Source organism: Candidatus Peregrinibacteria bacterium, assembly GCA_016699755.1.
In the GTDB taxonomy this organism is placed as follows: Bacteria; Patescibacteriota; Gracilibacteria; order CAIRYL01.
Map to the genome: position 1 here is coordinate 749,729 of CP065009.1, position 115,343 is coordinate 865,071.

A 115,343-nucleotide genomic window follows, 5' to 3' on the forward strand; every position below is an offset into this window, starting at 1 on the left:
CTGAAATAGATATTCAAAGTGGGGAATTGACTCACTGGGGAATGTATCAAGACGAAAACACTTCCGATTTGCAATTTTGGAATACAGATAATCGTGTCACTTTTACCAATGATGGAAAAGTAGGAATTGGAACCACTTCTCCTACACAAGCACTTGATGTGAATGGGAGAATAAAAGGAACAGAACTTTGTATTGCTGGCGCTTGCCGATCTTCTTGGCCAAGCGGAGCAAGCTGGGGAAGTATTACGGGAAGCCTTTCGAGTCAGAGTGATCTAAATACTGCTCTGAATCAAAGACTCTCTCTTTCAGGAGGAACAATGACAGGACAACTTCTTCTTTCGGGAAATCCGACAAGTGCGTTGGGGGCTGCAACAAAACAGTATGTTGATGGAGCTGTTTCAGCCGTTTCTCTCAAAGAAATTCATGATGCTGATAACAACACCAAAGTACAGGTAGAAGAAAGTACCAATGAGAATAAGATTCGTTTCGACACCAATGGAACCGAACGGATGATTATTGATAATAGCGGAAATGTAGGAATTGGAACCACAAGCCCACTGGGAAAACTCCATATTTATAACCCCGCCAATACTGGCGCAGAACTTATTCTCGAGACTATTTCTAGTGCACAAGCTGCTGCTATTCGATTTTATGCAGATGGAATCTATTCGGGAAACATTGGTTATCTTCCCGGGCTAGATGGAATGGGAATAGGAGGAGGAAATGAACAAGCCTCCAGTATTTTTGTCCAACGAAATACACAAGATGTCGGTATTGGAACCACAAGCCCACTGGGAAAACTCCATATTTATAACCCCGTCAATACTGGCGCAGAACTTATTGTTGATAGCATTTCAACAGGAATTACGGCGATTCAACTGTATTCAGGAGGAGTTTCAAAGGGATCTATTTCCTACAACCCTGCAGTTGGAGCTAATACCATATCACTCGGAAGTGATACGAATGGTAATGTGATCAATATTCTTCGTACTAATAATTATGTCGGTATTGGAACAATTTCACCCGCCTATCAACTTGATGTCAATGGGTATATCCGTGGAACGAATGTTGCTCCATCTGATATTCGTCTCAAAAAAGATATTGTGACATTGAGTGATTCTCTCTCAAAAATATTGCATCTTCGTGGAGTCTCTTACTTTTGGAAAGATTCAGAAAAAGGAGAAGAAAAACAAATTGGAGTGATTGCGCAAGAAGTAGAAAAAGAATTTCCTGAACTCGTTTTAGAAGATAATGAGGGAATGAAGTCGGTCAATTACTCTGCTCTTGTTGCTCCGCTTATTGAAGCAGTAAAGGAACAGCAGAAGGAGATTGAAGCGCAAAAAGAAAATATTGATGCTCAAGAGCAAGAAATAGAGATGCTTTCTTCAGAAATACAAGAAATAAGAAGCCTACTTCAAACCTCCTCAAACCAATAAGTTTTTTCTATAAACACAACATCTGTAGTGACATGAAAAACCTGTCACTACAGATGTAAAAATTACTATACAAGTGCCAACACTTCTTTTTCCACTTTTCTTACTAGTGCCACAAATTGCTCGTCTTCTCCGTTTGGAATATCTTTTGCACTCGCGATTTCTTGCAATATTGGATTTCCAGAGAGAATTTTGAAATCAAAATCGGGGTGTGCAATAACTTTTACTCCCGCATGGTATAGTGTCACGATTGTCTTCAAAATACCATACTGCTTTTTTGGAGTCGTGTATGCATCTTCTGGATCAAACGCATTTTGAAAAAGAAAGTCCTCACGAATTGATTTCGCCACAAGGAGAACAAGTTTCTCCCGATTGCTCAAAGACTCCATTCCAACAAGTTTTACAATCTCCTCAAGTTTTGCCTCTTCTTGAAGCAAATCAAGTGCCTGAGAACGAACTTGTGGGTAATCTTCTGCAACATTCTTTTTCCAGTAATCGAGAACATTATCAACATAAAGGGAGTAGCTGGTAAGCCAGTTGATCGCCGGAAAATGACGTTTGTAGGCAAGAGAAGCATCAAGTCCCCAGAAACATTTTGTTACACGAAGAGTGTTTTGCGTCACTGGTTCCGACAAGTCCCCTCCTGGAGGAGAAACTGCTCCAACCACTGTCAGTGCGCCGCGTCGTTCATCTTTACCAGAGCAGATTACTGCTCCCGCACGCTCGTAAAAACTTGCTGTTCGAGAAGCAAGGTAGGCAGGGTATCCTTCTTCACCTGGCATTTCTTCGAGACGACCGGAGATTTCACGCATTGCCTCTGCCCATCGACTCGTGGAGTCTGCCATGAGCGCCACAGAATAGCCCATGTCTCGATAATATTCCGCAATAGTAATTCCCGTGTAAACCGAAGCTTCACGCGCCGCTACTGGCATGTTTGAAGTATTCGCAATCATAATGGTTCGTCTCATAAGTGGCTCTCCAGAGTTTGGATCTATAAGATGTGGGAACTCATTAAGCACTTCCGTCATCTCATTTCCACGCTCTCCACACCCAATGTACACAATAACTTGAGCATCACAATATTTCGCAAGCCCCTGTTGCGTCACCGTTTTTCCAGAACCGAATGGTCCAGGGATACATCCTGCTCCCCCTTTTACAAGCGGAAACATAGTATCAATTGATCGTCCACCACTCACAAGCGGCTCATCGGGAACTCGCTTTTTTGCGTATGGACGAGGCCGACGAATTGGCCAACGCTGAAGCATACACACTTCTTTCTCCCCATTTTCAGTTTCGATAACCGCAACAACCTCTTCCACTGTTTTTTCACCACCATTGATACTTTTGAGTGTCCCAGAAACACCAGAAGGAACCATTACCTTATGCTCAATAAGTGAGGTCTCTTGTACGGTTCCCAAAATATCTCCAGACGAAAGAGAAGCACCTATTTTTGCGACAGGATGAAAACTCCATTTTTTTGTACGAGAAATACCAGGAACTTCAATTCCTCGAGCGATAAACGCAGAACCAGATTTTTTTTCGATAAGCTCAAGCGGACGCTGGACTCCATCATAAATAGATTCCAGAAGACCTGGGCCAAGTTCTGCAGAAAGCGTTTGACCAGTAAGAATTACTGGACCACCAGGAGCAATACCAGATGTATCTTCATAAACCTGTATCGAAGCGCGATCTCCGTGAAGCTCAATAATTTCCCCCACCAAGTTCTCTTCTGAAACTCGTACCACCTCATACATTTTGGCTCCCACAAGCCCCTCTGCTACCACCAACGGACCCGAAATTTTTGCAATAACACCTTTTGCTTGCGCGTTCATAAGAGAAAAAAAGGAAAAAGGAAAGGAGAATCAAAAACTATTTGCCTCCAAAAATGTCACTCCCCACCGCTTGTTCGACAATGCGACGAATTTTTTCATTTCCAAAACCCGTGCTTCCCTGGCTCCCAGGAAGAGAAATGAGAGAAGGAAGACCTCCTGCGGAAAGTTTTCGGTAAGTTTCTTCGGGAATTTCTCGAAAAATCTCCTCGAGAATAAAAACAACTGCATATCTTCTTGGTGCATCGGAACTTTCAAGAGCATTCTTTATCTGAAAAAGTACCTCAACCGCTTCTTGATGGTCTTTTACAGGAAAAGCATCCACTCCAAGCGCAGAAAATCCTTTCGTCTCTTCGTGTGACCCCACAATAGCAATGCCAAAGCTCATTTATCGTGGTAAAAAAGGAAGAAAGTGGGCAATTGCTTTTCGAACATCAGTCGTTGATTGTTTATTGCGCTTTCCCACAAGAATAGTTCGAATAATTTCTGCGTTTCTTAATTTCGTAAGAAAGAAGAGAACGACTGTGTCACACGAAAGTGGAGAAAGGCGAGATGACCAAAAAAGTGACTGAAGCAAAGAGAGTTCGGCGGTCGCTTCAAAAAGAGAGAGGTCTCTTCCAGATTCCTTGAGCGAAACCCCCTCATTAAAGAGAGATGTTGCAGAAGAAGAATAAAGATGCTTCAACGCTTCTTCACGAGAAAAAAAACGAAATCCCTTCTCTTCCTGAGGAAGAAGAAACGAATATCTTTCTTGAGAAGGATTTCTCAAAACTTTTTTTGCATTCTCCCAGTCGATCTGTTTTTGAAAAAAATCAGAGAGGATTTTGCTTTTTGTCGCGCAAACCGCTCGAAACATTTGCCGAAAAACAGCAGCATCTAAAAGAGAAAGAATCTCTTCTCGATCTTGTGAATCATCTCTTAGAAGAAGATATGACTCCTGAAGAGCTTTTTTGAGAAATACGGCTTCTTTTGGAGTATTCTCCTCCTCTCCTGCAAGGATTCGGAATGAGAGTTTTCTTTCAAAAAAACCAAGAGGAGAAAGCGACTCTCGAAAATCATCATACGATTTCCCTTTTTGAAAAGAGAGTAGTGTACACTTTGCGTTCTGGAGATCAAATGGGAGGAAAAGGAATTGTGCCAAACTTTTGGGAATATCACTCTCGCAAAGGGATTGTCGTATTTCGTAAAGACCAATATCAATAACACGTTCAAAATCATCGGCATTCGGAGCATCTGCCACCACACCAGACCAAGAAATATCGTTTAAGACACGAAATGCTTCTGAAAAAGTTTCCGCAGAAACCATCCGTTCCGTATCTGAAGCAGTAAGAAGACGATCAGAGAGGGCAGAAATGCGAGCCGTCAAAAAAACAAGAGAAGAAGACATGTTTAAAACTACGCAAAGAGAAACGAAGAAAGCTCTTTCTCTGTTTTCCGAAAGAGATCTTCAAGTGCCTGTTCAAAACGAAAGTCAATTTCCATTGACTCTGAAACGAATATAAATCCTGCTATTCCAGAAACCGATTTTCCAAGCGGAAGAGCAATTTTCTCCTTCTCGAGAAGTCCCTCCAACAGTTTGGCATCGGATGCCACCGGATGAAGCGTTCCCTTCTGATCTCCAATTTGTCGGAGCATCTGAAGAAAAATAGCTTCTTTTTCTTTTTGAGAAAGATGACTCACCTCTTCTTGTGCCTTTTTCAAAACGCCCTGAAGTATTTCATGTTTGAGGGAAAGGGTTTTATGGTAATATTCCTGACGAGAAAGATGATCAATTTTTTGGTGGAGTTCTGCTATTTTTCGATTCCCCTTTTCCCAAGAAGAGGCAGATTCCTCTGCAATTTCTTTATCTAATTGTTCCTGAAGTTGCTTTATAGCACCATCTGCTTCTTTTTGAAGAAGAAGAGATTGTTCCTGAGCATCGGAAAGAATTTTATTGAGAATATCGGCGAGAGCCATAGGAAGGAAAAAATGCTGATGAATGCCTCGGAATCTTCCGAAGCATCACAACAACAATTTTTAGAGAGATCCTCGAATGCTATCGAGAAGCAAAAATGTCACAAGAAGACCAAAGATAGCGACACTTTCTACGATAGCAGCAAAAATAATAGCCTTTCCAAGTCCATCAGGATTTTTGGCGACAATCTGTGTACCTGCGGCGGCAACTTTCCCCTGAAAAATTCCAGAAAAAAGCCCTGCAAACGCCAAAGGAAGACATGCTTGAAAAATCTGTGCTCCTTGAGAAGAGGTAAGCTCGGAAACGCTAAAAAATATCGTGACCAAAAAAGCTCCTACAAGCCCGTAAATTGCCTGAGAACCAGGAAGCACTTCAAGCACCAAGAGTTTAGGCGAAAGCTCTGGTTTCTCAGAAGTAATTCCACATGCCGCTTGACCGGCATACCCACAACCAATTGCAGAACCAATTCCCCCAAGCGTCGCCGCAAGAGAAGCTCCAAAGATAGCGAGTGCGGAACCAGAGGTGAAAATAAGCGTTTCCATAGAAAGGAAAAAGAAAAAGAAAAAGAAAGCTAACGTTGAGAATCAAAAAGGTAAACACACTTCCGTGAAAGTGGCTGGAATGTTTTCCCTCCTCCTTCTAGAAACTTTCCAAAAAACTCCACAAACTGTAAACGAGCAGAGTGAACGAATGCTCCCAGAATATTGAGTGCCATATTGAGTGTGTGACCAAAAAGGAGAATTAGCAATGCCACTGGAATTCCAATAGCAAGGGGCATCATTCCCCCCAAGGTAAGCGCAATAGAATTAAAAGCGAGCGCGATAATTCCTGTTGCGAGCCCAAGAGCAAAGAGTCGTGAATAGGAAAGAATGTTTGAAAGCCAAGAAAGCATTTCATTAATAAAATCTAATACTCCAATCCTCCAAACGAGGAAGAGAGAAAGGACTCCAATAATACCAGGGGTAACACTCCGAAAAGAGGGAAACGCGGACAAGAGAGCACAGATAACGATGAGTCCCAAAGAGCCACTCGCAAAAAGAGCATCTCCTTTTTTTCCATTTTTCCAGCGATTCACTCCAGAGAGTATTACCCCTAAAAAGAGATGGAGAATACCAAGCCCATACGCAAATGCCATGACAAAAGGAATCATATCATCAACGGGATTAAAGATCTGTCCATAAAAATATTTTGTTTCTGGATTTACAAACCATGGAAGCTGCTCGTATGTCATTCCAAAATACCCCCCAAAAATAACTCCCAAAATAATAGTAGAAATGCTTGCAAAAATAAGAAGTCTCACCATATCTCTCGTAGATCTATCGAGTGGTAAGAGGAAAAATGCACTCAAAAGACTAATGAGCATAAGCGCCCCATAGCCAGCATCGGTAAGGCAAAATCCAAAAAAGATAACAAAGAAAGGTGCTAAATACGGAGTGGGATCAAGTTCAGAGTAGGCGGGTGCTCCAAAAAGGGAAACAATACTCTCAAACGGACGTATAAAGTTTTTATTCTGAAGTTCTGTTGGGGGAGAATCTCCATCTTCCTTTCCAATTTTGAGGAGATCGGCAGAAGGTTCGGACCGAAGAATACTTTGACGAACAGATTCAAACTTTTTTTCGGGAATCCAGCCAAAAAGTACGACACTTTCTTTTGTGCAATATGCTTTATTCAGAACATCTTTCTGCTCTTTTTCCCATGAAAGCGCATCATACGCCAATTTTATTTCAGAAAGTTCTTCCGCGAGGAGCTCTTTTTCTCTTTTGGCAGATACTAATTTTTCCGAAAGTTCTTCCGTCATTGCTTTCATTTTTTCAAACTCTTCTCGAACAGTCTGTATAATTTCTCCAAAATCCATGTCCTCAAAACGGTATTCTCGAAGGACTTCTTCGTACGTTTCAGAAACACTCTTGTGGAAGAAAAATACAAAAGAAACTCGCTTAGGAGAAGTGGAAACTCTCTGAACAAAGCAGAGAGGCTCTTTCGAAATTTTTTCTTCAAAGTCATCAGCATCTTTTGCATCGACATTCCCAATTCGAATTCCTGTCGAGGCGATACGCTCTGAGAGATGAAGAGGAAGGTCGAAATCTCCCCATCCCGAGAAGGCTTTTTCTCGTTCTGCAATTCGCAAAAGATCTGCTTTTGCTTTATTTTCTCGCTCCTCCAGAGTGACACATTTTTGAATAAGCTCAGAAAAATCGCGACTCCCACATTCAAGGGTTACCTGCTCATTAGACTCTACTTTTTCTCCCAAAAATTTCTCTCGAAATCGCGTTGGTTTTTTTGCAAAAGGAGTAAGGTAACGAATAACAAAACGAAGATTCGCTAATTTCGATTCAATTCCAGAAAACACTTCTTCTGGATACGAAAGGGAGGACTTTTCGAAATCTATAGGAAGGGATACATCAAAAATCCCATGCTCCTGAAGACGCGCTAACACAGGAGGGAGGCTCTTTTTATGAACAACAAGTGCCGCTCTTTGCATACGAACGACTGCCATGTTTATTTTTTGAGAAAAAGATGGAGAAAACTTTTAACAAGCTTGGAAGCAGCCTCTGAATGGCGAGATTCAAAAGCAGAGCGCATTTTTGAAAGCATTTCGCCATTTTCAATAGATTTCTTTCGGAAGTTTTCTTGCGCTTTTGTTTTCTCCTCTTGAAGTTTTTGTGAAATCTCCTCCTTTGTCTTCTTGCGAGATTCTTCTCGGATACCATCCGCCTTCTCCTTCTCTTTTTCTATTCTCGCATCAGCCTTCATTTTTTCCTCCCGAAGAAGACTTTCGGCTTGTTCTTCTGTGTCAAGAATCTGCTGAACTGGGTGGGTGGTACTCACAGAGAATAGGAAAAAAAGCCAAGCCATTTTGCTCATAAATACCTTTGGAGTCAACGATTTTTTTGCAAAAAAATGAAGAGGGAAATACTTTTTTGTGAATCGAGAATATTTTTTTGCTTTTTTCATGAAAAAAATTAAATGTACGACCAAAAATATTATCAAATTTGCCCTTCTTTCGAAAAAATGAATAATACCCTGTGACATTTTTAGGTTTTTTCCCATTTTCTTTTCATGATACGGCAACGCCTTGCTCAACGGGCATCTGAATGTTTTCCGGCGTTTCTTTCGTGGGGGACACTCCTCTTTCCTGCCTTTTTTCTTCCTATTTTTCCGAATATTGTTTTTGGATTCCTCCTACTCTACGTTTTTCTTTGGTTTTTAAGAGCGGTTGAATATTCTTTTTTTCTTCTCTATTCCTACCGAAAATACAAAAAAAATCTCACGAAAAACTGGAAGAAAGAGCTTGAAGACACATCATATTCTTCTGCAGATTTGTCTCCCAAGGAAGTACTTCACCTTATTATTATTCCCACCTACAAAGAGTCTCTTCAGGTTCTTCGAGATACGATCAACGCCATTAGAAAATCTTCTTTTCCCATGGAACAAATATACATTTGTATTGCGACTGAAGAGCGAGATGTCATAAATGGGAGAAAAAATGCAGAAATTCTTTCGAGAGAATATGAAACTGTTTTTGGGCGTTTCTTTTGGATAGAGCATCCCGATGGACTCCCCAATGAAATCAGAGGAAAAGGAGCAAACATCTCCTTTGCGGGAAAAAGATTGGCAGAAAAGCTAACTACAGAAGGAGTCGACTTTTCTCGCGTACTCGTAACAACACTCGATGCCGACAACCGCATTCATTCTCATCTGCTTTCTGCCCTTACAAAAATCTATTGCAAAACACCAGAACGACATAAAAGAGCTTTTCAGCCGATTCCTCTCTTTTTTAATAATATCTGGGATGTTCCTGCAATGAATAGGGTGGTAGCACTTTCCTCGGGATATTGGCATCTCATTGAAGCAGGGCGTCCAGACCGACTTCGAAACTTTTCAAGCCACAGTCAGCCTCTTTCAGCACTGGCAGAAATGAATTTTTGGGATACAACCACCATTGTTGAGGACGGAAGACAATATTGGAGAAGCTATTTTCATTTCCATGGATCATACGAAGTGATTCCCATTTTTCTTCCTATCTATCAAGATGCGGTACTCAGTCAAAATTATTTCCGATCACTTATAGGGCAATTTCAGCAACTCAAACGTTGGTCATGGGGATGTTCGGATATTGCGTATTGTTTTGGGGAAATTCGAAAGGAATGGAGATATCTTCCAAAAATAAAAACACTTCTTCAGTATTTCCGACTCATAGAGGGGCACTATATGTGGGCAACAGCGGCGCTCTTTTTAGCGATTGTTATTCCCGCTGTTAAACTCTTTGCACCAGAAGTTTCCGAAACCGTATTTGGAACACACGTTGCTCTTTTTCTCTCAGTCGTTTTTCGACTTGCACTCTCTGGTATTTTTGTCTCCATGATTCTCACTTTTCTCATGACACCATCTCCTCCAAAAAAAATACGGACATTCGATCTCATTTGGCAATGGGCGCTCATCCCCTTTACTACTATTTTCTTTGGAAGTCTTCCGGCGCTTGTTACACAAACTCAAATCGCACTCGGGAAACGTATGGAATTTAATGTGACGGAAAAAGTTCGACAAAAAGAGCCAAAAACACTTGCACGTGGCAAGCATTCGTGATAGATTTTCTTCACCTTTTTCTTGAAAAGACTCTCATGACGAATAAAGCAGGCGCAAAAAAACACGGCATGCACCGAATAGAACGCTTACGAACAAGCAAAATCGCACGACTCAAGAAAAATAAAGAGGGTCTTCGCGCAGGACAGGCTGCTCGTCAAAAGGCAATTGCAGAGGCACTCGCAGCAGGAAACGAATAAGAAAAATACTTCCTCGATATTGTAAATACATACACACTATTTTCCCTTTTTTCGCATTTCTTCGAGCATTTCCCGAACGAAATCTTTTCCTCCAAGCCCAAATGCAAGACCTCCCGCTAAGGCAATCATGGAAACAAGAGCAGTAAAGAGTGTTTGAACAAGCTCCGGCGCAATGCCCACCTGAAAAAGTGCTGCCAAAATACCAAAAGCAAAAATAATATTCTGGACAAATGCGGCAACAATATTTCGAGCATTTTTATCTCCAACATGGAGAAAGTTTTTTGTGAGTGAGCTTGCAGTATTTCCCATCTGCACCGCAAAAATCACAATAAGCATAGCAATAACAATGTTGGGGGCGAGCAAAATGATTTTGTTCAAAAATTCCTCAACCTCGTAGAATCCCATCATTTTTGCGGATTGTCGTAAGAAAAGGGTAATAATGACACCTTTCAAAAAAACCCCCACCAAACGAGATGGATTAGACTTTATATTTGCCTTTTGAAGGAGAACATCAAATTCTAGTCGTCTCCAAAGACGAGAGAGGCGTGCTTTTTCGCCAAACTTTATAAAGAGCCACTCAGTAAACATGCCAAGAAATACCCCCACGAGAAGCACTCCAAGAGAAGCAAATAGCATTGGGAGAATATCGAGAACACTTCCTATAACTTGTTCTGTGGAAGATTGAATAGACCTTGAGAGAATGAAGACAGCATCAGGTTTCATGAGGGAGAGAAAAAAACAGGACTATTTTGCCACTACTTGCTTCTTCGAACAAATCCCGCAGAAAGTGCCTCTTTTTCGGAAGGAAAAAAGATGCGGTTTTTTACAGAAATAAGCGCAGCACTTGGATCATCGAGCGGATAAAAATACTTTCCCGATTTACTCGCCACAAAAAGCGATCCTTCGGGAGCAGGAATGTGAGTAAGAAGTGGCAGAATATTTTCTACAGAAAAAAAGAACTCTCCAGGAAAAACAGAGTATACTTCTTCTGTATCACCAACAATGAACCGTGCTTCTTCACCCTGCAACGTTCCTCGCAACACTCCATTTTCAATGGTAGAAAAACGAATAAGAGAAATTTCATCAGAAAAATTTCCAAACGTAATAGGCTCCCTGTTCTTGACAAAACGCCAACGCTCAAAAAGAATACCCCACACTCCTCCTACTGAAAACACAAGGAGAAGGAGCGCAACGAGTCGAATCCAACCAATTTTTTTCTTATAACGATCCATGACAACAAAAAAATATTGCTTTCAGCTCGGACTTTTTCCAGAGATATCACTCGCGGAAATCGCATCCCGACTTCCAAATTCTGCCGTACTCAGCCATCCATGTCCAGAAATCGCACTGGTAGAAGTTCCCGAAAAAGTTACACCTCCGCATATACGAACTCTTGGAGGAACACTCCGTATTGCAGAATACATTGAGGAGATTGACCGAGACGATGTTTCGGGTTTTCTTGCGAATATTCTGGAACAGGTAGAGGAGGGACAAAAAATTCATTTTGCTACCACTCAAATTCCTGCTTCGCAAAAATTGAACAAAAAAATTATTCTTGAAACGAAAAAAATACTCACGAAAAAAAAGCGGAGTATTCGTTTTATTAACCGAAATTTTCAAAATCCAGATGTGAGCACTGTTCATCGGGAAAGGCTTTTAGGTTCCTCAGGAAGAAGTGAATTTCTTGTCATTTCAAAAGGAACACGAGTTATACTTGCCAAAACACTCTCTGCCTATAATCCTGAAGAATTTTCCATCCGCGATTACGAAAAACCAGAGCGAGACACAAAAACCGGAATGCTTCCACCAAAGCTTGCCCTCATGATGACAAATCTTTCTGCCGAGAATGGACATCTTCCTCAAAAAATATGGGATCCTTTTTGCGGAACAGGAACTATTTTGGGGGAATCACTCCTTCTTACAATCCCCTGCTCGGGAAGTGATATTTCACCAGAACTTCTTAAAATGAGTCGAAAAAATCTTTCGGCGCTTGAAGACAAATTTTCTCCCCTCCCCTCTTTTCACCTTTTTCGACATGATGCAAGTGCGCCAGTACCACAACAAGTGCAAAAAGAAGGGAGAATTGCTGTTGTTACCGAGGGATACTTAGGACCGACTTTTCATCTTCCTCCTTCGGAAAAAGATATTGCAAGAGCGCAAAAAGAAGTTGATCCATTGATGTCTGCTTTTTTTCGATCAACCGCCGAAAGCAAAGGTATCGAAAAGATGGTGGTTTGCCTCCCCTTCTGGAAAACAAAAGAGGGAAAATTGGCGTTCCCAGAAAAAGCCCTTGCCGTGGCAGAGAAATTTTGGAAAAATGGTTTGGCACTTTCAGAGAAATCTTCTGAAAAATTGTTGCTCTATCGTCGCCAAAATCAGCACGTTGGTCGTTGCATTTTGGTTCTCAAAAAACGATAAGTATTGTTTTAAAAACATCACCGACACCGCCAATCCTTTGTTCCTCGATAGCTCAGCGGTAGAGCAAACGGCTGTTAACCGTTAGGTCACTGGTTCGAATCCAGTTCGGGGAGCCATTCTTGATTTCTGCCCATTTCAATGAAGATGTTGAAAGGTTTTTTGGCTTGATAAAGTAATTTCTTGCCCTCTAAACGCAAGTTCGAAAGTAGAAAACTCATAAGCTTTTTTTCTCTGGTTTGGAACTTTTGAAAATTTCTCCTGCATTCTGAGCAAGTTCCAGAACCGACAAACTCGTTTTTAAAAAAGCATTGTCCGCCTTGCTTATAGTCATCATTTCTTCCTGCAATTCTCGTTCTTCTTCAGAAAAGCGTTCCACAAAATTGTCATACTGGTCGGATGTAATTCCTCTATGATACCACCTCTTGAGCTTTGAAAATTCTTCATCAAGATCACAATAAGAAAGAAATTTTCCTATTCTTCTTTCAAGTCCCGAAGCGTTGCAAATACTGTATGTTAAATTCCAACATTGCCGACAAGCGAAAACATACTTTCCGGCAAGATACAGTTTTCCTACTCTTCTTTCACATCTTGGACAGTGTATCCAATACCGAACCCCACCATAACGACAAGAGGAAGTACTGAGGCGTATTTTGTAATCCTGTTTTGCTTTTGGATTATTGGGATCATTTACAAAACTATACTGAAGACGAAGTTCTTTTTCCGATAAAGAAAAAGAATATCCCACACTTGTTTTGTTTCGATCATCCCCCCAAGTAAAAGAACCACTCCGAAAACTTTCTTTCTCATTGAAAAATCCCCATTGCTTCATTCTCACAATGGAAATGCTTTGAAGCCCTTCTGCCGTTTTTTTTCCTCCATATCGTGACATATTTCAAACCGAAATCATTTGAGATTCTCGGATTCTTCCGATGATGTTTTATAAGAAGTACAATACTCTTAATTTTTTTTGAAAAATAGGGAAAAACTGTGATAAGATGGAGAATATTAAGAGGGAAAATAGTTTTTCAATTCGATTGTTTGACATTTTTAAAATTGAAGAGCAGGATCCGCGCCTCATTTTTTTCTCGTGAATCGAAAAATACCACACTATCTTCGCATATTGCCATGAAAGAAAATAACGATCAAAGAGAAAAGGAGGCTCAAGAAAGTATGCTTCACATAGCAGATGATAATCCTGAAATTAATTATGATCGTCTCAAAGAATCCGCTCAATATATTCTCAAAAAAAGAACCTCACTTCCGTTTGAGGAATATAGGAAAATAACAGAATTATTTTATAATTCTATGGACATGGAAGAAAGAGGGTCATCCCATTTTCTCTCAGATGTAAATGTTTTGATTAAATACCTTGAGATTTCCCTTAATATTATTGATACCCATTTAACCCCCGCCCTTCATACAAATGCCATTACTGTTATTGGAGCAGGTGAAGGTCGTATGATTCCTCTTATTATTGAAATGGGGAAAAAAACAAAACAAAAAATAAAAAAAATTATCATTAATGATCTTTTAGAGAGTCATATTGAAACCATAAAAGGAAAACTATCCGATACTTATGGGACTGATAAATCATCAAATATTGATGGAATTGAGATAGAATATCGCGAGGGAGATTTTGGGAAAATTAATATTCCGTTTTCTGATATTGCAATCGCAACATGGTTTGTTACTTCAGAAATTCTTGATCCGAGCTCCGTTTCTGCTCTTCAAGAACATAGAAGCCATTTTTTTAAAAAAATTAGAACCACTATCGGAGAACATGGATTTTTCTTCGAAGAAATTCCAGATATTCTTCAGTCTGGATTTTATTATCTTTCTCGATCAAAATCAGCTCATATACTAACAGAAATGGGATTTTTGCCAGAAGAAAGTGAAAATTTTAGCCTTACTAATATTCCAAAAGAAAACAATGGATTCCCCTACCATATAAGATATATGCCAAAAAATGGAGGACATGGACGCGAAATGACAAATGCAGGATTTTATTCTTTAGCTTCTGAATCACTTATTTTTCCTCGAGAATCAGTACAAATCTATCCAGCTGATATTATAAAAATTTTTGAAGAATACAAAAATATTGAAGAGGTCAAGCGATACATAAGCACTCTTTTGATTAATAATTCCAAAAATGAGGAAGGAGATGACAGAAGAATAAAAAGAATTACGATGTGGAGTGCTGATCCCTATTAATTTTATTCCAGCAAAAAGAAAAAATCTGCTTGAAATCATTCGCTTCTATGGTATTTCTTCGGAGTATTCCCTGAGGAGGAGATAAAGCGTAAGACATAACCAAATCTCCCGTAATATTGATTGTTCCTTGAATGTCAAAATCCTTTATAATAGAAACTTTCGTAAATGGATTATCTTTGTTTTCTTTTTTATATTCTCGACCCGCTGGTGTGTCGGGAATAATAACGCGAGCTAAAACTTTCGCTTCAATTCTTCTCTTGAGATAGCTTTCTAAAAAATCTTTCCCAATATTAGAAGTATTTTTGTCAGGAATATTTTCAAATGCAAAAATATCTTGTTTTTCTTCAATTGCCTCTAAAAGAATCTCTTCATACACATTCCGAATTCCTTCTACTCCCTCATATTTCACAAAACCAATCTTTTCTGGTCGATAGAGTTTCGGTACAACAATATCTCTCACATTTTCCAGCATCTCAAAACTCTTCTTCACCCTCTTCTCCAAATCCGTAATCGGCATTGCCTGAAATATTTGAGTCCCCGCAATCACCCTCCCCGGAAGGATTAAATCCCTCTGCAATAGCTCTTGAATTCCCATTTCTACTTCTGTTTCATCTCTCTTTACAAAATTCATCAATTCCGTACGAGAAAGATCTCCATGCGTCAAAAATTCAATATAGAGTTCAGCACTGGTCTCTCCAATATGAAGAAGATCAGCCACCTCCTTGATGGTCATATTTGCCGTTTTGGTCATTTTTCTTGAGAAAGAGAAAGGCGCTTTTCAATAGCAAAAACTTCTTGTTCTAATCGCTGAAGAATTTTCTGCATTGGAGCGTTAAATTTTTCCAAGGCATTCTTCTTGATACTCATTCGAAAAAGTGGAAGGAGTAAATCTTTGGTTTCGTGAATATACTCTCGTTGTTTTTCTGGTTTAAATCCATCAATCGTCTGAAGATTATGAAGACGATCTGCCATTTTAATGAGCGTTGATTCAGGGTAGTGTTTCCAAATCACTTCCATATCATCTAAATTTCCTTTCATTTTGCAGTGAGAAGTTTTCCATCTTTCCCATTTTGAAAGAAATTCAACAATAGAAGTCACTTCTGCTCCAAACTTAAACTTGATATATGCTTTGGAAAGGGAAGTGTCTTCCAAAACATCATGAAGAAGAGCCGCGTCCAGAGTGTCTTGATCATCCACACCTGCTTCCATCAAAATATCCCGAACCGCATAAAAATGGCTTGTGTAGGGCGCTCCATTTTTTCTTTTTTTGTCTTTGAAGAGGTGTTCGATTAAGGCGGGAATGTTCATTGATTCCTTAAAACAAGCCATAATATAAGCAAAAATAATGGGAAAAGTCTAATTTTTGATTATGATTTCATTTTGAAATTCTTTTAAAATTTAAAAATCACACATACCGAACGCAAAAATAATCAAAAAAATTGACTGTATTTCCGAGTACTCGATTAATACACCTCAAAGGCTTATAACATTTGGTTCTAAATAGGAACGGAATGGTGAGCCATTCTTTACACTTCGATGCTCTAGCGAGTACATCGAATGGTTTTTTGTAGTCGTAGACTAACTTTCCGTGTTCCAAGCGAGGGTTCCAAAGTAAGAAACTCATAAGCTCTCGTTTCTCCTCTGGTTTGGAACTTTTGAAAACATCGTAAGCTCTTGAAGCAAGCTCAAATAAGTAACTGTGATTCCAAACTTTTCATCAGCGTCATTGTGGAGCTTCTTTTTATCAATAATTTCTTCTTGTCTTCGGCGTATTTGAATTGATTTTTCGTTGAACTCATCCTTTGCAATTCCCACTAACAAACTTTTTTTTAATGATTTATTCTCTCGACAAGAAAGTGGAAACTAGCTGATGGATTTCCTGATTTACCAAGTACTTTTTGCCAATCAATCACTTCATATTCAACTGCGGTTGATTGGTGTGGCAGCAACGTTTCAAAAATCTTTTGATTCTTTTGAAAACTCCCTAATTTATTTTTCTTAAAAAGAACTTGGATTTTTTCCTCCATTTTTTTACCTCTTGGGATCGGAGAGGTTGGCTTTTCAAAATGTAGTATTATCCAAATAGCGAGCAATGTATTCCAATCTTTGGCAGGAGTTTTATGTCTTGTTAAGAAATAAGGTCAAGTTGTGCCGAGAGTAAAAGACTTTCTTCTTAATCAATTCTTTTACTTGACTACAAACTGTGCTTGATAAAATCAGGAAACATTTCCACTTTATTTCTATCTTTTTGATAAAATAGAAATGGAGCCACATCTTTTGACAACTCTTTAAAATTAAAATCAGCAGTTTTTTCTAGTAAATATTCTCTCAATTCCTTTTCATTTTTTGTCCCAAGATTCTTTTTTAAATATTCGAAATTTGGCTTGGCTCCAATGCCATACAAAAACACAACATCAAAGAAATCCCTTCCCATGATCCGATTTCTGTTCACACAAGCATAAAGTTTTTGTGCCAAAAGTAAATCCTTGGGCACAGTGGCAATATTGGCGAATACTTCAAATTTATTCAAAACAAACCTGTCTGGTGTGTATTCAAAGTTTTGTGGAACCGTATCAACCTGAATCAGGATTTTTTGTTCAGGCACGGAAGCCAATCCTTCATTGAAAAGTAATTGCGGAATACGAATCTTGATCCGATAGGCGTTTTTAGTTTTTGTGCTGATTTCAACTTCCAACCCTTCAGCCTCTAAATCTTTCTTAATAATCTCACCCAGCTCAATGAATTCTGTTTCGCTAAGATCAAAATTATCAAAATCAAGATCTTCGGAAAATCGGGTACTGCCGTGTACAATTCTGAGTGCCGTACCGCCGAGAAAAGCTAATTTCTTCTCAAATTTGCTATCAAAAATACTTTGCAAAATCTTGTATTGTAGATATTCCTTCAAAATACTCTCACGATGAGAATACAAATGCTTTGGATACTCTTCTAAAATTTGAATGAGATTAATCATTTTGAATGATGTTTAAAAAAGTGTTTGCGCGTTTTGCAAGTGCCTTATTATTAAAAGCCTCAAGATACCTTTGGAACTTCTTAATATCGATGTATTCAACAAAAGAATCTTCATTTATCCTCATTCCTTCAAAATCATCTACTGTCTTGAGACGAGGATTGAGATATAAGTAATCCAAGATTGCCTTTTCTGGCTCAGCAATTAAAAACTTGGAATCATCAATTTTTACTAACTTATATCCCCAAAAAAGCTTGGGAGAAATATGACGATAGCCAAAATTACCAATAGGTGTGTCGAATTCTGCAGTCTTCTTGGTGCTTACAGAAGTGATTTGAAAAACTTCCTCAGGAATCAGTCCATAATACTTCAAAGCCTTTTCTAGCGAAATACAAGAGGGATAATAAATCCGATTTGCCACCAAAAATGAAAAACTTTGATTTATATCTTGATCTGCCAAGGTGTAAAAACCTTGCTTAATTTTTATCAAATATCCTTTCTTTTCCCAGCGATCAATTTGTCGATATGAAAAATCAGGAAAAAACTTCTTTACATCTTGCAAAGAAAAAACTTGATAAGGTTGAAATTGCTTTTGAAAATCAATTGTATTCATAATTTTTCTTTTATAGGACATAATTGTCCTTTTACAGAAATATTGTATCAAATCAGGAAACTAAAGTCAATTATCTACCTCTCGCCATCACCCACTCATCCGTCTCATTTGCCATTCTCTCCTCCAATCTCAGGTTTGAGCAATACGCTCCCTTTTTAAAGGCAAAATAGCGGGCAACATATTCCAATCTTTGGATTCAATTTGATAAACTAATCCTCTTAATCATGCCTTCCTCTTTTTGGAAGCGTATTTCTATTAGTTTATGTGTTTTTTTGTGAATCTTCTTAAATCAAAAGAGTACAAGGGCTTTTGAGAAAAAGAAACCGAAAAAAACTTGTTTTTTGCTTTTTCTTCCCATTTGGAAGTAGTTCTCCCTATAAAACATTCTAGCTCTTTTTTGAAAAATATGAGAAAATACCTCAAGAATGAACACATTTGGAACACATTTTCGGCTCACCACTTTTGGAGAATCTCATGGAATTGCCCTCGGAGCTGTTATTGATGGATGTCCGGCAGGCTTACTCATTTCTGTAGAAGAAATTACCACGGAACTTGCTCGCAGAAGACCAGGACAGAGCGATATGGCAACTCCTCGAAATGAATCGGATACACCAGAAATTTTGAGTGGTATCTTTGAAGGAAAAACCATTGGAACACCCATTGCGATTATTGTTCGCAATAGCGACCAAAAATCGAAAGATTATTCCGTACTCAAAGAAGTTTTTAGACCAGGGCATGCGGATGAAGTGTGGGATCAAAAATACCAACATCGAGATCACCGCGGAGGTGGACGACAAAGCGGACGTGAAACGCTTTCACGCGTTATTGGCGGTGCTATTGCAAAAAAACTCTTAAAAACGGCAAGCAAAACAGAAATTTTTGCCCACGTGGTGCAACTGGGAAACATTCGTGCAGAAACATTTCAAAAAGAAGAAATTGAAAAAAATCTTATTCGCTGTGGAGATGCCAAGGCAGCACAAAAAATGGAAGAACTCGTGCGACAGACAAAACAAGAAGGTGATTCTCTTGGCGCGCTTGTAGAAATTGTAGTAAAAAATCCCCCAAAACTTTGTGGTAGTCCGGTTTTTGGAAAAATAGAAGGGGAATTTGCAAAAGCTTTACTCAGCATTGGCACCACAAGAAGCTTTGAATTTGGCGAAGGCTTACAAGTGGCACACCGGTTTGGAAGCGAACAAAATCCAAAACAAGAAGGAATATCGGGTGGCATCACTACCGGAGAAACTATCCGACTCCGTGTTGCCATTAAACCGCCTCCCTCCATTGGAAAAGCACAAAAGATGAAAAAGTCAGAGGGAGGAACAATAGAAACCTCCGTCACTGGACGACACGACCCCACCATCGCCCCACGATTCGTACCAGTTGCCGAAAGCATGATTGCCCTTGTCCTTGCCGATGCTTTACTCGCTCCACCAGAACGAACAAATCTTCTTTTTCGCACTTCGTGACTTTTCTCCTCTTTTTTGCCATTGGACTTTTTTTTGGAAGTTTTGCGAATGTCATTTCCATTCGCCTTCATAACAAAAAACCAGGAATTATGAATGGAAAAAGCGAATGCCCACTCTGCAAACATCCCCTTTCGTGGTACGAAAACATTCCTCTTTTTGCTTTTCTTTTACAAAAAGGAAAGAGTCGCTGTTGTAAAACTCCCATTTCGTATTGGTATCCAACATCAGAACTCCTCTTTGGATTGCTCTTTGGTATCACCGGAATGCTCACATCACTTGATGATCCTTTCCTCCTTGTATGGCGGATTCTTCTCGTATTTTCCCTCGGCATCTTTCTCTTGTCGGACATTCGGTTTTTCGAAATTCCAGATGAAGTATCTCTTCCTACTATTGGTTTTCTTATCGTTGCCTCTCTCGTGTTTCCCATTTTACCAATGCACGCACCTCCTCCGTTTCTTGGAGAAGCGCTTTTTGGGGCACTCATTGTATATGGGTTTTTTACACTTCAAATTTTGACTCCCGCTTTTTTGACATCGCTTAAACGTGGTACAACATCTGCATTTTTTTCTGCTATTTCTTCCGTATTCCTTTTTCCATTATGGATTCTGGCAAAACTCTTTTTCCTGGCAGGGTATCTCGAAAAAAAATTCCCAGAAGAAACAGAAGAGGACGATTTCCTCTCGTGGATTGGTGGAGGCGATTTACGCATTGCACTCATTATAGGGCTTGCACTCGGATGGAAGATTGGGCTTCTTGCTGTCTTTTTGAGCTACCTTCTTGGAACGCTTATTGCGCTTCCCCTTATTTCTCTCAAAAAATATACAACAAAGTCACTCATCCCCTTTGGTCCTATGCTCGCCACCTCTCTTTTTCTCTGTCTCTTTTGGGGAGAAGAAATCCTCAGATTCTATCTCTCATTTCTCTACGGAAAAGTTTAGACGCCATTCCTTAGCGCTCGGTTCGTACCCATGTTCCCCTTCCTCTTCCTTGAACTGCTTCGGAAATAGCGCCTTTCTGGAATGCATCAAAAACAAAAAGAGGCATCTTGTACTCGCGTGCTAAAGAAAATGCGGTTCCATCCATCACCTTGAGTCCCATCTGTATAGCATCATTATAAGAAAGAGTATCGAAACGTTTTGCGGATGGATTTTTTTCAGGATCCTCATCATAAACACCATCGACTTTCGTCCCCTTAAGCACTGCATCTGCCTGAATTTCAAGTGCTCGCACAATGGCGGCCGAATCAGTCGTAAAGAAAGGAGATCCTGTACCGCCAGCAAAAAGGACAATATTTCCCGCTTTTAGGCTCTGAATTTCATCTTCAATGCAGTGTGATTTTCCTAAAAGAGGAACAGCGTGAGGAACAAAAACGTCTGCCAAAATATTCTTACTGTGAAACATCTCCTTGAGTACGGCGGCATTGAGAACGGTTGCACCCATTCCAATACGATCGGACTTAGCAGGAGAAAATCCGAATGCTTTCGAATCTCGTCCGCGCCAAATGTTCCCTCCGCCCACTACCACCGCTATTTCGGCTCCAGCTACCTTTTTTGCAAGAACAATCTCTTCTACAAGAAGAGAGACCTTATCAGAGGAAAACCCTGTTTCTCCAAGCATTTCTCCAGAAATTTTCAAAAGGTAACGTGTCATGAACATATAAAAAACTAAACGTAATTTTATGCGTTTTTTGAAAAAAACAACAACACGAAATTCTTCCATTCACCATTTAAAAAAAGGGAGAAAGCTCAAAGGAATGGAATTTTCCTTCTTCAAAATCACTCCCGCCAAAAAAACTGCCATTTCGGAATCATGGCGAAAATATTAAAAATGAATATCGCTTTTTTTTCGAAAACATGGTACAACGGAAACCGTTTTACTTTTTCTCTCTCTTTTCTCCTTATGAGAATTCTTTCATTTAAAAAACCCATCTTGTTTGTGGGAGTCTGTATGCTTCTCGCCGGTTGTAGCCTTTTTGGTGGTGGTGAAGAAGATAAAGGCATGGATACCAAAAACATTACCACAAAAGACCCGAAAGAACGTTTTGAACAATTAAGCGCTGCAAACAGAAATGCCTTTGCAGATATGCTCCTCGAAACAATGGGAAATATGGCGCATTACCAAAAATCAAAAGCAGATTTTTCAGTATCTGGAAAAGTTCTTCTCGAAATGATGAACGGAAATCTTAATTTTTCAGTTAAGAGCAGTTCAAAAACAGATCGATCTTCTGAAAACATTCAGATGGATGCCAGTCTCGATGCGAGTGCAAAAATGGAATCTCCCATTGCTTCCGGAGAAGGAAAGGTATCCCTCGCACTCCTTGCAAAGGACGGAAATTACTTCGCTTCTCTCAAGGATTTCTCACTCAATGCACCAGAAGTGCCATCTGATCAAGTAATGGCGTCTATTACACCTCTTATCGGAACATGGTATGGAGGAACTGCCGCAGAAATTGATGAGCTTCTTGGCGGAAATACGAGCATAGAAACTCTCTTTCGTTCAGCAAAGAGTCCTGGAGAAATTCAACAAGAAGTTGTAGAAATTATTCGAAATACCCCTCTTTTTGCCTTCTCCGAAAAATCCGATTCCGGAAAAGAAGGGCTTGAATCCTACAAAGTCACCGTTGACACCAATGCTTTTCAGGAAATGGTTGGTAAGATCTTGGAAGTCGCAGAATTTCCAGAGCAGAATATTGAAGCAACCAAAGAGGATATGCGCTCCAATATGGCGGGAGTTAATATCTCTGGAATTGTTGGTTTTTCTTCCAGTGATCCACTTGCACTCTCGTTTGAGGGAAGTATTACAAATACCGAATCTCCCGAAAAAAATGGAGACATTAGTGTCTTTCTTTCTGAGAACGAAAAGAGTTTTCGTATAAAATCGATGCAAGGAGTTATCGATTTTGTTGCAAAAAAAGAAGGAAATACAAAAACATTTGCACTTACTGAAGGAGAAGAAGGGAAAAAACTTCTCTCTGGAAATATGTCAGAAAAGACATTTGAAATGTCTTTCTACAATACAAGTGATGCCGAAGAAAAAGAAGTTGCCCACATCTCTCTTGAGAAAAATGAAGAAAAATGGAGCGGAACAATGACCAACAACGAGCAACCAGATATTGTTTTTCTTATTCACGAACTTTCATTTGACGCAAAAACTCTTATACTCCACGTCGAGCTCAAGAAAGGAGAAGTCTCACTTGCAGACATAGAAATGTCTTACCTAATCGAAGAAATCAAAAATATTGATATTACTCCTCCACAAGAATTCGAACCATTTTCTGTGCTCACGCAAAAGGTTCTTCCACTTCTCTTTGGTGCATCACCAACCCCAGTACTCGAAGAAGGAGTTCCTTCTGATTCTCTTCCGTCGAACATAAACGATGATCTCCCAGAAGGAATGAGTGAAGAAGAGCTCAACGCGATGATTGAGCAGGCAATGATTGAGCAGGCAAATGGAGGGATACCTTCTGAAGAAGATACCTCACCTGATGCGCCATCAACTCCAACGCCCGAAGAAGGAGTAAGTGCGGGAACACCTCCTACTCCACAGGAATAATCTAAAAAATATGGAAAAAGCCTATGAGGGGTGAAGGAAATATTCACCCCTCATAGAAAGAAGTAGATTGACAAAAAAAGTGTTCCTCCGGCAGAATGTCTCGGCAGTTTTCTTTTCTCTCTTTTTTAGCTATCGTGCTTGTTATTCGAATGCAGCGTACCGGTCGTAAAAATGCACCTTTTTACCACATTGTGGTTGCCGAAAAATCTAAACCAGTACAGGGAAAGTTTCTTGAACGACTTGGATACTACAACCCACTTGTTCAACCAAAAGACATTTCCCTTCAAAAGGAACGTGTTGAATACTGGATTTCAGTAGGAGCTCAGCCAAGCCAAACAGTAGCACGCCTTTGTACAAAAAACGGTATCTCTCAAGCAGAAAAATTTATAAAAGCACGAGCTCAAAAGCCTTCTAAGGCAGAGGAAGAAGCCGCCAAGAAAAAGGCGGAGGCAGAGGAGGCACAAAAGAAAGCTACAGAGGAAGAAGCGCAAAAAAAGGCAGAAGAGGAGAAAACTCAGGCTGAAGCAATTTCCTCAGAAACCTCAGAAGCTTCGAAAGAGACACCAGAAAAAGCAGAGACGGAATCGGAATAAGGACACGTTCTTTTCTCTATTTTCTTCTCCCATCATTCATGCCAGAACGTACTATCTCACCGGAAGAGCAATTTCTTCTTTTTGTTGTTCGGGCAATGGTAGAGCATCCCGAAGATGTTTCCATTACGAGGACCATTGATGAACTTGGCACTCTCCTCTCTCTTCATGTAAACCCCACTGATGCCGGAAAAATTATTGGCAAAGGAGGTCAGACCATAAAAGCACTTCGGATTCTTTTGCGTGTTGTTGGAGCGAAAGACAATGGAAGTCGAATTAACCTTCGACTTGAAGATTCCTCTTCTCCTTTCGAATGAACGACGGATTATTAAGCCCCAACCAAAGTGGATATAATCTTATTGACATTATTAACTTAGCGGTCGCACTCGGAATTCTCGTTGCGGGGTTTCTTTCTATTTTTTATATTTTCGTCGGAGGAATCTCCTTTATTCTTTCTGGTGGAGATGAGTCAAAAATTAAACAAGCTGTTCACACCATCCGCTACGCAATTGTCGGACTCGTGGTGACTATTTTTGCCGTGACTATTATTGCTATTGTTGGAAGTCTTTTTGGGTTTAATCTTACTCAATATATTCAATGGGATCGCATGACAGAACTCATTGGAGATATCACAAGTCGTGTTATGAGCGGAGGAAGCACCTCGGTTAATGATTTCCCCCAACTACCAGAACCACCAGCACCATTAGCAAACTAATTTGATGCCCATATTCTCGGAAGATCCACCTCTTCACCTCTTATTCTCGGGAACCCTTGCCGAAGCAGTAAACGTAGGAGTTGCTCTTTCTATTCTTGTTGGTGGCTTGCTTTCGGTATTTTTCGTCTTTTACGGAGGTATTCAATTTATTACCTCTGGCGGAGATGAAGAGAAATCGAAAAAAGCCATTTCGAGTATTCGGACTGCTATTATTGGACTTCTTGTTATTATTTTTTCTGTCACCTTTGTTTCGGTACTCAGTGCTCTTTTTCAATTTAATCTCCTCCCCTTTCTCGAATGGGAGAGTGTTTTACACTCAGTACAAAACATTGGAGAAAAATGGAAAGATATCGCCAACCAAGACCAACTCTCTCCAGACACACTAGAACCACTGTAAAAACTTTCGAAATCGCACAAAACGAAATGTTTTTCCAAAGCGTTCCGCTTCTGTTTTGCGAGGAAGGGAAAAAAGGTATCTTGCACGATGATTTTTTTGGGGATGTGCCTTTTTCCTCTTTAAGAGATGGAGAGCCTTCAGAAGGGCTTCTGCGGCAAAATCGGCTGTTTTTTTTGTAAAACACTGAAGAGAAAGAGCTTTTCCCCGAAGAGAGAAATGCTTTTGAAGAATAATGCCTCCTGCATCAATATGCTCATTCATGTAGTGCACCGTCACCCCCCCTTCTTGCTCTCCATGATAGAGAATCCAAAAGTTTGTCCAACTTCCCGGAAATTTTGGGAGAAGCGCAGGATGAACATTAATCGCCCCCTCCCGAGGAATGCTGAGCATATCCGATCGAACAATCTGAAGGAGATAGCATGAAACGAGAATATCTGGAGCAAGATCTTTCACAAAAGCAACTGATTCCGAACAATTCACGTTAGAAGTACTAAAAATAGGAACTCCGTATGTATGCGCAAGCTCATGAACATCAAAAAGTTTTCTGCGGTGAGGAGCACGAAAAATACGAGAAAGGCTAATTCCTATCTTTTGTACAATATTTACAAATCCAATTTTCACCATAAAAGAAACACCGGCATGACGTATCATTTTTAGAATTTTTCGAACGTTCTTCATGTCTGGAGACACAACCTGATGATGAATAATTCCCACCACTTCAAAAGATGGTGAACGAAGGATTCTCCGCAGGGTGATGCTCGCGCCAATGTGAAACGAACTCGTCAGAAAAATAATACGCATGGAAAATTTATACATCTCTCTTATTCTTAGTTTTCCCACAAAAAAAACAAGTCTTTTCAAAATACACTTTCTTCTATAAAATACATTCGCTTATGAAACTCCTCACGAAAAAAATCGGCGTTCTTGGGTTTGGTATAGAAGGACAATCGGTTGCTCATTTTTTGGAGAGTCGTCGTATTCGCGATCTCATTGTGTACGATGAAAACAAACCGGAATTTCCAAATTTTTCAGAAGTTGGAAATCGTGATGTTCTTATTCGCTCTCCAGGAGTAAGTCCGCATCATCCTGCACTTCAGAACTTCCGAGGAAAGATTATTGGAAGTGCAGAACTTTTTTTTCAGTTATGTCCAACCAAGAAAGTTATTGGAGTTACCGGAACAAAAGGAAAAGGAACCACTTCAACGCTTATTTCTAAAATTTTTGAAGAAGCAAATGATACTGTCTTTCTTGTAGGAAATATTGGTGTTCCCTTCTTTGAAGTTCTTCCCAATATTCGAACGCGAGATGTTGTCATTGCAGAGCTTTCAAGTTTCCAGTTGTGGGATTCAGAACAATCTCCTCAGATTGCTGTTCTCCTCCGCACAAACCCAGATCATCTAGAGAAACACCTGAGTTTTGATGAATATCTTTCGGCAAAACGGAATATTTTTCTTCATCAAAAATCTGGAGGTCGATTAGTATATTGTGCCGATTGTCCCGTTGTTTCACAAATAGCAGAGGAACTTCCAGAAGAAACCCTTATTCCTGTTTCTCTTCAAAAAGAGCTTCCTCATGGGGCTTTTCGAAGGGGGGATGAAATTATTTGGAAAACAGAAGAAGGTGAAGAGGTTATTTGCGAAGTGGGAGATATAAAACTTCGAGGAGAACATAATTTAGAAAATGTCGTAGCCGCTATTGCCGCTTCAAAACTTCTCAACGTCCGCACAGCTCCTATACAAACCGCTATTCAGAAGTTCTCTGGTCTCCCCTATCGCCTTCAGCTCATTGCGGCAACACGATCTGGAATTCACTTTTGGAATGATTCGTGTGCCACCACCCCATCGGCAACTATTGCGGGAATTAAAACATTTTCTCAGGAGCCACTCATTCTTATTTCTGGTGGATCAGAAAAAAATGCAGATTATAACGATCTCGGAAAAGTAATAGTCGAAGAAAAACCGAAAGCACTTATTCTTATGGGAAAAACTGGGGTACAAATAGGAGATCTTGCTAAGAAATCGGGTTATGATGCAAAAAAAATACACTCTGGAGAAAATCTTGAAGGAGTCTTTGCTGTATTAGAAAAAATTATTGACTCTGGAGACAACATTCTCTTTTCTCCTGCGTCAGCAAGTTTTGATCAGTTTAAAAATGAATATGACCGTGGAGAAAAATGGAATGCGATGGTGAATGAGTTCTTGCGAAAAAGAAAATAAAGCATCACAAAAACTTCTCGTAGTAACGAATCTCGGGTTGTTCAGTATGGACCATTAACAGAAAACCCTCTTTGCAAACAAATTACTTCACCAAGAGATAGTGCTTGTAAGATCTTTCCAGGTGATCGCAATCAAAAAGAGAATAAGGAGTATAAAACCAACTCCATGAATTATTGGCTCCCATTTTGGAAGTGGCTTTCTTCGAAATATCCCCTCAAAAAGAAGAAATATGAGTCGCCCTCCATCAAGTGCCGGAACTGGCATAATATTAATAACCCCAATAGAAATAGAGAGTAGCGCGGCAAATTTAACAATCTCCATTACCTCCCCCAGAGAAACAAAGTGATGAGTCGCCTTTACAATAGCCACAGGACCCCCAACGCCATCTGGAACAGTGAGCTTTGAAACGAGAGAGGAGACAACATCCCCTAACATAACAACTGTATAGTGAGAGAGGTTTCCCACATCTTTTGCCGCCTGCCACGCCGCTTTATGGGGCGCGTACTGCACTGGAAGTATCGCTGTTATCGATGGATCATCTGATGGGTAGATCCCCATATTTCCCTCTTCATCAAGCGGAACAAGGGCAACTATTCTCTTTTCAGTCTCTATTTGACCTGTACTCGAATAGGTTCGACGTAATATCTGTAAATGAAATTCTTTTCCGCGAAGTCCCCTATTCTTTGCGTCAAGAAATTCTTGTGCCGTCTGAACAGGAACAATGTTATCAATTCCCGTAATAAAATCTCCCGACAAGAGTCCTGCTTTTTCTGCAGGAGAATTAGGAACCACTTTAGCAATAAGCACTCCTGCGTCATCTGTGAGAACAATTCCATTCGCCACAGCATGATCCACATCCTCTGGAGAAATGAGAATGGGCTTCATGCCAATAGTGTAGCCAACAGTAAGGAGAATCCACCCGAGTAAAAAATTCATCATTACTCCTGCGCATACGGTAAAAATGCGCGCCCAAAGCGGACGATTTCCAAAAGCATGTGGATCTTTTTGTGCTTTTTTGTCTCGATCGTCTTCTCCGAGCATGCGGACAAATCCTCCAAATGGAATCCAGTTTAAGGAATAGAGGACACCAGATTTTTTGTTTTTCCAACCACATGCTTTTGGCGGAAGTCCAAAACCAAACTCTTCTACCTTTATTTTTCCAAAACGTGCTGCCCAAAAATGCCCTCCTTCATGAATAAGGATGATAAGGGAAAAAATGAGAACAAAAACAATACCAGTTATAAAATATTCCATTACGTTGAAAAAAATCAGACAGTCATCACTTCGATTTCTTTATGTTTGCAAAGATCTTCTACTTTTTTATTCGCTTCGTCCACTTCTTTTTGAAGATCCTTCTCAAGACGCTTGAGATCATCTTCACTCATTCCTCCATCTTTTTCTTCCTTTCGAAGTTTCTCCTGAACTCCTTGTCGCGCTTGTCGAATAGAGACACGAGCATGTTCCGCTTTTTGATGAACAATTTTTACCATTTCTCGTCGACGATCTTCGGTGAGTGGCGGAACATTAATTCGAATAGCAACACCATTATTAATGGGATTCAGTCCTAAGTCACTCTTTTCTCGAATGGCTTTTTCTATGACCGAAAGTACGCTTCTGTCCCATGGATCAATGAGAATCTCTTGTCCATTAAGAGAAATATTCGCAAGATGGCGAATCGGCATACGCTGTCCATACTGTTCTACTTCAATATCCTCCACAAGCCCCGAATTTGCGCGTCCGGTTTGAAGAGAAGCGTACTCTTTTTTCAAAAAGGAAACAGCTTTGTGAAATTCCTCCTGCACGGAAGAGAGAAGTATATGCATAAGACAAAATGAAAGAGAGTCAGTCTCTATTTTTCCATGTTTTTGAAAAAAAAGAAACCTGCTTTTGCTGTATCACCACGAAATTTTCCTCCATTCTCTCGAACAGAAAACCATCCGAAAAACTACTGAAGTGCACATGGGAAAAAATCGACCGTTTCTCCTGACCCTGCTCCACTGAGTACACAACATGGACGAAGATATGGAGTAATGCGATCAATCACGCTTCCTTTTGGAAAAAGCGAAGAGACACCAGCGGAACATGAGGCTCGTGGAAGTGTATCACTTAGCCCATCACTATCGGTATCATCATCTGCACAAAAAAGGAGTCCTGTTAGTGAAGCTACTCGTCCATCATACCAATCGGGATTTCTCCCTTGCTCCGAAACATTTGAATCTTCCCGCGCAAAATCTGAAATTTTTCCAAGATGCGCAGTAATATAGTCCTTGCTGTGTCCATCTGCTAGTTTTCCCATTGCATACAGTTGGATGGCACGCCCATCATGAAAAGTAACCGTATTCTGATCAACCAACGGAGTATCTTCACGCTGAACGTCATTCACAATATTCCCCAAAAAAAAACAAGAGAAAAATCCTTCTGGATCATCAGTTCCTGTTGCAGGAGTAAATGCCATCGCTGGGAACGAAAAAAAGAATCCGAAAGCAAAGAAAAAGAGGATCCTTCTGGGAAAAAACATAATTTTTGGATACAAAAACTGAACAAAGTATGAGGCATTTTTGTGTTCGCGGTCAAACTTTTTTTTGAAGAATGAGACACAAAAAATACTTTATATTATTATAAAATATGTTTTATTTATAATCAAATTTATTTGCGCTCTCCATGAGAAAAACAATGGTAATCTTTTTCTATTTCAAAAATATTGAGATTCTCTTGGTACGAAACTTATCGGCAATGTATCGAAACTGAGCTTGAAACATGGTTTCGCCAAAATGACATATACGATGAAAAAAGTCCCGAAAAAGTCCTTTTTGAAGCGATGAAATATGGAGTACTTGGTTCTGGAAAACGATTTCGTCCTATACTCGGATGCTGTGCTTTTGAAGCATGTGCCGATAATAGATCTCTGAAAAAGAAAGATATTCAGTCGCTTATCGCATTGGAGTTCATTCATGCTTCTACACTCATACACGATGATCTTCCTGCGATGGACAATGATGAATTGCGTCGTGGAAAGCCAACCGTTTGGAAAGTATACGGAGAAGGAATTGCTGTTTTAGCGGGAGATGTTCTTGTGGGGGAGGCATTTCGAATTCTTTCACAGACCGTATCACACAAAAAACTTCCAAATGTTATTTCCTTTTTTTCCCATGTTCTTGGTATACAAGGAGTCAACGGCGGACAGGCACGAGATATTTTGTTCGAAAATACAAAGCTGACTGCAAACGAAATAGAGGAAACACACCGCAAAAAAACTGGCGCGCTTTTACTATGCTCTGCACTTTTTGGCGCTTTTCTTGCGAATGCTTCGGAAGAAAAGCAATGCCTCATTGCTGAATATGCAAATGCACTCGGACTCGCTTTTCAAATTCGTGATGATATTCTCGACGCAGAAGGAGATGAAAAAATACTCGGGAAAAAAACGAAGAAAGATATCGAGAAAAAAGGATTTGTTCAAATATTTGGCATAGAAGAAGCAAAAAAAAGACTGACCCATGAAGTGGAAACAGCGATAAATATTGCCAACAAACTTCAATCGGAAAAACTGAGAGATTTAGCAGAACTCACAGAAAAGCGAGAGAAGTAAGAGTATAAAAAAACATTCTAGAGGAGTTTTTTCCTAGTTTAGCGGAACATATTTTCACGAGTCATTGCTCTTATTCTCTGTGCCACTCCCCCATAATTCTTCGTTGATAACCTTGCAAGATGCGCTACCTTGTCCTCGCCTTCTCCTTTTATAACACCAAAGAATGGAGCAAGTGGATCTTCGTGAAATGGATTTTTCTCTGCCTCCGTATTATTGAGAGAAGATAAAGATATTTTTTTTCCTCCACAAGTATCATCAATCGCATACAACCACAATTCCTTCAGTTTTTCTTTTATTCGTTGTAATACCCCTTTAGCCACATCAGGCAATTCATTTCCTGAAGGCGCATCACAAGAAGCATTATCATCGAAATTTTCTTTTAACACAGAAAATAGGAAATAGAAAAACAGCGAATCGTAATGTAAACTCTTAAATATTTTTGTCAACTATTTGTTCTGGATGACCACACCATAGGCACTTTTGAGGTACATTCATAATGCTCTAGAGGTATTTTATAATCGTTGTGGTCTTTCGGAGTTAGAGAATATAAGTCATTCAGTCAGTTTTGGGTTGAATTCACTTGGATCAAGTATCCGATTTCCGAGTTGGATAAATTCTTCTTAAAGTGTTCTATTGAATCGTTCGATCTCTGGATTGTCTTTCGAAGCTTCATTTTTTCCAACCGGATGTATTTTTTGCGAAGAGTGATAATCCTTATCTCCTCGTAAAATACCAATGGACATTAAGAGAAGTGTTTTCTGATGTTATGGAAATGTTCTTTACTCATCTTTTTGAGCCATTCCCATTTCTTCATAAGAGGTGGGTATGGTTTTATAGGTTTGAGAATTAAGGTCATCGAAGACAGAGAAAAACTCTATCTTAGAAGTGCTACCGATGTATCTTAATTTTTTCAGAACTGTTGCGAAGATGTATTATCCCTATCTCTTTGTCTCTATTATTTCTATTGAAATTTACGCCATTTCATGAGCAACGAATTTCCCACGACACTCACGGAAGAAAATGACATGGCGAATGCCGCCACCATTGGGTTTAAAAGAAAACCAAAAAAGGGATAAAGCGCCCCTGCGGCGATAGGGATTCCGATAATATTATAGAAAAATGCCCAAAAAAGGTTTTGCTGTATTTTTTGCAAAGTGTATTTCGAAATTTCTATGGCTCGTGAAACATCTTCCAAGTTGTTTCGCACGAGAATAATATCTCCTGCCTCTAAAGCAATATCAGTTCCGGCACCAAGCGCAATACCCAAATCTGCCTGTGCCAATGCTGGCGCATCGTTAATACCATCGCCAACCATAGCAACCGTTCTTCCTTGTTGTTGAAGCATTTGGATTTTTTCTGCCTTTTTTCCAGGAAGAACTTCCGAAAGGACTTCTTGTATTCCCAATTTCTTTGCAATAGCTTGCGCTACCACCTTGTGATCTCCAGTGATCATGAGCACGTGTTTTCCCGATTCTTGTAGCTTCTGAAGAGCAAGCGGAGTGGTTTCTTTTATGTCGTCCATCACTCCTAATATACCAATTATTTTTTTTCCTCGTGCCACAAAAAGAGGTGTTTTTCCTTCCTGCGCCTCCGCAAGAAAAAGTGATTCTTCATTTGGAGAAAGAGAAACCCCCTCTTCTTCTAAAAGCGTTCGATTTCCTAAAAGGATTGGAGTTTTTTCTTTTGTTTCAGCAGAGAGTCCTTTTCCTTCTTTTTCTTGAAAATGAGAGAGTTCTTCTTCTTGTATTTTATTTTTCTTTCCCCACTCAGAAACCGCAAGAGAAAGAGGATGATTTGAATTTTTTGCTAAAGAAAATGCTGTTTGCTTTCCTTCTTTTTCCTTGTTGTCAAAAGAATGAAAAGAGACAACCTCTGGAGTTCCTTTTGTTAGTGTTCCTGTTTTGTCAAAAACAATGGTGTCCACTTTGTGCGCCATTTCGAGTGCTTTAGAATTTTTAATCAGAATTCCTCGTTTTGCAGAAAGCCCAGTGCCCATCATAATAGCAGTGGGGGTTGCAAGTCCCAGTGAACACGGGCAAGCAATAATGAGTACAGAAACAAAAGCGGTAAGTGCAAAAGAGAAGGAAAATCCTGCCATTATCCATGCAAAACACGTAAGTGTCGCAATACCCATAACAGTTGGCACAAAATAAAACGAAACTTTATCTGCTAAAAGTTGTATCGGAGCTTTTGAGGAAACGGCTTCTTCCATAATCTTTACGATTTGCGCGAGCATGGTTTCTTCTCCGACACCAGTGGCAATAAAACGGAATGCGCCAGTTTTATTGATAGTCGCACCAATAACAGTGTCTCCCTGCTTTTTCTGCACGGGGATACTTTCTCCAGTAATAGCACTTTCATCAATAGTGGAGGCACCTTCAGATATGATTCCATCCACCGGAATTTTTTCTCCCGGTTTAATGAGAACAATATCATTTTTCTGCACGTCAGAAATGGGGACAGAAACTTCTGAGTTGTTTCGAAAGACGACTGCTGTTTTTGGCTGAAGCCCCATAAGTTTTTCAATTGCTTCACTTGTTTTCCCTTTTGTCTTTTCTTCAAGGTACTTTCCGAGTGAAATAAAAATAAGAATAAACCCAGCACTCTCAAAATAGGTATATTCATTTCCCATATTTTCTGGTGCGAAAATAAGAAGAAAAAAGAGAGTGAGAGAGTAGAAATACGCCGCCAGTGTTCCAATTTCTACAAGACTATCCATATTCGGATTCCGCTGAATAAGCTTTACGAACCCCGAAATATACAAAGGAGCAGTCACCACCATAATCACCGTTGTCAGAAGAAATTGGAGTGTGACATTGGTAAGCTGAGAAACAGGAAGCGAAGGAAGACCAATAGCCTCTCCCATCGAGAGAAAAAAGAGCGGAATACCAAAAAGCAAAGAGAGAAGAAATTGTTTTCGGAGTTTTTGTATTTTTACTTCTCGAAAATTCTCTTTTTCCTGATGCTTTTCCGCAACACCAAATCCAGAATGACGTATGATATCTCCAATTTCTGTTTCAGAAATATCCTCTGGACGAAAACGGATATTCGCTTTTTCAGTAGCAATATTGACACTTGCAGAAAGGATGCGTGTGTCATCGTGAAGATTTTTCTCCAAAAGTGTGCTACACGAGGCACAGTTCATTCCCGTGATACGAAGGGTAATATTTTTCATAGAGAATAATGAAAGAAAAATTATTTTCGGCTTTTAAAGAACATTAATCTTCTACCAAAAACTTTCCGTTCTGCATCCCCATCCAGCACGAGAAAGGAAGCGTTCCGGTTTCGGTTGGAGTGAATTCCACCACGTTTTTCCCTGATTTTAATTTTCCGCTCGAAATTCCAAGTCGTGGAATAATAACCTCATCTGCGCATCCGGTAGTATGAATGGCATTGATTTCCCATTGAACCGGAACTCCTTTTCGCACACGAAATTCGGTTTGCTGAAACGTGTAGTCGATGTCCATTGTAACCACTTGCACCTCTCCTGAAGTGTTATCAGAAGGAATAGCATTTTGAGGAGGAGCGGTGCTCCAAAAATCGAGACTCACTTTTGATCCTGCGAGCACCAAACCCGATTGCAGAGAAAACAGACCAAAAAAGATAATGAAAACGCCAATGATCTTTCGAAAAAATCCAAAATCTTTCTGTTTCGCGTATGAGGAACCAAGACCAACAGAAAACAGAACGGGGAATGTTCCGAGAGCAAAGGAAAACATAATGAGTGATCCCGCCCAAAAACTCCCCGAGGCGACAGCGACAAGTTGCAAGGATTGTGTAAATCCACATGGCAAAAAGAAGGTGAGCACCCCAATAATCGCAGGAAATATTGGGTGCTTCTTTTGCTGAAGAGCGTGAACGGGAAAACTGAATATTTTAGGGAGATGCATTCCAAACCGAGTGATACTCGGAACAAACCCAAGAATATGAAGTCCGGTATAGAGCATAATGAATGCCACAAAAATGGTGAGATACCCTGCTCCTGCCGATGAATACCGAAGCGCACTTCCCACAGAGCCAAGTACTCCTCCAAGAATGGCAAATCCCCCAATACGTCCGAACTGAAAGGAAAGCTGAGGAAAAAGCCTATGCCAAAGCGAAGCATCTTTTTGAGAGGAATAGATACTCGAAAAACTCATCACAATACCACCCGTAAGCGCAAGACAGGTAGAAATTGATGCGACAAACCCCAAAAGAATTGCCATAAAAATACCAACCTCTTTATTGGCATCTGGAAAAAAACGTGAGAGCTCAAAATGAGAAAAAAGTGTGACGAGAAAAAAGATACCCACAAAAATACCTCCTATTTGGAGAAGATCTTTTCCGGATACTTTTACTTTCCCTTTTTTCTGAAAGGAATTTTCTTTGTTATATCCGCATTTTTGAATAGCATTTTCGATCTCTTTTTTGAGTACACTCTTGTCACATTCTACTTCTAATGTTCCCTTTTTGTGAGATGCTTTGCATTTTTGAACACCAGAGATACATGATACTTCTTTTTCGAGAAGAGTTTCACAACTGACACAGTGCATTCCGGAAACAGGAAATATCTGCTTCATTATTTTGGAGAAAGAAAATTATTTGCTCTGAGCGGTTTTCATAATCTTGAGAATCTCTTCCATCATCTCATCCATTTTTTGAATATCTTGCGCTTTCATGGCGCTCTTTACACAGCAATGAAGATGCCCTTCGAGAAGATCGAGATTAACGGATTTTAAAAGTCCAATTACTGCCAAATTTTGCTGAATAATATTGATGCAATACACGTCTCCTTCCACCATTTGAAGAATTTTTCCCAAAAGCGTGTGTGCCTTTTTGAGAGCAATCGCAGTTTTTTGCTTTTTTTCTGACATGGTTTTTTTTGAAAAGTAAAATACCACTACCTATGGTATAGGTATTACAACGGGTACGCAAGAGATTTTTTTCGACGTTTTTATTTTCCCTCATCAAAAGATTCCATTTTCGAAACGAGCGTCTTCCTCTATCCTAAAGAAAAAAGGTTTTCTTTTAGAGATACTCCAGAATGAATCACAATAGTACTGCGTACGAATCGGCGAAACAGACACTCAATAGTGCACAAAAAAAAGCGGTAGAAACCGTTTACGGACCAGTACTTGCCATTGCCGGACCAGGAACAGGAAAAACCCAAGTGCTTGCGCTTCGTATTGCAGAAATTTTACAAGAGACGGATACGAATCCCGAAAATATCCTTGCACTCACGTTTACCGATGCCGGAGTTGTTGCCATGCGAAATCGTCTTCGAACATTCATTGGACCAACTGCGCATTCGGTTCGTATTTCTACTTTTCATGGATTTTGTGTGGAGACCATTGCTCGATATCCCGAATATTTTTCTGGATCAAGATTCCGAGTGGCGGCAGATAAAATTTCGCAAATCCGTATTCTCCAAAAGATTCTTGAAAGTTCAGACTTTACAGCACTTTCCCCTGCTACGCGCCCTTTCTTTTTTCTGAGAAATATTCTTTCTCGTATTTCAGAACTCAAACGAGAAGGACTGTCACCAGAAGATTTTCAACAAATTGTGGAACAGCGAGTAGTGGATTTTGAGACAATTTCGGAAGAAGAAAAAACAAACCCAAAAACAGGTCACTGGAAAAAAAAGTACCTCGATGAGCAAAAACGAATAGAAAAATGGCAAGAACTCGTTCTCGCCTATAAACAATATGAAGACTTGATGCAAAAAGAGGGACTTATGGATTTTGACGATCAAATTCTCTTTGTGCTTCATGCACTCCGAACAGAAGAAGATTTGACAGCGAGTGTTCGAGAAGAAACCCTCTTTCTTTTGGCAGATGAATTTCAAGACAGTAATGGCGCACAAATGGAAATTTTAGAACGCATTGTCGGGGACGATCAGTCACCAAACATTTTCACCGTGGGAGATGACGATCAATCTATTTACCGATTTCAGGGAGCAAATTTAGAGAATATCACCCGATTTTTGCGAAAATTTTCCTCCGCAACTATTATTCCTCTTACTGAGAATTATCGGAGCACAAAAGAAATTTTGGCACTTGCAGAATCGGTTATTCAAAATAGTTCCGAACGGCTCACAAAAATATTTCCAAAAATTTCAAAACGGATTGTATCCGCCACAAAAAAAAAGGGAGAAATGCCAAAACTCTTTTCGTTTTCCACGCCAGAAGCAGAGCGATTTTTTGTTCTTCAAAAAGCAAAAAACCTTCACAAAAAAGGATATTCTCTGGCAGAAATAGCGGTTCTTGTTCGAACAAACCACGAAGGACAAGAATTTCTGCGGTATTTTGAAGAAAATGATTTGCCCGCTGTATTTTCCTCACGAAGTAATGTTTTGCGAGATATTCGCATTCAACAAATTCTTACGCTTTTAAAACTTGCAGAAAATCCAACCGAAAACCGACTTTTTTTTGAAGTGCTCCATTACCCCGTATGGAATATTCCGCTTGTGGAAATTTGGCGTGCGCATCGATATGCAAAAGAGCAGAAAACGAGTCTCTTTGAGTGCTTTTTGGAAAACCATAACTCCCAGTTAAAAGATGAAGAGCGAGACCCAAATTCTGTTTCAGGTTCTTTAAAAAATTCTTCGGAAATTTCGGATTCTGCAAATACTGCCCCTAACGTTGTTCGTATCTGCCAACTATTTGGAGAGTGGAGCCAAGATCTTCGAGATAAAACTCTTCCCGAGGTTTTTCAAAAAATACTTACAGAATCGGGATTTCTTGCATTTCTCTTGGGAAAAAAGACACGGCTCGAAACACTCAATCATGTCAATGCACTCTTTGGAGAAATCAAAACCCTCGCACGAAACACTCCCAATGCCTCTCTTTCGCATTTTTTAGAGATTCTTCGCATTCGAGAAGAATTTGACGAACCCATTGAAGATCGCATGTTGCAGGCACCGACAGAAGCAGTTCGTATTCTCACTACTCACGGTGCAAAGGGCTTGGAATATGAAACTGTATTTGTGACAAACCTGGCAGAAGGCGTGTGGGGCGATCGAAAAAAACCGCAAAGCCTTACTCTGCCAGAAGATATTGTGTCGATGCCAAAAGACATAGAGCGCGAAAATGAAGAGGAGCGCCGACTCTTTTTTGTAGCAATTACCCGAGCAAAAGAGCAACTTTTTCTCAGTTACTCCATGCAATCGGAAACCGGAAAAGAACAATCCGCAAGCCGATTTCTCGATGAAATTGATCCAGAAACCCGAGAAGAAGGAGTAAGAGATATATACGAAGAGCAAGTGGAAGAGCGTCTCAAGAGTGATCTTTTCTTTTCTCCCCAAAAAACCAGCGTCGACGAAGAATCGTTTTTACGGGAAATGGTACACTCCGAACGATTTGCCCTTTCCCCCACCGCCTTTGAAAACTATCGAGAGTGTCCAAACAAGTTTCTCCTCGAAAATCTCTTACGCATTCCGTCCGTAAAAGATGCAAGACTCTCTCTTGGAACTGCCGTTCATGCGGCGCTTGAATCTTTTTTTACCGAACACCGAAAACAGAAAATTCTCCCCAATCGCTCCATTGCCTTTCTTGCGCTCGAAAAATCGTTTGAGCGAGAGATAATAAGTAGTTCAGAACGAGACGCACTTCTTCGAGAAGGACGTGAGCATTTGAACACATATTTTGATCAATTTGAAGGATTGTTCCCTCTCCCAGTCGCTACCGAACTCGATTTTCGTCCACACCATGTCCTTTTGGACGGAACAGCATCTATTACCGGAAAAATTGATAAGGTGGAATGGATAAACGAGGCGCAACGCGAAGTACGGATTATTGATTACAAAACGAGCAAAGGGAAAAGCGTTAACGAAATTTTGGGCGCACGCGATTCCCAAAAAGATGATATTCGTGCCGGAGCCATGTATCGCCAACTTCTCTTTTATTTTCTCCTCGCTACCGAAAGCCGTCAATTCCCATGGACACCCATTTCTTTTGCGCTCGACTTTTTACGACCAGATGAAAGCGGAAAATGCATCCGCCGAGAATTTCAAATATCATTCGCAGATACGCTTCCACTCAAAGAAGAAATTCACCGTGTCTGGAAGAGCATTCAAAATTTAGAGTTTTTAGAGACGAAAGAACCATGTGAAATCAAAAAAAAAGAAGGTAGATGCTGGTATTGTGAAATAATGAGAAAAAATGACAATTGAGGATGTTATTGTGAGTTTCTTCTTTTGTCATTGTGGACTTGATCCGCAATCTCTCTCAAAACACGTTCAGAATAATGATTGAGTGGAAATGTTGAATGAAACTTAAAATGACAAATTAAAGGAAATATGAATTTGAATGTTCTTAAAAAATACAGTATAATACTCTCAATAAAAGTAAACTCTATGAAAACACAAAAAAACATATTTTCTCCTTTTTTAGAGTCGAGAAGGATATTCGCCGACAGTAGCGAATCCACAGAAAAGGAATATGATTTACATCTCAGTAATAAGAGTGAAGCATGGGTTACAGAACAACTCAACAGTTTAGATAGGGCTATTTTTTCAGATAGAAAATTGAATATTGGAGAAGTAAAAACATTACTTAATAATGCAAAAGATACTGATTGGAGCAAAGATGGAAAAACAGGATACACTGCCGCTCTACAAGTTGCTCTACAATATATAGAGGACAACAAATCAATAATAAATATTTCTAGTAATACAGGTTTTAGCCCCAAACAACTCGACTCACTCATGAAAAGAGGAAAAGGTCTGGGTGATACAAAAGGAGCACTCAGGAATTTTCAACAATATTTCAATGATGCATATAAGAATGAAGATTGGTTTAAAGAGATGAAAAAAAACAGAGACACATTTCTTATCGATGGAGAACCGGGTCCGCAAAGCGTTGCCGCTTTACTCAAAGTGATAGAAATGATAGAGAAGGAAAAAGCAGCACCAGCACCAGCACCAGCACCAGCACCAGCACCAGCACCAGCACCAGCAGCAGCACCAGCACCAGCAGCAGCACCAGCACCAGCACCAGCACCAGCAGCAGCAGCAGCACCAGCACCAGCAGCAGCACCAGCACCAGCAGCAGCACCAGCAGCAGCACCAGCACCAGCAGCAGCACCAGCAGCACCAGCAGCACCAGCAGCAGCAGCAGAAACAGCAGAAACAGCACCAGCACCAGCACCAGCAACAGCACCAGCACCAGCACCAGCACCAGCACCAGCACCAGCACCAGCACCAGCAGCAACAGAAACAGCAACAGAAACAGCAACAGAAGCAGGAGTAAATAGTTTTTTAGACCGTTTTGTTAATGCGCAGAAAGAAATTACAGTAAATATCGAAAATAAAAATATGAACATAAAACTAGATAAAGAGAAAAGAGGCGACAAAAATTGTATAGTATTCTACTATAATGACCGTCTAATTATGAGAGATGGTAAAGTTCCCTTCTCTATATCCCATGATTGGGAGAATATTAAAGATTATACCAATGAGAATAATGTGGATGGCTTTTTTCAATCGATAATTCAAAGATTAAAAGATGATAATATTGTTCTTGGACAACAGCTTAAAGCGATTGCGACATTAGAGAAGCATGAGTTTCAAAGAAAGAGTGGAGCTAAGGTTGAATTAAGTGATGATAGTAAGACAGCAACTTTTTCATCAGATGGTAAGGAGATAAAAGTTGATTTTCCCTCTTCGACCAAACAAGAAGAAATGGCGTATGTCCTTAGTACTTTTTTTCCCCTCCAGCAGTAATAGAGAGTGATATTATGAGACGGAAAGATGCTATTTCTAAAGAAAGCACAAGAAATTTCAGAAGAAACATAAATCCAAAAATGAAAAAATGTGAGTCTTTTGTTTCTTAGAGATCCTGAATCACGTTCAGGATGACAGTTGAGGTTGTCATTGCGGAGACAATTTACAAGCCCCAGAAACTCTATCACCCCTTTTCCGAAAATATTTCTCGTGCATACCACTCCACAAATTTTTCCATTCCTTGTCGCAAACTCGTTTTTGGCAAAAACCCAAGTTTTTCCCGAGCGAGAGTAATATCCGCATTCGTGATAGTTACGTCTCCCTGTTGGAAAGGAAGTTGTTGAATAATCGCTTTTTTTCCGAGAATATTTTCAATAAGTGCAATAAACTCGTTCAGAGTTGTCACCTCAGCATTTCCGAGATTAAAAACACCATACGGCTCAGAAAAATGATCGAGTGCAGACATAACCCCAGAAACAATATCGTCGATAAAGGTATAATCACGGGCAGTTGTTCCATCACCAAATTTTGGGAGTGGCAATCCACGGGCAATGCGATCGGTAAAAAGGTACGGCGCCATATCGGGTCTTCCTCGTGGACCGTATACGGTAAAAAATCGGAATCCTATGGTTTGCAAGCCATGAGCAGAAGAGAAAATATAGGCATCATTTTCGTTCGCTAATTTTGTTGCCGCATACGGAGAAACAGGGCGGAGGAATTGACTTTCTCGAAAGGGAATGTCTCGACAATCGCCATACACAGAACTGCTACTCGCATAAATAACTTTTGGAATAGCAAAACGTCGTGCAGCATCAAAAACACGAAGGGTTCCACGAATATTCACTTTTTCCGTCAAGAATGGATCTTCTAAACTCGCTCGAACTCCCGCTCGCGCCGCAAGGTGAATAATGGCGTCAAAGTGCTCTGAAGCGCAGAGATCGCCAAGGAGAATGACATCGAGAATATCTCCTTCTACAACTCGAAAATTTGTGGGGAAGTTTTTGAGTACATCAGCAGTATTTTTTCGTTTTCGGCGACTATCATAATACTCGTTGAAATTATCAAGTCCTACGACAGAATCTCCTCGGGAACACAGTATGTGACAAATATGAGAACCAATGAATCCGGCAGAACCGGTAACGAGAACACGCATAAGAAAATGGAAAAACCGAGAAAATAGTAGCGGATTGAGAGAATGAGGAACAAGATACTTTCCTTTTTTCTTCTCTCTTTGTCATTGTGAGCAATCCCAATCTATCGGGAGGATGCAAAAATCCAGAATATATTTTTCTTGTTAGTTTCTCCCTATTCCCACATATTGAAATCCAAATTCTCGCATCTGCAAAGGATGAAACATATTGCGTCCATCTATGAAAATATCTCCCTTCATAAGCCCTACGATACGTTTCATATCCAAATTCTGAAACTCACTCCATTCCGTAAGAAGAAGAACCGCGTCTACTCCTTGCACGGTAACATACGGATCTTTTGCACAAGAAAAATTCTCATGAGAAACTTCTCGTGAAATATTGTTCATTGCTACAGGATCAAAGGCACGAACCCGTGCGCCCAATTCCAGAAGACGATTGAGAATTTTGAGTGATGGCGCTTCACGAATATCATCGGTATTTGGCTTAAACGAAAGTCCCAATAGGGCAATGGTTTTCCCAGAAACGTCTGGCAAGAGAGAAAAGAGTTTTTCGAGAAATACCTCTCTTTGGGTCTCATTTACCTCACGAACAGATTCGAGAATGCGAAAGGGGGTTTTTGCCTGCTCTCCAGAGAAAAGAAGACCCGAAACATCTTTAGGAAGACAACTCCCTCCATAACCCACGCCAGCACGAAGGAATGATGACCCAATGCGCGGATCGCACCCCATCGCCTGAGCAACATCACTGACATCTGCTCCTACCGCATCACAAAAACGAGCGATTTCATTCATAAACGAAATTTTTGTCGCCAAAAAACAATTCGCAGCATACTTTATGGTTTCTGCCGTTTGTGGAGAAACACGAAGAAAAGGAGTATTCGAGCAAAGAAATGGCGCATAAATTTCTCGCAAAATCGCTTCAGAAGTGTCTGAGGTTGTTCCCGCCAAAATACGATCGGGGTGCAGAGTGTTTTCAATAGCACATCCTTCTTGTAAAAACTCGGGATTACTCACAACGTCAAAGGAAATAGTATCGCCCTTCCCACGAGAAGCAATTTCAGAAGCTACAATAATTCGACATTTTTCAGCTGTTCCGGGAGGAACGGTAGATTTATTGACGAGAATTTTCTCTCCTTTCACAAATTGTCCAAACGTTTTGGAAATGGCAAATACCGCAGAAAGATCTGGTTCATGCCCAATAGAACATGATGGTGGAGTTCCCACAGAACAAAAAACTGCCGAGGCAAATTGCACCCCCTCCTTGGCATCTGTTCCAAAATAGAGTCGTTTTTCTGCAATATTTTTCCGTACCAATTCCGAGAGTCCTGGCTCAAAAAACGGAGTTTTTCCTTCCTGAAGAAGCGCTATTTTTTGGGCATCAATATCTATGCACAGTACTTCATGCCCAACTTCCGCGAAACACACTCCTGTCACAAGCCCTACATAGCCCGTTCCAAAAATGGTAATTCGCATGTGATATGGAGATATCAATAGGACATTGTAAAATATTCTTTCAAAAAAAGAAAAATTATTTTCTTGCGAAAAAAAAGTGATTTTTGACAGAATTTTCTTTGCGTCTTTTTGTACGCCATTTTTCTTTTTGGTTTTTCAGAAATGGAAACAACACCTTGGATCTGGATGGATGGAGTATTTATAGAATGGGAAGACGCAAAAGTGCATGTTATTTCCCACGCACTTCACTATGGATCGGGGGTGTTTGAGGGAACTCGATTTTACGAAACCCCAAAAGGACCCGCTATTTTTCGCCTCAAGGATCACACAAAGCGCCTCTTTTACTCTGCTTCTACACTTCGGCTTCCCATTAACTTCACAGAAGAAGAAGTAAATGCAGCAACAATCGAAACGGTTCGGAAAAACGAATGCCTCTCAGGATACATTCGTCCTCTCGCCTTTTTTGGAGAAGGAAAAATGGGGCTTCGCCCACAAGGAGCCACTCCGCATCTTATTATCGCCTGCTGGCCATGGGGGAAATATTTGGCAGATCGCCCTATCCACGTGAAAATTTCAAAATATATCCGCATTCATCCAAAAAGCCTCATTGCTGATGCAAAAGTCGCTGGACACTATGTGAATTCTATTCTTGCTACACAAGAAGTGGGAGATGAAGACTATGATGAAGCACTTCTTCTTGATTTTGAGGGAAATATTGCAGAAGGTCCCGGAGAAAACTTTTTTCTCGTCAAAGATGGAGGTTTGCACACCCCCCTGCTCGGAAATGTGCTCAATGGCATTACGCGAAAATCTGTTTTTCAAATTGCACAAGATCTTGGGATTTCGGTATCGGAACGGATTATTCACCCAGAAGAAATTTGGGAAGCAGACGAAGCCTTTTTTACAGGAACAGCGGCAGAAGTTACCCCTATTGGAACGGTCGACAGAAAACCAATTGGGAACGGAGAAGAAGGAGAAATGACAAAGAAAATTCGAGAGATCTTCTTCAGTGCTGTTACCGGAAAAAACCAAAAATACGAAGAGTGGCTCACTTTTGTATAGGACTCATTCGCTCCATTTCTATTCCCCTCTTTACTGGGGGGAATATTTTTTGTTCGCTTTCTCATCACCTATTCTTCCTTCTTTTTCTTGTTTGAAATTCCTTCCCACGCAAGATCGAAGAGTACTTTCATTGCTTCGGATATTTCCCGACTCTCAATGATCACCCCTATCTTTTCACTTCCAGAAGCAATGGCAACTTTATCATCGTAAAACATGAGCTCAGGAAGCCATTTATACTTTGTTCTATCAACAAGACGTGAATCACGAAAATCTTCAATATCTCGTGCCTGACGGAGCTTTCCAAAATTCGTGTCTGGATAAATAGCACGGACGAATATTTTCTTCTGTTTTCGCCGAGAATAATAGTGTTCAAAATATTCTGGAAGATACTCATTTCTGTTCTCAAAATTTGTCAGTGTTCGAATTGGTTCTTTTGCAAAGAGTGTGTCTTCATAAATCATTTTCAATCCTTCTGCTCCCTCAAAAAAACCAACTTGGGGACAAGAGGTCTCTTTCTGTTTTATACTCTGGAGTTCGGGAATAGCTTCTGAAAGAAGTTTTTCTTTCTCTGCGTATTCTGCCAACATTTCATTTTTTCCTGCCTCAAGAATACGAAGGAGGCTTTCTGGAGGAACCGGTTGATAATTTGTTATGTTTCGACTTTGGTGTTTTCGTGCAACTCCTTTTTTAATAAGTGTTTCCGCCAAAAATTGAACACTACTCCGCGGAAGTCCAAGTTTTCGAGAAAGCACAGAAGCTGGCTGATCGCCGATAGCAAGCATTTCAAGATACAAACGAATTTCCTTTTCATGAAGACCAATAGCTTGTAGGGCATTGATCAAAAAATGTTCTCTACTACTTTTCATATTCTAAAAGAGAAAGATAGTGGCGATTCACTCTATTTTTGTCACCGCGTAAAAGCAAGATTCTTTTTTTATTGAACAAAATATATATTCAAAAGAGAATAAAATTCTGAGCGAGTAAGAAAAACATATTGACCAAAGTTTTTGGGAACACTTGGGGGAGAAGCTTTAGAACGAGCAATTGCAAAAATATCATCGAGAATATTTTTTGCTTCAGAAAACGGAAGAAGTTCACGAGAGAGATTGTCGTAAGTCACTATTTCTTCCGCGATATCGTAAGGCGAGGGTGAGATGCTTGAAAAATGAGGATCATCCATAAAATGAACAGCGATAAGAGATCGAACTTCGTTCCATTCTGGAAAAAGTTCTCCCAAAAGAACAACTGCTTCTGTTTTGGTAACAAGGCGATTCATATCAAGGGATTCCTGTTTTTCTGCAGAAAGCTGTTCTTGCATCCTAAGAGCATGAAGAGCTGGAGAAACCCATTTTTGAGAAGAAATCGAAAGATCTTTTTGCGCTGGAATTGAAACCGTTGAAAATCTCTCCGAAAGCCCACTTAGTGTACTTAAAAGATCATCGGAAGAACGCTCTGGGTGCTGAAACTTTTCGCGTGCATACATTCCTGTCATAAAAGCGGCCGCTTGAGATGTTCCGGTTTTTGCACCGTATTTTCCATCGGGGAGCGTGCTCAACAGTTTTGCAGGAGCACTTGCATCTACCCAAGTACCATAGGTGGAGGACTCTCGCCTCCCTCCTTGGAGGTTGGCAGAAGAAACCGCATAAACTTCTGAATATGCGGCTGGATAAAATTTATGTTCATCTCCAGAATTTCCTGCGGCAGAAACAATAACACCACCAGTTTGAACAAAATTTGTGATCGACTTATGAAGGAGTGACGATGGTTCGGCAAAACCAAAGCTCATGTTTATCACGTCTACCTTTTGTTCCTGAGCATACGCTAACGCACGCAACACACCCGATAATCGCAATCCGTGTTTTTTATCCGCAATTTTGAGGGGCATAATCTTTGTTCCAACCGAACTCACCCCTCTCATAGAAGACATGGGAGTTTCGTGCGCCACGATAATACCAGAAATATGAGTACCATGCCCAATATCATCGGAGACATCTGAATTCTTTGAGAGAAAATTCCATCCAGAAATATCATCTATAAGCCCATTTCCATCATCATCTTTTCCGATTCTTCCGTTTTTCTCGACTTTATTTTCCCAAATTTCCCCAGAAAGAGCGGGGTGAAAGGCATCAATACCACTATCAAGCACGGCAACAATGACAGTGGGAGCCTCTCTCTCTTTCAACGGAAGGTCATTTTTTTGAGAAAAAGATGGAGATAATTCAAAGCTATCTTCTGTAAAAAAAGCCCCCTCCTGATTCTCTTCTGCCACAGAAACAGATGGAAGGGATTGATATTCGGCAACCATTTTTGAAGCAACACCTTTTTGTCGACTCGTTAAAAGAAGAGTCTCCCCTGTTTTCGTTTCAACAAGAATTTCTGAAGTCTCAGAGGGCGAAGTCTCCGCCTGAAAAATATCTGCTAAGAAATTTCTATTTTTAGCCATGCTCACCGTTTTTCCGGTGAAGAGAGATTCCGAACGAATGACTTCGAACTTTTTATGGAGAGAAGCCATATCATCAGAAATGGTATTTTGAGAAGTACTTTCAGAATAAAAAAGAAGAAGAAAGAGAAAAAGTGCTGTTACAAAAACAAAAAAGAGAGCAAATTTTGCGCGAACACCCTGAAGATATTTCATATATTTTTGAGAAAAAGAATATTATTTTTATTTTTTAAAATTCATTTCATAGTACTATTTTTAGAAGAAAAAATCAAAGAAAACTGATAAAAAAAACAATTACATACACATAACAAAAAATAATATTTTTCTATCTATTTTTATTAATATGCATATTAAAATACATAAAAATAAATAAATATCATTTTTTTACATTTATACTATTCATTACATGACCAGTTTTGTGAAAATAATATTTTTTTTTAAGAGCAATGGATTTTTATCATTTACAAAATGGCTTTATAAAGTAAAAAAAATGAATTTTCAAAAATAAATAATAGTGCAAAAACATATAAAATATAAGAAGTATGATGGAGTTCTGCGTATAGTACGGTGTTGGAGATTCTTGTTTGCCTATTGTCATACAGATAGTAGCTTTCAATGGCACTGGCAAGCACTATTTCTCTTTTATCTTCCTTTTCTCCCTTTTTTTTCTTTTACCCTGTTCTTATGAGGCGTCTCTGGCGATCTCTGCTCGGCACATGGACAGCGCTTGCTGTAGTGCTGAACATTATCGGTAGCTCGGTACTTGCGCCCATCGCAACTGCCGATGATACCACGGTTGTACAAACAACCGAAACAAACTCGGGCATATTCACTGCCCCAAATCTCGGCTCTCTATTTCTTACCGATGAGGGGGAAACAGAACCTTCTGAAGAGACAACAGGTACCGAAGAAAACACCGGTACAGAACCTTCTGAAGAGACAACGGGTACCGAAGAAAACACCGGTACAGAACCTTCTGAAGAGACAACGGGTACCGAAGAAAACACCGGTACAGAACCTTCTGAAGAGACAACAGGAGATGGAACTTCCCCAACAACGGAAGACTCCAATACCGCGGAAAATTCTAGCGGAGGAAATATCTCTGGTGGATCATCTCCAAAAACCCTCAGCATTGATGGGGAAGAATTTAAGGTGCAAACAAATTTTGCTCCCGTTTTTGAGGCAGCACACGAGTGTAATGACGAATGCAATGGCACATCATACTCATTAACTTCTCAAAAAACGTATAATCCTTCTTCTGCATGGGACAATGATCAGATTACTTTCTGTGAATCACGTGATTTGGAAATTCCTTCGCAAATTGATGTAACCCAAGGAAACGCAGGAAACCACTGGGCAAACATTACGTTTCAAATAAACGGAGGAAACCCTATTAGTTGTTTATATCAGGGTGGATCAGCTCAGTCACATCCGAATAATCAAATTGAACTCGATAAAGGAATGTTCTGGAATACATTTCAAGGATGTTTCGAAAATTACAATGGTGCTGTTCCTCCAAACCAAACTCCAACTGGAGATACGGTTGGATCAACTATTACCGGAGTAACTGGTATTTTGTTGAATCTAAACGGAGACAATCAACAACCAGCAAATGCCACTCCTATTACGGAGGGGACCGTTACTATTACCAATCAGACATCACAATGCCCCGCTCGATACGACTTTGGAGATGCGCCAGATTATGTTCCTGCTCCTATTACGTGTAGTGGTGAAAACTGTTCCGACTCTACCGGAGGCGAATATAATGGTGCATTTGGAACCTTTTCAAAACCAAGCCATGACAAAGAAGGTCATGATAGTGATCCTCTTGGTCCACAGTACAAAACATTGCTCGCCAATGATGGAGCGCGACATATTGTTTTTCCAGAGTTTCACCTTGGAAACACTATCGACTATGAAGAGAATGGTCAGCCAACCATGGGGGCAGATGGTGATGATGAGACTCTCGTTGGAATAACAGCAGATCATGCCGTTATCGATGATGAAGACGGAGTAGAATTTACGAGTAGACTCATTGCCGGACAAACCGCTACCGTTACAGTAAATGCTTCTGCAAGCGGATATTTGAACGCTTGGATCGATTTTGAGCGTGATGGAAGGTGGGAGAAAAAAGACCGTATCTTTAAGGGAAAACTCCTTGATGCCGGCGATAACTTCCTCTCTTTTGAGGTTCCAGAATGGGCAAAGTATAACATCTCTACCTACGCCCGTTTCCGCTTCAGTTCAACCGAAGTTTTGGATGCCAATGGAGAAGCTCCCGATGGAGAAGTAGAAGACTATCAGGTGAATCTTGAGACCGGTTACTGTGGAGATGGTGCTGTAAACCAAGTATGGGAACAGTGTGATTCCGGAGGAGAAAGTGGATTTGGTGCAGATGGAAATCACAAAAAACGTTCCTGTACCGATAAATGCCAAAATGCCGATAGCAATGTCTGCACCGACCTCACACTTGCCCGCGTTGTTTTGACAAACGGAAAAAACTGGGGAAATGGTGACATGAGCACAGATATTTACCTTGGAGATGATGAGTATCCTGTTCCTGCTGGAACATGGTTTCCTCTCTATCTCAATGGAGAATTCTTTACTGATGCGCCTATGACAGGAAACTACGATAACGTTCCTGGACTCGCAGTAGAAAGAACAGTTGACGCAGAACAGGGAAGCACTGTTCGTCTCATGCTCTACGGAGAACACGAAGGAAGCGGCAATAAAGAATATGCCGAAGGACGTATTGAGTTCTGGCCAACACAGCCAAAAGGACAGCGTAATACTGATGCCGAAACAAAAGTAGAAAAGCCCTTTAATGGGAGTGGAAAAGGACTTTTTAAACCGGAGGATGACGAAATTTCGCTTCACGAAAACAGCTCACTTTTTTCGCTTACCGTCAATAAAAAAAGCGACAGTTTTTATACCGACTATGACCCTTCTGGCGCATGTATGATTACTATTGCTGGATGTAAATGGGATGATACCGATGGAAATGGGGAATGGGACGAGGGCGAAGAAGGAATTCCAAATTGGAATCTTCTTGTTTCTCCAAAATTGTATCCAGAAGAACCAGTAGTAGATCCATGGGATCAATACTTCATTCCAAGCGGATACATAGGTGGTGGTCATAGGGACCACGACAACGGAGACGATGACAATAATAATGACACTCCCGAGGGATATTACGAAATCAAAACAGATGAGAATGGATGCTATGAGATTGCTGTAGAAAAGGGAGACTATATCGTTACCGAAGAAGAACGCGAGGGATGGACACAAACCTTCCCCAACGATAATGGAGAACAATGCTTCGGAGGAGACAAGAACGGAGAAGATCAGCATGAGTGCCAAAATGAATATCCTAGCTCCTGTTTTGTTTCTGAATATGAGGATTATACAAGATGCGACTTTGGGAACCGACCTCCACTCGATTACGGAGATGCGCCGGTTCGTAAGCATTGCTCCTCAGATGCCCTTGAAATACAAAGCGATGAAGAGCTTTCCGCTTTCTGCAAAGGAGATGATCAAGAAAAGGAAGAAGGAGATGCTCCACAGTCCGATACAAAGTTTATTTTTTTGGCAAATGGTGAATCAGAGGTAACAACCGATAATCATCATCGGAAAGAAGAAACATCTGGATATCCAACGCTTTTTGAACAAGATGGTGCACGACACCTTTCGAGTGAGCTTTACCTCGGACGAAAAATTGATACAGAACAAGATGGACAACCAACCTATGGAGCAGATGGAGATGATGAAAATGAAGGAATCTCCTCTTCTGAAGAAGATGAAGCATGGGGAGAATACGATGACGATCACCACCACTCATCCGATGATGAAGATGGTGTACGATTCATCACTGCACTTATTCCCGGTTACAATGCAAAGGTAGAAGTAGAGGCAACAGCAGATGGATACCTTGATTCTTGGGTCGATTTCAACCGAGACTTTGACTGGGATGACGAAGGAGAGCAGATTTTTACAAGCGAACCAGTAGTCAAGGGGAAGAATATTCTTTCCTTTATGGTTCCTGCTGATGCAAAAACGCGAACAACCTACGCTCGCTTCCGCGTCAGCTCTGAGGGAGGGCTTTCCCCAAGAGGAATTGCCTATGACGGAGAAGTGGAAGACTATTCTGTAGAAATTACGAAAGAAGGATATTGTGGTGACGGAAAAATGAATCAGGTTTGGGAACAGTGCGACGCAGGAGGTATCTCTATCTTCTCTGTCGATGGATACAAAAAAACCTGTAACGACAAATGCCAATTCGAGCAAGACGAAGAGTGTCGCGATCTTTCGCTCGCTCGCATCGTTACGGAAAACATTGAAAACTGGGACGACGGAGACGCAGATTCACAAATCTTCTTGGGGCAGGACGACACTTCTTTCCCTGCTGGAACGTGGTTTGCGCTTCACTTTGAAGGACATTCCTTTGAAGACCCTGCAATGATTCCAAATATTTACGAAGATGTCCCCGGTATTGCCGTTCAGAGACAAGCAGGAAAACTCCTCACCATGCTCCATGGAAGTCATGATGATGGAAAAGAACACGTTGAAGGAGCTATTGAATTTTGGCAGGCAACTCCCCTCTCACAATACAGTGAAGAAGATCAGAATAAGGTAGAAAATCCGTTTGACGACTCTGGTATTGGTGAATTCAACCCTGAAGATGATGAGCTTTCTATCTCTGAAAACCGATCAAACTTCTGGCTCACTACCAAGCATGCGGATGACAGCTTCTGGACGGAATATGATTCATTCCATTGCCAGCAACCAGATGACACTGGTGATGACGATGATAGTACCGGAGGAACAACTGGTGATGACGATGATAGCACCGGAGGAACAACTGGTGATGACGATGATACGTCCTCAAACGACCAAGATGCAGATGGTGTTCTTGATGATGTTGATAATTGTCCACTCAATTCCAATAGCGATCAGTTGGATACAGATAACGATGGACTCGGGAATGCGTGTGATCCTCACCCCGAGTCAGAGTGTACTGAATGCGCTACTAGCTACGATATGATGTCTCCTTCTTCACAAGGAGTAGCAGACGACTTCCTGTTCTTTTGTGAGGCAAAAACGCTTCTCATTCCTCAGAGTGTAAGTGTTACTTCTGGAAGTTCCGTTGGACAAACCGCTTGGCTTTCGTTTGACCGTGACGGTACCCCCGTAACCTGTCGTTACAATGGAACTGAGTCTGGAACAACGTTTGAATTTGAAAAGTGCTTTGAAAACCTCTTTAGCACAACTTCTATTGAAATTCCGGCAATAACTGTCTTCGCAAGTGATGGAGAAGAGACACCAACAAGCGATGTTGCCGGTGGTCAATTCACCACTACAGTTATCTCATTCGCAGTCAGTAATGCAGGAGCAGGTGTAGAAGGAGCAATATCTCTTGAAAACGTTGGGGAATGTCCTATCTTAGAAACAAATACTGGTGGAGGTACTTCAACGACCGGTGATGACGATGATAGCACCGGAGGAGGAACGACTGGTGATGACGATGATAGCACCGGAGGAGGAACGACTACCGTTTCCTCAGCATCAACGGGCGGATCATCTGGCGGAGGGCAAGCTTTTTGTAGCAATCCTCCGGTCATTTCAAACGTCTTCCCAATAAAAAATGGAGTCTATCACAACCTCAGTGAAGTATCTTTCGAGGTTACGAAAGATGCAAACCAGTCGAAAATTGTTATAAAAATAGATGGAGAAGAAATTCCCGTTACCGTTACCGATAACGGCGATACATTCCTCGTTACCGCAGATGTTTCCGAGCTCAATTTAGCGGGAGATGTTCTCATCAATCTCTACGCTCCAGCGCCCCATCCTCTCTGCTGGAAAAATGCTGTTTATCTCGTAACTGTTGATCCAAATGCCACTGAAACTGATGACGGAAAAGTATTTAACGAATCCGATTTTGAGAGTGGCGCAAACGGAGAACTTTTCTCAGAAGACAGTGTCCAGAAACTCCAAGACCTTGGTATTGTGAATGATGGAGACTACAACGAAGACGATGCGCTTACTCGAGCTGAAGCCGCAAAAATTATTTTCGGCGCTCTGGGACTTTCTACTGAAGGAGTAGAAGTTACCGAACAGCTCTTCCCCGATGTTCTTATGAATCATTGGATTTCTCCCTACCTTCAAATTTTGAAAGGAAAAGGAATCGTCAATGGATATGGTGATGGGCTTTTTCGACCAGACAACAATTTGAGCCGAGTAGAAGCCTACAAATTGCTCTACAAAGCAACAGGAAAAGATGTTAATGAAATTACCGAAGATGCTTCCTGCTCAGACCTTGAGGCATCTGCATGGTACCTTCCTTACATTCGAACTGCTTTCTTTGATGGAATTCTCATCACAGAATCAGACGGACTTGTGTGCAAACCTCATGCGCTTATTACTCGCGGAGAATTTGCCAATCTTGTAGTTCAGTTCTTTGATCTCTAAAGCAAAGAAACCATATTACAGTAAAAAAAGAGGTGCCAAATGGCACCTCTTTTTTTGAAGAACACCTGAAGAACTGATCATCTTTTCTTTGCAAACAGCTGATCTCTCGATTTTCTAGAAAAAAGGAGAAAAAAATGGTATCTTAGAGAGATAATAGCCCCAGAAAATGATTGATCCAGAAAAAAAAGAAAATGAAAGCCTTTTCCAAAAAATGATGGAAGAAGAGGTGAACAATGTAAAAAATAAAACACACACAGAAGAGGCAACAAAAAAACTGAAGAAGTCACAGAAATTAAAAAAAGGAGAAAAACGAAGAGTTTCACCAATTGCCCTTTTTATTGGAGTTTTTCTTCTCTTTCTTATTCTCATCGCGCTCCTCATTTTTCTCATTTCCTATCGAGGAAGCGACAATCCTGTTCTTCAATTCTTTGGGCAAGACGAATACTCCGTTCGTGAGTTTCTCAAGCAAGTAGTCAATGCATCATTTGGATTTCTCTCTGTTATTCTCCTTCTTACCATCTCTATTTCACTCTTTTTCGGACTTTCTCAGCCAAAAGAAAATGCTGGCAAAAAACGAGCATCTTTTCTTTTTTCGCTCTCCTCCTTTGGGCTTCAGATTATTACCATTATTGCATGGATTGGCATGTTTGAATATGTGAGCGCCATCTCTGTTCCTCCGCCACCAGAACAAGAAGAAATTGCCATGAAACTCCCCAACGGAGAAGTGCTTTACCCTCCCATTGCTCCCGAAAAAACGGAATTCCTCGTTGCACCAGTTAATATTGATTTTTCTGCAAAAAATATTGTCGCGGCTTTCGAAAGACAAGGAAGTGCTATTCGGAGTATTGAATGGGATCCCACTGGAGAGGGAAAATTCATTTCTGAAGGTCTCACCCCATCATTTCGTATCACAAAAACAGGAATACGAACTGTTTCTTTGCGAATCCTTTTTGAAGATGGCAACGAACTCGAAAAAAATATTTCCTTCACTATTCCACAAGGAACATTCCAGGCAAATCCAAGCACAGGAGGAATACCACTTGAAGTGGAATTTGATGCGAGCACTATTTCTGAAGACATTCCCGATGTGGAATATTTTGAATGGGATTTTGATGACAAAACCAGTATTCAGGAAACACGGGGACCGAAGGTACTCCACACATTTGAACGCATTGGAAACTATGAAATCGTTCTTCATATTTTTGATCGCTATAACAGAGTCTATACATTTTCCAAAACCATAACGACCACCAAAAAACCAGACAACATAGTACAAGCCCATATCGAAACCATTCCTCAACTTCCCGAAAGAGGCTCAACCATTACCACTGGAACGGAAATTGAATTTTCTGGGGAAAAATCCGAAAGCATTGAAGGGAGTATCACAAAATACGAATGGTCTTTTTCTGACACCTCAAAAACACAATCACGAGCAAGTATAAAGAGAAAGTTTTCTTCAGAAGGTTTTATAGAAGTCACACTTACAACGCAAGATTCCGCAGGAAACATCGGAAAAAGCACCATTGGATTTACTGTTGTTCCAGAGCCAAGTAGACCCGTTCCCATCATTACAACCCTTCCAAAAGCAGAAAATAGTGTTATTCGAGGTAGAGTTCCACTCCTCGTTTCATTTGATGCGAAAGAAACACTCGATACCGATGGAGACGTCGTGAGCTATGAATGGGATTTTGACGGAGATAAGAAGACCGATATTATCGGAGAAAATGGAGAATATACATACCGTATTCCAGGAAAATATGTCGCCACTCTTACCGTTCAGGATAAAGAGGGATATGTAGAGCAAGCAGAACAGCAAATTGAAGTTGATGCCCAAGAAATGCAAGCCGCTATTCTCACCACACCCGATCCACCAAATACGGAAGTTCCCTGTGAATTTCAATTTGATGGATCTCCCTCGTTTTGTGGAAACGAAACATGCCGTATTGATGCCTATAATTGGGATTTTGGAGATGGCAACAAAAATCAGTTTACTTCAGCAAAAACAGCGCATGTTTACCGAAAAATTGGTGCTTTTCCAGTTGTACTCACCATTTTTAGTGGAGAAAAAACAGCTTCTGCTAACAAAACTGTCTATTGTCGCGAAAGAGGACTTCGTGCCTGCTTTAATGCTACACAACTCAGCGGAAAAACACCTCTTTCTGTTCGCTTTGATCCAACATGTTCAGAAGGAGGCGTTATCACCAATTGGCAATGGGATTTTGGAGATGGCACCACAAGTGACGAACGCATTCCATCGGAACACGTTTTCCAAAAACCCGGACAATATTCGGTAACGCTCAGTGTAACAGATGAAAACCAGAATATCGATCGGCAAACCGCAACAATTTATGCGGAATAGAAGGTGTTTGCAGAAAACCCAAAAAACATGATGAAATGAGCTCAACTCTTTCTTAAATGTAATGAAAAAAAACATGAAGAGATTCTTCATCTCGTTTCTTGCTATTCTCGCTCTCATCTCTGTTATTGCTTCTAGTTTTATTGGTTTCTTCTAAAACCCAAATTGTGAACACACTCCCCATATTCTCCCTTCCGGCTTCCGACGGAAACACTTACACAGAACAAGATTTTCAAAGTGGACTTTTTATTCTCTATGCCTATCCGCGAGACATGACATCGGGATGCACGCTCGAAGCACAACAATTCCAAAAACTTCTCCCAGAATTCACCAAAAAAGACGTTAAGATATTTGGAATTTCTGGAGATTCTCTCAGAAAGCATGCTTCATTTTGCAAAAAGGAATCGCTTTCTTTTTCCTTGTTGGCAGATGAAGAGCGCAAACTCCTCTCCGATTTGGGAACGCTAAAAGAGAAAAGTATGTATGGAAAAACCTACATTGGCATTGAGCGAAGTACATTTCTCATTCGAGATGGAAACATTGAAAAAGAATGGCGAAATGTCACCGCAAACGGACACGCCGAAGAGGTGCTCTCATTTCTTTCATCCAAATCTACTCTATGAAGATGCGGTGGATTCTTTCTTTTTCTCTCCTCTTTATCACCCCTACGGTTTTTGCGGAAAGTGGAATTTTTTCTCCTACACTCGCAAAACAGGAATGCCGAAAAATTCGTGACAGAGAAGAGCGAAGTGCATGCTATCAACGTATTGAAGTACTCTTTCAAAAGGAAAAACAAAATAAGGTTTTTGAAGAAATAAAAAACGAAAAGGGGAACCTCAAAAAAGAAGAATGTAAAAGTCTTACCAATGTTCGCCTCCAAACAGCATGCTTTTCAGAAATAGCACGCAAACAAAAAGAGGAAGAACAAAAAAAACAAGAAGAAGAAAAGAAACTAAAATCGGAGCCAAAAGAAGAGGAAGAGCTTTTTTTGCGCATTATTCCCTGCGAAAACATACTCGATTTTCGAGAACGGATGATTTGCTACAGTACATTTCATCGAGATCAAAAGAAGAAAACTGAGGAAGAAAAACAAAAGGACACACAAGAGAAGGAAAAAAACAAGGAAACTGTCCTTCAAAATTCCCCTACATTACGCCAATTGGAGTGCAAAAAGATTCGTAATCGAGAAGAACGAAGTGAGTGTTATAAAGATTTGGAATGGAAAGAGAAGGAGAAAAAAATTGATGAGTGGATTGAACAAGAGAGGAATTTCGATCCGATTGCGGAAGAAAAAGCCTGCCTCGCACTCCGAAGTGATTCGGCACGGGAAAAATGTCTTCACCGACTCAATCAAAAAGAACAACAAATCCAGCGAAAACAAGAGGAAGAACGAAAGATATAAAAAATCGATTCCAAGAAATTATTTCTTCTTTTTTCTGTGTTGAGAAAAATCGTCTCGTTTTTTTGGCTGTGGTTGAATATCAACAACCTCATTTTCCTCACCAAAAGAGATAATTACCGATCCTTGCGAAAGACTCCGATATTCCTCAGGAAGTGCCTGTGCCTCTGACCCAATATGCAAATACCCATTTTTGATGAACCCATTTTTCCGAGATGTCACACCTTCTGGAAGTACAATCTGCTCTTGTTGAGGCTCGGTGGCAGTTGGATTTTTGTTTGACCAAAAAATAAGTTGTTCCCGTGATGAATGCAAAAGAGCATGAGTGGCGTTTTCCCTCATAAGTTGTTCGTAACTCTCAGCGCCTTGCTGTACTTGTTTGCCAGGAAGTCTCTCCGCACGTATGTTTTTTAGATCAACGACACCCCCCAAGCAAAACCAAATATCACTTCGAATAGCATCAAATCCAACAATAGCCAATAGCAAAGACCCGTCACCTGGCTCTTGTTCTATTGGATGAGGAGACATTTGAATTTTCGTGACATTACCAAGAATTCTTTCTCTCATCCCTGTGCACGATGGCATTTCTGAAGCAGGTTTCCCTCCTTCGGCTGACCTTTTTTTCTTTTTCCCCATGAATAATCAAAAGAGAGAGTATTTTAATGAAAAGAAATCAGGCGTCAATCCCCTGCTCCTTTTTTTGCCTTCTTCGTACGGAAGAAAGGAAAAAGAATCCGGCAATGGAAATAAGAATAAGAGAAAAAAGAGCAACCGGCCCCCCAGCGGGAGTAGTAGGTATTTTTGCAGAAGCAATATTCCCTGCGTATGGATTGGCAGATGCCTTTTGGAGAATTGGTGCAGGAGGTAATATTTTTTCAGATGTAGAAGATCCTCCACCAGAAGAAACACTTCCTTTCGTCACAGAAATAGGCACAGTTTCATTTTTATAACAATCGGTTCCAAGTGAGCGGAGAAAAAAGGAATATGCTGTTCCGGGTTTCATATCTTTTCCGGGAAAGGTAAGGGTTTCGACAAGTGGAATAGCGACCGATCCCGAATCATCTTTCGATTCCCAAAAAAGTTCGAGCGATTCCACCGCTTTATCCGAAGGAAGGCTCCAAGAAAATGAAAATTTTCCATTTGGAAGTGCTTTTCCAGAAAAGTCTTTTACCACCGAACATGCAGGAAGACTGCTGTCTCCCTTTGATTGCGGAGAAAGTGAAACATTTCTCCGAGAACCGCCACTTGAACCACCGCCACTCGTGCTTCCACCAGAAGTTCCTCCAGAAGGACTGCTCTCTGCTACAGCGGAAAGAGTAAGTCCTCCTGTGTTTTCGAGAACGTCTGTATTATCAACATCGTTGGCATAAACTGCAGAATTGGAGGAAAACAAAAAACTCGCTTCCCCTGACGCAATACGACGAACTAAAAAAGAAGCAACTTTTCCCTTAGAAGCTTGAATTCCTCCAGAACTATAGAGAAGGAGATCAATTTTTCCGGTATCTGAATGCACCATGTTGAGTCCAGCACCAGAAAATACTCCTCCAGAGGCATCGGTCATAGAAGAAGGAATTGCTACAATATCCTTTGGAAAAAGAACAGAGAAATCAGTAGACGTCACAATATTTGAAGAATCTCCGGTATTTATATAAATGGTAACTATTGTTTCTTCTCCAACAGAAATATTTGGATTTTCCGCTATCAAAAAGAGTTTTGCATTTTTTATGACCCCAATATTCTGCGCATTATTTTGCGTTCCAGAAACTTCAAAAATGCCATCCGAAGAACTCTGAAGAATATCACTGTTTGAGACGTCATCAAGAAGAACAGAATTTTCTCCTGGACGAAAAAGAAATGAAGCGGATCCATTTTGTGCATCCTCCTTTACACGAAAAGAAATACTTCCGATAAAAGCCAATTCTGAAATGGGATCATCAGACTTTGCCCGCACAAACGAAATTCTTCCGGCAGAATTATCAAAATCACTCAAGTAGGGGGTAGGAAAAGCGCTTCCAGAAAATCCAAGTTCGGTGACTTCTAAAATATCCGGCGAGAAGAGAAGAGAAACACCAATAGTTTCGAGGTGTTCATTGCTCCCCAAAAGAAGTCCACTCGTATCCAAAAAAATGTCAGCTGTGCCTTCTTCTCCTTGAGAAAAGGTATTTTTACTGAGAACAGCAGAAAATGTTCCGCCACCTTCGTATGCTTGGACATTTTCGGTTATAAAAAAACCAAAACAAACAAGGAATATTCCAAAAAAATTTCGAAAAGATATCATTGAGAAAGGAGAACAGAAAATTCAGGGAGATTGGTGCGAACCGCAGTTTCAGTATTTTTGGAATCTGGTAAAAGCGCACTAAGTTCATTTGGAAGAAAGGTGATTTTTGTTTCTGCAACTTCTTCGCTCGATTTTGGAGAAACGCGAAATGAAAAGAGAGGAATATCTTCTCCTAAGAGTGGTGGAACAAGAATTCCGGTAAAGTGGATTTTTCCTTCTCCTTTTTCGCCAAGAAAAACCGGAGAAACGCCTTCTGCAGAAGTAAGACTTGAGACAGAAATAATTTTTGGATCATATTGAAGAGCGAGAGATACGGAAGAAATGGGATCATACGAAGGAGTAACTGAAACCGTTATCACTTCCTCAGGATTCGCAGGAGAAAGTGTTGCCAATGAATTTCCCAAGAAACCGAAAAATGTTTTCCCCTGTGACAATTGGATATTTTCCTGAGGAGGAAGTATTTTCTGAATTTTTTGATCTGGAAGAGGATTTTCTCCAAAAGAGCATCCCGAAAAGAGAAGAATTATTCCTGCCGACAGAAGAGAGAAAATACGATTCATTTGAAACAGTGTTACGATCCCCATCCGGCAGAAACATCGTTAATATCGTTAATATCAGTTTTATCGAGAAAGCGATCCCCTGCTCCTCCTAAATCTCCACGACGAAGAATGTGCACAGGAATTTCGGTTATTTCCCCAAGGCTGTCAGTGGCGCGAATGAGAATATCTCGCTGATCGTGAAGAGGAGTACCATTTTCATCCGAAAGCACTGGAGTAAAAAGAATATGCTGGGGATCATCGGTGTTAAGTGTTCCGGCTTCTGGGGGAATAACCGCCCACGAGAACGGAGCCGTTCCACCAGAAGGACGAAGAGAAAGCGTTTCCCGCCAAGGAAGATGAATTACCCCCGCATCAGAAAGAGTGAGAACAAATGCTCCAGACCCAGAGTCATCTGAGAGTGGCAACGTATTTTCTTCTGTGGTATTTCCGGGGTATCCGGCAAAAAGTCCACCGTAAACAGGTGGTGTTTCTGAAAGTTCGGATTCTGCCAAGCAATCAACATTTCGCAATTTTTTTAAGCGAAAAATATACCATGCCCCTTCTTCTTGAGTTTCTGTACTCACGAGAACAGTGCGTGCCCCATCAAAGGATACAGAGAGGATTCCTAAGCTCGAAACATCCGTTTCATTGTGCTGAAGGCATTCGGAGATACTAGCTCCCGAATTACAAGAAAGAATTTCATAATTCGCGAGATTTCCTGCACCATATTCGCTATTTGCGGGACAGAGATCGGCGGAAAATGTGAGACGAATCGTGCTATCATCTAGTGTTTCCACGGTTGCAACCGTAGGATGAGAAACAAAGCGAAACATTTGAGAGAAAATTCCTTCCGGCGGAAGAGATTGATTTCCGCTCAATTCATCGGAAACATTTTCCACTCGCACAATGTAATAAGCACCCGAAATAAATTCTTCTAAACCAACATGAATATCAACAAAATGCGGATCATTTGTTTCACGAGTAACAGTCGCCGGAACGCCAGGATCAGAAATACTGCCTTGCGTTTTCAGGTGACAAGAACTGAGATCACTATCAGCTGATGTTGGTGCGGGAACATGACTGCCACACACATAAACGTAGTAATTTTCTGGTCGTTCGGAACTATTTCCTCCTGCTCCCGAAAGCGGTGGTGCAGAAAACTCGAGCCGAATTTTTCCGGGTGCGTAGCTCATTGTTGAAACAATTTGGAGGGAACCTCCTTCATACTCTATGGGAACCGGATGAATAGTTCCGGGGTTATTTCCCGGAAAGCTAAGATTTCCATCCGCTGTATACCGAGTAAAATCCCCGTCTCGAGCAGTGAGAATTCCCCGAAGAGCAATGTCAGGAAGAGCACTCGGGAGGTCAGAAACCACACGAAAACGCACTCGCAACACCTCATCGGTAGCAGACATAATTTTCTCTACACCGCTTATTGGAGCGCCAGGTGTTCCGCCAGAAGGATCGGTGAATTCCTCAGGACTCACAAATAAATGGATGGTGTTTGTCTCGGGAGTCTCTCCTGGAACGACTTGTGTATCGACATGAAATCCGGGAAACAGAGAAACAGAATCGAGACGAAGCTCACTCGGAACCCCAAGAATTTGAAATTCCACACTATCAATTGGAAGTGGATTCGTTGTTTCGTTCGCCACCATCCCCAGAGGAAGCTCAACTACCGCACCGATTTTGTTAGGAATAGACCAAGAACCATCAGTCATTTCTGGCTTTAAAAACCAGAGATGAAACGAAGCTGTATGAGAAAAGAGGAAATCTGCTGAAAAAAGTTTTCCTCGAATAGTAGGAGAAACAAAAGCCAACGTGGTAAAACCGATAATAACTACGGAGGCAGCAAGGTATTTTTTGGAAATCATGAAGCAGAAGAAAGAGAGTCATTAGAGGAATTAGCTTGGAAAAGCTCTGGCGGTGGTAAAAATAAAAGCGGATCAACATGATCTCCGTTTTGAAAGACTTCGAAATGGAGATGCGGACCGGTGGTCATATAGCCTGCGCCTTTTGTGCCGGGTGTTCCTCCAGAAAGAGCAATAACATCTCCTTTGTGAACGAGATCTCCTTCTTTCACGAGGAATTCGGAAACATGCCCATACACAGTCATAAGATTATCTCGATGCGCAATAATAAGAGAACTGTATCCATTTCCATTGTCACTCACTTTATATACATATCCGAGCGCAGGTGATTTGATTTCGGTTCCCTGAGGCGTTGGAATGTCTATCGCATGATGCTCTACCCCAAATACTGCTTTATATGAAGGATCGAGATAATGTGCAGAAATCCCTTTTTTCGGAAGCACCGGCCACGAAAAAGTGTATTTTTCCTCATCGACCAAAAACTGATCTCCCGATTGGTAGTATGATTCCGCCTCTTCATCAGGAAGAGTATTTGCAGAAGAATGTCTAGAAGAAAGCTGATTGTTCCACTCTCGTTCTAAGAGCAATGTTTTTTCTTTGAGGAGATCTTTGTTTTCTTGAAGATCTGCAATAATTTGCGCACTTTCTTCCATTTCTTTTCGAGATTGTTCGAGAAGATCTTGAAAACCCGCTTCTGTTTCTTGTGAGTTGGTGCGTAAAAAGTCTTTCGACTGAATTTGCCCTCTCAAAAGATCTTCCTCTTGACGCTTTGCCAACTGGAGTTTTGAAAGCGCACTCTGCTCACGCTCAATAACTTGAGACACGGAATCAATTTTTTTTCGACCGCTCTCAAGATCCGAAAGAAGGAGCCGTGCGGAATTTTCGAGAACAACAATGTGCTGTTCCTCTTGAAAATCGCGAGAGAAAGAGTTTCCCGAAAGAATAGTTTTTAGGAGGAAGTGAGAGGTATCTGCTTCTTTTTCTTGTTTTTGGAGTAAGAAAAACATGCGAGTAACGGCATTTTTTTGAATATCCCATTCAGAATCAATATTGTCACGCTCTTCCAATAATTTTTTAAGATCTTGTTCCCGACGAACGATGTGTTCGGAAATCAGATTGATTTCTTGCTGCGTCGCATTCATGGAAATATCGAGCACAATAAGCTGTCCGGTAAGTGTTCCTATTTGCTCACGAAGCGACCGGATTTGTGTTTCTGCTTCATCAGAAATACGTTTTTTTTCATCAAAATCGAGAAGCTCTGTTGTAATTTGATCTTCCAAACGATTGATACGACTCTCTTCATGCAAAAGCGATGCCTTGCCCTGCTCTTCTTTTTTTCCCTCCTGATATTCTTGAAAATCACGTTCAATACGCTGAATTTCTGTTTGCTTTTGGATCAACGCATCTTGTTCGCTTCCTTGCGCCAAGGGAAACCCAACAAAAATAAGAAGAAATGCCCCAAAGAGAGAGAAAAAATTTCGCATCTGTTTTTGTTTTTTTGTGAGAGATATTTCACCGTATTATACGGAAAAATGAGGAAATTCTCAATAAAAAAGCAGACAAGTGAAAAAAAGAGCGTCGTACCAGATCTTCTGTCATCCTGAACTCTCGTTGTCATCCCAAACTTGATTCAGGATCTGTGTTGAGAGATTGAGGATCGAGTCCACAATGACAAAAGGAGCTCTTCTTTATAAAATTTGGTGCAATTTCTCTTAATGGTTTGAGCACAAAATCTCGCTCTTTCCAATATGGATGTGGAATAGTGAGCGTATCTGACTTTATTTTTTTGTTTCCCCAAAAGAGAATATCAACATCGATTTCGCGCGGACCCCATTTTTCCCGTTTTTGACGACCGATTTTTTTCTCTATTTCTTGAAGTTTTTTGAGAAATTCTTCAGGAGAACTCTTTGGTATTTCTGTCTCCACAACGGCATTTAAAAAAGATGGTTGATCTTCCTTTCCCCACGGAGCAGTTTCATATACGGAAGATATCTTTTTCACCGCAACAAAGTGAGAAATGAGCTGAATCGCTTCTTGAATATTTGCTTCACGATTCCCAAGATTACTCCCAAGCCCCAAAAAAACACTTTGTAAAAAATTGGAATTCTCACCTCTGTAAAAAAGGGGAAAGCTGGAAAATTGTGAAAGCACAGAGAGCGCTTCCCGAGTTTCGGAAACATCATGCACACGAAGAATATCTGCACCTCGTTCAGCGGCGAAAACCCCCGAAACAACACTTGCAATCAGACGTTTTTGAGGAGGTCTATTGGGACACAAAAATCCCTTTCGACTCGTCCCAACAAGAAGAGATTGCTCCGGAAAACGCACTTTGAGCTCTGAGAGACGCGAAAGGACTTCAAAACTCACGGCAGGATCGGATGAAAGAAATGCTCCCATCCCAGGATCAAGGATGATGTTTTCAGGGTCAATTCCAGCGGAAACGGCATATGAAATTCGTTCTTCTAAAAAATCCCCAATGGTCTCAAGAGGATCATCGTATGCGTATGGTGACAGTGTTGTACGAGGCGAATTATCTTTGGAATACATCAAAATCACTGATGCGGAAAATTTTGCAAGAACATTTGCCATATCCTGATCTCCGCGAAGCGCAGTAACATCGTTTATAAATGTTGCTCCATTTTCAAGCGCACACCGAGCAATAGATGATTTCCACGTATCAACCGATACCGGAACACCAAGAGAAACGGCATGCGGAAGAAAATCTTTGATACGACTCCATTCTTCCTCTTCTGAAACAGCGACAGAATTGGGAGCTGTACTTTCTCCGCCAATATCAAGCATATCTGCACCTTGCGCCACCATTTCTGTAAGATGTTTTTTTGCACAATCGACATCTAAAAATTGTCCGCCATCTGAAAATGAATCAGGAGTTGCATTAAAAATGCCCATGATTTTCCACTGCTTCATACTTATGATGAGGAAAGAAAAAGATGAGGAAACAAAACTCCTCGACGCTTCTCTTCCCAGCATTGCCACGTTCGTTCGGACTGACAATATTGAAAAAACTGTGGGTCGAACTGACAATTTGGCGTGCTCTTAGGACACAACGGAGGGGGAAGCACTGTTTGCCCATATGTAGTGTTGAGGAGAAATTTACTCTCAGAAGTCGAGAGAAAAAGGGGGAGCCCTGCACAAAGAAAAATGGGAAGAAAAAGAACAACACACATTCCAGAAACCAAGGGAGGGAGAAGACGAAAGAAAAAGAATACTGAAAATGCGATAAGAGGAAGAAACACGGGGTATAGATATCGCCCATGCAAACCAACTTCTAAAACACGAAGTTGAGTATACCCCTGATAGTTTACGATAATGAGTATAGCGACATAGCAAAGGAATAAAAGTCCACAGAAAATAACAAGAGAAGAAACTGACTCCCCCTTAAGGAAAATTGAAAGGCGCTTTGGGAAAATGAGAGTAATGCCATATAAAACGGCAGAAAAAAGAGCAAAAAGAAAAAAACCAAAAAAAAGAAGAGAGAAAGCAAGAGGTGGAAAGAAATGTTGCTCCGTCCAAAAAACATTCCGCGAAACTGGTTCACATGCAGATCGTTCAAATTCTCCTCCACAAATCTTCTGAAAAGTGACGAGTCCTGTTATCCGCTTTTCCATAAAAGATATCCACACCGGAGCATACTGTAAAAAAGAATATTCAAGAGGACGATCGGCACGTGTTTTTTTGAAGAGCATATCTCGTGCGGCAAAAATATTTTTACTACATTTTTCCTCAGAAAATACTTGCTCACACCGTGGTTGAAGATGATGAAATCGTATTAAGTTTCCGCCATACCAATAGACATTCGCTCCAACAAAAATACATATCGCAGAGAACATTATCGAAAAAAAGCGTCTATTTTGGAAAAATGCCTTTCGAAACATTCCCATTTGTGTTCGGTGTCGCCAAAAAATAAAAAGAATCCAGAGAAAAACAAAAAACGCATAAGGAAGAAAGGTAATTTTAACAAGTGCCCCAAGAGAGAGAAAAACAAAAAGCCACAACAGAAAAAGGGGAGAGAACTTCTGATGAAGACGAAAAAGTAGAAAAAGACTTCCCACTGCAAAAAAGTTTGTGGGGGGATCGTATCCAACCGCGGTACTCAAAAAAACAAAAGGAAGAAGCGCAACCATGATGACAAGACCCATCACATGAACTACTTTTTTATTCGAAATGAGACGGAGGGTAAAAAAAGAAAAGAGGATGGTCCCCATGCTTACAAAGAGATTGAGGAGACGAAGAAAGATGAGATCAGAAACCGGAAAAATATTAAGTGGGAGAAGAAGTGCAACAGTACGGTGATAGAGAAGCGGAAGAAAATCGGTTAATCCAAGAGATAGCCCTTCGTCTATGAGAGGAACAGAAAAATGAGAGTCAAAAATACGATAGATAAGAGAGAGATGATAGTTTTCATCTGGTGCCACCCCTTCCTTTATGGCAAAAACAAAAAAGAGACCACTGAAAAAAAACCATCCAAAGAGAAATCCGATACACAAAAAATAAAGCGCATTTTCCGCTTTTTGTGACCAAACGTTCTGTAGTGTATTCCAAAAAAAAGACACGAGTGAAGAGCAAAGAAAACAGACATCAGGATACCGCCACAGAGCGAAAAGTGGCAAATTCATGGTTCTTAATCTTTTGTTCTGTGATTGCGAAAGAAGCAGTCTGGATTTTCAAATGAAGCTCAATCGCTAAACTCTCCCGATAAATCGGGGTTACTTGCAATAACTGAACTTTTGAAATTACAACATTACAAAAACTAATGAAGATTGTATTAAAAGGAATAAAGTATAATTCCGATAAATTGAGAAAGGGAGTTTTTAACTATTATGGATTCACTCCAAATGACACAAGACAACTATTGTATTTTCCGACACTGGAGCGAACTTCAGATCCATTTCCAGGATCGAAATCAACATCTTCTTGAAATTTTCCAACAAGACGAGTTCCACTTGCCCCTTGAAAGAGCACAGAAAATGCGGAATCGCGTCCTACTCCACCAAACACAGAAGCATGCGCATAGCTTCCATCTGCGTTCATTTTGCTCATAAACACATCTTGGTAGCCCACATTCTCTTGATAGTCCACCCCTACATCAGGATCAAAATCGACAAGATCGGAAAAATTTCCGGTAATATAAGCATTATCGGAGTCGTCAAGATCAACAGAAAGTGCCTGATCATTTCCAAGTCCTCCCCAACTCTTTGCCCAAGCAAGCGTTCCATCAGCGGCATATTTTGCGGTGAAGTTATCTTTTCCTCCTTCACTCGTTTTTTCGTCGATTCCGCCCGTTGGGTCAAAATCTGCAGACCCCATAAAGTGTCCAACAAGAACAATATTCCCATCGGAAGCAATACTCAAAGAGCGTCCAAAGTCTTGACCTACCCCCCCCATCGCATCTCCCCATACATACGAACCATCGTTTGCGAGTTTTATGAGGAAAATATCCGAAGTACCTTCACTCGTTTTTTCGTCGATTCCGCCCGTTGGGTCAAAATCGATAGTCCCCGAAAATCCTCCGGTAAGATACACATATCCATTGACATCTTGTGTAACGGATATGGAAGACACGAAATCGTGTTCTCCACTTCCGTATGTTTCGTTCCAAACAAGATTTCCACTGGAATCGAATTTGGAAACAAAGAAGTCTGCTTTTCCAACGGAAGTTTTTTCTACTGTTCCTGCATTGGGGTCAAAATCAACAGTTTCCCGAAAATTTCCGGTTACAAAGATATTTCCCGAAGTATCGGTATCAACAGAAATACCAAAATCGTACCCTGTTCCTCCCCAACTTTTTGTCCACTGATGATTTCCCGAGGAATCAAATTTTGTCAGGAATGCATCACACCCTCCGGCGCTGGTATGTTCATCGGTTCCTATATCGGGATCAAAATCTGCAGTTTCCCAAAAACATCCCGTTACATACACATTTCCAGAAGAATCAACAGCAACAGCATTTGCCGCATCGGCATTTGTTCCTCCAAAAACTTTTGTCCAAAGGTAATTTGAATCTGAATCGTATTTTGCAAGGAAAACATCTTTTCCTCCGGCACTCGTCTGCTCATCGGTTCCTCCTGTGGGATCAAAATCAGACGTTCCAGAAAAATATCCCGTTATATAAAAGTCGCCAGAAGAGGCATCTTCCGCAATATCGTGCGCCACGGCTTCTTTTAATCCGCCGAAGGTAAGAACGTCGGGGGAATCGTAAAAAGGATTTGTAGGACTCTTGATAATAAATGCGATTTCTCCGGAATTTGCCACAGTGTATGATGAAGAATCGTCAAAATCATCTGTCGAAAGCACTCGCCAGTAGTATGCCCCCTGAGAAAGGGTTTGATCTTCAGCGCCAACCGTATAGGTTCCGCCTCCTTCGGCTTGTCCAACGGTAAACGAGGCAGAGCCTTGTGCGAGGAGTGCGGAAGTATAGTCGACAATGGGAGAAGAGAAATTGCTCGTATCATCAATTTGAATGGTGTATTGAAGAGTATTAGTAACGTCGGGGTCAGATTGCGTAAAAGTAAAAGTAGGTTGCGTTTCAGTAACAAGCGATTTGTTGACAAATTTGACAGAACCAAGGGCAGTGGGAAGATTTGGGGGAGAATTGCTCGTTGTTGTAAATACATCCGTATTTCCATAAAAGGTTTCTCCAGCGGCGGTAGTGATATAGGCTCTGGTGTGATATGTAACGTCTTCTGTAAGCCCAGTAAGGTTTGAGGAAAAAGAACCAAGAGAAGTAGAGCCGAGAGTACTATATTGACTAAGAATGGGAGAAGAATCTTCGGTTCCAGTGCCAGAATTGTAGAGAATGGCAATATCATCGGAAGAAAGAGTTCTATCGTAAATACGGACATCGTCAATAGAACCAATAAATTTTTCCTGTCCAGGAAAATTAGAGTTATCCATTCCAATAGTAAGATTGTATGAATTAGCGTTAATACTACCGGTATATGCAGTAGAACGCTGGAGATTCCCATCAACATAAATTCTGATGGCATTCCCATCATATGTAGACGTAATCATATGCCAATTTCCATCAGCAACGTTTGTCGTACCTACAGCAGAAATATGTTGCATCTCTGTCATAACTCTACCGCTTGAATCCCCTACCATATTAAGAACATAACCAACAGTATACGATTTATCGATAATCCTTCGATACACGTTATCTTTTGTTGTTGTTTTTATCCATGCCGATAGCGTGATATTTCTCGTAATATCTAGTGCATTATTATCAGGAATATTTACATAATCACTGCTTCCATTAAACGTGAGTGCTTCGTTTATTTTTCCTGTGGTTGTTACAGTAGAAGTATTTCGTTGAGCAGTTCCGTTAAAGCTTCCCATGGCATCGGTAACGGTAGTATTTCCTGCGTTGTCATTCATTTTCCAGTGAGCAATGGGAGATCTCATAAAACTAAGATCTGCGAAATCAACGGGAGAAGTTTCGGTTCCATTTCCAGAATTGTAGAGTTCGGCAATTTGAATATCGGTAAGGGCTTTGTCGTAAATACGTATGTCATCGAGTTGCCCTGCAAAATAGTAACCATTTGCCGTTCTCGCTCCCAAATTAAGAACCTCATTCAAAGAATAGGCGCTATTTGAAGCTACCCCCTGACTAACTCCATCAATATAGAGTTTCGTTTTGGCTCCATCATAGACACCTAAAACATGATACCACTGATCATTCTGAAGTGTTCCTGCTCCAGTAACTATAGGATTACCCCAATTACTTCCATCTCCAATATTAAAATATATATGTCCATCGGCATCAGTCACAAAACTCAAGTGCTTATCCGAAGTTCCAGCACTGAATGGATCTCCATAATTATGAAGATTTGTTGGTTTCATCCAAAATGAAACCGTGAAGGAAGAATTAAGCGCTATTGTTGGAGTTCTTATATAGTCACTGCTCCCATTAAACGTGAGGGCTTCATTTATTTTCCCCGTCGTAGTAAGGGAGGAGGTGTTTCGTTGAGCAGTTCCGTTAAAGTTTCCCATAGCATCGGTAACGGTAGTATTTCCTGCGTTGTCATTCATTTTCCAGTGAGCAATGGGTTCAAGTGGAGCAGAAGCAGCCCAAATGTGCCCGTGTTCAATAATAGAGTCGGCGATACCAATGCTCTCTATGGTGGCGTTTCCTGTGGCAGTATTTCGACTGATATTTGAAGTGGGGTCTGTTGTAAATGCAGTGATATTGGGGTAGATGGTACCCGCTCCTCCACCTTGTCCACTGTTTCCGTTTCCACCAATGGCAGTAATAGCTCCAGTGAACGTTCGAGTGGCATACAAAACAGCAATGCGTCCACCGCCACCGCCACCTCCATCATAGGTACTACTCCCTCCATCTCCTCCATTTGCGGTAAGGGTTCCGGTTCCGGTGAGAGTGTCTGTGGTGAGAGAAATGGATCCTCCAGAGCCTCCACCGCCACCGTAGGCAGTGGTATAGATCAATCCCGTTCCTCCGTTTGCCGTTATAGTTCCGTTCAGAGTAGTGGTTCCCGAGACAACAAGCTTAAGAGCTCCCCCTCCGGCACCGCTTGCGGCGGAAGAATATCCAGATCCTCCAGAAGAACCGATTGCTGTGGGGTCGGTTGCAGAACCATAGGTAGAACCGCCTGAAGCGTTTGCCTGGGAATTTCCTCCATTTCCACCATAGCCTCCACCGGCTCCAGTATTACTTAAAGAACCTCCTTTCCCAGGACCATAACCATTCGCATTCGAACTCGTCTGTGATGCATACCCTTTGCTGTTGAGGTTAATGGTTCCTCCAGAGTTGAGGGTGAAAGTGGTGAGATCGAGATTGAGTCCATCGGTTTGTGAAGTGGAGTTTCCTTGGTGGGTAAGGTTTCCTCCAGAGTTGATGGTAATAGAGGTAAAGGGAACGGCGGAACCTGTGGTATTTTGATTTTGGAATTCAAGAGTTCCATTGATGATAATGTCGGTAATGGGTTGAGTGTCTCCGATTTGGGGATTGGTACCGTTTTCTTTCCAAGTGGAGCCAGAGGGAATGGTAAGGGTGGAACCAAGAAAAGCAGATTGGTTGTATACACCATTGTTTTGAACAGTGTTATTGCTAAAAGTAGTAAGGACTGGAAGAGAAAGGGTAGCATTGTTGGTCAGAGTGTTTCCGGTAAGGGTGGTGAGAGAAGAAAGGTTTTGAGAAGTATTTAAGACAATCGTTGAACCGGTAACGGAGGTGAGAGAAGATTCTGTAAAGGTTCCGCTATTGGTAAGAGTGAAGTTTGCGATACTCGTCAGACTGTCTGCTATAAAGGTTCCTCCAGCATTGATGGTGAGAGAAGCGTTGCTGGTGGTAGTGAGAGAGGAAGCGAGGAGAGTGATGGTATGGGTATTAGCGATGATATATTTGGCGTAGTTCTGAATGGTGATGTTCTCGAAGGTATCAGATGTACCAGTAGTTGTATTCGCTCCATTTCGTCCAGCATTGTCGAGAATGAGGTCTCCATTTGTTTGGGAATTGGCTTTTGTGTAGATGGTACCCGCTCCTCCACCTTGTCCACTGTATCCTTCTCCACCAATGGCAGTAATAGCTCCAGTGAACGTTCGAGTGGCATACAAAACAGCAATGCGTCCACCGCCACCGCCACCTCCATCATAGGTACTACTCCCTCCATCTCCTCCATTTGCGGTAAGGGTTCCGGTTCCGGTGAGAGTGTCTGTGGTGAGAGAAATGGATCCTCCAGAGCCTCCACCGCCACCGTAGGCAGTGGTATAGATCAATCCCGTTCCTCCGTTTGCCGTTATAGTTCCGTTCAGAGTAGTGGTTCCCGAGACAACAAGCTTAAGAGCTCCCCCTCCGGCACCGCTTGCGGCGGAAGAATATCCAGATCCTCCAGAAGAACCGATTGCTGTGGGGTCGGTTGCAGAACCGTAGGTAGAACCGCCTGAAGCGTTTGCCTGGGAATTTCCTCCATTTCCACCATAGCCTCCACCGGCTCCAGTATTACTTAAAGAACCTCCTTTCCCAGGACCATAACCATTCGCACTCTGACTCGTCTGTGATGCATACCCTTTGCTGTTGAGGTTAATGGTTCCTCCAGAGTTGAGGGTGAAAGTGGTGAGATCGAGATTGAGTCCATCGGTTTGTGAAGTGGAGTTTGCTTGGTGGGTAAGGTTTCCTCCAGAGTTGATGGTAATAGAGGTAAAGGGAACGGCGGAACCTGTGGTATTTTGATTTTGGAATTCAAGGGTTCCATTGATGATAATGTCGGTAATGGGTTGAGTGTCTCCGATTTGGGGATTGGTACCATTTTCTTTCCAAGTGGAGCCAGAGGGAATGGTGAGGGTAGAAGAGGAATGATTGTAAATACCGTTGTTGGTAATCGTCAGACCAGAACCAAAAGAAGAAATTGCCGGAAATGAAAGGGTTGAATTATTGGTAAGAGTGAAGTCTGCGATACTCGTCAGACTATTCGCCGTAAAGGTTCCTCCAGCATTAATGGTGAGAGAAGCGTTGCTGGTGGTAGTGAGAGAGGAAGCGAGGAGAGTGATGGTATGGGTATTAGCGATGATATATTTGGCGTAGTTCTGAATGGTGATGTTCTCGAAGGTATCAGATGTACCAGTAGTTGTGCTCGCTCCATTTCGTCCAGCATTGTCGAGAATGAGGTCTCCATTTGTTTGGGAATTGGCTTTTGTGTAGATGGTTCCGGCTCCTCCATCTTGTCCACTGTATCCTTCTCCACCAATGGCAGTAATAGTTCCAGTGAACGTTCGAGTGGCATACAAAACAGCAATGCGTCCACCGCCACCGCCTCCTCCGTCATAGCTAGCACTCCCTCCATCTCCTCCATTTGCGGTAAGGGTTCCGGTTCCGGTGAGAGTGTCTGTGGTGAGAGAAATGGATCCTCCAGAGCCTCCACCGCCACCGTAGGCAGTGGTATAGATCAATCCCGTTCCTCCGTTTGCCGTTATAGTTCCGTTCAGAGTAGTGGTTCCCGAGACAACAAGCTTAAGAGCTCCCCCTCCGGCACCGCTTGCGGCGGAATATCCAGATCCTCCAGAAGAACCGATTGCTGTGGGGTCGGTTGCAGAACCGTAGGTAGAACCGCCTGAAGCGTTTTTTTGGGAATTTCCTCCATTTCCACCATAGCCTCCACCGGCTCCAGTATTACTTAAAAAACCTCCTTTCCCAGGACCATAACCATTCGCATTCGAACTCGTCTGTGATGCATACCCTTTGCTGTTGAGGTTAATGGTTCCTCCAGAGTTGAGGGTGAAGTCTCCCCCGATATCAAGAAAGAGTTTGTGGGTTTCAGAAGTTCCGTTGGCGGTATGAGTGAGTGTTCCATTTGCTCCAATAGTAGCGTTGTTCGTGATAATAAGTTTTTTGGTAGAGGTGTCTCCATTGGAAACCGTCAGGGTAGAAGAAGCCGAACTTCCAAGAGAAAGAGAGTTAATAGTTATTGCCCCTCCAGAGAGATTGAGAGTGGGAGGGTTTGTGTAAGAACCATTGATGATAACATCATCGGTTGATTGAGGAGTTGTGCTATTACAGTTTGTCCAGTTGGTTGAAGTTGCCCAGTCTGTAGAAGTAGTTCCGTTCCAAGTACAGGAAGAAGCGGAAGCAGAAGAAAAAGGAAGGAAGAAAAAGAGGAGAGCCACTATAGAGATGAGAGGAGTCAGAAAGAGTGTTCTGCCCCGAAGAAGGAGAGAGGTGGTAAGCGGCATTTGTGTGTGAGAAGAGAGTTTTCTTTTTCATTCCATTATACCGTCTTTTTTGGTTGGGTGTCAAAAAAGTGGCTTTAACTTCTTTATGGGGAATTTTTGTACAAAGTCACTTCCACACCTGTTGTCTCATTTGTTTTCACCTCTAAGTTCAAATCTTTTACTTGTGATGGATAATCAAGTCCCAGCGCTGCCGCACCAATTTGTTTTTCTCGAATACTTCTTTTTTTCTTATCAGTCCTCAAAAAAGTTTCGACATCACTTTTTCCCTTTTGCGGCAAATATTGCACTTGCACTGTTGTGTTTCCATCTCCTTTTTGAGCATTGTCCAATGCTGTTTTTACTTCCGCATCATTTTTACTCTTTATCACAAAACACTCTTTTGCTACTTTTTTCGCATCAATACACTCTAAACTATCTTGAATATCGTCCAATGTTTTTCCGCTAAAAATACCAGCAATCCATGTCCAAAAGCTTTCCCAATTTTCTTCACCAGGAGAGACATTCTCATTTTTCTTATAATTTTCTGCTAGGGTGTCTAACCCTTGAGAACCTGCTTGCAACATTTTTTTAGCATTTTCAGAAACTTCTAAAATTTTTTCATCAGTATTAAAAGAAATTCCCATCGCCAAAAGACTACTTTTTATAAACGCCTTCGGATTATTTATTGTTTTTCCAAGACGATTCACAGTTGTATCACTCCCCTCTGTGTTAAACTCAAAAAATCGAGCAAGTAATTTTGGTACATTTTCTCCATGTTGTTTTTTATCGTACCCAAATTGATTCTGCAAAAAATTTTCTGCTATTTGAATTTCTCGAGGTTTCGGTTCTTTCAAAACACTTTTTAAAAATTGTTCCGAAAAAGCACTGGGGTTCTCTTCAAACTCTGGATAAATTCCTTGAAATAATTTCCCAGTATTACTGCTTAAAAATTTTCGTACATCACTTTGAATTCCTTCTGGAAGTCCAGCAAGAAAAGCATTAACGGGATTCTCTTGTGTTTCTGAAGGTACTGGTGAAGTAGCGAGAGATGCAGCAGGAGTGACAGAAGGTTGTGGAGGAGGAGATGCTCCTGCTAAAACAGGAAGTGTTTTTTCTACTTCTCCTCTCAAATTTTTTCTTGCCTTTCTAAATTCATTATAAATATCTTCTACTCTTTTCACGAGATTATGAAGTTCCGAAAGGATTCGATCTGCCTCATGCGGGTCAGAAGCACGTGCAGCAATCTGCATGTCAACTTCCAAATATTTTTGAAAAGCTTGTATTCTCGATAGAATATCTGTATTTGCACCACATCCAATAAGTGCTAAATTTGCATTTTTTTCATCCGGTTTCTGGGTATCGGTATTCCAAATAGCACTCCAAATAAGATCTGATTTTCGATCTCCCCAACGCATTTGTTTTGCACTCTCGCGAACTTCTATTTCTGTTGGTTCTTTCTTTTCTGAAGCGACAGAACATTTTTCAGCCCCCATAAAAAGAAGATGTTTTTCTCGGTGAAAAAAGGAATAGGTTCGATACAAATGCATGATACAAAAAAGAGAAATTACGTTTTTTCCACTTTTCGTGAGAGTTCTTCGAGAGTGGTTTGTCCCAAAAGAATTTTATAGAGTCCTTCTTCCCACATAGTGAGCATGCCATTTTCGCGCGCCACACTCTTGATACTTTCAGAAGAATAGTCTGAAAACATGAGTGCTCGAATATTTTCTGTGACCTCCAAAATTTCCACTACTGCCGTTTCTCCGCGAAATCCAGTTCCACAACAGCGATCACACCCTTTTCCTTCCGCTAACTCATTTGGCATTTTTATTTGAACATTAATTTTGTTCAAACGTTCTATTACCGGAGCAGTCGCCTTTTTTTCGGCTTCTGTAATAGCGCGAGGTATTTTACACTTAATGCATATCGTGCGCACAAGACGCTGTGCCGCTATCGTACGAAGCGCAGGTGCAAGAATAAATGCCGGAATTCCCATGTTAATAAGCCGCGGAATGGCATCTGCCGCAGAATTTGTATGAAGCGTTGAAAAAACCATGTGTCCCGTGAGAGAAGCCTGCACCGCCGCACTTGCCGTTTCCTGATCGCGAATTTCTCCCACAAGAATAACATCCGGATCTTGACGAAGAAGCGAACGAAGTCCCGAAGCGAAATCGAATCCAACACTATGATCAATACCACTCTGAAGCACTCCTGGCAGGCGAAACTCTACAGGATCCTCCAATGTGGCGATTTTCTTCTCCGGCGTATTTACCTTTGAAATGGAAGAATAGAGCGTTGTTGTTTTTCCCGAACCAGTAGGACCAGTCACGAGAAACATGCCATTGGTCGCCATAATGGCGGTATCAATTTTTTTGGCAATATGTGGAGAAAATCCAAGCTTTTCAAAGGGTACAATCCCTTTCTTTCCATCGAGAAAACGAAGAACAACACTCTCTCCAAAACTCGTGGGAAAAACAGAAACACGAACGTCAATACTTCTGTCTTTTGCGAGAAACGTATATTTCCCATCTTGCGGAATATTGGTGATATTGTACTTGAGATGAGCATCATGCTTAATTTGCTGAACAAGATCGTTGGCAAGAGAATGTGGCATTTCACAAATTTCTCGGAGCATGCCATCAACTCGTGCACGGATAACCGTTCGCTGTTCTTCTGGTTGAAAATGAATGTCAGAAACACCAAGACGAAGTACCGCTTCATGAAGAAGATTGAGGGCAATATCCGTTTTGGCACCCTTCATTTCTTCTGGAAGACTCTGCGTTTTTAAAAGCTCTCCTTCCAAATTGATTTCCGCATTCTCATCAACCACCGCCCGAATTTCTTCTTCTTCGTAGTACGACATTTTTTCGTACGATTGTTGAATATGTGTAAGCGAATCGAGAGAACAGAGAAATTCTTCCACTTCAAATTTTTTCCGAAGGACTTCCACCGCTTTTTTTGTTGTGGGATTTTCGGGGTCAGAAAAAGCCACTCGAAGCTTATTTCCAATACGATAAAATGGAACAATCCCAGCCGCATGTGAAACATCTTTGGGAATAAGGAGAAGAACATCGGGATTCAGTGGCGCCTCTATGAGATTGATATATTTGAGCCCCAATTTTTCGGAACGCACCTGAACCTCTCGTTCTTTGAGTTCTTGATTGATAGACGAAATTTGCTGCTCAACTGCCTGCTTTCGCATTTCAGGGTTCGCACTAATCGTCATGTTGTTGATGTCCATTTTTGTGAAATTTATTTCTGCATATTTTACCATTCTTTTTATATTTTGAAAATGGCTATTTTTGCAATACATAAAGAAAAATCATTTTTAGCAGTCAATATTCGTCAAAGAATTTTTATTAGCTTTCTCATTCCCGTTCATCGCAACGACAAGTGTTTTTGTGTTGCTTTGAGATGTTGTCAAATACTTGCCCCTATTTTGCGAAGAAAGCTATGCTTTTGGAGGTATTTTTTTGAAAAATATGTTTTCTGGTCTTCCTGCGACTGAAAATCTCCACCTCTTCCGAAATTCCATCGAATTTTTAGAAAAACTTGAATCATTTGACATTGTCCAATTTGGTCACTTTGAGTACAAGGGAAAAGCAATGGATGGCTCACGGCTTCATGGAGAGATATTTGTCGATTTTCGTCGACTTACTACCGGACAAGAGCTGGAAATTTCAGAATACTACCGTGCGGCAATTATGGAGTGGTTTTCGGAGAAGGAAAATCTTCTCATTGCTGGAGTTGCTATGGGCTCTCTCGCACTCCCAAAACTCATTCAACTCTCTCTCTATGCAGATATGGGAGCTGAATACATCTACACAGAAAAACGAGATGGTGCCTTGGGTATTTATGATCAACAAGCAGAAAAATGCCGTGGAAAGCATATTCTCTTTATTGAAGATGCGTGCAACAACGGCGCCTCCTCACGAGAACTCATTCGGGAAATAACAGAAAAAAAAGAAGTCCTCGGTATCACTGGATTCTCCATTTTGTATGGTGTTCATCGCGGACACACCTTTTTCCACGAGCCAAAAGGGGAATTTTATGCCATGAGCTCACTCTACGCACCGGCATATCATGCTTCAGAATGTCCTGCCTGTGAAAAAGGGATTCCCCTCAAGCAGTATAAGAAATAATTTTATTCCTCAGATTTCTTTCGACTCCTCAAGACCTCTAATACATCTTCAATCGATTTTTCTTTTGCCGAAAGAAGCACGAGAAAATGAAATAAGAGATCCGCGGATTCATTTAAAAAATCCTCATCTGTTCCCATTTCAGCTTCGAGAATAGTTTCTACTGCCTCTTCTCCCACTTTTTGCGCTATTTTTCGAATTCCTTTTTTAAAAAGTTCTGAAACATACGAGTCAGATTTTTGGGATGCCTTTCGTTCAGCAATAATCCGCTCAAGACCGAAAAGAATTTCCGCAGAAGTTTCTCCGGTTTCTCCTTCAAAAAAGCAAGATTCTTCTCCAGTATGACAAGTTGATCCTTTTGGAATAGCGAGATACAAAATCGCATCTGCATCGCAATCGTACCGAACAGCACGAATACACAACGTATTCCCACTGGTCTCCCCTTTTTTCCAAAGCATGTTTCGTGAACGCGAAAAGAAATATGCCTCGCGAGTCGTTATTGTTTTTTCGAGCGCTTCTTCATTTGCAAATGCAAGCATAAGGAGTTTTCCACTTACCGCGTGTTGTACTGCTACCGGCACCAATCCATTTTCATATTTCGAAAAATGAATGTTTGTCGCAAAATTCATAAACAAAGAGAGGAACGGTGAGTAGTATTCCTCAAAAAAGAAGGTTTTTCTAGTAATCCTTTCAACAAGCAATCATTGACATAAAAGTGGAGCCTATTGTAAAGAGCGAAATCTGACAAAACTCTATGCCGCTGTCGGTGGAAAATCTCTCGAGGAAATTGATGCTTACAAAAAAAGATTAGCAGAATATGGGATTCATGTTTCTTAAAGATTCTCTGGACTCTGCGAAAAGTCTTTTCTACAGTATAAATATCTTTCCTTAGAATATGTCGTATCAAATTATTCTCCACGGAGGAGCAAATGATCTCACAGAAGAAAAAGGAATTCGCCAAGAGGCATGCGAGCGCATCGCCGATGAGGCAGAAAAAATGCTCAAAGAAAATGCCTCCACTCTTGATGTATGTGAAAAGACAGTGTGCCTCTTAGAAAACAATCCACTCTTTAATGCTGGAACCGGTTCGTATCTTCAGATTGATGGAAAACCACGAATGGATGCCTGTCTTATGACGAGTAAACTTCAGCTCGGAGCGGTTATTCAAATTACAGATGTGCAAAATCCTATTTCTGTAGCACGAAAACTTTTAGAACTCGATTTTCATTCCACTCTTTCTGGAGAAGGAGCAAGCCGGTTTGCGGCGGAATACGGATTTTTGCCAAAATCAGTAATTACCGAAAACCAAAATGCGAATTTCTTGAGCGCACAAAAAAAACTTAAGGGAGATATATCGTACAAAAATCTTATTCAATCTTTTCACCTTTCTGGCGCAGATAAACTCGGAACAGTGGGCTGTGTGGTGCGTGACACAAACGGACTCATTGTGGCGGGAACTTCCACAGGAGGACTTAAAGTGTGTTTCCCCGGAAGAGTAGGAGATTCTCCTCTTGTGGGCGCGGGAAACTATGCGAACTCCTTTTGTGGGGTTTCGTGCACCGGAATTGGAGAAAAAATTATGCGCCTCTCATTGGCACGACTCGTCTCTTTTTTCATAGAAAACAAAGAAACTGTTCAGAATGCCTGTCAAAAGGCAATCACTCAACTTGGAGAAATCCAAGGAGATGGTGGAGTTATTGCGATTTCCCACTTTGGAGAAATAGGTTTCTCGTTTAACACCAAAACCATGTCCTCCGCCCATCGAGAAGGATAGGAGAGTGAAGATACAAAAACCCGCCTTCTCAATGCATGAGAAAGGCGGCAACGTTCTTTATGAGGAAGAGACTTTTCTATGCCTTTTTCTCTTCTGAATTTTGAGAAGCTTTTGCTTTCCATCCGCTAATAAGGTTGGCAATGCGAGACTTTTTTCGAGCCGCATTATTTTTATGAATAAGATTTTTCTTAGCACAAGTATCAATAGATTTTTGTGCCTCTTTGAAAAAAGACTCTGCTTTTTCTCCATCTCCACTCTCGATCCATTTTCCAATATTTTTATAAAGCGTTCGCATACGAGACATATTTGCATGATTTCGAACACGATGAACATCGTTCTGTCGCATGCGCTTTTTGGCGGAAGCAATAATGGGCATAGATAGAGAAGAGAAATGCCGGAAGATACTGACAAATAAGCATAGAAAAAGTCAAGACTTTGCGATCAACCTCCCTCTTCATGCGTACGATCGATATCGTAAAATCGCATTTGCGAGAGATCGAACCGAAGTTCGCAGTGTCCTACAGGACCATTTCGGTGTTTGCGAATATAAATATCGGTAATTCCGGGGCGATCAGAATCTTCATCGTAGTAATCATCACGATACATCATGAGTACTACGTCTGCATCCTGCTCAATAGCACCCGATTCACGAAGATCCGAAAGTGCTGGAATTTTACTCGGACGTTGCTCCACCGCACGCGAAAGCTGACTGAGTGCTATAACAGGAATATGGAGTTCGCGAGCAAGTGCCTTAAAACTCCGTGAAATTTCGGAAATTTCTTGCACCCTATTTCCCGCAAATGCAGAGTTTCCCGAGGAGAGAAGCTGAAGATAGTCAATAATAAGAAGATCAAGCCCACTCTCCATTTGTAGTCGCCGCGCCTTGGCACGCACTTCAGACATGGAGCTTCCCACAGAGTCATCGATAAAAATGGGAGCATTGCTGAGCTCATCCATCACGAGTCCCATACGTCCAAAATCTTCATCAGAAAGTTTTCCGCGCTGAAGCTTCCACGAATCTACGGCTAAACGACTCGCAAACATACGATCGACAAGCTGTTCCTTGCTCATTTCGAGCGAGAAAATACCGACAGTCTTCTTTTTTGTCAGAGCAATGTTCATGGCAATAGAGAGTGCGAATGCGGTTTTTCCCATAGAAGGACGTGCAGCAAGCACAATAAAATCGGAAGGATGAAGCCCCGAAAGATATTTGTCGAGTCCTTTATATCCCGTAGGAACTCCTCCTGAAACATCTTCTTCCGACATGTGCCGTTCCGCAAAAACTTCAAATCGAGAAGTGAGTACCTCCTTAATGGAAACAAACTTATCTTTCAGAAAAGTTTGTGAAATAGAGAACACTTCTTTTTCCGCGGATTCGAGAAGTTCTTCTACTTTTTTTGATTCATCTCGAGCAAAACTCATAATATGATCTCCTGCACGGATCATTTTTCGAAGAGTTGATTTCTTTTTTACCGTTTGCGCATATTCAAAAATGTGGCTTGCACTAGGAACAGCGGCGGCAAGCTCTGCAAGACGCGCACCTCCCTCCGAAGCATTATAGTATTTCTTATCGCTCAGTGCCGTGGTCACCGTGATGAAATCAACAGGACGATGAGCATGAAAGAGCTCGGAAATAACCTCATAGATTTTTGCATTTCCATCGATAAAAAAATCTTCTGGATTAAGAAGATCGGAAATTTTGATCATGGAAATCGGCTCAATGAGAATGGAACCAAGCACACTTTCTTCTGCGCCAATATCGTGAGGAAGTAGTTTCTTTTCGGACATATTCAAAGAGCCAAAGGAATTTTATACTACCCTCCTTTTTCTTTTTCAAACAAGGAAATATGACCGTAAGACCTATGATGTTTCAAATTCAAAGAGCACTGGACAATGATCGGAAAAAGCTCCAGAAAGCACCTGAATATCTTTTACAGTAAGACTTTTGGAGCAGAGAAAAAGGTCGAGTGCTATTTTGGGATGCACCGCAGGGAAAGTTACATCACCACGCTTATTTACCACATGCAAATGAGTATGGCGAAGAAGTGGATCAAGTTCATGAAGTCCACCAAAAATATTGAAATCCCCGCAAATAACCACCTTTTCTCGTTGTCGTATTAAACTCCGAAGTTCTTGAATCTGGTGAGCACGAGCGCGATGACTCAGAGAAAAATGAACAAGAAAAATACTAATATCAGGACGAACAACAATTTCATAGAGAAGCCGTTTAATGCCATGACCAAAATAATGCTTATGGATAGGAAGTGGCTTTTTCAGGAGAACAGCATTGCTTTTGCTCCGCAAAAAATCGATTTTAGAAATTAGACTCTTTTCCGCATATTTTGAACTAATATCAACCACAAACTTTCCGTCACGATTGAGCTCTTTTACTTGATTAATGCGATTAAAAAACGCATTTCCTTGCTCCACCTCAAGAAGTCCACATATATCAGGATTTGTATCGGTAATAATAGTGGTGATGTCAGAGATCACTTTTTCCTGAATCTTTCGAGTGCAGTAGACGTATCGAAGACCACGAAAAATATAGTCTCCTGTCGAACCATTAAGCCCCAAGGAGTAGCCGATATTGTAAATAAGAATTTTCATGTTTCTCCAATCGTTCATTGTAACACTTTTTTCACGGAATAGAAAACAGGAAACTGCTTTTCAGAAGCACTCCAAAAAGATACTATTCGGATCACAAATAATATGTTTACCGGAATTATCGAAACAACGGCAACAGTACTCAAAAAAACGGATTCCGGTATTACTGTTTCACGACCCCATCTTTTTGGTGATCTTCACACAGGACAATCAATAGCTATAAATGGCGCTTGCCTTACCGTTGTGCGTTTTTCCGAAAAAGAAATGGAATTTGATGTCGTACCCGAAACATTTTCGCGAACAAACCTTGGCAGTGCCAAATTGGTAAACCTAGAGCGGGCTATGCCAGCAAACGGTCGTTTTGAAGGACATATTGTTCAGGGGCATATCGATGGCACAGCACATCTTCTCGATGATATTTCAGAAGACCTTGGAAAGCGACTTCGATTTCAACTTCTAAAAGACCTTTTTCCTTTTTTCGCAAAAAAAGGGTCTGTGTGTATCAATGGAGTTTCATTAACTCTTGCTTCGGTTGAAAGAGATTTTTTTGAGGTGGTTCTTATTCCGCATACCATTCAAGAAACAAATCTCGGAAAGTTACATTATGGAGACCTTGTGAACATTGAAGCGGATATTTTTGCAAAACTTCTCTTTCAATGGCACTCGGAGCACTCTTAAAATTTTGGCTTTTCAAAAAAACGGACTATAACGCCTTCGCGGAGGATTTTTCCGAAAGTCGTGAATATCCGTGGCAAGAAGCAGAACTTTTTCGAGATATCCTCCGAAAGCAACACTATCGAACCGGAGGACAAAAAAAACTTCTCGTGCTTGATGCCGGATGTGGTAATGGACGACATGTTCCAGAGCTCGAAAAAGCAGGAGCGGAAGTGGTGGGAATTGATCAGTCGGAAAAACTTATTGAGTTCGCAAAAAAGAAATACTCGGGAAGAACATTTCTCACGGGAGATATGCAAGATCTTCCTTTTGTTGATAGGAGCTTTGATGCTGTTTTTGCCTTCGCTTCCTTGCCACACCTCTCAACGAAAAAGGCAAGAGAGAAGGCGCTCACGGAAATATTTCGCATATTAAAACCCGGAGGATTTTTTGGTGGAACTACATGGAATTTAGAACAAGATCGATTTCAAAATGCCCGAGCATCTGCAAGATGGCGAAGATATATTTTTCCTTGGTGGTCAAAAAAAGACATCGTCATTCCTTGGGGCAACAAAAAAATTCCCCGACTCTACCACGCATTTTCTGCGGATGATATTCAAGAACTGCTGATTCAAACAGGGTTTGAGGAAACGGAATGTTCAAAAGGGGAAAAAACTGATCACAATCTCATCTTTTGGGGGTATCGACCGAAACGTGTTTCTGTACTCGGTGTTCCGTTTGATGTGACAGATTTTAAATCGGCACTCCAAAAACTTCACGAATACGCAAAGGGAAATCGGCAATTTTTCGTCACAACACCAAATCCCGAAATGTGTATTGCTGCAGAGAAGGATTCGGATTTTCTACGAGTCCTTCAGTCGGCACATTTCTCCATTCCCGATGGTATTGGCATTTTGTGGGCATCAAATTTTAGACAGCGTTATTTTCAAAAATTGAACAAAAAAAATGTTCATATTATAAGGACGATATTTTCCCTTTTCCATTTTCTCTTTTTCCGTCAATCGCATATTCTTCCAGAGCGAATTGCGGGAAGTGACCTCTTCGTGGAATTTTGCAAAAGCACTAGAGAACCTATTTTTCTTTTGGGAGGAGCTTCTGGATCCGCTCGAGAGTGTTCTCGCGTATTTGCCGGAAGCGTTTCGGGATACGACGCTGGCTCTGCTTCCCCAAAAGATGAAGAACGAATTCGAAGAGCGATAAATGCCTCTGGCGCAACTGTTCTTTTTGTGGCGTTTGGCGCACCAACACAGGAAAAATGGATTACACGGAATTTAAAATTCCTACCAAATATCCGTTTTGCCATGGGTGTAGGAGGAAGTTTTGACTTTGTTGCCGGAAACCAGACTCGAGCACCAAAAATTTTCCAAAAAACTGGAATGGAATGGTTCTGGCGATTACTCAAAGAACCAAAAAAACGGGGGAAAAGAATATGGAATGCAGTGGTTATCTTCCCGAACCGCATCAGAAAGCCAAAAAAAATGGGTTTACAATTGTGGGAAAAGCCTTAGAATAAGCCTCGCTTTTTCCCCAAAGAAGAAATGTTTTCTTCTCTTCGGACACCATCGGGGTTCGTATCTCTTCATCGCGGGGGAAATTTGTTTTTCATACGCGATCATGAGACCCCCCGAGAAAATCGCTATTAGGTGGCAGTATCCAGAATTTGTAGCAGAGCAAAACTCTTCTTCTGCTTTTTTATTTAAAAAATTTTCCCATCGCCTCGTAAAAGCGGTAAATGACGAAGGGCTTCTTCCTCGTGAACAAACAAGTAGGATTGCGGGGAATTACCTCAGTGAATGGCAGACGATTCCGCCAAACGACTACCCGCCAGCGGCGAATAACGATATTTTTTTGAATTCCCAAGAGAATTCCGAACAACAAAACAAAATAACCGACGTTACGCATACAAGTATTGAAGACATTTTGGGGAGGAAATTTCTCTCTCCCGTATTTGAGAATGCCTTCGATATATTTTCTGAAACAGAACATGAGGAGGATCAAGCAAACTTGGAAAGATTCGCTCAATCCCTCGAGAAAGAGTGTATGAAGCGCACAGATCGTATTGTTGCTGTTTTTACGCTCTACTCCCCTTTTCTCAACACCATTTCTGACCCCGAAACAAAAAAGGATGCTTGGAACATGCTTCAAAAAATTATCTTTTCTGGAGAAGAATTTGACGAATTTTTCGCATTTCTCAGTGCCCCTCAAAATGATGACGAAATACCGGAAGAAATATCTGCGACCGAAACAGAAAACTCGCTCCCCGTTCAACCTTCGGAGAAAAAGAGAGAGTCAGCAGGAGATTTTACAGAAGAAAAAGAAGGAACAAGTAGTATTCTTCCATTTCAAAAAAAACAAAAAATCAAACTTAAAAACCCTATGAGCAGCACAGAAATCCTACGTGCCATTCAAGAAAATGGCGTTTATGGTTTTTTGGCATTTACCTCATTGGTAAAACAACAGGAACACCTTGGGGAAGTGTTTAATGAGACAATGACAAAAAGTGAGATACAGGAAGAAATGGGTCTTATGCCCAATGAATATTTGGGAGACAAGCCAGGAGATGTGCAGATGGCTCTTGAGGATAAAAATACTATGTATATTTGCCGAAATAGCTGTGGACAAGCAAATGCCTATACAAATGAAGCAGAAATTCTCAGGAGGACCCTTGATTATATAGGAATTACCAACGGTGCTGATCGAGAACATGCTCGAAATATAATGATGAAGATAGCCCAAAAATCACCAGAAGAGATTGTTCACATCCTTTTCCATGTCAATCCAAAAACAGAAACTGCGAATAGCGAATCATGCGCTGTGGCGGCATAAGAAAATTGCTCCCAAAAGGAACTTTCTCTACAATGCGAACCGATTTTTAAAAAACGGATGCAGAGAAAAAGAATTTTGGTAACGGGCGGTGCAGGCTTTATTGGATCAAATTTTTGCAACACTCACCGCAAAAACCACGATATTATTGCGCTCGATAATCTTCTGCTTGGCGACAGGGAGAATCTTCATTCAGAAGTCTCTTTTCTTGAAGGAGATGCGACAAAGAAAGAGGATCTCCAAAAAATCGGTTCCGCAGATATTATTCTTCATCTTGCGGGAAGCTCTTCTGCTCCTATGTTTCAGGACAACCTAGCAGAAGCCTATATCAATTCTGTTGCCAGTTTTGTAAAAGTCCTTGAATGGGCACAAGAAGTCGGAGTAAAAAAAGTGCTCTACGCTTCCACTTCTTCCCTTTATGGAAATAACCCTGTTCCCCTTACAGAGAATCAGCATGTTGTTCCACCAAATCACTATGCGGTGACAAAATTTCTCTACGAACAGTGTTCTGCCTGCTTTTGTCGCACCAATCCAGAAATAGATGTTATTGGCTTTCGGTTTATGAGCGTTTACGGACCAAATGAAGAAGCAAAAGGAAAATATGCAAACATTGTTTCCCAATTCGCATGGGATATTGCGCGTGGAAAAACTCCCATTATTTATGGAGATGGTACCCAATTTCGAGACTTTACTCACGTGAGTGATGTGGTTCAAGGAATTACTCTTGCCATGGAAACAAAAGAAAAACTCGGAGCAGAAATCTTTAATATTGGCACAGGATCTGCCTGTACACTTAATGAAATTGTGGATTCTCTTGCCAAGGCATTTGAAAAAGATGTTCTTCCAAAATATATTGAAAATCCGGTTAAAGAACTCTACGTCCACGGACAATGTGCAGATATTACGAAAATAAGAACTATACTTGGCTACGAACCAAAAATGACTCTTGTGGAAGGGATACGAGATCAGGTAAAAAACCTTCGCTTAGAGAAAATTCGAGAAACAAGTTCGGACTATTTGTAGACACACCAAAATAACCATGACTTTTTGGGCGATTTCTTAGTTTTCAATCGCGCTCTTTTGAATGTTTTTCCAATCGTACGGAAATCGAAAGTTCTCATTCGCGCGCACTAGCGCCGCAAATGCCGACCATGGATTCCCATCAGAGAAAAGAAACCCTGTTCCCGATTCTTGATTGGGATTGTAGTCTTCTACAATGTGACGCATTCCTTCTGGAGCAATGGGAAGACACGCATACCCAAGGGAAGCCTGAACGAGCTGTTCGTTATCGAGTCCACCGCTAAAAAAGAAGGAAGTATCAGAGGCGGCAAAAATTTTCCTGAGTCCCTCATTAGTATCATGCACCACAGCAATACGACCAGGATACTGTTTGCTAAAATTAAGAATAAGATTTTGGAATTGCTCCGTTCCCACTCCACGAACCGCCAAACACACGTTGAGAGAAAGCATTCCGGGGAGAATGTCTTCCAGAAGTTTCGCTCCATTTTTTTGAGAAAGCTCCATTACAATTCCGACCAAGAGCTGCCGTTGCTGACAGCTCAACTCGTGCTCACGACAAAACTCCATTTTGTTTTGCGATTTTTTTTCAATGGTGTTTTTTGAGAACTTTGCGTAGATCTTGTTATCGTACGCGGCACTCGGGAGGGTATATTTCATGTGTGTGTATTTGATGTATCTAAGCATTATACCGAACAAAATAGCGGTCTGCCAATCAATGCTGTTGACATATAAATGGAAATGCATTCATAAGTATACTTTTCGGAGAGAACAGACCGTTCGCATTGTTTCAAAGAAGTACTCACTTTCACTTTTCCATGCGAAAATATTTCAACAAACCCAAAAAAATGTCCAAATGACAAAACGAGCGGAATCAGGTACTCTTTCCACACAAAATGGCGTTTTATAAGAAAAATGAAGGCTTTCTCTGTGAATATTGCGGAGCAAAAAATTCTCCTGCGGAAAAGACATGTCGAAACCACTGCCGAATATGCCTTGCAAGCAAGCATGTCGATATTGATCCAGGGGACAGAAAAAATCTCTGTGGTGGAAAAATGATTCCTGTTGGCATTCTTTCGGGAAATAAAAAGGCGGATTTTGTTTTTCTCTATAAATGTGAGTATTGTGGTGTAGAGCGGAAAAACCGAAGCGCTCCAGATGATTGTTTTGAAGCAATACTCAAGATTTCACAAAAGACATTTTTTTCGTAAATCTCTTTATGTCTCCACATTTCTGGGGAACATATGAGCGCTCAAAAACATTCAAAAAATATATTCTCTCCTTTTGATTTTTGAGCGCTAGTTTTTCGAAAAGACTTGACAAAATGGGATATGTTTCCTCTAAAATTCAGAAAGCTTACACTCTGCAATAGGAATTCTTCGTGCGTTGCTGTTATGTTGCTGAGTTGCCCCCCTTCTTTTTTTCTGAGCAATGCCAAAAGCCGAACCGAAAAAGACAGATTTTCCTTTTTCGCTTGTGCCCACAAAAATAAAACAAGGGAGGTATTTTTTTACCGAACAGGAAGACTCTCTTCCTCTCCCTCCACTTATTGAGATTCAAGAAAACTCGTACAACTGGTTTTTGCGAGAGGGGATTTCTGAGATTTTTGAAGAGATCTCACCAATCACCGATTTTTCGGGAAAAAAGATGGAACTCCATTTTTTGTCACACCGATTTGAAGCAACAAAATTCACTCCAGAAGAAGCTCGACGAAAAATGACATCGTACGAATCAAATCTTGTTGTTCGTGTTCGACTCATCAATAAGGAAACTGGGGAAATTAAGGAACAAGAAGTATTTCTTGGGGCAATCCCAATGATGACCAATAAAGGAACATTTATTGTGAATGGTATTGAGAGAGTTGTTGTTAATCAGCTAGTCCGAAGTCCAGGAGTATTTTTTGCTCGAAGCTCTGCCGCTCCTGCATATTTTAATTGTAAAATTATTCCCAAACGTGGAGCTTGGCTCGAAATCGAAACCGATAAAAAGGGTGTTATCACGGCAAAGGTTGACCGAAAGCGAAAGATTCCAATCACACAACTTCTTCGTATTTTCGGATACGAAACTGATAAAAAAATTCTCGATATTGTAAAAGACATAAAATTGTCGGAAGAAGAAAATTTTCTTCTCAAAACATTAGAAAAAGATGGAATAACAGATATTCGAGAAGCATACCAAAGCGTCTACAGGAAGATTCGTCCTGGTGATATGGCAACTCCAGAGAATGCAAAATCACTCATTGAGTCAATGTTTTTTGAATTCAAAAGATATGACCTCGGTCCCATTGCCAGACACAAACTGAATAAACGGTTCGACATGAAAACGCCAAATGATCAGAAAGGGCGTATTTTTCGAGTAGAAGATTTTATCGCTATTCTTCGTCACCTTATTCAACTCAACAAAGAAGGAGGAGTAACAGATGATATTGACCATCTTTCCAATCGCCGTATTCGCTCTGTAGGAGAACTCGTTCAAAACAAATTTCGTGTAGGACTTTTACGAACAGATCGCATTGCAAAAGACCGTATGACAGTTATGGAGCTCGAAACAATCACTCCAACACAGCTTATTAACTCACGACCTGTCACTGCCTCCATGCGAGAGTTTTTTGCTAGCTCACAGCTCTCTCAGTTTATGGATCAAACAAATCCACTTGCAGAGCTTGCCCACAAACGGCGACTTTCTGCCATGGGTCCAGGCGGACTCTCCCGCGAACGCGCGAGTTTTGATGTTCGCGACGTTCACCAAAGTCACTACGGAAGAATTTGTCCTATTTCCACTCCAGAAGGACCAAATATTGGACTTGTTGTTCATCTCGCAAGCTACGCGAAAGTAAACGAACTTGGTTTTATTGAAACTCCTTTTCGCGAAGTCGCACATTCTGCTCCCAATACGGAAAAGGATCTTCTTGAACGATTCCTTGGGGAAGATATTGAAGGCGTTGGAAAAGAGGATGATGTCATTGATGCGAAAATGGCAAAGAAACTTTCGAGTGACAAAACCCGAAAAGAGATTCTTGTTCGACCATATATCAAGGAAGTCATCACCTATTATGACGCCGAAGAAGAAAGAAAGCTCGTCGTAGCACAAGCAAATTCACTCCTCGATAAAAAAGGACAATTTTTGGAAAAGCGAATCGCGGCTCGTGCCGATGGAGAACCAGTTCTCACACAGGTTCGAGAAGTGACCCATATCGATGTTTCTCCAAAACAGATTATTTCAGAAACAACTTCACTTATCCCCTTTTTGGAGCATGACGATAATACTCGTGCCGCCATGGGGTCGAACATGCAACGTCAAGCAGTTCCTATTGTTTCCCCAGAAAGTCCAGTCGTAGGAACCGGAATGGAATTCCTTATTGCAGAAAGCTCTGGACAGTGTATTACCGCTCCAGAAGATGGAGAAATTGTAGAAGCAGATGCCAGCATGGTTGTTTTTATGGGAAAATCTGGAAAAAAGAAGATTATCCCTATTACAACCTTTGGTCGAACAAATCAGTCCACTTGTTTTAATACGCGAGTTCAAGTATTTCCTGGACAAAAAATGGAAAAGGGAGATGTTATTGCTGATGGAGCTTCCGTTGACAAAGGAGAGGTCTCCATTGGACGAAATCTACTTGTTGCCTACATGTCGTGGAACGGATTTAACTTTGAAGATGCGATTATTCTCTCTGAACGAGTTGCCCGTGAAGGATTTTATGACTCCATTCATATCGATGATTTTTCCATTGATGTCCGAGAAACAAAGCTTGGACCAGAGATGATCACAAGAGATATCCCAAACGTTGCCGAAACAAAACTTGCTCAACTCGATACCGATGGAATTATTCGTATCGGAGCCCCTGTTCAAGAAGGCGATATTCTCGTCGGGAAGATTACTCCCAAAGGAGAAACAGAACTTACACCAGAAGAGCGTCTCTTACAGGCGATTTTTGGAGAAAAGGCAAAAGACGTTAAGGATTCATCGCTCAGACTTCCCGGAGGAGGACACGGAAAAGTGGTTGATGTTCAGATTTTTTCACGAGAAAACGGAGATGATCTCCCTATTGGTTGTCTCAAACAAGTACGAGTATTTGTTGCCAAGACTCGAAAAATTCAGGTGGGAGATAAAATGGCGGGACGACACGGAAATAAGGGGGTGGTTTCTACTATTGTTCCAGTAGAAGATATGCCATTCCTTCCCGATGGAACACCAGTTGATATTATCTTGAATCCCCTTGGTGTTGCCTCTCGTATGAATATTGGACAGATTCTCGAAACCCATCTTGGATGGGCAGGGCGAGAGAAAAATATTCGATTCGCATCCCCTGTGCTCAACGGTATTTCTCCGCAACAAATCGAAACATTCCTCAGAGAAGCTGGTCTCCCTGACGACGGAAAAATCCAGCTCTACGACGGAATGACAGGAGAAGCCTTTGCTCACAGAACTACTGTTGGAATAACGTATATGTTAAAGCTCAACCATCTTGTAGAAGATAAAATTCATGCTCGTTCTGTTGGTCCTTACTCTATTGTGACGCAACAGCCACTTGGAGGAAAAGCACAACACGGAGGACAGCGTTTCGGAGAAATGGAAGTGTGGGCGCTTGAAGCATACGGTGCCGCACACACCCTTCAGGAAATGCTCACCATTAAATCGGATGATGTCGTAGGAAGAAGTAAAGCATACGAATCGATTGTCAAAGGTGAACCAATTCGAAAACCAAGTACACCAGAGTCCTTTAATGTGCTCGTACACGAACTTCGCGCACTCGGAATGAACGTTAATCTTCGGTCAGAAGCAGAAGAAGTTATTGATTTTGATCATCTCATTGAATCAGAAGAAAACATGGAGAATTCGAGTATTGCCGAAGAAGATCTCATTAGTGAAATTCAAGATATTGGTGAGAACAAAGAGAACGAGGAAGAAATCCAAGCTGAACTTTCTGGGAATGATCATTCTGGAGAGTCAGCAGAGGAAGAGATGCAAGATTCTCTTGAAGAACTCGCCGAAGGACACGCTTAAGAAGTACATTTTTTTCTTTCTTTTTGTTTTTCATGCGGAATATAAACAAGGTCATCCTAATTGGGAATGTGGCTCGTGCACCCGATATCCGAACAACAGCCGGAGGGCAAAAAATGGCAACATTTGTTCTTGCCACCAATAGAACATGGTACGATCCACAGGGACATAAACAAAGTCAGGCAGAGTTTCACAACATGCTCTCATGGGGGAAAATATCAGAAATCTGTGAACGATTTCTCCAGAAGAGCACACTCATTTATATTGAAGGGTATCTCAAAACACGAAGCTGGGAAGGAGAAAATGGTGTTCGACTCTACAGAACGGAAATTGTTGTCCAAGATATTCTCGTCCTCGACCGAGGCATTCGACACGATGCCAATAACGAACAGGAAGCTGCAGATTATGATTCATACGAGGACATGGCAGAATTTGGAGATGGCGAAAGATCGCCACTTCACATTGAGGAGGGTATTCGAAAACACCTCGAAAAAGGAAGTACATCACGAGCAGATGTTACCTTTTCGGGGGGAGACTCTTCACTGCATAACGCATCCCCTAGCTATTCGCTAGAGGAGCCTCTCTTTGAAGAGGAGTCTCGATAGTCCATTTTTTTTCATTTTCCTTCCCGCATGATATCAGGCACTCAACAGCAGAAAAAAACGGAATTCGAATCAGTTTCGCTCACTATTGCTTCTCCAGAGCAAATTCTGGGGTGGTCGCATGGAGAAGTAGTAAAACCAGAAACCATTAATTATCGAACACAAAAGCCAGAACTCGATGGACTTTTTTGTGAGCGCATTTTCGGTCCTACAAAAAACTGGGAGTGCTACTGTGGAAAATATAAGCGCATTCGTTACAAGGGGATTGTTTGTGAAAAGTGTGGCGTTGAAGTGACGCGCTCTATTGTTCGACGAGAACGCGTCGGGCATATCAGCCTTTCTGTCCCAGTACTTCATGTTTGGTATTTACGAAGTACCCCAAGCCGAATTGGGCTTCTTCTTGACCTCCCTATTCGTTTACTCGAACAGATTGTCTATTTCGCCTCTTACATCGTCATTAGTGTAGACGAACAAGCAAAAAAAGATGCTATCGAAAACCTTGATGCTGAATTTAAAAGCTACAAGAAGAAAATTGCTGACGAAGAGCAGAAAATTGGAAATGAAATTCGCGCAAAAATGCGAAATGACAAAGCAACGCAAAAGGATCTCGATGCTCATGAAGCAGAATATGCCACACGTATTGAAGAACTCACCTCTTCTCACCAAAAGGCGAGAAAAGAGCTGGAGGCACTCCAGAGAAGTGCTGTGCTTTCAGAGCTGGAGTACCGAGAAATGAATATGAAATTTGGACATGTATTTCATGCGGGAACAGGAGCAGAGTCCATTCGAAAACTCTTGGAAGATATTCATCTCGATGACTTTCTCAAGCAACTCGAAATCGAAAAAAACGAGGCGAGTGGACAGCGTCAAAAAAAGCTTCTCAAGCGCATTCGTTTTGTCTCCTCACTAAAACGCGCAAACATTCGTCCAGAATGGATGGTAATGACCGTTCTTCCAATTATTCCTCCAGATCTTCGTCCTATGGTTCAACTTGATGGTGGACGCTTTGCCGCATCAGATCTCAACGATCTTTATCGAAGAATTATCAATAGGAACAATCGACTCAAAAGACTTGTCGGAATTGGTGCGCCAGAAGTAATTTGCCGAAACGAAAAGCGTATGCTTCAAGAGGCTGTAGACACCCTTATTAATAATTCGCCAAGAAGTGGGCGAGCTGTCTTCACTGCAGGAGATCGTCGAAAACTCCGAAGTCTTTCTGACATGCTCAAAGGAAAGCAGGGACGATTTCGTCAAAATCTTCTTGGAAAGCGCGTTGACTACTCTGGTCGTTCGGTTATTGTTGTTGGTCCGCAACTCAAACTTCACCAATGTGGTATTCCAAAAGAAATGGCAATGACTCTTTTTAAGCCATTTGTTATCGGAGAACTCATTCGCAGGGAATACGCTCATAATGTAAAATCAGCAGAACGCTTTATTGCTACCGGAAAGAAAGTGGTGTGGGATATTTTAGAAGAAGTCACCAAAGGACGACATGTTCTCCTTAACCGCGCGCCGACTCTGCACCGCCTTGGAATTCAGGCATTTGAACCAGTTCTTATCGAAGGAAAAGCGATCCGAATTCATCCTCTTGTTTGTGCGGCTTTTAATGCCGACTTCGACGGAGACCAAATGGCAGTTCATGTTCCTCTTTCAGAAGAAGCGCAACGAGAGGCAAAAGAGATTATTGTTTCTGCCCGAAATCTTCTCAAACCCTCTGCCGGAAAACCAATCATTACTCCGTCTCAAGATATGGTGCTGGGATGTTATTACCTCACCCAAGTGCATGACGGAAAAGATGGCGAAGGAATGACTTTTTCCGATGAAGCGGAAGCTATCCGCGCAGAAGAATATGGTGTCGTAAATCTACAGGCAAAAGTAAAAGTACGACGAAATGAAGAGATTATCGAAACGAGTGTTGGTCGAATTCTCTTTAATCAGATTCTTCCTGATGAAATTGGATTTCAGAACAAAACATTTCGAAAAAAGGATCTCGAAAGTATTATCGGAGAAATCTTTGAAACAACTGATGTAGAAACCACCGCAAAAGTTGCAGATGAAATTAAACGAATGGGATTCACCTACGCCACAAAATCGGGTCTCTCCATTGGACACGCCGACATGCTCATTCCCGATAAAAAACAAGGAATTCTTCAGGATGCGTTTGAAAAAGTACAGGCAATCGGAGTAAAGTTTCGAAAAGGATTCATGACCGATAATGAGCGCTACAACAATGCTATTCGCATTTGGTCACAGGCAAAAAGTGATATCACCAATGCCATGATTCAGCGATTTCAAGAGTATCCCGAGAACAACGTGTACTACATGATCGACTCCGCCGCTCGTGGAAACTGGGGACAAATTACTCAGCTTTGCGGAATAAAAGGACTTGTGGCAAATCCAGGAGGAAAGACTATCGAACTTCCTATTACCTCAAACCTTAAAGAAGGATTTTCTATTCTTGAATATTTCATCGCTACACACGGAGGACGAAAAGGAAAATCGGATACAGCGCTCAAAACGGCAGAAGCAGGATACCTCACAAGACGTCTCGTTGATGCCGTACAAGACATCGTCATTCGAGAGGAAGATTGTGGACAAGCACATGCCCACATGGTGACCCGAAAAGAATCGGAGGATATTGGAGAGGCATTCGAAAACCGAATTTTTGGAAGGACACTTGCGGCAGATATGATCGATGAAAAAACAGGAGAAATTCTTGCCGAAACAGGAGTGCAAGTAAACCAAGAAGTTCTTGAGAAAATCAAAGAGGGAGGAATTGATTTCGTTTCTGTTCGCTCGGTAATGACCTGTCAAACACAGAACGGTATTTGCCGAATGTGTTACGGATATGACCTCGGAAACAACCGACTCGTAGAGCTTGGAACACCGGTCGGAATTATTGCCGCTCAATCGATTGGAGAACCAGGAACACAGCTTACCATGAGAACATTCCACATGGGAGGAGTTGCCGGAGAGGGAGATATTACCCAAGGTCTTACTCGAGTAGAGGAGCTTTTTGAAGCGCGTGCACCAAAAACCCCATCTGTACTCTCAGAAATTGGCGGCATCGTTCATATTGAGTATAAGGGAGAAAATGTTTGTGTCACCATTTCCTCAGAAGGACTTGGGGAAGATAAGTATCGATTGGAATCTGGCTCAAACCCATGTGTTAAGCCGGAAGAAACAATAAAACAGGGACAGATGATTGCAAAAGGCTCACAAGCCGTTCGAGCAAATCAATCTGGAAAAGTGGTTTCCATTTCTTCACAAGAAATTATTATTCGGCATCTTGAACCATCCGAAAGAAAATATGATTTTAATGCACGTGAAAGCCTTCTCGTAGAGAATGGTCAATCAATTGAACTCGGACAGCCACTCACAAATGGACATCATAATCTCCGAAGACTTATGGAGTTAACTGATGTTTATGATGTACAGCGATATCTCATGATGGAAGTACAAGGTATTTACGCAAGCCAAGGACAAACGATTAACGATAAACATATCGAAATTATTGTAAAGCAAATGTTCTCACGGGTACGAGTGATTGACCCCGGAGACATCCCCGACCTCCTTGCCGGCGAACAAATTGATTATCAGAAAATTATAAATCTCAATCGAAAACTTAGAGAAATGGGAAAGAAAGAATCAACATTTGAACGACTTCTCTTGGGGCTTACTCGTATCTCTCTTGCGACAGAATCGTGGCTTTCAGCCGCCAGTTTTCAGGAAACAATTCGTGTACTCGTTGAAGCTTCGACAACCGGAAAGGTGGATAATCTCGACGGACTCAAAGAAAATGTCATTATCGGAAAGCTTATCCCAGCAGGGCATATTTTCCGAAAACGATACTATGAGCAAAAAAACCGAGATACCCTTGACGCTCAGGAAACAAATACTTGATTTTTTCCTCGTGGGTCATCAGAATGACTCGGTCTTTTCTTTTTTTGACTTTCTTCTTCTCATGCCTACTGTTAATCAACTTATTCGGAAACCTCGACAAAAAGTAAAAAAGAAGAGTAAATCCCCTGCTCTGCTTTACACCATGAATACCCTCCGCTCCGTTGCTGTTCCTCTTCGAAAAGGAGCACCACAAAAGCGTGGAGTCTGTACTCGTGTTACGACAATGACACCGAAAAAGCCAAACTCCGCTCTCCGAAAAGTGGCTCGTGTTCGTTTGACCAACGGAATGGAAGTAAATGCCTATATCATGGGAGAGGGTCACAATCTTCAGGAACACAGTGTCGTTTTAGTTCGTGGAGGACGTGTAAAAGACCTTCCTGGTGTTCGATACCATATTGTTCGCGGTTCGCTTGATACTGAAGGTGTAAAGAATAGAAAACAATCACGAAGCCGATACGGAACAAAGCGTCCGAAAAAATAATCCCTCTTCTTTTTTTCAAGAGATATGCCGCAAAAGCGAGCCACATTTATTCCTTCTCAATCCTCAGATCTTAAAGAGGCGTTCATCAACTGCCTCATGCTTGATGGGAAAAAAAGCGTTGCACGAAGGGTGCTCAAAGACTGCTTTGAAGTACTTCAAAAAAAGGATCCCAAAAAGGACACCGAAGAGCTCTTTGAATTTGCCGTTCGAAATGTAATGCCAAATATTGAAGTGCGTCCAAAACGTGTTGGAGGTGCTATTTATCAAATTCCAGTCGAGGTTCATCCAAAGAGACAGCAAACCCTTGCTATGCGTTGGATTGTTCAAGCCGCACGATCAAAAAAGGGAATGCCTATGGCAGATCGCCTTGCTCTTGAACTTCTTGATGCCTCAAATGATACTGGTACTGCTTTTAAGAAAAAGGAAAATGTAAAAGCAATGGCAAAGGCAAATAAAGCATTCGCTCACTACGCACGCTTCTAATAGGAATAAAGTTCGAAAAGCACCATCACCACCTCTGCAAGGGGTGGTGATTTTTTAAAAGAAAACTCAAAAAGAATAGCAAACAACTTTCTTCAAAAATTGTTTTTTCTTTCATTTCGTGAAAAAATGGGACGAATCTTTTTCCAAGATATGACTATCCTTCTCAAAAGTGCAATCTTTGGTATTGGAGCATTTGTCTTTTTCCTTCTTCCATCTCCTCTTTTTGCCGCCCAAGAAGAGCCTATTATTTATGTCTATTCCCAAGAAACCTGTGGAGTGTGTCAGAGTCTTTTTGAATTTCTAGAAAGTGAGTATCCCAACGTAGAAGTTCAGAAACTCGATATTCACGCCAATTCAGATATAGGCGAAGATTTTAATGCCTTTGCCGAGTATTTTGAGCTTAGCAAATCTACACCGCTCGCTCTCGTTGGGAAGATTGTCATTAATGGATTTGGAAACGGAGACCGATTTCGCACAGCTCTTGATATTTCCGATACGTATTTGACACCAGAGGAGGCAATGAGTGATCCATGTGTACGAGTATTTGGTCGAGCAGAGCCTGTAGATCAACAAACCTGCACTGAACACCTCAAGGAATTAGGAAAAACAGAAAGTACAGCAAAAACCTGTGAAGATGGAAGCACCTGCGAAGCTCCCGAACTTCTTGATCCGCTTGCGGGGGTGAGTGTGCCTTTTGTTGGTCGAATCATTTCAAGCGAATGGTCACTCCCCGCTCTTTCAGCATTTCTTGGTCTTTTAGATGGTTTTAATCCGTGTGCTATGTGGGTGCTTGTCATCTTTCTTGTCACCCTTATTCAAATTGGCGATCGCTTTAAGATGTTCTTGGTAGCAGGAACATTTTTGGTGGCAGAAGCAGTAATGTACACTATTATTCTTGTGGCATGGCTCGCTTCATTTGGATTTTTAATGGAACTGGATTTCGCAGGAATGAAAGAGATCATTTCCGCTGCTGTAGGAGTGATTGCCATTGGCGCAGGAGGATTTTTTCTGTGGGAAGGAGTCTTTACCGACGGAACCTGCAAGGTGACCAATATGAAACAACGACAAAAAATAAGTGTTCGCATTCAGAATATCGCTAAAAATCCCATTAATTGGGGAATGTTTGTTACTATTCTCGGACTCGCACTTTCGGTAAATATTATTGAATTTGCATGTAGCGTTGGCTATCCACAGGCGTTTACCCTTATTTTAACGAATTCTGGAACCTCTGGAATTGAGCTTGTTATGAATATTGCCATCTACATTTTCATGTACATGTTTGACGATCTTATAGTTTTTGGGATTGCCCTCTACTCTATTGAAAAAATCGGCATTACACACAAATTTTCCCGTGCCACAAATGTTATTGGAGGAGTTCTTATGCTTCTTCTTGGACTTATTTTACTTATTAACCCAGGGCTTCTTAATTTCTAACGATATACGCTGGGAACCTCTCCACGCTTTTTCAAGAGGAGGAGTCGCCACTGGAGAGACACCCTAAGACGCACCATCTCGGGATACTTCCAAAAAAATTGAATTTTCTTATCAGAGAGATCATCCCCTTCTGGTCTTGGAGACAAAAGAAAGTAAGCAAATGTTTCCGAAAAATCTTCCACGGGACTTTTGGTGGCATATTCAGTGAGAAATGCATTTGGATATTTTTTCCCTAAACGTAAAGCAATACGAGAATATTCATCCGAATCCTCCGCCTCTGAAAGTTCGTAGAAGTCATTGCCATATCGATCCCAAAATTGATTGGTAAATGCCTGCAGAAAAGAGGTTGTATTCTCTCCACATTGTTCAAAAAGTGCCTCTTGTGCTTGCTCTTCAGGAGAAGTGGCAATAAGATGTGCAAATTCATGAAGAATATTATACACAATATCATCTGCATCCGCGGGGTCAATTTCTAAGCGAACATTTCCCGTACCTTCCATGGGAATTGAAACAAAACCGGTTTTCCCTCCAGTACCATCACTCACAAATCGAATCTCTACAAGATGAGCGCGGAAAGACTTTGGAATAAGCTTCTCGATAAAATTCCAGTATTTTTCATGCTCAACAGTGTCTTTTTGAAAACGAAGGAGCTCCGGTGGAACATTGTAAAAAACAGGATGAGCGAGTTCCCCTTCCTGAAGGGAATATGTGACAATAGGAAGAGAATTCTCTGAAACAAATCTGCCAAGGACAGATGAAGAAGAAACTGTTTTTGGTTCACCGAAAGATACTATGTCTTTCTCGATTATCGAGAGGAGTGATGGGCACGATGTTTTTTCATCACAAAAAAAATGACATTGCCCATCTCGATGCCAAAAAATTTCTCCAAAAAAACAGGAAGGCTCTTTCTCTTTAAGTATCTCCCGATAATATCCGCAAGTAAAGTTTTCGGAAGCGAAAGAAGGCTCTGAAAAAACAAAGAACGATGCCCCCAAGAAAAAGAGTGCGATTTTCATGCAAATCAAAAAGATCAGAAAAATCCTTTCATTTTCCCTTGAAAAAGAATAGGATAGAGAACGATTTTTTTTGAAAAAAATGAAAATGGTTCTCGCAAAAGGGATGTCCCTCCTTTCTTTTGTTGTAATCCTCTCTGCATGTACCGCGCCCACAGAAGGTCAACAGGGAAAGGGGCTCTCAGAAGATCAAGTTCGGAAAATTGTAGACGAACGTGTTCAAAAATTGCTCGAAGAATCCTCTAAAAATCCAGAGGGTATGACTGATGAGCAGTTTTTTGCAAAGGTAGAAAAAGGTATTGATCAGTACATCCAAAAACAAGAAGAGGATGCGAAAAAGGCTCAAGAGCAAGAAACACAACGCATAGAAAATTATTCTATTGATGATGATCCAGGGATTGGTGATCCTAATGCACCAGTAACAATTATTGAATTCTCCGACTTTCAGTGTCCATTTTGCGGACGCCACTTTCAGGAGGTGTATTCTCAGATAAAGGAAAAGTATATTGATACAGGAAAAGTACGCTATGTTTTTCGGGATCTCCCCCTCATCCAGCTTCACCAAAATGCCATGTCAGCATCAGTTGCTGCGAATTGTGCACTTCAGCAGGGCGGAGAAGAAGCCTATTTTAAATTTCACGATGAATTCTTTTTGAACCAACAGTCACTTGGGGAACAGTTTTATAAGGACACAGCAAAAAAGTTTAATTTAAATATGGATGACTTTGACGCCTGTATTGTCGCAAATGATACTTCTGAGATTGAGAACGACATGAAAGATGCGCAGTCCTACGGAATGACCGGAACTCCAGGGTTCCTCATCAATGGCTGGCCAATTCGTGGTGCATACCCTTTTGACGCATTTCAGGAGATTATCGAGCGAGAACTTTCAGCGGGAACAGAAAAATAACACAATGCGATAACGAGCTTCTAAAAACCCCTCATAACACGTGAGGGGTTTTTATTTTGGTCTAGACTAGTTAAGAGATTTTTTTCGTAATGTCTCCAATATTTTATCATAGAGTTTTTTATTCCGATAATTGAATCGGAATTCTGTTTCTTTTAAATGAAGAAAGAACTTTCTCTTTCTGAACTCCGTTGAACTTCCTCAGTCTTCTTTTTGATATAATTCCAAAAGGATTCAATACTGTTGATATGTTTCTTCCTTCTCGCAAATTCATTCTTTCCGTGGTGTACTCGATAGTGCTTCTCGAATCCAAAATCCACCAGTCCGTCATATGCCTTCCAACCATCAGAATGGACATGAGAATCTGGCGACACTTTCCCTCTGATTATATGCACCAGACTCTTTGCTTTGGCATCGGGAACAATCTGCGAATAGACTTTCCTTCCTCGTTTGAGAAGCCCAAAGACGATTGTCTTTCCTCCTGCTCCTCTTCCTCTTTTTCCTCGGATTCGAGTCGGACCAAAGGAGCTTTCATCGAGCTCAAACTCACCGGATTCTTTGCCTTGGGCGATGGAATAGAATGAAAATCTTTTTGCTATTCTTTTAAAAATTCTGAAGAATTTTTAAAATTTACTACTCAAGAGCCATGAAAAAATAGGGCACTGTCAACAATTTGTTCCCAAAAAAACCCTCTTCTTTATGGACTCAGATATATTTTCTTCTCTCCGAATCAAAAACAACATATTCTTATTCCTGCCTGATTTTTCAAACATGATTCTCCCCATTTTTCTTGCTCTTCTTCCTGCCATTTTTTGGCTCGTTATTTGGTATAAAAAAGACAAAAAAGAACCCGAACCAAAACAAATGATTCTCCTTTCATTTTGTCTTGGGTTTCTGGCGGCACTCCCCTTTTTTATTCTTCAATGGCAAGTTGAGCATTCTCCAAATCTCCTTTTCCTTTGGAATAATTTTTCTGCTTTTCTCCTTTTTCCTGCCATTATTGGAACCATAGCACTCGCATTTTTAGAAGAAACTGCAAAGCATTTTGCAGTCCTTCGCCTTGGAAGTCGTCTTCGTATTCATTTTAACCAGATCGTAGACGGTATTATCTATTCTGTTTCTGCGGCACTCGGTTTTGCGTTTGCAGAAAATATTGCCTATTTCTTTACCCTGCTCACATATTATTCAACCTCTAGCCCTGAATTTTGGAATATATACGCTTTTCGAAGTCTTGGAACTCTCTTAGGACACACACTCTTTTCGGGGGTTTTTGGGCTCTTTTGGGGACATGCATTTCTCTCACAATCTGTTACTTCAAAACATTCGGTCTCCGTAAAGAGTTTTTTTCGAAAGGTGTTAGAAACTTTGCGATTTCATATTATTTTTTCGCATATTCTCCAAGCAAGACAATCTCTCCGCGGACATGAAAAAAGTGATCTCGTCCGAGAGGCACTCTTTTTGGCAACTATTATTCATGTGCTTTTCAATCTTCTTCTTATGGCAAAACTCTTTGGACACTCCCTTACCTTTCTTGTCGTGCCACTTCTTCTTTTTCTTTTTGTCTTCCTCGGAAAGCAATTTCTTGTTCCGAGGAATGTTCGCATTCTTCATCCGATAGAAACATAGGCAGATATTGTTTCAAAAAAGAAAACCGGCTATTCTCCTCACCAGCACTATGAAAAGCGCCCCCCTCTTCTCGGTCGGCATTGTTTTTCACGAGCAGGAAAACATGTTGCCACGAGCCATATCCTCTCTTCTACAACAATCATTCCCCCATTTTGAGCTTTTACTTCGTGATCAAAGCCCTTCAGGAAGTGCTTCTGAATGGCTTCAAAAAAGAATTCCAAAAGAAATGGAAGACTCTCGTATTCGTCTTTTTCAAGGAGAAAATCTCTTTCATTCTGGGGGACACAATGCACTCATACATAAAATGTGTGGAACCGCCTACTGTTGCGCTAGCAATGATATGGAATATGACAATCGGCTTTTAGAAGTATTTGCAAACTCACTTCAAGCGCATCCTGAGGTTGATATATTTGTGCCAAAGCTTTTTCGCTGGGAAAAAGGAAGGATACAAAAGATCGATTCCTGCGGTATTGGACTTACAAAATCGAATTTTTTCTTCGATATTGGTCATGAAATGCCAGATTCGGAGCAATACAATATACAACGAGAAGTATTTGGCGGAAGCGGTGCGCTATTTTGTGTTCGAAAAGACGCACTCGAAAGTATTCGAAACGGAAGCGAGTATTTTGACGAACTCTTGCACTACAAAAATGATGTAGATCTCATGTATCGATTTCAATGGCTTGGAAAAAAGTCCCTTTTTCTTCCAGAGGCAATAGCATGGCATGCGAGGCATGCGCGAAAAAATGGGAAGAAGTCTGTTTTTATAAAGGAATCATCACTCTTCGGACAGATTGTTCTTCTTCGAAAACACGTCTGGAAAAAGCTCCCTTTCTCCGTTCAAATATTCTCGGGTATACGCATTCTCCTTGTGCTCATGGTTCTACTTGTAACATCTCCCAAAATCCTTTTTCGTGTTTTTACAGTACTCAAAACAAAAGAAAAGGAAATCAGAAAAAAAACGGCATTAATTTCAAAAACAGTTCCTCCAGAACAGATATGCTCTTTTTTCGAGAGAATATGAGGCTTGATATTATTATTTTAAATACATCAAAAGCAAAACGAGTTGTGCAAAATGTCCAGCTTCTTCTTGAGCAGAAAACGAACTTTTCGTTTCAAATTGTTGTTGTTGATAACTCAGAAAATCCCGAGCAAATTGAAATATTGATGACATCACTCATGCGCCGCCCTAGCATTCGACTCTTACTCTGCCCAAAATCGTTTGGGTATCCGCATGGAAATAACTGGGGAGCACAACAAGGAAGCGCAGAATATATTGCGATTATCAATCCTGACATTTTTTGCCACAAACCAACAACACTTCAAAAATGTATTGATTATCTTGATATGCACAAAAATGTTGGCGTTGTTGGACCGAAACAAAAAAATGAAGACGGATCGCGCCCCATCACGATACGAAAATTTCCAAACCTTTTTCTCCAAATGGCAAGACGGTCTTTTTTGCGGAATCTTCCCAGAATACGAAAATATGTAGAAGCAGATGAAATGCGACATATAAATCCAGAAAAAATACAAGAGGTGGATTGGATTCAGAGTTCTTTTCTTATTATTCGTCGATCTCTTTGGAAAGAAATTGGTGGTTTTTACGAGCAATATTTTCTCTTTATGTCTGATGCAGAACTCTGTCTTGAGACATGGAAACACGGAAAAAAAGTTATCTATTTTCCAGAGGCAGAAGTCACCGCAGATGGAAAACGATGTTCAGAAGGAGGATTTTTGACACTTTTCCAGAAGTGGACACTTCGGCAACATGTTCGAGATGCGCTTCGATATTGGTGGATTCATCGAAAAGAAGATCCTTCGCTTTTTCGAATATCATTGGGAGAAAAAGGAGAATAATCGTTTCTGCGTCTAGAATGGAAATTCTTATATTCAAGAAATGAGATTTTATGAAACAATTGAACAAGAAAAACCAATAGCCTCAAAAAAATACTCCTGCTATACTCCCCTTGTTTTTTTCTTCTTCCATGCGTTCGCTTTTTTGGAAAAGTTCTTCTGTTGCCTTTTTCGCCCTCCTGATCATTCCATTTTCCTCAAGTTTAGCAGAATCGGGAGATATTCTTTCTCCAACGGTAAAGATTATTCCCCACACCCTCACAAAAAACGGAAATGTGCTCGAGACTGGTTTTGCCTCTGGAACCATTCTCTCTGCTGATGGATTCGTTCTGACAAATCACCACGTCGTAGTAGATGAATGGGACGAGCCAGAAGATGCGTTTGCCATCTGTGTCGTGCGAGATGAGAAAAAAGCACCAGAGTGCCATTATCAGGCAGTACTCATTGGCAAGAATAAAAAGCTAGATGTTGCGCTATTAAAAATTCTTCCAAATGATATTTTCGAAAATCCCGCCCCAGAATTTCCATTTCTCAAGCTTTCGTCAGAAAATGACCCAAAAACAGGAACACGAATTCGTATGGTGGGTTTTCCGGGAATTGGTGGAAAAACGATCACTGAAACAGAAGGTCAAGTGAGTGGATATGATGATCGCGAAGGTATTCAACAGATGAAAACCGATGCTGTTATTAGCCCAGGAAATTCGGGAGGAACCGTTCTCACAACAGAAAATGAGTTTGTTGGTGTTCCGTCCTATCTCCAGTCGGCATACACCAGTATTGGCTATATTATTCCCGCAACAGAGATTAACTCATGGCTTCAGGAGACTATAAAAAAAGAAACCGAGCGGAATCCACTTGCAGAAAAACTTCTCCAAAAGCAACTTCTTCTCACCTCTGAACTTTTCGAGGAGAATGTCTATTCTATGCCACAATTTCCATACCTTGAAGCAGATGTTCCCTCATCTTGGGATATAGTATTCGCAAATGATACAAATCTCTCACTCTCTTCGCCAGTAGAGGGAAATGCTGTTAGAATTCAGATAAGCGCGAGATACTCCTCTTTCAAACTCGATGAAACATTTCTCGAATTTATACTCGAGAAAATCGAAAAAAATAGCCATTTTCTCGCACAATACAAAAGAGAAAAGGGAGCATTTGGACCATTTACCGGATACGACATCACCTTCGATAATGATTCGAAAAAGAGTCATATTTTCCTCGGTATATCAGAAAACGTTATTCTTACGCTTTCATCACAAATTCCGCATGAAAATGAAGCGCAAAGCGAAAAAGTTATCAATGAATTCCTCAAAAAAATTCGATTCCTTTCGCAAAAAAATGAAACGCCGGAAAAACTCCAATCATTTTCTCGTGAGTACCCTGCTATTTCCATACAAGCATTTGGAGATATGTACATAAACTCTCTTGTAGATAACACCGAAGATGATCTCGTTCTTTCGTGGGAAACGCCAGAATCGTATGATCTTACTTTCTCCCTTTATCACGAACGCATTCCAGAAGACATAAAAGGACTTTCCCGAGAAAAAATGCTAGAAGAAATGATTCGCTATCAAAGGTCAGATCTTTTAAATCAATATGAAAATGTAATGATTGATGGACTCCCAGGATTTGCCTACACGATTTCCGCAGAAGGAGATAAGTATGGAAAAGACCATAAACAAACGGTTGTGTATTTACTTGATGGTGATTATTTCTTTGAGTTTCTCTACGACGACCTCTCGGAAGAATATGAAAAACGACTCGGAAGCTTCCTCAAGACACTCGAAAGCTTTACATATAGTGGCGATCAAACAACAGAAGAAAAAGGCATATACAATATTCCAAACTTCACCACCGTTTACGATGATGTTCGGTATCATTTGTATGAATCGGAAATTACTGCGCTTGCGAGTAAAAACATATTAGCCTTTCCCGAAAGCAATTTTTTTCCGGAGATTGATATGGGAAGAATGAAGGCGCTCGCTGCTATTATTGAAGCGAAAAAATTTGTCGAAGAAGGACAGAATATCACAAAAACCACGGAGGGGCTAAAAAAGACAGGATCAACGTCCGACTTCTTAGATGTTACGGAAGTAGAAGAAGAAAAACTCCTTGCCTTTGCATTGGAGAAAAAAATTATCTCAAAAGCTGATCGATTTTTTCCAAAAAAAGGAGTAACACTTGCAGAAACACTCAAAATGCTCTGCACCCTTTTTGAAATTCCCGTATGGAACCCACCATATTCCGACAATGTCGAATGGTACGTTCCATATATGTATAGAGGAATGCTTCTCGATGTTCTTCCGCCAAACGTAACACACGACACAGTATTAAGTCGCGGAGAGTTCGCCCATGTTCTCTATCGCTTCATTCAGACTGCTGGAGAGCGATACGATTTTTAGGGGTGACGCTTTCTGAAAAAAATGTGACACTCTCTCGGTCTTTTTCTCTCTCACATCATGAGCACACTTCCGAAAAAATCTCCCGATCGACTCTTCCGATTTGCCCTTACCTTTTTCCTTGTGTGGCTTGGGCTCACACTCCTCATCCCAAAAACAGAACAAAAAACGGGAGATGTGGGGGCGGTTTCCATCACTTCGAAAAAAGAAACATATCCAACGGGTCAACTTGTAACGTTTGAAATTAAGAATCCAACGGAAAAAGAAATTGATGTTCGTGTGGATTTGGAAAAACGAGAAGACGGAGAATGGAAATCACTTCCAACACCACAAGAGGATTTTGTGCTTCAAGCAGGAGAGAAAAAACCTGTTTCGTTTTCTCAAGAGAATATAAAGCTCTTTGGAAGCGCTGGAAAATTTCGGGCAAGCCTTGAGGCAACAAATGGTGATTTTCTCGCGGAAAATGAGTTTACCGTGGAAGAGGCTGGATTTTTTCGTTCTCTTCTTCGTGCCATTTTCTACCGCCCTATTTATAACGCCCTCATTATTTTTCTCGATCTCACTGGAAAACATCTCTGGATCTCCATCATCCTCCTTACTCTTCTTATAAAGTTTGCGCTCCTTGTTCCGAGTAAAAAGGGAATTCTTGCGCAACAAAAAATGCAAAAGATTCAGCCAGAAATTGATGAACTCCGGAAAAAGTATGAAAAAGATCCTCAAAAACAAGCACAAGAAATGATGGAACTCTGGAAAAGACATAAGATAAATCCTGGAGCGGCACTTTGGCCAGTACTCCTTCAATTTCCTGTCCTTATCGCCCTCTTTTTTGTTATCCAAAATGGGTTTTTGCCACACGCCGCCTTTCTCATCTACCCGCTCCCCTTCTTAAGTGATTTTACATTCTCTGGAGTGAATTACCAATTCCTCTGGCTCCATCTCAACGAACCAGATCCTTACTACATTCTGCCGGTTATTATTGGTGCACTCCAGTTCTTCCAAATGTTCCTCATGAAGAGTCGGAACAAAAAACAGAAAGTGACACAGGGAAAGAGTGAAGAGCCTTCTCAACAGGAAATGATCATGAATATGATGACATATATTCTTCCTGGAGTGGTCGTGATCTTCTCTATTGGTCTTCCTTCTGCAGTAGGACTCTACTGGGGAATCTCCACCATCTTTGCTTTAGCACAACAAGAAATGCTCAGAAAAACAGGGAATACCGAGAAGAAACACGAGCAAAAGTCAAAAAAGTACCCTTCTGATTCGGAAAAGAGCAAGAGGATTCGGGCATAAAAGCTTCTCAGAGACTTTGCAATCTCTTCTCTAAAAACGAGATTATCCAGAAGTTCTGTAAAAGTTTTCGTATTTCTCTGGGAAATGACAAAAGAAAAAGGAATGTACGAGTGCGGTGCCTGCGGGAATATTTTTCCAAAATGGTCAGGGAAATGTCCTTCTTGTCATTCCTGGAATACCATTGCAGAAAAAACACCAGAAATCGCAAGAAATGGAGGAGGAAAACAAAGAGGAGTCCTTCTCTCTGCGGAAAAATCACATTCCCCAGGCGAAGAACGAAAGCGAATGGGGGTCGGCATACAAGAAACAGACCGTGTCCTCGGCGGAGGACTTTTTCCCGATTCTCTCACTCTTTTGGTGGGGAATCCTGGTATTGGAAAATCGACCCTCGCCCTCCAAATGGCACGAAATATTGCCCTTCAAAATCCACAAAAACCCATCTTTATTATTTCTGGAGAAGAATCGGGGTTTCAGGTGCTTGAGCGTGCAAAACGCCTTGGTACCGTTCCGGAAAATCTCAAGGTATCTACTGGATTTCGGATTGAAGACGTTCTCGAAACCGCAGAACAAGAAAAACCAGCATTTCTTGTCGTCGACTCGGTGCAGACCTTTTCTTCGGGGGAAATTCCAAGTGCTTCAGGTTCTTTGCCACAAATTCGCGCCGTCACCGAAAGCCTTATGTATGTCGCAAAGGCAAAACATATCCCAGTACTTCTTATTGGACAAGTCACGAAAGGTGGCGAAATGGCAGGACCGCAACTTCTCGCGCATCTTGTAGATGCTGTATTGCAATTTGAAGGAGATGATCGACATGAACTCCGGATGCTCCGCGCACTCAAAAATCGTTTTGGAAGCACGAGTGAAGTCGGCATTTTTGAAATGACAGAAGTCGGTCTTCGAGAAGTAATGAATCCTTCAGAGGTTTTTCTCTCGGGCAGACTTCCAGGAGCTATTGGAAGCGTTATTTTTCCAGCAGTAGAAGGACAACGCCCATTTTTGCTCGAAATGCAGGCACTTACTGCTACCACACCATTTGGACTTCCCAAACGTTCTGCAAGTGGATTTTCGCTCGCACGACTTTCCCTTCTTCTTGCCGTTCTCGAGAAACACGCTGGTATTCGCCTCTCCTCACTTGATGTTTTTGCCAATGTAGTTGGCGGACTCAAAACAGAAGAGCCAGGGGCAGATCTTGCGATGTGCCTTGCTATCGCGAGTTCCAAAACAAAAAAGGCAGTTCCAGAAACCTTTCTCGCACTCGGAGAAATAGGACTTTCTGGTGAGGTTCGCGCTATTTCTCAACTCGAAAAACGACTTCGAGAAGGAGAGAAACTCGGCTTTACCGATGCTATTCTCCCCTCTTCGCACAAAATACCAAAAACGTCATTGCAACTTCATACAGTGAGAACCGTTGCAGAGGCAGTGGGAATTTTCTGAAGATAGGCAGTCGCCAGATCAAAACAGGCAATGGAACCAAAAGAACCCCGTATTGCTCTCTCATACGATTTCTGGAGAAAACGAACAAGCTCCTTCCTGTTTTCAGTGATGGTCACAATACTCGCTCCAGTGAAAGTTTTTCCCTCCGAAAGACCCGCAATATGAATTTCAGGAAAACGAGAAAGGAATTCGAGTTTCTCTCTTCTATTTTCCAAATCCCCAAAAATTCCAAGTCCTCCCAAGAGATACACCGTCTCCTCAGAAATATCAGTGATGATATTATCGAGCGGACTCCCCCCTCCCCATCGCAAATTTACATCACCAACAGGTGTTTTTTCTTCATGAAGAAGGGCATCCGCAGAAAAAACACTCGTAACACCGTGGCTCTGAAAGATTTTAAAGAGGGTATTTAGAATTTTTTCCTGATTTTTTTCAACAAGAGATTGAATCTTCGGAGAAACGATACTATGGTGATATGAGAATGCTCCACACCAATCCCCATGATGATCGGTAAGCTGAATTTGCGGTGGAAATGCGACCGGAGATCCTTCTTCTGGCACCATTCCATGAAAGGAAACATCAGTAAAATCGTGAAGTTGAGGACAGAGAATAACTCCATATTTATAATCCTCGTGATCAAGAAGATTTTTAAGGTCTGATGAGCAATACGCTACTCGTTGCCCTTTTCCCGATCCTCCATCAGTTGGTTTTAAGCGAATAGGAAAAGGAATTGTTTTTCCCTGTACTGTAATACTTTCAGGGCTTTCTTTTTCGACAGAAATAGTTTTTGGAAAACAAAAGACACTATTTTCCTGAAGCAATTCTTCTGGAAATTCACCACTATAAAGCCAATCTTTTGTATTGAAAGGAATATTCTTCAGGAGACTTGGATGAAAAGCGCTCCAAGGATCTTCTTTAGAAAGAGGAAACGGTTCATTCACAATAAGCGAGTGTGTTCCCAAAAATCGATTTGCCAAAAGCTCATGAAGTCTTTTGAAGTGAAATCCATCTTCTCCAAAAAATTCATTTTTATCTACAATTCGCTCTGGAAAAACATCGGCATTCCACACCCCTATCCGCTGAGAAAAATCAGATGTCCATTCTCCATAGCGATCTCTTTGTTCTTCAGTAAGGAGAAGAGGGGTAATATTCCCTCTTGGCGCCACCTGAGCAAGAGAACGAGGAGGAAAATTATCTTTTACAAAAAGAGGGCTTTCCTTCATTGCCAAAGGGAATCGTTGAGGATTGAGAAAAGCATAAAGTGCAAAAAATTCCGTGGAAGATTTTCTATTAAAAACAGTATTATAGAGATACTGGAGCGATGGCTGATTTTTTGAATTTTTCATAAAAGAGAGATAAAAAAAGAAGAATTATATCGCCTCCTCGGCAGGAGATTTACGGTTAGATTTTAAAATTTGCAAGAGTTCTCTGATTTTTCTTTGTAAGGTGTTCGGAAAAGCATGTGTTTTCCTGTACCCAACATCTGCAAGGAAGAGGATGCGAAATATTTCCGATCGAAGATGTGAAATGTTTCCGAGGAGTCCCCATCTCTGCGACCCATACAAAGCCAGTGCTTCCGGAGACAATGAAGAGTATTGGTGTTGGTTTCCGTTTATTCTAAGACCTTTTTCAAGTCGAGAAATTTCTTGCTGCATCTCGTCAATTATTTTTAAAATTTCTGTAATCTCTTGTTGCTGATCTAGAGAAAGATACTGAAAAGTTTTCGCATACTCAATTCCCTCTCCAGAGAGATGACGAATGACATACTTACCATTTGATATATCCAAAACTTCTGACATAACTAATTGAGAAAGGGAAAAAATCTCTCATCTTCTGGGAGGCTATTTGTGATCAATGCGTTGTGCTATTTTAGCGTGGCATCATCTTCCTCCCAGATCGGCAGATCATCATTATAGGCATTGTCATAGTGCCGGAGGGAGGAGACGAGATTTTCATTTCGGAGAGCATTTAAATGTTTCCTTCGCTTGTTGTCAAATATTTTTTTCTTTGATTTCCTTTTAAAAATAGGATTTTCGTGTTAGAATGGCGAGAATTTTGAAGGAATGAACACAAATACAAAACAAAAAACTGCCCTCATTATTGGTGCGGGACCCGCAGGGCTCACAGCGGCACTTGAACTCCTCGAAAAAACGGATATCACACCGATCATCCTCGAGATGAGCGATAAAATAGGCGGAATTTCTCGAACAGAAATCTACAAGGGAAACCGAATTGACATTGGCGGACATCGGTTTTTTTCCAAATCGGATACGGTCATGAACTGGTGGCAAAAAATTCTTCCTATAGAACATTCCAGTGTTTCCGAAAACGCCACCAAGCGCATGCTCGTGCGAAAACGTTTGTCGCGAATTTATTTTCTCCGAAAATTTTTCGACTATCCCATTTCCCTTTCTACGAACACTCTCAAAAATTTGGGAGTCATTCGAACCACAAAAATTATTACAAGCTATATTCACACTCGCCTTTTTCCTATTGCGCGAGAAAAGAATCTGGAAGATTTTTTCATTAATCGATTTGGAAAAGAACTCTACAAAACATTTTTTCAAAAATATACCGAAAAGGTTTGGGGCGTTTCGTGCAAAAAAATACAACCAGAATGGGGTGCTCAAAGAATAAAAGGAATTTCTCTCACAAAAATTATCCAACATGCCACCCAAAAATGGCTTCCGAAAAAAGAAATAGAAGACATTCGCCAAAAAACAACAGAAACAAGTCTTATTGGAAGATTCCTCTATCCAAAATTGGGTCCCGGACAAATGTGGGAAGAAACAGCACGCATTGTTCGACAACGAGGAGGAAAAATCCGTATGAAGAAAAAAGTAGTGGAAATAGGGTTGCATCCAGAACGGAAAAAGATTTCCACAATCGTAATAGAAGACACAGAAACAGGTGAACGAGAGGTACTCAAGGGCGATTATCTCCTCTCAACCATGCCCATAAAAGACCTCGTCAATGCATGGAAAGGGAAAGTGCCAAAATCACTTCAAAAGATAGGAGAAGGGCTTGTTTATCGAGATTTTCTCACGGTTGGACTTCTCCTTAAAAAACTAAAGGTGCAAGAGAAAAATGGGGAACGTATTCGAGATAACTGGATCTATATTCAAGAACCAGATGTAAAGGTGGGGCGATTACAAATTTTTAACAACTGGAGTCCATACCTTGTGCAAAATGCCAAAACCACTTGGGTGGGACTTGAGTACTTTTGTGATGAAGGAGATGAAATTTGGACCAGAAATGACGAACGGATGAAGAAGTTTGCCACGGAAGAGATGTTAAGAATTGGGATGATAGAAAATACAAGTGACGTACTTGACGGCGTGATTATTCGTACACCAAAGGCGTATCCGGCGTATTTTGGAAGCTACGACCAACTTCAGAAACTCATTGATTTTCTGAGCGGATATGAAAACCTTTTTCTCATGGGACGAAATGGAATGCATCGCTATAACAACCAAGATCATTCCATGCTCTCTGCTATGGAATGTGTAAAAAACATTGCAGAGGGACGAACAGATAAAGAGAATATTTGGAATATCAATATAGAAAAAGAATATCACGAAGAGAAATTTCAAGAACAAACGCCAGAAAGAGGTGCAGAAAGCCCAGCACTCGCAAAAGAGTTTTCGTAATTATTCGGTAGAGACAGATTACAATCTATCGCTACTTGATTTTATATATCATATACACCTCATCCGAGAAAACCGGTTCCCCTTCTGGAATTTTTTCTTCTTTTTTCGCGAGCACAAAGTTGATGTGATACGTATTTTTGAGTTCTTCCCAGTACGTTACGAGATCACCCTGAACCTGCTTTCGATGTTTCCACTCCAATGCGTATGCCCGTTGAAATGCGCCCTGCCCCCCTTCTACTTGTGTGACAAAAATACTCTTTCCAAAACGATTCCGAAGATTCACTGCTTCTCCTTCTGCCCCTTCTGTGGCAAAAATGAGATCATTATTTGCAACATTTTCACGCACCCATAGTTCCACCTCTGTGGGATTTTGGAGAGGGGAAGTAGTAAAAGCTTGATAAGATTTTTGAAAGAAAAATCCAGAAGTCACAAGAAGAAAAATGCTGATTCCCACAAAGGCAGGAATACTTTTTTTGGGGTATTTCCCCGAACGCCAAAAAAGAAACACCAAAAGGAGGAGAAGAATGGGGAAAATCTGTTGCATCCACAAAGAAAAAAGGCCGAGAGAAACAAGTGGATCGAAGAGGAGATTTTTGAAGAAGCTGGAAAGATTGTGAAATTGAATCTGCACCTCTGCCGAAAAATATATAGTAAGACCGCAAAGAAGAATTGCCATACTGAAAAACAATATCTTCTGATATGACTTATGAAGCAATGTTCCTTGAACCTGAAGGAAGAGAATAACAAAGAAAACAAGGAGCGACAGAGGAACAAGAAAGTGCGTTCCACCAAATGGAATAAAGAAAAACGCAAGTGCGTACAGAATCTTTTCGAGAGATGTTCGCTTACCACCTGTCATCTCCCAAAAACACACAGAGAGCATGGCAATGACAAAGAGAATTCTCAAGAAAACTCCAACACGATAGAGTTGCAACTGACCAAAAAGTGAGAAATGAAGAGCATCAAAAAAGAGGAGCCCAATACCCATAAGGAAAACAAGGGAGAAAAAGAATATTCCAAATATCTCCTTTATTTTTCGAGAAAAACAGGAACTCGTTTCACAAATGCACAAAAAAAGAAAAAGAGGAAGATAGATAGTCAGAAGAACGCTCGGAGAAGAAAGGTGATCCCAAGAGAAAATCCACTCTACTCGTTCGCGCAAAAACGTGGTCCATTCGGCATCAACTCTCGTAAAAAAATCCATACCACTTGCACTCCCACTTCCCAAAAAAAGAAAAATGGTTCCGATGGAAAAGACAGGGAAAAGAAAATACCACAAAGATCGAGTATTCTTTTTCTGCCAAACATCAAAAAACAAAGTATAGACTGAGAAAAAGAACAGCACCGGAAGCGCACTAATAAAGTGAATAAGCACTCCGGCAGTAAGGACTATCCACGATAATAACTTTCGCTGAAGAAGAAAAAGGGCAAGCGCTCCAGTCGCAAGAGATAGGGCAAGAGATCGAGCATGAAGCTCGGTTCCAAAACTAAACGTCCAAATGGTGGCAGGAAGTGCGTTACAAACCGATCCTTCGTGACCAACGAGAAAAAAGATAGGAACGAGCAAAGAAAAAAGACGATTTTTTGAAAACGAAAACGCAATTCCAATAATCGCCAAAAAAAAGAGGAATTGAGAAAAAGTGGTCCACCAAAAAAGGGAGATGTATATATTTTCTGGATTACCAAGAAATGTAATCCCGACAAGTTCATCAAAAAAAGAGGCACTTGTTTGGGTATTTTCCATGAGAAAGTCCCGAGAATATGATTCGGGAACAGTCTTCTGAAAAAGTGGAGGAATGTAGAAATTCTGATCTCCGTGCTCAACCCTATATCCCGGAAAAAAGAAAAAAGAAACCACAACGAGGAGTGCGGAAAAAAGACAAGCAATGAGAAGGAAAACCATTTTTTTCTTGAGCTTCTCTTTTGCGGATATTTTCGATTGTTGTTGTTCCATTTTTTCAAAATCATCTCTTGAAAAAGAGTATACCGAAAAACCCAATCTTTTGCGACAACCTTTCAAAAACTACACCGCTCCTATTTCTTGCACAAGAAAGAATCGCTACAATGCAAAACATGAAATATGGTCATTCTTTTTCCAGCAGTTTTTGGCACCAGTTTTTCCGATACTGCCTTTCGGGAGGCATCGCTGCTGGAATAGATACCACCCTTGTTGTTTTCTTGACGGAATATTTTGGAGTGCCGTATCTACTCTCAACAACAATAGGATTTTTTGCAGGGCTTTCAACAATCTATCTTTTGAGCATGCGATGGGTTTTTCCTGCGACCCACAAAAAAAGTAAAAAAGAGCATACATTCTTTTTTTTCGGATTTGGCATTATCGGAATTTTCGGGCTTCTCCTGAGTCTTCTTTTCATGTGGATTTTTTACGAGAAACTCTCCTTCTCTCTTCTCATGGCAAAACTTATCACCACTTTTCTCGTGCTCTGGTGGAATTTTTTGGCGAGAAGAACAATACTTTCCTAATTTTCTCCTTTTGATATGCAACGTGTTTCCGTTATTGGCTTGGGGTATGTAGGACTTCCACTTCTTTGTATTCTGTCGGAAAAAGAAGAATTAAGCGCACATGGATTTGATATCAATTCCCAAAAAATAGCAATGATTCAAAAAAGGGAGAGTCCTTTTTCAGATGCTTTTATTTCTGAATTTTTCCAAAAAAATGGACTCTCCATTTCCGAAAAAGAAGAAATTTTAAAAGAAAGTGATGTTTTTGTGATTTGTGTTCCCACTCCAGTGCAAAAAGATTTCTCTCCAGATTACGAGCCACTCCTCATGGCTTCGGAAACCGTGGCAAAATATCTTCGCAAAGGAAATCTTGTTCTCGTGGAATCAACCATTAATCCCGGAGTATGCGAAGAAATGATCGTTCCACTCTTGGAACAAAAAACAAAACTCCTCGCAGGAAAAGATTTTGATCTTGCCCATTGCCCAGAGCGCGTCAATCCCGGAGACACCAAATGGACGCTTCGAAATATTCCGCGAAATGTCGGAGGAATTACGGAGAATTCGTGTCAACGCGCGGCAATTTTTTATCGGTCTTTTTTGGAAGGGGAAATCCATGAACAGAAAACGATTCGAGAAGCAGAA

92 protein-coding genes, 1 tRNA gene and 1 pseudogene (2 of these 94 running past the window's edge) are annotated in these 115,343 nt (G+C 41.0%); 45 read left to right on the forward strand and 49 right to left on the reverse strand.

Annotated elements, in window-relative coordinates; all coding sequences use genetic code 11:
* Positions 1 to 1,436, forward strand: partial view of a tail fiber domain-containing protein gene (locus tag IPN35_03340; protein QQS59877.1) — the 3' portion only. 1,324 nt of this gene lie to the left of the window's left edge; 1,436 of the gene's 2,760 nt are visible here — the last part of the coding sequence; its start codon lies off the left edge, out of view; its stop codon occupies positions 1,434 to 1,436.
* Positions 1,437 to 1,501: 65 nt separating this feature from the next.
* Here IPN35_03340 and IPN35_03345 read toward each other — a convergent pair whose 3' ends face one another.
* From IPN35_03345 to IPN35_03375, 7 genes are read right to left on the reverse strand one after another with little or no spacing between them, the layout of a single operon-like run.
* Positions 1,502 to 3,265: a V-type ATP synthase subunit A gene (locus tag IPN35_03345; protein QQS59878.1), complete on the reverse strand. Its 1,764-nt coding sequence runs from the start codon at positions 3,263 to 3,265 to the stop codon at positions 1,502 to 1,504.
* A gap of 37 nt (positions 3,266 to 3,302) precedes the next feature.
* Positions 3,303 to 3,650 carry a V-type ATP synthase subunit F gene (locus IPN35_03350; protein ID QQS59879.1) on the reverse strand — a complete coding sequence of 116 codons (348 nt, stop codon included), beginning with the start codon at positions 3,648 to 3,650 and terminating at the stop codon, positions 3,303 to 3,305.
* Entirely contained in the window at positions 3,651 to 4,649 is a 999-nt protein-coding gene (locus IPN35_03355; GenBank protein ID QQS59880.1) for a V-type ATPase subunit, read from the reverse strand. It lies immediately after the preceding gene.
* An 8-nt stretch (positions 4,650 to 4,657) separates the two neighbouring features.
* Complete coding sequence (locus tag IPN35_03360; protein QQS59881.1) at positions 4,658 to 5,218, reverse strand: V-type ATP synthase subunit E; 561 nt, start codon at positions 5,216 to 5,218, stop codon at positions 4,658 to 4,660.
* 60 nt (positions 5,219 to 5,278) lie between these two features.
* Positions 5,279 to 5,758 carry a V-type ATP synthase subunit K gene (locus IPN35_03365; GenBank protein ID QQS59882.1) on the reverse strand — a complete coding sequence of 160 codons (480 nt, stop codon included), beginning with the start codon at positions 5,756 to 5,758 and terminating at the stop codon, positions 5,279 to 5,281.
* A 29-nt stretch (positions 5,759 to 5,787) separates the two neighbouring features.
* The gene (locus IPN35_03370; protein QQS59883.1) at positions 5,788 to 7,713 is read right to left on the reverse strand and encodes a V-type ATP synthase subunit I; all 1,926 of its coding nucleotides are present in this window, start codon (positions 7,711 to 7,713) and stop codon (positions 5,788 to 5,790) included.
* A gap of 2 nt (positions 7,714 to 7,715) precedes the next feature.
* Positions 7,716 to 8,045: a hypothetical protein gene (locus tag IPN35_03375; GenBank protein QQS59884.1), complete on the reverse strand. Its 330-nt coding sequence runs from the start codon at positions 8,043 to 8,045 to the stop codon at positions 7,716 to 7,718.
* A 231-nt stretch (positions 8,046 to 8,276) separates the two neighbouring features.
* Here IPN35_03375 and IPN35_03380 point away from each other — a divergent pair, with 231 nt between their 5' ends.
* Both IPN35_03380 and IPN35_03385 read left to right on the forward strand, forming a co-directional pair.
* A complete protein-coding gene (locus IPN35_03380) occupies positions 8,277 to 9,803 on the forward strand; it encodes a glycosyltransferase family 2 protein (GenBank protein QQS59885.1) in 1,527 nt (508 codons plus the stop codon).
* Between the two features lie 35 nt (positions 9,804 to 9,838).
* Positions 9,839 to 10,000: a hypothetical protein gene (locus IPN35_03385; GenBank protein ID QQS59886.1), complete on the forward strand. Its 162-nt coding sequence runs from the start codon at positions 9,839 to 9,841 to the stop codon at positions 9,998 to 10,000.
* A gap of 36 nt (positions 10,001 to 10,036) precedes the next feature.
* Here IPN35_03385 and IPN35_03390 read toward each other — a convergent pair whose 3' ends face one another.
* Entirely contained in the window at positions 10,037 to 10,723 is a 687-nt protein-coding gene (locus IPN35_03390) for a hypothetical protein (GenBank protein QQS59887.1), read from the reverse strand.
* Between the two features lie 32 nt (positions 10,724 to 10,755).
* Positions 10,756 to 11,232: a hypothetical protein gene (locus IPN35_03395; protein ID QQS59888.1), complete on the reverse strand. Its 477-nt coding sequence runs from the start codon at positions 11,230 to 11,232 to the stop codon at positions 10,756 to 10,758.
* Between IPN35_03395 and IPN35_03400 the strand changes: the two genes are divergently transcribed.
* Together IPN35_03400 and IPN35_03405 are read left to right on the forward strand one after the other, a co-directional pair.
* Entirely contained in the window at positions 11,231 to 12,418 is a 1,188-nt protein-coding gene (locus IPN35_03400) for a hypothetical protein (GenBank protein QQS59889.1), read from the forward strand. The genes IPN35_03395 and IPN35_03400 overlap by 2 nt on opposite strands.
* A 41-nt stretch (positions 12,419 to 12,459) precedes the next feature.
* A tRNA-Asn gene (locus IPN35_03405) sits at positions 12,460 to 12,534 on the forward strand.
* A gap of 98 nt (positions 12,535 to 12,632) precedes the next feature.
* Here IPN35_03405 and IPN35_03410 read toward each other — a convergent pair.
* Complete coding sequence (locus IPN35_03410) at positions 12,633 to 13,307, reverse strand: hypothetical protein (GenBank protein QQS59890.1); 675 nt, start codon at positions 13,305 to 13,307, stop codon at positions 12,633 to 12,635.
* Between the two features lie 236 nt (positions 13,308 to 13,543).
* On the opposite strand from IPN35_03410, the gene IPN35_03415 reads away from it, so the two are divergent.
* Entirely contained in the window at positions 13,544 to 14,629 is a 1,086-nt protein-coding gene (locus tag IPN35_03415) for a hypothetical protein (protein QQS59891.1), read from the forward strand.
* Here IPN35_03415 and IPN35_03420 read toward each other — a convergent pair.
* The 6 genes from IPN35_03420 to IPN35_03445 all read right to left on the reverse strand — a co-directional run bounded on the left by IPN35_03420 (position 14,601) and on the right by IPN35_03445 (position 18,231).
* The gene (locus IPN35_03420) at positions 14,601 to 15,380 is read right to left on the reverse strand and encodes a hypothetical protein (protein QQS59892.1); all 780 of its coding nucleotides are present in this window, start codon (positions 15,378 to 15,380) and stop codon (positions 14,601 to 14,603) included. The two genes, IPN35_03415 and IPN35_03420, sit on opposite strands and share 29 nt — an antisense overlap.
* Positions 15,377 to 15,937, reverse strand: a complete 561-nt coding sequence (locus IPN35_03425) for a bifunctional (p)ppGpp synthetase/guanosine-3',5'-bis(diphosphate) 3'-pyrophosphohydrolase (protein ID QQS59893.1) — start codon at positions 15,935 to 15,937, stop codon at positions 15,377 to 15,379. Before IPN35_03425 ends, IPN35_03420 begins: the two co-directional genes overlap by 4 nt.
* 312 nt (positions 15,938 to 16,249) lie before the next feature.
* Positions 16,250 to 16,444, reverse strand: a complete 195-nt coding sequence (locus IPN35_03430) for a hypothetical protein (GenBank protein QQS59894.1) — start codon at positions 16,442 to 16,444, stop codon at positions 16,250 to 16,252.
* 14 nt (positions 16,445 to 16,458) lie between these two features.
* Complete coding sequence (locus IPN35_03435) at positions 16,459 to 16,722, reverse strand: hypothetical protein (GenBank protein QQS59895.1); 264 nt, start codon at positions 16,720 to 16,722, stop codon at positions 16,459 to 16,461.
* A gap of 101 nt (positions 16,723 to 16,823) precedes the next feature.
* On the reverse strand, positions 16,824 to 17,600 hold the full coding sequence (locus IPN35_03440) for a nucleotidyl transferase AbiEii/AbiGii toxin family protein (GenBank protein ID QQS59896.1): 777 nt from the start codon (positions 17,598 to 17,600) through the stop codon (positions 16,824 to 16,826).
* Positions 17,593 to 18,231, reverse strand: coding sequence for a type IV toxin-antitoxin system AbiEi family antitoxin domain-containing protein (locus IPN35_03445; GenBank protein ID QQS59897.1), 639 nt, complete (start codon positions 18,229 to 18,231; stop codon positions 17,593 to 17,595). Before IPN35_03445 ends, IPN35_03440 begins: the two co-directional genes overlap by 8 nt.
* A 404-nt stretch (positions 18,232 to 18,635) precedes the next feature.
* On the opposite strand from IPN35_03445, the gene aroC reads away from it, so the two are divergent.
* On the forward strand, positions 18,636 to 19,676 hold the full coding sequence (aroC, locus tag IPN35_03450) for a chorismate synthase (protein QQS59898.1): 1,041 nt from the start codon (positions 18,636 to 18,638) through the stop codon (positions 19,674 to 19,676).
* Positions 19,673 to 20,614, forward strand: coding sequence for a prepilin peptidase (locus tag IPN35_03455; protein ID QQS59899.1), 942 nt, complete (start codon positions 19,673 to 19,675; stop codon positions 20,612 to 20,614). The genes aroC and IPN35_03455 overlap by 4 nt, the downstream gene beginning before the upstream one ends.
* Positions 20,615 to 20,624: 10 nt before the next feature.
* Here IPN35_03455 and IPN35_03460 read toward each other — a convergent pair whose 3' ends face one another.
* Positions 20,625 to 21,326, reverse strand: a complete 702-nt coding sequence (locus IPN35_03460; protein ID QQS59900.1) for a uridine monophosphate kinase — start codon at positions 21,324 to 21,326, stop codon at positions 20,625 to 20,627.
* Positions 21,327 to 21,485: 159 nt separating this feature from the next.
* On the opposite strand from IPN35_03460, the gene IPN35_03465 reads away from it, so the two are divergent.
* From IPN35_03465 to IPN35_03485, 5 genes are all read left to right on the forward strand, one after another.
* Positions 21,486 to 23,228: a hypothetical protein gene (locus IPN35_03465; protein ID QQS59901.1), complete on the forward strand. Its 1,743-nt coding sequence runs from the start codon at positions 21,486 to 21,488 to the stop codon at positions 23,226 to 23,228.
* Positions 23,229 to 23,362: 134 nt separating this feature from the next.
* Entirely contained in the window at positions 23,363 to 23,821 is a 459-nt protein-coding gene (gene rpsP / locus IPN35_03470; GenBank protein QQS59902.1) for a 30S ribosomal protein S16, read from the forward strand.
* A 38-nt stretch (positions 23,822 to 23,859) separates the two neighbouring features.
* Positions 23,860 to 24,135, forward strand: coding sequence for a KH domain-containing protein (locus IPN35_03475; GenBank protein QQS59903.1), 276 nt, complete (start codon positions 23,860 to 23,862; stop codon positions 24,133 to 24,135).
* A complete protein-coding gene (locus IPN35_03480; GenBank protein QQS59904.1) occupies positions 24,132 to 24,533 on the forward strand; it encodes a hypothetical protein in 402 nt (133 codons plus the stop codon). The genes IPN35_03475 and IPN35_03480 overlap by 4 nt, the downstream gene beginning before the upstream one ends.
* Positions 24,534 to 24,537: 4 nt before the next feature.
* Positions 24,538 to 24,930 carry a hypothetical protein gene (locus IPN35_03485; protein QQS59905.1) on the forward strand — a complete coding sequence of 131 codons (393 nt, stop codon included), beginning with the start codon at positions 24,538 to 24,540 and terminating at the stop codon, positions 24,928 to 24,930.
* Here IPN35_03485 and IPN35_03490 read toward each other — a convergent pair.
* Positions 24,916 to 25,731 carry a hypothetical protein gene (locus IPN35_03490; GenBank protein ID QQS59906.1) on the reverse strand — a complete coding sequence of 272 codons (816 nt, stop codon included), beginning with the start codon at positions 25,729 to 25,731 and terminating at the stop codon, positions 24,916 to 24,918. The genes IPN35_03485 and IPN35_03490 overlap by 15 nt on opposite strands.
* A 92-nt stretch (positions 25,732 to 25,823) precedes the next feature.
* Between IPN35_03490 and murD the strand changes: the two genes are divergently transcribed.
* Entirely contained in the window at positions 25,824 to 27,146 is a 1,323-nt protein-coding gene (murD, locus tag IPN35_03495; GenBank protein ID QQS59907.1) for a UDP-N-acetylmuramoyl-L-alanine--D-glutamate ligase, read from the forward strand.
* Between the two features lie 87 nt (positions 27,147 to 27,233).
* On the opposite strand, the gene IPN35_03500 is transcribed toward murD, so the two are convergent.
* From IPN35_03500 to IPN35_03510, 3 genes are all read right to left on the reverse strand, one after another.
* On the reverse strand, positions 27,234 to 28,400 hold the full coding sequence (locus IPN35_03500) for a site-2 protease family protein (protein ID QQS59908.1): 1,167 nt from the start codon (positions 28,398 to 28,400) through the stop codon (positions 27,234 to 27,236).
* Between the two features lie 14 nt (positions 28,401 to 28,414).
* On the reverse strand, positions 28,415 to 28,969 hold the full coding sequence (gene frr / locus IPN35_03505; protein QQS59909.1) for a ribosome recycling factor: 555 nt from the start codon (positions 28,967 to 28,969) through the stop codon (positions 28,415 to 28,417).
* 122 nt (positions 28,970 to 29,091) lie between these two features.
* Positions 29,092 to 29,601: a hypothetical protein gene (locus tag IPN35_03510; GenBank protein ID QQS59910.1), complete on the reverse strand. Its 510-nt coding sequence runs from the start codon at positions 29,599 to 29,601 to the stop codon at positions 29,092 to 29,094.
* A gap of 246 nt (positions 29,602 to 29,847) precedes the next feature.
* Here IPN35_03510 and IPN35_03515 point away from each other — a divergent pair, with 246 nt between their 5' ends.
* The gene (locus IPN35_03515; GenBank protein QQS59911.1) at positions 29,848 to 30,732 is read left to right on the forward strand and encodes a polyprenyl synthetase family protein; all 885 of its coding nucleotides are present in this window, start codon (positions 29,848 to 29,850) and stop codon (positions 30,730 to 30,732) included.
* A gap of 38 nt (positions 30,733 to 30,770) precedes the next feature.
* Here the strand turns inward: IPN35_03515 and IPN35_03520 are convergent, their stop codons facing one another.
* From IPN35_03520 to IPN35_03535, 4 genes are all read right to left on the reverse strand, one after another.
* On the reverse strand, positions 30,771 to 31,118 hold the full coding sequence (locus IPN35_03520; GenBank protein ID QQS58646.1) for a hypothetical protein: 348 nt from the start codon (positions 31,116 to 31,118) through the stop codon (positions 30,771 to 30,773).
* Positions 31,119 to 31,693: 575 nt separating this feature from the next.
* Positions 31,694 to 33,907, reverse strand: a complete 2,214-nt coding sequence (locus tag IPN35_03525; protein QQS58647.1) for a heavy metal translocating P-type ATPase — start codon at positions 33,905 to 33,907, stop codon at positions 31,694 to 31,696.
* Between the two features lie 43 nt (positions 33,908 to 33,950).
* On the reverse strand, positions 33,951 to 35,291 hold the full coding sequence (locus IPN35_03530) for a sulfite exporter TauE/SafE family protein (GenBank protein QQS58648.1): 1,341 nt from the start codon (positions 35,289 to 35,291) through the stop codon (positions 33,951 to 33,953).
* An 18-nt stretch (positions 35,292 to 35,309) separates the two neighbouring features.
* Positions 35,310 to 35,585, reverse strand: a complete 276-nt coding sequence (locus IPN35_03535) for a metal-sensing transcriptional repressor (protein QQS58649.1) — start codon at positions 35,583 to 35,585, stop codon at positions 35,310 to 35,312.
* Between the two features lie 170 nt (positions 35,586 to 35,755).
* Here IPN35_03535 and IPN35_03540 point away from each other — a divergent pair, with 170 nt between their 5' ends.
* Both IPN35_03540 and IPN35_03545 read left to right on the forward strand, forming a co-directional pair.
* On the forward strand, positions 35,756 to 38,881 hold the full coding sequence (locus IPN35_03540; protein ID QQS58650.1) for an ATP-dependent helicase: 3,126 nt from the start codon (positions 35,756 to 35,758) through the stop codon (positions 38,879 to 38,881).
* Between the two features lie 183 nt (positions 38,882 to 39,064).
* Positions 39,065 to 40,432, forward strand: coding sequence for a hypothetical protein (locus IPN35_03545; GenBank protein QQS58651.1), 1,368 nt, complete (start codon positions 39,065 to 39,067; stop codon positions 40,430 to 40,432).
* Between the two features lie 184 nt (positions 40,433 to 40,616).
* On the opposite strand, the gene IPN35_03550 is transcribed toward IPN35_03545, so the two are convergent.
* Positions 40,617 to 41,585 carry a GDP-mannose 4,6-dehydratase gene (locus tag IPN35_03550; GenBank protein ID QQS58652.1) on the reverse strand — a complete coding sequence of 323 codons (969 nt, stop codon included), beginning with the start codon at positions 41,583 to 41,585 and terminating at the stop codon, positions 40,617 to 40,619.
* Between the two features lie 141 nt (positions 41,586 to 41,726).
* Positions 41,727 to 43,055 (reverse strand): UDP-glucose/GDP-mannose dehydrogenase family protein, encoded by a 1,329-nt coding sequence (locus IPN35_03555; protein ID QQS58653.1) that lies wholly within the window; start codon positions 43,053 to 43,055, stop codon positions 41,727 to 41,729.
* 141 nt (positions 43,056 to 43,196) lie between these two features.
* Between IPN35_03555 and IPN35_03560 the strand changes: the two genes are divergently transcribed.
* On the forward strand, positions 43,197 to 44,096 hold the full coding sequence (locus IPN35_03560) for a branched-chain amino acid transaminase (GenBank protein ID QQS58654.1): 900 nt from the start codon (positions 43,197 to 43,199) through the stop codon (positions 44,094 to 44,096).
* A 68-nt stretch (positions 44,097 to 44,164) separates the two neighbouring features.
* Here IPN35_03560 and IPN35_03565 read toward each other — a convergent pair whose 3' ends face one another.
* Together IPN35_03565 and IPN35_03570 are read right to left on the reverse strand one after the other, a co-directional pair.
* The gene (locus IPN35_03565; GenBank protein QQS58655.1) at positions 44,165 to 44,962 is read right to left on the reverse strand and encodes a hypothetical protein; all 798 of its coding nucleotides are present in this window, start codon (positions 44,960 to 44,962) and stop codon (positions 44,165 to 44,167) included.
* 68 nt (positions 44,963 to 45,030) lie between these two features.
* Complete coding sequence (locus tag IPN35_03570) at positions 45,031 to 46,731, reverse strand: S8 family serine peptidase (protein ID QQS58656.1); 1,701 nt, start codon at positions 46,729 to 46,731, stop codon at positions 45,031 to 45,033.
* Positions 46,732 to 47,220: 489 nt separating this feature from the next.
* On the opposite strand from IPN35_03570, the gene IPN35_03575 reads away from it, so the two are divergent.
* The 4 genes from IPN35_03575 (at position 47,221) to IPN35_03590 (ending at position 56,759) form a co-directional block, all read left to right on the forward strand.
* Complete coding sequence (locus IPN35_03575; GenBank protein ID QQS58657.1) at positions 47,221 to 53,001, forward strand: S-layer homology domain-containing protein; 5,781 nt, start codon at positions 47,221 to 47,223, stop codon at positions 52,999 to 53,001.
* Between the two features lie 166 nt (positions 53,002 to 53,167).
* Positions 53,168 to 55,360 (forward strand): PKD domain-containing protein, encoded by a 2,193-nt coding sequence (locus tag IPN35_03580; GenBank protein QQS58658.1) that lies wholly within the window; start codon positions 53,168 to 53,170, stop codon positions 55,358 to 55,360.
* 161 nt (positions 55,361 to 55,521) lie between these two features.
* A complete protein-coding gene (locus IPN35_03585) occupies positions 55,522 to 55,980 on the forward strand; it encodes a peroxiredoxin (protein QQS59934.1) in 459 nt (152 codons plus the stop codon).
* A 2-nt stretch (positions 55,981 to 55,982) separates the two neighbouring features.
* Positions 55,983 to 56,759 carry a hypothetical protein gene (locus tag IPN35_03590; protein ID QQS58659.1) on the forward strand — a complete coding sequence of 259 codons (777 nt, stop codon included), beginning with the start codon at positions 55,983 to 55,985 and terminating at the stop codon, positions 56,757 to 56,759.
* 18 nt (positions 56,760 to 56,777) lie between these two features.
* Here the strand turns inward: IPN35_03590 and IPN35_03595 are convergent, their stop codons facing one another.
* The 10 genes from IPN35_03595 to IPN35_03640 all read right to left on the reverse strand — a co-directional run bounded on the left by IPN35_03595 (position 56,778) and on the right by IPN35_03640 (position 76,397).
* Positions 56,778 to 57,392: a hypothetical protein gene (locus tag IPN35_03595; GenBank protein ID QQS58660.1), complete on the reverse strand. Its 615-nt coding sequence runs from the start codon at positions 57,390 to 57,392 to the stop codon at positions 56,778 to 56,780.
* Between the two features lie 37 nt (positions 57,393 to 57,429).
* On the reverse strand, positions 57,430 to 59,034 hold the full coding sequence (locus IPN35_03600) for a hypothetical protein (protein ID QQS58661.1): 1,605 nt from the start codon (positions 59,032 to 59,034) through the stop codon (positions 57,430 to 57,432).
* On the reverse strand, positions 59,031 to 59,594 hold the full coding sequence (locus IPN35_03605; protein QQS58662.1) for a hypothetical protein: 564 nt from the start codon (positions 59,592 to 59,594) through the stop codon (positions 59,031 to 59,033). Before IPN35_03605 ends, IPN35_03600 begins: the two co-directional genes overlap by 4 nt.
* An 11-nt stretch (positions 59,595 to 59,605) precedes the next feature.
* Complete coding sequence (locus IPN35_03610) at positions 59,606 to 61,447, reverse strand: hypothetical protein (GenBank protein ID QQS58663.1); 1,842 nt, start codon at positions 61,445 to 61,447, stop codon at positions 59,606 to 59,608.
* On the reverse strand, positions 61,444 to 62,871 hold the full coding sequence (locus IPN35_03615) for a peptidoglycan DD-metalloendopeptidase family protein (protein ID QQS58664.1): 1,428 nt from the start codon (positions 62,869 to 62,871) through the stop codon (positions 61,444 to 61,446). The genes IPN35_03610 and IPN35_03615 overlap by 4 nt, the downstream gene beginning before the upstream one ends.
* Before the next feature lie 187 nt (positions 62,872 to 63,058).
* Positions 63,059 to 64,372 (reverse strand): dihydropteroate synthase, encoded by a 1,314-nt coding sequence (folP, locus tag IPN35_03620; GenBank protein ID QQS58665.1) that lies wholly within the window; start codon positions 64,370 to 64,372, stop codon positions 63,059 to 63,061.
* A gap of 2 nt (positions 64,373 to 64,374) precedes the next feature.
* A complete protein-coding gene (locus IPN35_03625; GenBank protein QQS58666.1) occupies positions 64,375 to 66,018 on the reverse strand; it encodes a phospholipid carrier-dependent glycosyltransferase in 1,644 nt (547 codons plus the stop codon).
* Between the two features lie 265 nt (positions 66,019 to 66,283).
* Positions 66,284 to 73,147 carry a hypothetical protein gene (locus tag IPN35_03630; GenBank protein QQS58667.1) on the reverse strand — a complete coding sequence of 2,288 codons (6,864 nt, stop codon included), beginning with the start codon at positions 73,145 to 73,147 and terminating at the stop codon, positions 66,284 to 66,286.
* A gap of 83 nt (positions 73,148 to 73,230) precedes the next feature.
* Entirely contained in the window at positions 73,231 to 74,673 is a 1,443-nt protein-coding gene (locus IPN35_03635; protein ID QQS58668.1) for a hypothetical protein, read from the reverse strand.
* 17 nt (positions 74,674 to 74,690) lie between these two features.
* On the reverse strand, positions 74,691 to 76,397 hold the full coding sequence (locus IPN35_03640) for a type II/IV secretion system protein (GenBank protein QQS58669.1): 1,707 nt from the start codon (positions 76,395 to 76,397) through the stop codon (positions 74,691 to 74,693).
* Positions 76,398 to 76,605: 208 nt separating this feature from the next.
* Between IPN35_03640 and IPN35_03645 the strand changes: the two genes are divergently transcribed.
* Positions 76,606 to 77,265 (forward strand): hypothetical protein, encoded by a 660-nt coding sequence (locus tag IPN35_03645; GenBank protein ID QQS58670.1) that lies wholly within the window; start codon positions 76,606 to 76,608, stop codon positions 77,263 to 77,265.
* Between the two features lie 2 nt (positions 77,266 to 77,267).
* Here IPN35_03645 and IPN35_03650 read toward each other — a convergent pair whose 3' ends face one another.
* Positions 77,268 to 77,891, reverse strand: coding sequence for a bifunctional phosphoribosyl-AMP cyclohydrolase/phosphoribosyl-ATP diphosphatase HisIE (locus tag IPN35_03650; GenBank protein ID QQS58671.1), 624 nt, complete (start codon positions 77,889 to 77,891; stop codon positions 77,268 to 77,270).
* A gap of 266 nt (positions 77,892 to 78,157) precedes the next feature.
* On the opposite strand from IPN35_03650, the gene IPN35_03655 reads away from it, so the two are divergent.
* Positions 78,158 to 79,036, forward strand: a complete 879-nt coding sequence (locus IPN35_03655) for an isoaspartyl peptidase/L-asparaginase (GenBank protein QQS58672.1) — start codon at positions 78,158 to 78,160, stop codon at positions 79,034 to 79,036.
* A gap of 76 nt (positions 79,037 to 79,112) precedes the next feature.
* Here the strand turns inward: IPN35_03655 and IPN35_03660 are convergent, their stop codons facing one another.
* The 3 genes from IPN35_03660 to IPN35_03670 all read right to left on the reverse strand — a co-directional run bounded on the left by IPN35_03660 (position 79,113) and on the right by IPN35_03670 (position 81,643).
* Positions 79,113 to 79,412: a 30S ribosomal protein S20 gene (locus IPN35_03660; GenBank protein QQS58673.1), complete on the reverse strand. Its 300-nt coding sequence runs from the start codon at positions 79,410 to 79,412 to the stop codon at positions 79,113 to 79,115.
* A gap of 65 nt (positions 79,413 to 79,477) precedes the next feature.
* Entirely contained in the window at positions 79,478 to 80,824 is a 1,347-nt protein-coding gene (gene dnaB / locus IPN35_03665) for a replicative DNA helicase (protein QQS58674.1), read from the reverse strand.
* A gap of 72 nt (positions 80,825 to 80,896) precedes the next feature.
* Positions 80,897 to 81,643 carry an endonuclease/exonuclease/phosphatase family protein gene (locus IPN35_03670; GenBank protein ID QQS58675.1) on the reverse strand — a complete coding sequence of 249 codons (747 nt, stop codon included), beginning with the start codon at positions 81,641 to 81,643 and terminating at the stop codon, positions 80,897 to 80,899.
* Between the two features lie 102 nt (positions 81,644 to 81,745).
* On the opposite strand from IPN35_03670, the gene IPN35_03675 reads away from it, so the two are divergent.
* The 4 genes from IPN35_03675 (at position 81,746) to IPN35_03690 (ending at position 86,161) form a co-directional block, all read left to right on the forward strand.
* The gene (locus IPN35_03675; GenBank protein QQS58676.1) at positions 81,746 to 82,318 is read left to right on the forward strand and encodes a riboflavin synthase; all 573 of its coding nucleotides are present in this window, start codon (positions 81,746 to 81,748) and stop codon (positions 82,316 to 82,318) included.
* A complete protein-coding gene (locus IPN35_03680; protein QQS58677.1) occupies positions 82,297 to 83,823 on the forward strand; it encodes a WecB/TagA/CpsF family glycosyltransferase in 1,527 nt (508 codons plus the stop codon). Before IPN35_03675 ends, IPN35_03680 begins: the two co-directional genes overlap by 22 nt.
* A 106-nt stretch (positions 83,824 to 83,929) precedes the next feature.
* Entirely contained in the window at positions 83,930 to 85,141 is a 1,212-nt protein-coding gene (locus IPN35_03685) for a hypothetical protein (protein QQS58678.1), read from the forward strand.
* Between the two features lie 57 nt (positions 85,142 to 85,198).
* Positions 85,199 to 86,161 carry an NAD-dependent epimerase/dehydratase family protein gene (locus IPN35_03690; GenBank protein ID QQS58679.1) on the forward strand — a complete coding sequence of 321 codons (963 nt, stop codon included), beginning with the start codon at positions 85,199 to 85,201 and terminating at the stop codon, positions 86,159 to 86,161.
* A 36-nt stretch (positions 86,162 to 86,197) separates the two neighbouring features.
* Here the strand turns inward: IPN35_03690 and IPN35_03695 are convergent, their stop codons facing one another.
* Entirely contained in the window at positions 86,198 to 86,815 is a 618-nt protein-coding gene (locus IPN35_03695; GenBank protein QQS58680.1) for a hypothetical protein, read from the reverse strand.
* A 236-nt stretch (positions 86,816 to 87,051) separates the two neighbouring features.
* Here IPN35_03695 and IPN35_03700 point away from each other — a divergent pair, with 236 nt between their 5' ends.
* The 7 genes from IPN35_03700 to IPN35_03730 all read left to right on the forward strand — a co-directional run bounded on the left by IPN35_03700 (position 87,052) and on the right by IPN35_03730 (position 98,059).
* Positions 87,052 to 87,366, forward strand: a complete 315-nt coding sequence (locus tag IPN35_03700; protein QQS58681.1) for an RNHCP domain-containing protein — start codon at positions 87,052 to 87,054, stop codon at positions 87,364 to 87,366.
* 220 nt (positions 87,367 to 87,586) lie between these two features.
* Positions 87,587 to 91,159 (forward strand): DNA-directed RNA polymerase subunit beta, encoded by a 3,573-nt coding sequence (locus IPN35_03705; protein ID QQS58682.1) that lies wholly within the window; start codon positions 87,587 to 87,589, stop codon positions 91,157 to 91,159.
* A gap of 32 nt (positions 91,160 to 91,191) precedes the next feature.
* Positions 91,192 to 91,761 (forward strand): single-stranded DNA-binding protein, encoded by a 570-nt coding sequence (gene ssb, locus IPN35_03710; protein QQS58683.1) that lies wholly within the window; start codon positions 91,192 to 91,194, stop codon positions 91,759 to 91,761.
* Between the two features lie 27 nt (positions 91,762 to 91,788).
* The gene (gene rpoC, locus IPN35_03715; GenBank protein ID QQS58684.1) at positions 91,789 to 95,661 is read left to right on the forward strand and encodes a DNA-directed RNA polymerase subunit beta'; all 3,873 of its coding nucleotides are present in this window, start codon (positions 91,789 to 91,791) and stop codon (positions 95,659 to 95,661) included.
* Between the two features lie 61 nt (positions 95,662 to 95,722).
* Complete coding sequence (rpsL, locus tag IPN35_03720) at positions 95,723 to 96,142, forward strand: 30S ribosomal protein S12 (protein QQS58685.1); 420 nt, start codon at positions 95,723 to 95,725, stop codon at positions 96,140 to 96,142.
* A 24-nt stretch (positions 96,143 to 96,166) separates the two neighbouring features.
* Positions 96,167 to 96,625 carry a 30S ribosomal protein S7 gene (rpsG, locus tag IPN35_03725; GenBank protein QQS58686.1) on the forward strand — a complete coding sequence of 153 codons (459 nt, stop codon included), beginning with the start codon at positions 96,167 to 96,169 and terminating at the stop codon, positions 96,623 to 96,625.
* 150 nt (positions 96,626 to 96,775) lie between these two features.
* The gene (locus IPN35_03730) at positions 96,776 to 98,059 is read left to right on the forward strand and encodes a thioredoxin family protein (protein ID QQS58687.1); all 1,284 of its coding nucleotides are present in this window, start codon (positions 96,776 to 96,778) and stop codon (positions 98,057 to 98,059) included.
* Here IPN35_03730 and IPN35_03735 read toward each other — a convergent pair.
* Complete coding sequence (locus IPN35_03735; protein ID QQS58688.1) at positions 98,056 to 99,075, reverse strand: hypothetical protein; 1,020 nt, start codon at positions 99,073 to 99,075, stop codon at positions 98,056 to 98,058. The genes IPN35_03730 and IPN35_03735 overlap by 4 nt on opposite strands.
* Before the next feature lie 79 nt (positions 99,076 to 99,154).
* Between IPN35_03735 and IPN35_03740 the strand changes: the two genes are divergently transcribed.
* On the forward strand, positions 99,155 to 99,982 hold the full coding sequence (locus tag IPN35_03740; protein QQS58689.1) for a DsbA family protein: 828 nt from the start codon (positions 99,155 to 99,157) through the stop codon (positions 99,980 to 99,982).
* Between the two features lie 66 nt (positions 99,983 to 100,048).
* On the opposite strand, the pseudogene IPN35_03745 reads toward IPN35_03740, so the two are convergent.
* Positions 100,049 to 100,533 (reverse strand): annotated as a pseudogene (locus IPN35_03745) (IS1595 family transposase).
* A gap of 217 nt (positions 100,534 to 100,750) precedes the next feature.
* On the opposite strand from IPN35_03745, the gene IPN35_03750 reads away from it, so the two are divergent.
* From IPN35_03750 to radA, 6 genes are all read left to right on the forward strand, one after another.
* On the forward strand, positions 100,751 to 101,605 hold the full coding sequence (locus IPN35_03750) for a PrsW family intramembrane metalloprotease (GenBank protein ID QQS58690.1): 855 nt from the start codon (positions 100,751 to 100,753) through the stop codon (positions 101,603 to 101,605).
* A gap of 49 nt (positions 101,606 to 101,654) precedes the next feature.
* Entirely contained in the window at positions 101,655 to 102,629 is a 975-nt protein-coding gene (locus tag IPN35_03755; GenBank protein QQS58691.1) for a glycosyltransferase family 2 protein, read from the forward strand.
* Positions 102,626 to 103,465, forward strand: coding sequence for a glycosyltransferase (locus IPN35_03760; protein QQS58692.1), 840 nt, complete (start codon positions 102,626 to 102,628; stop codon positions 103,463 to 103,465). Before IPN35_03755 ends, IPN35_03760 begins: the two co-directional genes overlap by 4 nt.
* A 128-nt stretch (positions 103,466 to 103,593) precedes the next feature.
* Positions 103,594 to 105,864: a trypsin-like peptidase domain-containing protein gene (locus IPN35_03765; protein ID QQS58693.1), complete on the forward strand. Its 2,271-nt coding sequence runs from the start codon at positions 103,594 to 103,596 to the stop codon at positions 105,862 to 105,864.
* Positions 105,865 to 105,921: 57 nt separating this feature from the next.
* A complete protein-coding gene (locus IPN35_03770; GenBank protein ID QQS58694.1) occupies positions 105,922 to 107,154 on the forward strand; it encodes a membrane protein insertase YidC in 1,233 nt (410 codons plus the stop codon).
* A gap of 84 nt (positions 107,155 to 107,238) precedes the next feature.
* Entirely contained in the window at positions 107,239 to 108,588 is a 1,350-nt protein-coding gene (radA, locus tag IPN35_03775) for a DNA repair protein RadA (GenBank protein ID QQS58695.1), read from the forward strand.
* Here the strand turns inward: radA and IPN35_03780 are convergent.
* Both IPN35_03780 and IPN35_03785 read right to left on the reverse strand, forming a co-directional pair.
* Positions 108,546 to 109,934, reverse strand: a complete 1,389-nt coding sequence (locus tag IPN35_03780) for a hypothetical protein (protein ID QQS58696.1) — start codon at positions 109,932 to 109,934, stop codon at positions 108,546 to 108,548. The two genes, radA and IPN35_03780, sit on opposite strands and share 43 nt — an antisense overlap.
* A gap of 24 nt (positions 109,935 to 109,958) precedes the next feature.
* Positions 109,959 to 110,387: a hypothetical protein gene (locus tag IPN35_03785; GenBank protein QQS58697.1), complete on the reverse strand. Its 429-nt coding sequence runs from the start codon at positions 110,385 to 110,387 to the stop codon at positions 109,959 to 109,961.
* 264 nt (positions 110,388 to 110,651) lie between these two features.
* On the opposite strand from IPN35_03785, the gene IPN35_03790 reads away from it, so the two are divergent.
* A complete protein-coding gene (locus tag IPN35_03790) occupies positions 110,652 to 112,238 on the forward strand; it encodes an NAD(P)/FAD-dependent oxidoreductase (GenBank protein ID QQS58698.1) in 1,587 nt (528 codons plus the stop codon).
* Positions 112,239 to 112,269: 31 nt separating this feature from the next.
* Here the strand turns inward: IPN35_03790 and IPN35_03795 are convergent, their stop codons facing one another.
* Positions 112,270 to 114,192 (reverse strand): hypothetical protein, encoded by a 1,923-nt coding sequence (locus IPN35_03795; protein QQS58699.1) that lies wholly within the window; start codon positions 114,190 to 114,192, stop codon positions 112,270 to 112,272.
* A 17-nt stretch (positions 114,193 to 114,209) separates the two neighbouring features.
* On the opposite strand from IPN35_03795, the gene IPN35_03800 reads away from it, so the two are divergent.
* Entirely contained in the window at positions 114,210 to 114,722 is a 513-nt protein-coding gene (locus tag IPN35_03800; GenBank protein QQS58700.1) for a GtrA family protein, read from the forward strand.
* A gap of 15 nt (positions 114,723 to 114,737) precedes the next feature.
* On the forward strand, positions 114,738 to 115,343 hold the 5' portion of the coding sequence (locus IPN35_03805; protein ID QQS58701.1) for a nucleotide sugar dehydrogenase. 693 nt of this gene lie beyond the right edge of the window; 606 of the gene's 1,299 nt are visible here — the first part of the coding sequence; the start codon lies at positions 114,738 to 114,740; its stop codon lies off the right edge, out of view.

Bases quoted from the DNA above. Each gene is read 5' to 3' on its own strand.
- IPN35_03785 (QQS58697.1), bottom strand. From the start codon at position 110,387: ATGTCAGAAGTTTTGGATATATCAAATGGTAAGTATGTCATTCGTCAT.
- murD (QQS59907.1), top strand. From the start codon at position 25,824: ATGAAACTCCTCACGAAAAAAATCGGCGTTCTTGGGTTTGGTATAGAA.
- IPN35_03750 (QQS58690.1), top strand. From the start codon at position 100,751: ATGATTCTCCCCATTTTTCTTGCTCTTCTTCCTGCCATTTTTTGGCTC.
- IPN35_03590 (QQS58659.1), top strand. From the start codon at position 55,983: ATGCGGTGGATTCTTTCTTTTTCTCTCCTCTTTATCACCCCTACGGTT.
- IPN35_03795 (QQS58699.1), bottom strand. From the start codon at position 114,192: ATGGAACAACAACAATCGAAAATATCCGCAAAAGAGAAGCTCAAGAAA.
- IPN35_03600 (QQS58661.1), bottom strand. From the start codon at position 59,034: ATGATATCTTTTCGAAATTTTTTTGGAATATTCCTTGTTTGTTTTGGT.
- IPN35_03550 (QQS58652.1), bottom strand. From the start codon at position 41,585: ATGCGTGTTCTCGTTACCGGTTCTGCCGGATTCATTGGTTCTCATATT.
- rpoC (QQS58684.1), top strand. From the start codon at position 91,789: ATGATATCAGGCACTCAACAGCAGAAAAAAACGGAATTCGAATCAGTT.
- IPN35_03420 (QQS59892.1), bottom strand. From the start codon at position 15,380: ATGACCAAAACGGCAAATATGACCATCAAGGAGGTGGCTGATCTTCTT.
- IPN35_03555 (QQS58653.1), bottom strand. From the start codon at position 43,055: ATGCGAATTACCATTTTTGGAACGGGCTATGTAGGGCTTGTGACAGGA.
- aroC (QQS59898.1), top strand. From the start codon at position 18,636: ATGAACACATTTGGAACACATTTTCGGCTCACCACTTTTGGAGAATCT.
- IPN35_03440 (QQS59896.1), bottom strand. From the start codon at position 17,600: ATGATTAATCTCATTCAAATTTTAGAAGAGTATCCAAAGCATTTGTAT.
- IPN35_03680 (QQS58677.1), top strand. From the start codon at position 82,297: ATGGCACTCGGAGCACTCTTAAAATTTTGGCTTTTCAAAAAAACGGAC.
- dnaB (QQS58674.1), bottom strand. From the start codon at position 80,824: ATGTCCGAAAAGAAACTACTTCCTCACGATATTGGCGCAGAAGAAAGT.
- IPN35_03510 (QQS59910.1), bottom strand. From the start codon at position 29,601: ATGGCATTTACTCCTGCAACAGGAACTGATGATCCAGAAGGATTTTTC.
- IPN35_03730 (QQS58687.1), top strand. From the start codon at position 96,776: ATGACTATCCTTCTCAAAAGTGCAATCTTTGGTATTGGAGCATTTGTC.
- IPN35_03535 (QQS58649.1), bottom strand. From the start codon at position 35,585: ATGTCAGAAAAAAAGCAAAAAACTGCGATTGCTCTCAAAAAGGCACAC.
- IPN35_03670 (QQS58675.1), bottom strand. From the start codon at position 81,643: ATGAAAATTCTTATTTACAATATCGGCTACTCCTTGGGGCTTAATGGT.
- IPN35_03380 (QQS59885.1), top strand. From the start codon at position 8,277: ATGATACGGCAACGCCTTGCTCAACGGGCATCTGAATGTTTTCCGGCG.
- IPN35_03690 (QQS58679.1), top strand. From the start codon at position 85,199: ATGCAGAGAAAAAGAATTTTGGTAACGGGCGGTGCAGGCTTTATTGGA.
- IPN35_03525 (QQS58647.1), bottom strand. From the start codon at position 33,907: ATGAAAAATATTACCCTTCGTATCACGGGAATGAACTGTGCCTCGTGT.
- IPN35_03675 (QQS58676.1), top strand. From the start codon at position 81,746: ATGTTTACCGGAATTATCGAAACAACGGCAACAGTACTCAAAAAAACG.
- IPN35_03660 (QQS58673.1), bottom strand. From the start codon at position 79,412: ATGCCCATTATTGCTTCCGCCAAAAAGCGCATGCGACAGAACGATGTT.
- IPN35_03700 (QQS58681.1), top strand. From the start codon at position 87,052: ATGGCGTTTTATAAGAAAAATGAAGGCTTTCTCTGTGAATATTGCGGA.
- IPN35_03650 (QQS58671.1), bottom strand. From the start codon at position 77,891: ATGAATTTTGCGACAAACATTCATTTTTCGAAATATGAAAATGGATTG.
- IPN35_03355 (QQS59880.1), bottom strand. From the start codon at position 4,649: ATGTCTTCTTCTCTTGTTTTTTTGACGGCTCGCATTTCTGCCCTCTCT.
- IPN35_03530 (QQS58648.1), bottom strand. From the start codon at position 35,291: ATGAAGCAGATATTTCCTGTTTCCGGAATGCACTGTGTCAGTTGTGAA.
- IPN35_03640 (QQS58669.1), bottom strand. From the start codon at position 76,397: ATGGTAAAATATGCAGAAATAAATTTCACAAAAATGGACATCAACAAC.
- ssb (QQS58683.1), top strand. From the start codon at position 91,192: ATGCGGAATATAAACAAGGTCATCCTAATTGGGAATGTGGCTCGTGCA.
- IPN35_03540 (QQS58650.1), top strand. From the start codon at position 35,756: ATGAATCACAATAGTACTGCGTACGAATCGGCGAAACAGACACTCAAT.
- IPN35_03350 (QQS59879.1), bottom strand. From the start codon at position 3,650: ATGAGCTTTGGCATTGCTATTGTGGGGTCACACGAAGAGACGAAAGGA.
- IPN35_03490 (QQS59906.1), bottom strand. From the start codon at position 25,731: ATGCGTATTATTTTTCTGACGAGTTCGTTTCACATTGGCGCGAGCATC.
- folP (QQS58665.1), bottom strand. From the start codon at position 64,372: ATGAAGCAGTGGAAAATCATGGGCATTTTTAATGCAACTCCTGATTCA.
- IPN35_03770 (QQS58694.1), top strand. From the start codon at position 105,922: ATGAGCACACTTCCGAAAAAATCTCCCGATCGACTCTTCCGATTTGCC.
- IPN35_03415 (QQS59891.1), top strand. From the start codon at position 13,544: ATGAAAGAAAATAACGATCAAAGAGAAAAGGAGGCTCAAGAAAGTATG.
- IPN35_03740 (QQS58689.1), top strand. From the start codon at position 99,155: ATGAAAATGGTTCTCGCAAAAGGGATGTCCCTCCTTTCTTTTGTTGTA.
- IPN35_03575 (QQS58657.1), top strand. From the start codon at position 47,221: ATGAGGCGTCTCTGGCGATCTCTGCTCGGCACATGGACAGCGCTTGCT.
- IPN35_03610 (QQS58663.1), bottom strand. From the start codon at position 61,447: ATGATTTCCAAAAAATACCTTGCTGCCTCCGTAGTTATTATCGGTTTT.
- IPN35_03645 (QQS58670.1), top strand. From the start codon at position 76,606: ATGTTTTCTGGTCTTCCTGCGACTGAAAATCTCCACCTCTTCCGAAAT.
- IPN35_03485 (QQS59905.1), top strand. From the start codon at position 24,538: ATGCCCATATTCTCGGAAGATCCACCTCTTCACCTCTTATTCTCGGGA.
- IPN35_03385 (QQS59886.1), top strand. From the start codon at position 9,839: ATGACGAATAAAGCAGGCGCAAAAAAACACGGCATGCACCGAATAGAA.
- IPN35_03500 (QQS59908.1), bottom strand. From the start codon at position 28,400: ATGGAATATTTTATAACTGGTATTGTTTTTGTTCTCATTTTTTCCCTT.
- IPN35_03655 (QQS58672.1), top strand. From the start codon at position 78,158: ATGTCGTATCAAATTATTCTCCACGGAGGAGCAAATGATCTCACAGAA.
- IPN35_03630 (QQS58667.1), bottom strand. From the start codon at position 73,147: ATGCCGCTTACCACCTCTCTCCTTCTTCGGGGCAGAACACTCTTTCTG.
- IPN35_03735 (QQS58688.1), bottom strand. From the start codon at position 99,075: ATGAAAATCGCACTCTTTTTCTTGGGGGCATCGTTCTTTGTTTTTTCA.
- IPN35_03445 (QQS59897.1), bottom strand. From the start codon at position 18,231: ATGTCCTATAAAAGAAAAATTATGAATACAATTGATTTTCAAAAGCAA.
- IPN35_03580 (QQS58658.1), top strand. From the start codon at position 53,168: ATGATTGATCCAGAAAAAAAAGAAAATGAAAGCCTTTTCCAAAAAATG.
- IPN35_03685 (QQS58678.1), top strand. From the start codon at position 83,930: ATGAGACCCCCCGAGAAAATCGCTATTAGGTGGCAGTATCCAGAATTT.
- IPN35_03480 (QQS59904.1), top strand. From the start codon at position 24,132: ATGAACGACGGATTATTAAGCCCCAACCAAAGTGGATATAATCTTATT.
- IPN35_03605 (QQS58662.1), bottom strand. From the start codon at position 59,594: ATGAATCGTATTTTCTCTCTTCTGTCGGCAGGAATAATTCTTCTCTTT.
- IPN35_03695 (QQS58680.1), bottom strand. From the start codon at position 86,815: ATGAAATATACCCTCCCGAGTGCCGCGTACGATAACAAGATCTACGCA.
- IPN35_03370 (QQS59883.1), bottom strand. From the start codon at position 7,713: ATGGCAGTCGTTCGTATGCAAAGAGCGGCACTTGTTGTTCATAAAAAG.
- IPN35_03560 (QQS58654.1), top strand. From the start codon at position 43,197: ATGGAAACAACACCTTGGATCTGGATGGATGGAGTATTTATAGAATGG.
- IPN35_03760 (QQS58692.1), top strand. From the start codon at position 102,626: ATGAGGCTTGATATTATTATTTTAAATACATCAAAAGCAAAACGAGTT.
- rpsG (QQS58686.1), top strand. From the start codon at position 96,167: ATGCCGCAAAAGCGAGCCACATTTATTCCTTCTCAATCCTCAGATCTT.
- IPN35_03635 (QQS58668.1), bottom strand. From the start codon at position 74,673: ATGCATTTGTATCGAACCTATTCCTTTTTTCACCGAGAAAAACATCTT.
- IPN35_03565 (QQS58655.1), bottom strand. From the start codon at position 44,962: ATGAAAAGTAGTAGAGAACATTTTTTGATCAATGCCCTACAAGCTATT.
- IPN35_03545 (QQS58651.1), top strand. From the start codon at position 39,065: ATGAAAACACAAAAAAACATATTTTCTCCTTTTTTAGAGTCGAGAAGG.
- IPN35_03475 (QQS59903.1), top strand. From the start codon at position 23,860: ATGCCAGAACGTACTATCTCACCGGAAGAGCAATTTCTTCTTTTTGTT.
- IPN35_03365 (QQS59882.1), bottom strand. From the start codon at position 5,758: ATGGAAACGCTTATTTTCACCTCTGGTTCCGCACTCGCTATCTTTGGA.
- IPN35_03780 (QQS58696.1), bottom strand. From the start codon at position 109,934: ATGAAAAATTCAAAAAATCAGCCATCGCTCCAGTATCTCTATAATACT.
- IPN35_03410 (QQS59890.1), bottom strand. From the start codon at position 13,307: ATGTCACGATATGGAGGAAAAAAAACGGCAGAAGGGCTTCAAAGCATT.
- IPN35_03570 (QQS58656.1), bottom strand. From the start codon at position 46,731: ATGAAATATCTTCAGGGTGTTCGCGCAAAATTTGCTCTCTTTTTTGTT.
- IPN35_03790 (QQS58698.1), top strand. From the start codon at position 110,652: ATGAACACAAATACAAAACAAAAAACTGCCCTCATTATTGGTGCGGGA.
- IPN35_03425 (QQS59893.1), bottom strand. From the start codon at position 15,937: ATGAACATTCCCGCCTTAATCGAACACCTCTTCAAAGACAAAAAAAGA.
- IPN35_03705 (QQS58682.1), top strand. From the start codon at position 87,587: ATGCCAAAAGCCGAACCGAAAAAGACAGATTTTCCTTTTTCGCTTGTG.
- IPN35_03345 (QQS59878.1), bottom strand. From the start codon at position 3,265: ATGAACGCGCAAGCAAAAGGTGTTATTGCAAAAATTTCGGGTCCGTTG.
- radA (QQS58695.1), top strand. From the start codon at position 107,239: ATGACAAAAGAAAAAGGAATGTACGAGTGCGGTGCCTGCGGGAATATT.
- IPN35_03390 (QQS59887.1), bottom strand. From the start codon at position 10,723: ATGAAACCTGATGCTGTCTTCATTCTCTCAAGGTCTATTCAATCTTCC.
- IPN35_03765 (QQS58693.1), top strand. From the start codon at position 103,594: ATGCGTTCGCTTTTTTGGAAAAGTTCTTCTGTTGCCTTTTTCGCCCTC.
- IPN35_03360 (QQS59881.1), bottom strand. From the start codon at position 5,218: ATGGCTCTCGCCGATATTCTCAATAAAATTCTTTCCGATGCTCAGGAA.
- IPN35_03460 (QQS59900.1), bottom strand. From the start codon at position 21,326: ATGACACGTTACCTTTTGAAAATTTCTGGAGAAATGCTTGGAGAAACA.
- IPN35_03595 (QQS58660.1), bottom strand. From the start codon at position 57,392: ATGGGGAAAAAGAAAAAAAGGTCAGCCGAAGGAGGGAAACCTGCTTCA.
- frr (QQS59909.1), bottom strand. From the start codon at position 28,969: ATGCATATACTTCTCTCTTCCGTGCAGGAGGAATTTCACAAAGCTGTT.
- rpsL (QQS58685.1), top strand. From the start codon at position 95,723: ATGCCTACTGTTAATCAACTTATTCGGAAACCTCGACAAAAAGTAAAA.
- IPN35_03400 (QQS59889.1), top strand. From the start codon at position 11,231: ATGACAACAAAAAAATATTGCTTTCAGCTCGGACTTTTTCCAGAGATA.
- IPN35_03465 (QQS59901.1), top strand. From the start codon at position 21,486: ATGGCGAAAATATTAAAAATGAATATCGCTTTTTTTTCGAAAACATGG.
- IPN35_03755 (QQS58691.1), top strand. From the start codon at position 101,655: ATGAAAAGCGCCCCCCTCTTCTCGGTCGGCATTGTTTTTCACGAGCAG.
- IPN35_03395 (QQS59888.1), bottom strand. From the start codon at position 11,232: ATGGATCGTTATAAGAAAAAAATTGGTTGGATTCGACTCGTTGCGCTC.